The sequence below is a fragment of the Hyphomicrobiales bacterium genome (assembly GCA_039973685.1).
Lineage (GTDB): Bacteria > Pseudomonadota > Alphaproteobacteria > Rhizobiales > JACESI01 > JACESI01.
Window position 1 is genome coordinate 1 of record JBDWKL010000043.1, and the last position, 115343, is coordinate 115343.

Consider the following 115343-nt stretch of genomic DNA (forward strand, 5'->3'; position numbering starts at 1 on the left):
TACCCTTCCTGCACAGCAAGACGCAGATCTTTGGCCGTTACGTCGTTTTGAAGGTCAACCCAAGCACGCTGCACACCTGTTCCGCTTGGTACATCCCAAAGCTCATAGGTTTCTGCAGCCGTCTTTTGATTAGATTTCAACGTAAGAGCTGGAACTTTCGCTTCTTTGAAGCCAGCAGCGATTGCCGCATGTGTTCCCGCTTTAACGCCTTCAGTCAAACAACTTGCAAGATCAAAGACCCCGTTACAGCTACCGGCAGATGTTTCTTTTTGCCATGAATGCGCTGGGCGGAAGCCTGCGATATTTTCGTCATATTTCAGCTTGCCGCGTGATTGCGAGAACAGGGAAACATTCGGATTATAACCGCCAGAAACTGCGATCAAATCACATTCAACCTGCTTGGTTGGACCTGTCGGCTGCCCATCTTGATCAAGCGTTCGGATGGAGGCTTGCTTCACCCGTGCGTGACCTTTGGTTCCAACAATGCCGGAACGTGGGAAGAGGTCAATGCTTGCTTCTGCTGCTTTTGCAAGAAGGCCAGCATCAATGCTTGGTCGCGCATCAACGATGCCCGCAATGTTGGCGCCCGCTTCTTTAAGCGCAAAGGCATTTGTCCATGCTGCGTCATTGTTCGCAAAGACGAGAATGTTTTTGCCCGGCAACGCACCATAGCGATACGCATAAGTTTGCGCGGCACTGGCAAGCATAACGCCTGGACGATCATTTTCGTGAAATGCGATTGAACGCTCAATCGCACCAGTTGCAAGCACGACATGTTTTGCACGCACCCGCCATAGGCGTTCACGCGGCGCACGTTCTGGACGATCGGCTGGTGCTAAATGGTCCGTGCATTTTTCCCATAGACCGACAAAGTTTTCTGCGTAATAGCCGAAGGCAGTTGTGCGGTTTAAAATAGTGACATTTTCACGGGCACGAAGAGCCGCCTCAGCAGCCACCACCCATTCAACAGGCTCTTGGTCATTCAACGTTGTTTCAGGCGTTTCGCCGAGCAATTGGCCACCAAGCTGATTGCTTTCATCAACGAGGATCACCCGTGCACCAGAAAGGCTTGCCGCTTCTGCTGCCATGAGGCCTGAAGGACCGCCACCAATGACCAGCACATCGCAGTGACGATTTACGTGCTCGTAGTTGTCTGGGTCAGCTTCCGTCGGGCTTTTGCCAAGACCGGCAGCTTTCCGAATAATCGGCTCAAACATCATCCAGGCACCCGGAGGGCCCATGAATGTTTTGTAGTAGAAGCCAGCCGGAATAAACCGCCACGCGTAATCGTTCATGCGGCCAACATCAAATTCTAGGGATGGCCATGCATTTTGGGAACGCACGGAAAGGCCCGCAAATACTTCTTGCTCTGTCACCCGCACGTTTGGCGTGGTTTCAGCATTGCCGTCACCCATTTGCACGAGTGCTGCTGGCTCTTCTGAGCCTATGCCCAAAATACCGCGCGGACGGTGATATTTGAAAGAGCGGCCAACCATATGCTGACCATTGGCGATCATCGCAGAGGCAATTGTATCCCCTTCAAAACCCAATACAGGCTTACCATCAAAGGTAAAACGCAGCGGTTTTGTGCGGTCAATTAGACCGCCTTTATCGAGACGATAGGTACTCATTTCGCGTCTCCTTCGGAAAGCTCTGCCACAACTTTTACGGCATCATTGCCTGAACCCAATAGCTCACCAGCTGGCGTTGCAGGCTCAGCGGTATCAACCTTAGGTGGCTTCTCACCTATTTTATAAAAACCATAGATCTCATCGGTAATTGTGCTGCGAAGGCCATTAAACCATTTGCCGCAACCGGCTGCATGCATCCAGCGTTCGGCGATAACGCCTTTTTCGTTGTGACGCAAAAACACAAAATCAGACCATTCAGCGTCGGTCATGTCATCACGCCATTCTGGTCGGTCAATATGAGCTTCGCCACCATGAGTAAACTCTGATTGGTCACGTTCGCCGCAATAGGGGCACTTAATTATAAACATTGTTTCATCCCCTCTTAGTGAGCAACCGCTGCAGCGCCGTGTTCGGCGACCAGCTTACCTGTTGCAAAACGCTCCATCGTAAATGGTGCAGCTATATCGTTCGGTTCGTCATTTGCGACAAGGTCTGCAAATACATGACCCGACCCCGGCGTAGCTTTCCAGCCGCCTGTGCCCCAGCCTGCATTGATATAGAAGCCTTTAACCGGCGTTTTCGTAATCAACGGACTAGCATCAGGGCAAACATCCACGATGCCGCCCCATTGGCGCACCATGCGGAGACGAGACATCATCGGGAACAATTCCATGACGGCTGCCATCTGCTCCTCAATAATGTTGAAACCACCGCGTTGGCTGTATGAGCAATAAGGATCAATACCAGCACCAATCACCATGCCGCCTTTATCCGACTGCGACACATAAACGTGCACTTGGTTGGACATTAATACACATGGCATAATCGGTTTTACAGGCTCTGATACCAAAGCTTGCAGCGGATGGCTTTCAATCGGCAATTTCAAATCTGCCATCTTCGCCATAACGCTTGAGTGCCCTGCAACAACAGAGGCAACTTTCGGCGTTTTGATATCGCCTTTTGTCGTGGAAAGACCTGTAATCTGACCGCCTTCAATCTTAAAGCCTGTCACTTCACATTGTTGAACAATATCAACGCCAAGCTGGTGAGCGGCACGGGCAAACGCCCAAACCACAGCATCGTGACGATTTGAACCGCCAGAGCGCTGCAATGAACCGCCAATAATTGGATAACGCACATCAGGACTGATGTTCACGAGCGGGCAGAATTCTTTGATTTGTTTTGCATCAAGCCATTCAGCCTCTACGCCGTTCAAACGGTTAGCCTCAACACGGCGCTTAATCGCGCGGGCCTCACCCTCATCATGGGCAACATTCACGACGCCGCGATGGCTCATCATGATGTTATAGTTCAGCTCACGGCCAAGGGTTTTCCAAAGGTCCAACGAATGGTCGTAAATCGCGGCACTTTCATCGTAGAGATAGTTAGAACGAATAATCGTGGTGTTACGGCCCGCATTGGCGCCGCCAATCCAGCCTTTTTCGATTACAGCAATATTGGTCATGCCGTGCTCTTTGGCCATATAATAAGCGGTTGCCAAACCATGGCCGCCGCCGCCAATTATCACAGCGTCATAAGAATCCTTAGGTGTTGTCGAAAGACCCCACGCAGGTTCCCAATCTTTATGACCCTTAAGGCCTTGCTTTAAGAGGCTCATTACGGAGTAGTTACGCATGTGCTCTCGATCCTATCTCTATTTTAAACGATATTGGTTTAGCTCTTATCATAAATTCTTGTAATCAAAAGAGCTATTATATCAATCAATTGTGCGACACGTTGGACGGCGGTTTTGTCGCCTTCAAAACAAAAGTCATTTCAACGTAAATATTCTGTTTGAAAGTTGAAAACTCTCTGCTAACAATTTTTGAGACACTACTGCCGTGTGGGGGTTTAAACGCATGGAAGCCACTTCGCCAACTATGGCCATGCCCAAACGAAAACACTTTGTGTTTTTTCTGGCACCTAACTTCTCCATGATAGCCTTCACCATGGCATTGGAGCCTTTACGGCTAACTAATCGCTATTATGGCCGCGATGTTTATACATGGCGTCTCATTTCGGGTGACGGCAAGGCTGTCGCAGCAAGCAACCATGTCGAATGCTCCGTTGATGGCTCACTCGAAGAAGAACGCAGTCGCATCCATGTGGATGAACGTGCCGACATGATTTTGGTTTGTGCGGGCATGGGCATTGAGAATTATTCCAACAAAACCCTGAATGCATGGCTTCGCGCGTCAAATGGTCGCAAGACATCTATTGCTGGCCTTTGCACAGGCGCATGGATTATGGCTGAAGCAGGATTGCTGGATGATAAGCGATGCGCCATTCACTGGGAAAACTTGCCAGGCTTTGCCGAACGTTTCCCAGAAACTGATGTTTATGCGGACCTTTTTGAGGTTGATGGCGATATTTACACCTGCGCAGGTGGAACAGCTGCCCTCGACCTCATGTTGCACCTTATTGATGAAGATCACGACAGCAATGTGGTGAACCGTGTTTGCGAAATGTGCCTAACCGACCGTGTTCGTAACCCGCGTGACCGCCAACGCCTGCCACTTCGCGCTCGCCTTGGTGTCCAAAACTCTAAGCTTTTGACCATTATTGAGATGATGGAAACAAGCCTCTCAGAACCTTTGTCTCTGGTTGATATAGCAGGCAGAGTTGGCCTATCCCGTCGCCAGATTGAGCGATTGTTTCATAAAAACCTTGGCCGCTCGCCTGCCCGCTACTACCTCGAGCTTCGCCTCGACCGTGCGCGGCATTTGTTGCTGCAGTCCAATATCGCGATTGTGGAAGTAGGCGTTGCCTGCGGCTTTGTCTCCGCGTCCCATTTTTCCAAATGTTACCGCGAACTCTACACACGCTCCCCACAGCAAGAACGACAACAACGCGAAGTGCCGATTACTTAGGTTGGCGCTGATTAAGCGATCTTCCATTTCTCGCGGGTTTCCAGCACCTTAAACTGTGCACCAACTTTTACGGTGCCGCTTCCGCGCGGGATAAGGTTCAATCCGAATAAAACGCCTTTTACACGAGGATCGCCAGAGCGTCTTATTTGGGTAAGAGCCCTAATCGGTTGATTATCGCTCGCCCCCTCGCCGCTTTGTTGGTCTTGCGTTGTAACGATGCAGCGCGAGCAAGGAATATCAGCATCGAAAATAACGCCGTCGCATTCAACCACAGACCAGCTGTCTTCTTCCCATGCACTGGCACCATCAACCACCAAGTTACTGCGGAAGCGATCCATTGGCACGGTCTCACCACCTGCCCCTAAAATTTGATCATTCAAGGCTGTAAGCGACTTCTCATTGGTGACTAATAATGGATGGGCATCCGCGAAACTCACCTCACCGTTGGTTGTGACAATCTCTGCACCTGTTTTACGGCGGGCTTCATCATCCATAAAAACGAGCTTCACCTCGCGCTGCAACGCCTCGCTCAAGGCTGCATTGGTCGCATCGGCACAAACAGCGGCATAAACCACATCACCCCAAATTTTCACATTCGCCCGTGTTGTCCCATCAGGAATTACAGCTTGAATGACGCCACCAGTCTCTGGCGAGATTTCCAAACCATTGGCAGTTTCAGCAACGGTGACTTTCGCAAGCCCTGACGTTTCACGCTGCGTGATAAAGTGGTTCTCGTTATCCACCAGCAACCAACGACGATCACCGGCAGGACCGCGCTCTTCAATCGTCAATTCCGTATGGTTTAATCCGCGCATCCCTTTGATGGGGTAGCTGTGAAGTCCGGTAATTTCCATCAGGCTGCTTCCATTTTATTGGTGGGATACGCTTGTTTATATAGGTTCAATTTGTCACGCTGGCCTATGACGAGCAAGGATTTACAACTTCAATCACAGATAAAGTGCGATGTTTAGCCTCTGGATACCGATCACCCTTACCGCTGCGTTTTGTCAAAACCTACGTTCGGCGCTGCAAAAGTCTCTCAAAGGCAGGCTTTCAACAGCAGGCGCAGCTTATGCTCGGTTCTTTTACGCATGGCCGTTGGCGGTTTTATATGTGTGGGCGCTTTACCAGTTTGGCGGCTATGAAGTGCCAGAAGTCAACACGACGTTTTTGCTCTACTGCTTTGCAGGCGGGATTGCGCAGATACTATTCACGGTCGTTTTGCTTTGGATGTTTTCTTTCCGCAGCTTCGCCGTCGGCACCACGTTCTCCAAGCTTGATGTGATCTTGATCGCGATTTTTGGTGCGGTTTTGCTAGGCGATACAATCGGCCCGATCGCTATTACTGCGATCATCATCGGGTCAATCGGCACGCTGTTCTTATCGTTTCAAGATACCAAGTTGACCCTAAGCGGCGTGGCCCGAGGCCTCACGGAAAAAGCCACACTGGTTGGCCTGTTATCAGCCGCGCTTTTGGGTATTTCCATCGTCTGCTTTCGTGGCGCGACGCTTTCTGTTGAAACACCGCACTTTATCATGGCTGCCGCTTTCGCACTTGCCGTCAATTTGATTTTCCAAACGCTTTTAATGGGCGGATGGTTTTTGGTTTTCGATAAGATTGAGCTTCAAAAAGTGATGCGCGAATGGCGCTATGCTGCACCCGTTGGCGTTGTCGGCATGGCAGGTTCTGTCTGCTGGTTCACTGCCTTCTCCCTACAAAATGCTGCTTACGTCAGCGCGCTTGGTCGGGTGGAACTGGTGTTCACCTTTATCGCCAGCGTGTTTTTCTTCCGCGAAAAAGCCACATGGATGGAGATCGTCGGCATCTTGCTGATTGTCTGCGCGATTATGTTGATCTTGTTGGAGTAGTGCCTACAAGCCCAGCTCAGTTAAGCCTGGAAAATCTTCAGGACGTGGACCTTTTGGCCAGATGAATTTGCGGTCTTTTTCAGCAATCGGCACATCATTGATGCTCGCCTCACGCCGTGACATCAAACCATTTTCGTCAAAACGCCATTGCTCATTGCCATACGCCCGAAACCAGTTACCCGCCTTGTTGTGATACTCATATTGGAACCGACACGCGATCTGGTTTTCATGAAACGCCCAGACCTCTTTGATCAGGCGGTATTCCAATTCGTTTTCCCATTTATCGGCCAAAAACGCGACAATCTCATCGCGGCCTTGAACGAAAGTAGACCGATTACGCCACCAACTATCTTCCGTATAAGCAAGCGAAACCCGCACTGCGTTTTGCGTGTTCCAAGCATCCTCTGCTTTACGCGCTTTTTGCGCCGCTGTTTCTGCATTAAACGGAGGAAATGGTGGGCGTTTTTCTATCATTGTAGGCTCTGAAGTAAATTCTGTATTTACTAGGTATAACACCTGATTCCTTGACAGCGTCCTCACCTATACTTCACATTTATGTTAGAGGAAAATATCCCTCTTTGCTTTTGCAATCATCTTTATCTAGTCTTTAACTAGAGATTTTCATCACCCCAAAAACTGAATGGAATAACAATGCTATCTGGAGTTTGTATTGGCACTAATGACCTCGTTGCCGCTGGTACGTTTTACGACAAAGTCATGGCCACCCTTGGCATGGAGCGCACCGTCAATAAACCAAATGAAATTGGATATGCAGCCAGCGATGGAAAGACGACTTTTTTTGTTCTCACGCCGTACAACGAGAAGGCCGCGAATGTTGGCAATGGGACGCAAGTAATGTTTTACGCGGAAGGTGAAGCAGGCGTGAAGGCTTTTCACGCAATGGTTTTAGAGTGCGGCGGAACAGACGACGGCGCGCCTGGGCCCCGCAGTTATCACCCCGGTTACTATGGCGCTTATGCGCGGGATCTGGACGGCAACAAGCTGCATGTGGCGATTGATTTGGGGTGAACCTCAACACGCACCGCACCCTCTAATAATTCCGCCGCTTCTCAGCCCCATGATAGAGCACATCAAACCACACATCATTGACATGGTCACGCATCTTAACATCGTGGGCGTTCACGTTTGCTTTGAATCAAATCATTTCCGTAAAAAATGTGGCCATGAGATACTTTGACGAATTCTCATCAAAAGTGTAACCACCATCTGGAAAAGTATTAGCATAAATTCGTGCTATAAAATAAATATCAGCGTACGTATTTTTATAACGCGCGGGAGGAGTAATCATGTCGATCCAAAAAGTGGCAATTTTAACGGCTGGCGGTTTGGCGCCTTGTCTTTCTTCTTCCATCGGGCATTTGATCCAGCGTTACACCGAGACATCACCAGAGACAGAAATCATCTGTTACTTTGATGGCTATAAGGGCCTACTCTTGGGCGATAGCGTCACTGTTTCCCCTGACATGCGCAAAAATGCGCACATTCTTTTTGAACATGGCGGCAGTCCGATTGGCAACAGTCGGGTGAAATTGACGAATATTGCAGACTGTGAAAAGCGCGGATTGGTCCAAAAAGGTGAGAACCCGCTTGAAGTCGCCGCAAAGCAGCTCGTTAAAGACGGGGTGGAAGTGCTTCATACAATCGGTGGTGATGATACCAATATGGCAGCTGCGAGCCTTGCTGACTATCTGGCCCAAAATGACTACGCGCTTCATGTGGTGGGACTGCCTAAAACCATCGACAATGATGTTGTGCCAATCAAGCAGAGTCTTGGTGCATGGACGGCGGCAGAAGAAGGTGCAAAGTTTTTCGCAAATGTGGTGGCTGAACACAGTGCAAACCCGCGCATGTTGATCATTCATGAAGTGATGGGTCGCCATTGTGGTTGGCTCACAGCCTATACCGCTAAGGCCTATCAAGATGACTTAAACAAGCTCAACTTCTTACCTCAACTGGGATTGAGCAAAGAGCGCAAAGCGGTGCATGCCGTCTTCGTTCCTGAAATGGAAATTGACATTCTTGCAGAAGCCGCGCGTTTGAAAAAAGTGATGGACGAACAGGGCAACGTCAACATTTTCATCTCTGAAGGGGCTGGCACAGAGGCGATTGTCAAAGAAATGGAAGCCGCTGGCGAAGAAGTGCCGCGCGACGCGTTTGGCCATGTAAAATTGGATGTGGTCAATCCCGGTGCTTGGTTCGGCAAACAATTTGCTGAAATGCTCGGCGCGGAAAAAGTGCTAACCCAAAAATCTGGCTATTATTCTCGTGCAGCTGCTTCTAACGCGACAGACCAAGCGCTGATTAAAGTCTGTTGTTATAAAGCCGTAGAGTGCGCCATGGCAGGTGTGAGCGGTGTTATTGGTGAAGACGAAGAACAAGGTGACGAACTACGCGCCATTGAATTCTCACGCATTGCAGGCGGCAAAGCCTTCAATATTGATGAAAAATGGTTCGACGATCTGCTCGAAAATATTGATCAGCCAAAACGAAACAAAACAGTAAGCGCTCACTAGGAGCGCTTACCGTGTTTGGTTTAGTCAGCAGCGCGTAGCCGCTCATTGGTTGGATCAAACGGGCTTTCTTCGATCACCGTCACTTTATACATTTGGCCCAAGATTTTGATTTCCAACTCTGTGCCAATGTCTGCAAGTTCAGGCTTCACCATCGCAAGAGCTAGGGATTTACCCAAGCGCCAGCCATAACCGCCAGATGTTGCGCGGCCTACCAGTTGGCCGTCTTTGTAAATCGCTTCAGAACCACGCGCATCAGCATCTGTGACACCATGCACTTCCATGGTGACAAAGCGCCATGAACGGCCCCGCTCTTCCCAAGCCATCAACGCATCACGCCCGATGAAATCTTTTTCAGGTTTGATGAAACGATCAAGGGCGCTTTCATAGGCAGAATATTCGATCGACAATTCACGCGGGATAAGGCGATAGGACTTTTCAAGACGCATTGAATCCATCGCGCGGATACCAAACGGCTTAATGCCAAATTCTTCGCCTGCTTCCATCAATGTATCAAACAGCAAGTTTTGCTGGTTCATTGGGTGGTGGAATTCAAAACCCAACTCGCCGACAAAGTTCACACGGATAGCATGACAACCTGTGCGACCAACATTGATGCGTTGGCCTGATAGCCATGGGAAGGCTTTGTGCGAGACATCAGCATGCGTGACTTTTGCCAACACATCACGAGCACGCGGTCCGGCAAGAACCAACACGCCGTTTTGTTCGGTGATTGATTGCAATTGCACCGAGCCATCTTTTGGCAAAAGCTTACGCAAAGTGTCGTGGTCATGCAGCTCAAATGCGCCAGCAGAAACCAGATAAAACTCGCCAGGGGTACGCTCATAAACCGTAAACTCAGAGCGCACACCGCCGCGTGTTGTGAGCAGATGGCAAAGAGCAACGCGGCCCTGTTTCTTTGGCAATGAGTTTGCGAGAATGCTTTCAAGCCATGCGCGGGCGCCCTTGCCTGTTACTAAAATCTTGGCGAAGGCGGACATATCAAGCAGACCAACATTGTTGGTGACGTTCTTCACTTCATTGCCAACATGCTCGAAATAGTTCGAACGACGGAACGACCATTTTTCAACAATGCGACCATCTTCTAACGCAGGCGCATGGTTTTCATTGGTCAGCGTATCGTCTTGGTTCAACTCCTCGGCAGTCAACGCATAGTCTTTTGACGGCATGAACCAGTTTGGACGTTCCCACTGGTTTGCAACACCAAAGACGGCACCCAGTTCTTTCATGCGACCGTAACATGGCGTGGTTTTCAACGGACGGCCAGCAGCACGCTCTTCATCTGGGTAGTGCACGGTGAAGACATTGCGATAAGCTTCTTCGTTTTTCTCGCGCAAATAACCTTCTGGCAGGTCAGGGCCAAAGCGACGTGGGTCAACGCCCATCATGTCGATGGTCGGTTCGCCTTCAACAATCCACTCAGCCAATTGCCAACCAGCACCACCAGCAGCCGTTATGCCGAAGGAATGGCCTTCATTGAGCCAGAAGTTTTTCAAATCCCAAGCGGGACCAATCGCTGGCGAACCATCAGGCGTATAACAAATCGCGCCGTTGTAAACTTTCTTGATACCCACTTCGCCAAAGGCTGGCACGCGGGCAATTGTTGATTCAATATGCGGCTCAAGGCGCTCTAAGTCTTCTTGGAAAAGCTCATATTCGCTTTCATCACTTGGATTATCAACATAACAAACCGGCGCACCTTTTTCATAGATGCCAAGGATCATGCCGCCTGCCTCTTCACGCAGATACCAAGCACCGTCACTGTCACGCAATACACCCATTTCAGGCAAGCCTTCCGCTTTGCGTGCCTTAATATCATCGTGAGCTTCGGTCACGATATATTGGTGTTCGACAGGAATCACTGGAATGTTCAATCCCACCATGTCGCCTGTATTACGCACGAAGTTACCGGTACAAGAAACAACATGCTCTGCAAGGTAATCGCCGCTATCAGTGCGCACGAGCCAGCGTTCATCGTCTTGCTGCTCAATGGATGTCACCGCACAATTACGTTTGATGGTCGCGCCCATATCGCGAGCACCTTTTGCCATTGCTTGGGTCAGGTCTGCGGGCTGAATGTAGCCATCTTCAGGGTGCTGGATCGCGCCAATTAAACCTGTCGTATCAGCCAGCGGCCACACCTCTTTCACCTGCTCAGGCGTCAGAAAATTCACATCAACGTCGATGGTTTCAGCAATGCCAGCATAATATTGATATTCGTCCATGCGGTCATTGGTGCTTGCAAGGCGGATATTCGACACGACAGAAAAACCAGGGTTCATGCCCGTCTCGGCTTCAAGCTCGCCATAAAACTTCACTGAGTATTTGTGAATTTGGCCAACTGAATAACTCATATTAAACAACGGCAAAAGGCCAGCTGCGTGCCACGTGGAGCCAGAAGTCAATTCTTTGCGTTCAATCAAAACGCTGTCCGACCAACCCTTTTTTGCAAGGTGATACAGTGTGCCAACGCCAACCACGCCACCACCCACGACTACCGCTCGAACTTCTGTCACCATCGTTTAACATCCATATTCATATTGTTTGGTTTTTTTGAACCCTACAAAAAGCATATTCTGTCCACACGCTCAAATGCGACGCATTTAAGCCGTAGGTAAGTCTGCATTTGAACCAATTGGTTTTCTCTTTGTTAAGCCCAAGCGCAACAAATTTGAACATTCGCCTTTCGGTCAATCATTCCTTCGAACTGTTTTGCCATAATCAAATAAAGCTGGAAGTCAGAAATGGCACAAATGAACCTCCATTATTGGAGAACGGGGCATGGCGTTTTTTACACTCGACCAAGGGCAACCGGTCGATAAAACTTATGTGGTCAATTCACTTTTGATGAGTGGATTTGTGGCAAACACTGTTCTTTTCGCATGTGCTCGCGCCATCGCACCTTGGTTTGGCTTTCCTGTTTATGACCCAATCTCTGCTGCATTTTCAGGCCTGCGCCAATACGATTTGATCGCGGCTGAAGTCATGGTTTTTCTCGCATTGGCGGCGATCCTCCCCAGCATATATGTGTTTGTTTGGCGCTCAATCGCCTCCCAAATACTCGAAACCCGCAATTGGCTTATACATTCAGTTGGGTTCGGGATGGTTTTGTCAGGCTTTGTGACCATGATGATCAAACTTTTTGTGATCAGTCCCTCAGTAAGCATCCAGACCCTGTCACCTCTTGCTATCAGTATTGTAGTTGCAAGCTTTTCCCTTAGTGGAATGATCCGGCTGCGCGAACTCAACCAGATTGAAATTTGATAATTACTAACGTTTCGCTGAACTTATTGTTCACTAATGTGAAGCCTTTAAAGCCTTTAACATCAAAAATTACTGCTTATGTGATCTAAAACGACAACTTTGGTGAACAATATGGCTTATTTTGAATTTGACGAAGGTCACCCTGTAGACCACTTTCATATTACCCGAACCCTCGGCATGGCAGGTATGCTTGCCCTATCCACTTGGGACATTTGGGCGCGTCATTTAACGCCCTTGGTGTTCGGCACTGAACTTTCTGTCGCGGTCTTATTCCAAGATGTGTTTAGCATCGAAAATCGATTGCACGCTGAATTCATCTATCTCTTGATTTCATTGACCGTGTTGGCACCAGCCTATCTCTTTATATGGCGGCCAATCATGGCTTACCTCTCTCCTGCACGACACTGGAGCATTGATGGCCTTTCATTCGGCGTTGTTATTTTCTCGACAGTCCTTCTATTGAATGCCGCCTTGGGAACAGGCTTAGATATGCAACTAGCGCTGCTTGGTTGGTTTCCCGGTGTGCTTGCAAGTTGGTTCACGGCGAGCCTGTTCATCCGACTTCGTGAGATGAATTGCAAAATCGTTTAGGTAAAACGGCTGGTTGGTTTATTTCTCTAAAACCTTATATTGGGGTTAGAACCAACCAACAGGCTAACGCTTTATGGGAATACTGATTTTCGCGGGCATTGTGTTGATTATTGCCCTTATCTTTGGCCCCCAATACTGGGTCAAGCACGTTATCAAGAAGCACGCTGAGCCACGCCCTGATCTTTCAGGAACAGGTGGCGAGCTGGCGCAGCATTTGGTTGAGCACTATCAGCTGAACGGCGTTGGTGTGGAAGTTACCGATCAGGGTGACCATTATGACCCTGAAAGCAGAACGGTCCGTTTGAGCGCTGATAATTATAATGGCTATTCCATTAGTGCCGTGGCAATTGCAGCCCATGAAGTCGGCCACGCTATTCAACACGCAGGCGGCGAACGACTGCTTGCGATGCGCCAATCATTGGCGAAAATTCTGATCTGGACAGACCGCTTCGCGATGATCTTCTTTTCTGTCGCCCCGTTGCTAGCGCTCGTTGCCCGTTCGCCCGCGCTGTTTTTACTGATGAGTGTTTTCGGCCTCGGTTTGATGGCCATGCGCGTGGTGGTGCAACTGATCACCCTACCCGTGGAATTTGATGCAAGCTTTAAAAAAGCGCTGCCCATTCTTGAACAAGGTGGCTACCTTCATACAGAAGATTTACCAGCCGCACGCTCGGTTTTGAAGGCTGCGGCCATGACCTATGTTGCAGCAGCGTTGATGAGCCTGCTTAATATACTTCGCATTATGAGATTTGGACGTTAAACGAGGCAAAAGATGACTGAATTACCCAAAACCCTAAAAGGTGCACAAACAGGAACGATGCCAATTGAAGATGTCTTCGCAATGGACGGCGTTGATTTTTTTGAAGGTGTCATCGCAGGCACATTTCCACCGCCCCCAATTATGGGGTCGATGCCGATGGATTTCACCGCTGTTGAAAAGGGTAAAATCAACATCATTGCCCGCCCAGAACCGCGATTTTTCAACCCCATCGGCACCATCCATGGCGGATATGCGGCAACCGTGCTGGATACAGCGCTTGGGTGTGTGGTTCATTCAACCCTTGCAGCGGGTGAGGCTTATACGACGATGGAGATCAAAATTATCTACCACCGTGCGATCCTGCCTGAAACGGGTGATCTTACCTGCGAAGGAGTTTGCATCTCCAGAGGCAGGCGGGCTGCCGCCTCTGAAGCAAAACTCTATGACGCAAATGGCAAACTGGTTGCCAGTGGATCATCCACTTGCATGATTATGCCAGCACCTGCAAAGGCTTAAAACTTAGATAGAAGGCGTATCAGTGCCTGTTGCGACACAGGCAGCTTTCAATGTGTTGGCCATCAACATGGCAATTGTCATAGGGCCAACACCACCTGGAACAGGCGTGATAGCACCGGCGACTGACGAGGCCTCATCATAAGCAACATCACCGACAAGGCGGGTTTTACCCTCGCCGCGCTCTGGTGCATCGATACGGTTGATACCCACATCAATCACAGTTGCTCCTGGTTTCACCCAATCCCCCTTGATCATCTCAGGGCGACCAACGGCTGCAACCAAAATATCAGCTTCACGGCATACGGCAGGTAAGTCTTTGGTGCGGCTATGAGCGATTGTCACCGTTGCATTGGCTTGCAGCAAAAGATTTGCCATCGGCTTGCCAACGATATTAGAGCGCCCCACCACGACAGCATGAAGGCCTGATAAATCATCACCACGTGCCTGACGCAGCAACACCATTGAGCCAGCAGGTGTACAAGGAACAAGCGCCTTGTCTGTTTCGCCAGTCCCGAGCATACCCACATTGATGAAATGAAACCCATCAACATCTTTATGCTGGGCAATTGTCTGAATAACTTTGCCATCATCGATATGGTCTGGAACGGGAAGCTGCACCAAAATACCGTGGATACTGTCATCATCATTGAGCTGATTGACCAGAGCCAATAGATCTTCTTCCGATGTGGTTTCTGGTAGTTTGTGGGTGATGGATTTAAAGCCGCATTCTTCGGCGCGAAGGCCTTTATTGCGCACATACACCTGACTGGCAGGGTCTTCACCAACAATCACAACGGCAATACCTGGCGTAACACCCGTTTTAGCAACTAAGTCTTGCGTGCCAGCCTTAACCTTTTCAACAACGTCCGCGCCAACCGCTTTGCCATCTATGATCATGAAATAATCCCCCAATTTTCCCGACAATCTCGTCGAAATTTATGGGAAGGTGTCATGGCCAATGTTCGAACACAAGCCCATATGCGACCAATGCGCACAAAATAAGCCGCATGGAAAGCGGCTTATTTCAACGCGAAGGCAATCAAAAAATATCAAGCTACATTCACACGACACGTTTAGCCACGTTTTCACTTCAAAAGCGATTGCTCAACATAAATTCACCTGTCTCAATCCGTTACGTAAAAATATGCGAATACTCACATTTTATTGTGGGCATTTTGCTAGACTTTGGCTGAAATTACACTACGTAACATTATAATGAGTGATATCATCACAAAGTGATTGAATTTGAGGCGACACAGTATTTACAGACCAGTAAAGGTCATTGTGTGAATATTGCACACGTCGTTTTTTTTGGATGGATTTTATATGCGCACGAATAACGGGCAATCAGTAAATTTAACAGATTACCAAGCGCCGGGCTTTACGGTTCACGATATTCATTTGGATATCCGGTTGGACCCTGAACAGACCGTAGTGATTTCAACCATGACGATTGAGCGCGTTGCCAATGGAGACGCGGACATAAACGCGCCGTTGGTGTTAGCTGGTGACGAACTGGTGCTGGATTTTGTTAGCATCAATAAGCGCGATCTTCCCATTAACGCCTACAATGCAACGCCGAGTGAATTGGTTATTCCTAAAATTCCGCAAGGCCAATTCGAACTTCAAATTACAACGCGCGTTAACCCGACCACCAACACAAAACTAATGGGGCTGTATCTCAGCTCAGGCATTTATTGCACCCAGTGTGAGGCTGAAGGTTTCCGTCGAATTACTTATTTCTTAGACCGCCCAGATGTGTTGACCAAATACACCACCCGCATTGAAGGCGCTGCTCGTGAGATCAAAGACCTTCTCGGCAATGGCAATATGGTTGAACAAGGCGCAATTGCAGGCACAGACCGCTGCTACGCCATTTGGCATGACCCGCACCCAAAACCTTCTTATCTCTTTGCGCTAGTCGCTGGTGATCTTGCCCACATCTCCGACACCTTTACGACGATGAGTGGCCGCGAAGTTGAGCTTCGAATTTATGTGGAACGCGGCAAAGAGCATTTATGCGATTGGGCGATGCTATCTTTGAAGCGCTGCATGAAGTGGGATGAAGAAGTATTCGGTCGCGAATATGATCTTGATATTTTCATGATCGTCGCTGTTAGCGATTTCAATATGGGGGCGATGGAAAACAAAGGCCTCAACATCTTCAATGACAAATATGTCTTGGCTGATACAAAGAGCGCGACTGATGCGGACTATGTCAACATTGAAGCCATTATCGCCCATGAGTATTTCCATAATTGGACCGGCAACCGTATCACGTGCCGCGACTGGTTCCAGCTTTGCCTAAAAGAAGGCCTCACGGTTTTCCGTGATCAAGAATTTACATCTGATATGCGCTCGCGCCCTGTTAAACGGATTAGCGATGTGCGCCTATTGCGCGCTCGCCAATTCTCCGAAGATGCAAGCCCACTCGCGCACCCCGTTCGTCCAGAAGTTTATCACGAGATCAACAACTTCTACACGGCGACCGTCTATGAAAAGGGTGCGGAATTGGTACGCATGATCAAGACTATTTTGGGGGATGATAATTTCGCCAAAGGTCTCGATCTCTATTTCGACCGCCATGACGGCGATGCAGCGACCATTGAAGATTTCATTGCAGCCCTTGAAGAAGGTGGAAACAGCAATCTTAGCCATTTCAAAACATGGTACGAGCAAGCTGGCACACCAAATGTGCTGGTGAGCTACACCTACAATGAAGCAAAGGGCCAGGCCACTTTAGAGCTGACACAAAACACATCACCAACACCTGGACAAGCGACCAAGAAGCCGCTTCATATACCCATCAGGTTCGCGCTGGTTGGCAAAGATGGCTCAGACCTTGAGTACACAGATGTTCAAGGCGCTGAGGTAACAGGCGATGTTCTGCATTTGACAGAAGTCAGCCAAGAAATTGTGTTTTCTGGCTTGAAAGAACGACCTGTTCCGTCACTGCTTAGAGGTTTCTCAGCACCCGTAAAATTGGATATCGCCCTCTCAATTGATGACCTCATCCATTTGGCGGGCAACGACCAAGATCCATTCAACAAATGGCAGGCCATGCAAACACTTGCTGTTCGTATGCTGCTTGAAAAAGTGACCGCGATAGAAAACGGAACGGACATTAGCAACAACTATGATTGCTTCTTCCATGCCGTTGAATCCTCTATCACGGATGAGACACTTGATCCCTCTTTTAAAGCTCAGTTCCTAGCCTTCCCAACCGACGCGGATATTGCGCAACAACTTCGCAATGAAGTTGATCCAGCAATCATTCATCAAGCAACACTTTGGCTGAAACAAGAGCTTGTAAAACGATCAAGTGAAACGTTAATTGCAGTCTTTGAGAAAAACCAAGTTCGTGCATCCTATGATCCAAGTGCTGAGCAAGTTGGGCAACGTAGCCTCAAAAACGCAGCCCTTGCTATGTTATGCACCTATGGGGCAGATGGCAGTCGATTTGCCAAACAACAATATGACGAAGCAGACAATTTAACAGATCGATTAGCGGCTCTTTCAAGCCTTGTGATCAACAATCATAACGCTGCGAGCGATGCGCTCAGAGATTTTGACAGACGCTACCGCACCAATCCACTTGTAATGGACAAGTGGTTTGCTGTGCAGGCCATGGCTCCTCAAGAAGAGACGCTCGCCAAGTTGAAAGAACTCATGCGTCATCCAAGCTTTTCGATTACCAACCCCAACCGTATCCGCGCGCTCATTGGCAGCTTTGCAAATGGTAATCAGGTTCAGTTCAATCGCCCAGATGGTGCGGGCTATCAATTTGTCTCCAATCTTATTGTCGATTTAGACGAAGTTAATCCGCAAGTTGCCGCAAGGCTACTAACCAGCTTTAGCAGTTGGACGATGTTAGAACCAAATCGTCGCGAACGGGCTGGTCGCGCATTAAAACGCATTTCAAATAGCGCAGGCCTGTCTACTGACGTTCGCGATATCGTCAATAGAACCCTCGGAAATTAAGAAATTGCCTTTGTTTTAAAAGGCTTTTTCTAATTCCTAATAAATTATTAAAATTTATTGATTCGGGACTCTAGACAAGTCGATTCCCGTCGATTCAAATAGAGGTGATTCGGCAGGGTGGCGCTGGATCTCAATATAACAAAAAGAATGAAAAAACGGGGATTATGATGACGCAGGGAGCAAGTGCTTTTGCGGCTATACGAGGGATTCTGACCTTTTGGCAGCGCGATAGGAATCCATCTACAGCGAGCGGACACGCGCGAATTATCGCTAACCCTGCTTATCAAAAATTACTCAATGCCGAACCATGGTTCCGCCGACTGATACCTGTTTTCATCGTAACCTTCATCGTTCTTATCGGCCTCGCGAGAGGTGCGCAGATTTGGGAAAATCATAAAGAAACTCTCATTCGCGCAGAAGAAAACCTGAGCCTCATCGCCTCTTTACTTGAAAAAGACTTTGCATCAGATGAGACGAAAACACCTCCTCACCAGCTCACAAACAAATTAATTGCAGCACTGGCAGATCACGCACCAAAAGGCTCAACCAAAGATGGCCGTGTTCTGCTTATCAGCAACCAAGTGGGTAAAATAATCGCTCAAGAGCCAAATTTTGGCCAGCAAAATATCTATCTTTCAGACATTCTAGAACCAACCCAACCGCTGCTTACCTTTGGTGAACGCGCGGGTGTCATGACTGTCACTATGCTGGAAACAGAAGGTGAAGCCATTGTCACGACACGCCACCTAGGAGGCGGGATTGGCGCACTAACAGTCTATCAACCGAAGGAAGCAATCCTAAAACAATGGCGCGCAGACGTTAGCCTCAATGCTTCAATCTTCATTGGCACAGGCATGCTTTTGACTGTCGTTCTTTATGCCTTCTTCACTCAAACAGCACGCGCTGACGAAGCAGATAGAATTTACCACAACACCTACGACCGATTTGATACAGCTCTCAAGCACGGCCGATGCGGCCTTTGGGATTGGGATATCGCACGAGGTCGCGCATTTTGGTCGCCCTCCATGTATGAAATACTCGGCCTCCCTCCCAGACAAGCGTTGATTGGGTATGGTGAGATCACAGACATCATCCATGAAGGCGACATCGACATGCTTGAGATCGCTGAGCGCGTGCTCAATGGAGAACTGAGTAACGTTGATCACACTTACCGCATGCGTCACGCAGATGGCCATTGGATTTGGGTTCGTGTTCAAGGGGAAGCCGTTGTCACAAATGCTAATGAAGCGCCTCACCTCGTCGGAATATGCATCGACGTTTCTGACCAAATTCGTCTGGAACAAGAAAACAAGACAGCCAACAGTCGCTTGCGTGATTCAATTGAAACACTCTCAGAAGCTTTCGTTTTGTGGGATGCGAAAAACCGTCTTGTTGTCTGCAATGAAAAATACCGCGAACTCAATCAAATCAAACCGGAACTAGCTGTACCGGGTGCGCCTTATGAGGAAGTCATGAACGGCGCCAATGGCCCACAACCACTCATTATGGACGATGATCTCGCTAATTCCGATGTTAAAAACAGATCATTTGAAACTGCATTGAGCGACGGGCGTTGGTTGCAAATCAATGAACACCGCACAGATGATGGTTGCTACGTGACAATTGGTACGGACATTACAAAGATCAAACGCAACCAAGAAGACCTACGCACGCGTGAACAAGAGCTTGAAGCCTCCGTGCGCGACCTTGAACACTCGCAGACCGAGTTGCGCAATCTTGCAGCCCAATATTCTCGTCAACGCGAAATCGCGCAAGATGCGAACCGTGAAAAAGCAGAATTCCTCGCTAATATTTCACACGAATGGCGCACTCCGCTCAATGCGATTATCGGTTTTTCCGACATGATGACACAAGGCGCATTTGGCCCACTAGGAAGCGATAAATACGCTGAATATTGCGAAGACATCAACAAGAGCGGAACTTACATGCTCGCCTTTATCAATGATGTATTGGATATGTCAGAAATCGAAGCAGGACGCTTCCAACTCGACAAAGAAACCTTCGACGCTACCGGTGTGATCAATGATTGCATTGATGGCAAAATGGCTGATGCTGAGCAAAATGGCATTACAATCGACAGCAACATTTCCAAGGACATTGAACTTAACGCCGATCGCCGTGTTTTGAAGCAAGTGATCCATAATCTTTTGACGAACGCGATCAAGTTCAACCAAGCAGATGGTTCAGTTTCAATCGTTGCTAAAACCCAAAATGACAATTTAACAATTAGCGTCAGCGACACCGGTATTGGCATCGCGTCAGATTTACTCAAAGAAGTTTGCAAGCCGTTCAAACAGGTTCAAAACCAACTCACGAAGAACCACACCGGCTCAGGCCTTGGTCTTGCTATTTGCAAATCAGTGGTGGAGATGCACCAAGGTGAGATGACCATTAAGTCGGCACTCGGCAAGGGCACAACAGTCACCATTGAATTGCCTCTCGCAGTGAAAGAAACCAAATTTCCTGAAGTAAAAGCAATGACGATCGAATAGCGCGGTAGCATTATTGCGCTAGCACCTTTTCATAAATCGAACGGACTGCTGTCTGGCTTTCTTCCAAATGGGCGATCAATCGCGCAAAATCTGGCATATCAGCCTGCACAAAAAGGCGTTCTTTTAGCTCATCAGGTGCGGTGTCTGGATCAAACTCGTTGACCATACAAAGGCGCATGAGCTGAATAAGATCGCTAAATAGATCGAATGCTCCAAGCAAAGTATCCTTGTCAGCGTCAGGCAATATTGTAGGCACATCAGCGTTCATCAAAGCTTGTCGAGTATTGGTCGAGCGTGCGTTTGCATTGTTGCTTTCAGCTAATTGAATAAACTGCGTAATAAATTCAATGTCGACCAAACCGCCACGGGCTTCTTTCATTCCAAAAACAGTTCGCGCTTCTTTGGCTTCATGTAACCGTTCATTCATCTCAGCCACGTCTTTGCGCAACACCGCCAAGTCGCGAGGTTTATTCACAACCTCATCAATTGCACGATTGATGCGAGCACATAATTTATCACTGCCGCCAATCACCCGCGCTCGTGTTAGTGCCATGTGTTCCCATGTCCACGCTGCTTCATTTTGATATTTGATGAAGCTTGTAACCTCAGTCGCAAGTGGCCCTGCTTTGCCAGAAGGGCGCAATCTCATATCCACTTCATAGGCGATCCCCTCACCCATTGGAGCAGAAAGTGCTGCGATGAAGCGCTGGGTAATTCTTGCAAAATATTGGGTTACTGCGATCGGGCGACGGCCATCGGATTCTGTTACATCGGGATCGACATCATAAATCAAAATCAAATCAAGGTCAGAGGTCGGCGACATCTCTCGCCCCCCCAATTTGCCCATAGCAAGGATGGTAATATCAGCACCACTGACATAGCCATGATTGCGGGCGACCTCTTCCACCACCAGCGGCATAAGACCAACGGTTACCACATCAGCAAGATCAGAATAAAGCAGCTGGGATTCTTGCGGTGTGATGGTGCCAGACAAAAGCCGCGTGCCAATTAGGAAGCGTTGTTCCTCAACAAAAACGCGCGCGCGATCAAGGCAGTCTTGATAGTCAATTGCAATCTCGAAACTTTGCGCAAGTTGCTCTTTCAGCTGCGGTGAGGTTGGGATCGACCCAAAGAAAGCGGGTTCAAGCAGTGCATCAAAAATATGAGGTCGTCGTGCAATCGTTTGCGCAAGCCTCGGGGCACTGCCCATGAGTGACGCCAGAAGATCAAGCAGATGATCATTGGCCTTCAACAAGCCGAACAATTGTACGCCTGCAGGCAAGTTCTTCAAAAACTCATCAAACGTGAATATGGCACTATCCGGCGCTCCATTACGCGCAAGCGATGCAAGCAGCTTCGGCAACATAACAGCCAAAGCCTCCCGCGCCTTTTCAGAGCGCATGGCCTTGTAGTGCCCAGACTGCCATTGGCGAATGATCGAAGACACTTGCATGCTGTTTTCAAAGCCTAGTTCTTCAAGTGCTTTTAATGTCGCTGGGTCATCATTGTCAGCAGGAAAGGCAATCGTGGATAAGGCATCCTGCTCATCATCTGCTTCAAACAGATTTGCATAATGAGAAGAAACCGATTGAAAGCACGAGAGCAACGCCGCATCGAACTCTCCACGCGTTTCAAACCCCATTAGGCGGCCAATGGCTTCAAACGCTTCATCATCTTTTGGCAACGCATGTGTCTGCTCGTCAAAACGCATTTGAATGCGGTGCTCTACATTGCGTAAAAAGCGATAATGAGTTGCAAGCACCTTAGCTGTTTCATCATCAATCCACCCTGCCTCTGCGAGCAGTTTCAACCCTTCAAGCGTACCTGTTACCCGCAACTGCGAATTTCGACCGCCAGCAATGAGTTGTTGGGTTTGGACAAAAAACTCAATCTCACGAATACCGCCACGCCCAAGCTTCACATTATGGCCAGCTAACGCAATCGTTGCGTGACCTTTGTGAAGGTGGGTTTGCCGCTTCATCGCATGAACATCTGCGATCATGGCAAAGTCCATATATTTGCGCCATATAAACGGACTGATGTCACTCAGAAAAGCCTCTGCGGCGCCAATATCGCAAGAAACAGGTCGCGCTTTAATGAAGGCTGCACGTTCCCAGTTTTGGCCAATGCTTTCGTAATAATTGATCGCTGCCTCAGTAGATATCGCTACCGCTGTAGCACCGGGATCAGGCCGCAGGCGCAAGTCGGTGCGAAACACATAACCGTGCTCGGTGCGTTCTTGCAGTATTTTAACAATGCGCTTGGTGACCCGAACAAGACTTGGTTGCAGCTCAAAGCGATCCGTGATTTGCACCTTACCTGCTTCATAAAAAACGATGATGTCGATGTCGCTGGAATAGTTGAGTTCAAACGCGCCATGCTTACCCATTGCAAGCACGATGAGGCCACTGTCTTCTTCTGGCTTCGCTTCATTGGCGAGTTGAAGCTTTCCTCGATGCGTCTCTTGAAACAAGGCAAAGCGAATGGCGGCGAGCAAGGTGGCATCTGCAAATTTTGAGAGTACCTCCGTCACGCACTCCATGGGCCAAACGCGACCAAGATCGAACAGAGCAAGGCCTAGCGCCATTTTCCGCTTCAAACCGCGCAACGCCCGCATCAATTCGCTCTCAGACACTGTTAAATGATCAAGCGCGCCGACTTCCTTAATAAGGTCGGTGATTTTCTCGTCTTGAGGGAAGGCAATCAAGTCAGCTGCAAAGTCCGCATAGTCTAGCAAACAATCTCGAATAAAAGGCGCGTCGCAGATGGCAGCTTGAAGAAGACCAAACCGTGCTGGGTCAGCTTTGATCCGCTCCACTGCGGGCTGCGCTTCATCAGTCAGGCGATCAAAAAACTCTTCTACCCGTTCACGCGCGCGCTCTTCATCATCAACAGGCAATGATTGGAAGGCATGACCAGCGGTAGAACTCAATGAGCCGCTCCTTTGTGCGTATTTGGTATTTTTATACGAGCAATAAGACCAGGGTTATTACCCTCAAAATCAAGCACACCACCGTGCAGTTTAGCAACCACAGATACGAGACTTAATCCCAAGCCACTGCCAGATTTGCTTCGGCTTTGATCCAACCTTGTAAAACGCTTTTTCACCCGTTCAAAGTCTTTAGCATCAATCCCCGGTCCATCGTCAGCAACGGCAATAACCGCCATGCTTTTCTCGAAGGTCACAGACACTTCCACGTTGGCGCCGCTCCCTGCATATTTAATCGCATTATCGATCAAATTGGCAACCGCTTGGCTTAACAGCTCACGGTTCACGGCGAAGGCGCGTGCATTATCCGACAAGTGATGGATCAGCGAAAGCCCCTCATCTTCTGCAACAGGTTCGTAAAGTTCCACCACATCCGCCACGATTGCATCAAGGTTGATGGTTTCATCCACCCCAATTGACGAACCAGCCTCCACACGCGCAATACGTAACAAGGCGTCGAAGATATTGATCAACTGATCTGATTCAACAATCGTCCCCTCAAGCGCCTCTTTCATGTCAGCTTTGCCTGCCTTGCTTGCAAGAACGGACTCCACGCGGTTTCTCATGCGTGTAAGCGGCGTTTTTAGATCATGGGCGATATTGTCGGATACATCCTTAAGACCGTTCAGCAGCGCCTCAATCCGGTCCAGCATATCATTGAGATTACCTGCCAAGCGATCAAACTCATCGCCCGACCCGTCAATTGCTAGTCGCTCTGACAAGTTTCCCGCGACAATCGTCTGGCTCGTGGCCGACATAGTATCAATACGCCGCAGAACCCGTCGCCCTACAAGGAACCAACTCAAGAACCCCAAGACGACAAGGGAAACCACCATGATCAGAATAAAGCCAGAGATGATCTGCTTAAACTCTTCGCGCTCCCCAACATCGCGGCCAATGATGAGATGAAAACCGCTCGGCAAATTAAAGATACGAACCATCGCAACCGTTGCTTCAATCTCTCCGTTAGAACGCAGACGATTATAGGGAAGCGGGTGAAGGGCTTGGCGATCTAGGGAAAGGAAGTCTGGCGGTAAATTTGGAATGTTGCCTGCAAGCCCACGGCCTTGAAAGTTTGTGACCAACAAAGCAGGAGCGCCCGGCAATCGGCTTCTTGAATCCAAATGATCAAGCAAACCGCGAATACCGTTTTGATCATAATGATCGTTGAGGCCAGCAAGTTCCGAGCTGATTGTCTGGTTTAATTGCGTGCTCAACTGGTTGCTCAATGTGTAAGCAAGATAGCCGACCATCGCGATTGTGAAGACAATGAACACCGTCATGTAGATCAGCGTTAGTTTGAAAGCCGTGGTTTTGAAAAACGTGCCGAACACCGCTCTATTTCCTCTTCGCCGACTTCAACACGTAACCCGCACCACGCATGGTGTGGACCAGAGGTTCGTCGAAACCTTTATCAATTTTCGAACGGAGGCGGGAGATGTGGACGTCGATCACATTCGTCTGCGGATCAAAATGATAGTCCCATACATTTTCCAAAAGCATGGTTCTGGTCACGACTTGGCCAGCATTCTTCATCAGAAACTCAAGCAGGCGAAACTCTCTCGGCTGGAGAACAATTTCAGTGTCAGAGCGATGGACGGAATGGGCGAGACGGTCAAGCTCAAGGTCGGCCACTTTTAAAGTCGTGCTTTGCTCATTCACGCCGCCGCGTCTTTTTGCCAACACTTCAATGCGGGCGAGCAATTCACTGAAGGCATAGGGTTTGGTGAGATAGTCATCCCCGCCTGCCCGCAAACCTTCGACACGATCATCGACCTGACCGAGAGCTGATAAAATAAGAACGGGGGTTTGGTTGTCTTCCGCGCGCAAACTAGCAATGACGGATAAGCCATCGCGCTTGGGCAGCATACGGTCAACGACCAAAACATCGTAGTCACTACCGCTTGCGAGAAAATAGCCTTCCTCTCCATCAGCCGCCAGCTCAACCACATGACCTGCTTCATTAAGCGCTTTGGTCAAGTAGCTTGCCGCTTCAGTATCGTCTTCTATGAGGAGGATGCGCATTTGATAAACCCCGAGCTATCGTCGAAGTTGAGATAATCGGCTGCCAGTGCTTAATGCAAGGGCAGCTGATTTATTAGTTGTTGGTGTTAGCCTTTTTTCTTCAAGGGCAAAGCAACGAAGCGTGTGCCATTCGCGCTTTCAACACGGAGAAGGACAGCTTTCTTGCCCTTTTCACGAGCCGCTGCAATCACTTCCTTCGCAGCTTTTGGTGTATCGACAGATTGGCTATCAATCTGTGAAATCGTATCACCAACACGAAGCGCTTTACCTGCCAAGACACTGGTTGGCGAGATTTGCGTCACTTCCAAGCCTTCACCACCTTCAGCCGATTTAAGCTCAAGACCAAACTCTTCCATAGCTTCAGGTTCTGCTGGTTTTGCAGGCTCTGATTTAACGGATGCTTGTCTAATGCGCTCAGGCAAGGTGCCAAGCGTTACATCGATCTCTTTCGATTCACCGTCTCTGAAGACAGTCAACGCAACTTTTGTATCTGGACGGAAGCCAGCAATACGGCGGGAAAGGTCCTTAGTGTCTTCCACCTTCTCACCATTTACCGCGATGATTGCATCGCCTGATTTGATGCCAGCTTTACCAGCAGGCGTTTCAGGTGTTGTCGATGCCACCAATGCACCAGCGGTGTCTGCTAGACCAATGCCATCAGCAAGGTCGCGGGTGATGTCTTGAATTTGTACACCTAAGAAGCCGCGAACAACTTTACCGTCGCTTTTCAAATCAGTGATAACTGATTTCGCAGTTTCAGCAGGGATCGCAAAAGCAATACCAACATTGCCACCTGATCGTGAATAGATCGCCGTGTTAATGCCAATCACTTCACCATTCAAATTGAACGCGGGACCACCTGAGTTACCTTTGTTGACCGCCGCATCAATTTGGATGAAGTCATTGTAACGGCTAGCGCCAATATCGCGACCACGGGCTGAGATGATGCCAGCTGTTACCGTGCCACCCAGACCAAACGGGTTACCAACAGCAACAACCCACTCACCAACGCGGCTGTCTTCATCAGCAAATTTTACATAAGTGAATTTCTTTTTCTCTTTAACTTGCAAGAGCGCCAAGTCAGTACGGGCATCTTTACCGATCAATTCGGCTTCAAGTTCTGTGCCATCATTGGTCACAACGAAAAACTCAGCACCGCCATCAACAACATGATTGTTAGTTACAACCAAACCCTCTTCAGAAATAAAGAAGCCCGACCCTTGGCCACTAAAACGACGGCGCGGCGGCTGATTGTCGTCATTTTTCTTTTCTTCTTGGCGTTCACTGCGCTCATCACGCTCATTGTTCTCACCAAATTCACGGAAGAAACGGTTGAACGGATGGTCTTTAGGAAGATCACGGAAGCCTGGAATAATATCAAGTGGATTGCCACCACGCTGAGCAACGTTTCGCGCTTTTACATCTGACTTCACCCGAACGCTCACAACAGCAGGCGCTACTTTTTCAACCACATCAGCAAAACCAACCACTCGCTGACCTTCAACACGGACAGGTTCTGCATAGGCAGCCGTTGTATTGCTCAAAAGAGCAGGCGCGGCAACAACACTTGCAAGACCAAGGCTGGTCGCACCAAGGATTGCGGCACGGAAAGATTTTTGAAAAGAAGTTGATGATGAATTCATGGGGAAGGCTCCATATTGATCGTTAAAGTTTGAGAGCGCGATTGCGCCCTATAACCAGTTCGTTGTCATCAATATGGAGTAGCCAACCTTACAATTGCCTTTCGCCAACATTACGATTTTGTAATGTTAGTCACCACGGCGGCGTTGTGCTCAAGTGTTTTATGAACAGGACATTTGTCAGCAATTTCAAGGAGCTTAGCCTCGGTTTTAGCATCTAAATCTCCATGCACGGTGATCTTCCGCTCGAACCGATCAACCTTACCACCGCGTTCAATCATGCTTTGCGAACACTCGTGGCAATCTTTCGCATAGACCTTGCCGTGATTGACCTCGACGGAAATGCGGCCAATGTCGAGCTTTTTGAAATCGGCATACATGCGAAGGGTCATATTGGTACAAGCACCAAGGGCTGCGGCAAGGTAATCATAAGGCCCTGCCCCTGTATCTAGCCCGCCAACCTTAGTTGGTTCATCGGCTATCATGTGATGCTTACCTGCGCGGATAACGTTTTGAAATTTGCCCTGTCCTGTCTCAGCAACCAGCACACCGCCTTCATGGTTGATGTCGGCAGTTTCTTCGCCCCCAACAAAACGCGACACCCAAGCAGCAATGACAGTTGCAGCATAAGAGGCATCTTGCGGGCGGGTCAGTAGATGATCGGCATCATCCAGTGACACGAAGCTTTTTGGATGTTTTGCGGCCGCAAATATTGCCGCTGCATTTTCAATACCCACTGTCGTATCAATCGGAGAGTGAAGCACCATAAGCGCCTTCTTCATGGAAGCCGCGCGATCAGCGACACTCACCTCATGAAGATCATCAATGAATTGTTTTTTGATCGTGAAAGGACGTCCCGCAAGCTCTAAGGCTACCTCACCGTCTTGTTCAATGCGGTCGAGGTTAGAGCCAAAGTTATGAACCACATGGGCAGCATCTGATGGCGCACCAATGGTCACGACAGCTTTCACTTCTGGAATGCTACCAGCAACAGACAAAACTGCAGCACCGCCAAGAGAGTGGCCGATTAGAATTGAAGGGGCTTCATAGGCTTCCCGCATAAAATCAACAGCATGGGAAAGGTCTTGAATGTTGGAGGAGAAATTCGTGTTTGAAAATTCGCCCTCACTGGAACCAAGCCCAGTAAAATCAAACCGCAAAACCGCGATCCCTTTACCAGAAAGTTCCGCTGCCACTCGCTTTGCCGCGAAAATATCTTTCGAGCAGGTGAAGCAATGGGCAAACAGTGCATAAGCTCGAATGGGGCCAGTTGGCAAATCGAGGCGACCGGCAAGCTTATTTTCAAAGGCGCCTTGAAAGGAGACCCGTTGTGGAGATGACATGGACGATAATCCTGTAATTGAACGTATGGCGTTTATGGTTTGAAAATAACCATAAACGCCAATAATCCAAACGGATATATCTAAAACGTGAAATGACGTGAATTCGTTTTAGAGGAAACCTCTAAGAAACCGACTGCCAGCTACCATCTGGCTGGCGACAGGCAACACCGCGTACTTGCTGGGGCTGATTGTTTACATTGAGGGTATGCGTATAATCACGGCATTCGCGGCCATTAATTGAATAGCTGGCACCACTCACAACTTGACCCGCGGCACCTGTTTGAGTATTTCGCCAAGAAATCGGCTGACCTGCAGGTTGTTGCAGCGCATTGTTTTGTGCAAGCTGAGCACGGTTGCGATCACCTTGATCCAAGCGTTGACCCAAAATGCTACCAGCAGCACCACCCAAAATAGCTCCGCCTGCCGTTGTGATTACACGACCTGTACCTGAGCCAAATTTGTTGCCAACAAAACCACCAAGAGCAGCGCCACCGACGCCACCTACATTTTGTCCTGTGAAAAAATTACCGGTTTGGCAACCTGCCAGACAAAAAGATAAGCAAGCGATGGATGCGATGGTTTTGAACATGAGAATTCCCTCATTTGTACTGTTGATACTCGATACAATTGGCTGATAGCGCCAACTGTTCTAACTGGTCATAAGAACGAGGAGAAATTATGGCGTAGTGTAGCTAATATCGCATTAATTGTTATCGTAAACAAAGACTTAAGGGATTTCGGGAATTGGGAAAGAAAGCACAGAAGACAAGCCTCCAAGTTCAGATCGCCCCATTGAGAATGACCCATCATAGGCATCGACTAAATCATGAACAATAGAAAGCCCAAGACCTGAACCAGGTGTTTGCTCATCAAGCCGCTCGCCGCGCTTTCGGGCTCTTTCTTGCTCTTCTTCAGTCAAACCAGGCCCGTCATCTTCAATACTCAAGATAAGCGAGCCTTGTTCTATGTGACCTGAGACAACGACACGCGTTTCAGCCCACTTGCATGCATTATCGATCAAATTACCGAGTGCTTCTTCCAAATCACGACGCTCACCAGCAAACCGCAATCCGGTCTCGATATCTTGAGTAATCGAAAGATTTTTATCGATATAGATTTTATCCATCGCACGAATAAGGCCATCAAGGGTCGGCTTCACAGGATTTGCAGCACTTAACACACCACGCCTTGCGATAACTTGAGCACGGTCTAAGTGGTAATTGACCTGACTTTGCATCGCATTTGTCTGCTCAACGACCATCTCAGACAGCGGCGTTTCATAATCACGCGCTTCGTTGCGCAAGACGCTGATTGGTGTTTTCAACGCGTGAGCGAGATTACCCACATGAGTACGGGCGCGTTTAATGACTTTTTTATTGAATCCAATCAGAGCATTGAGTTCACTGACCAGTGGTTGAATTTCAGTTGGAAAACTTCCTTGCAAGTCTTGTGAACGGCCTTCCCGAATATCACTCAGCCCTTGCGCAATCCTGCGTAATGGTTGAAGCCCCCATTTAACCTGTACAAATGTCGAGATGGCTAAAACTAGGCCCAGCACTGCAAGAGTTAAGAACACACGTTGCCTAAATTGCGCGATGTCTTGCTGTATATCGCTGGCATTACCTGCAACAACCACAATAACGGGATCATGCTGGTCAGTTGTGATATTTCGCGCGACTAATCGAAGTGTGTTGTTGGCGGGTCCGATGGAGTAGAAAGAAACACTGCCATCATTGTTAGGTTCTAGTTCTTTGAAATCAATATCGGGGAGCGTTTCAGCAAACAAAGACCTCGAGGCAATTACTACCTCTCCATCCATTTCCGCCACTTGCCAGTACCAACCGGAGAGCACCAAATCAAAATTTGGTTCCGTCAGCCGTGGCGCTTCCATGCGCATCGGGTCTTCGGCCTCTGCTTGGGCTGCGACCAAAATCTTCAAATAAACATTGAGGCGTTGGTCGAACCCACGTTCCACGCTTTGTTGATAAAGGGTAGAAAGAAGAAGCCCTGCGACAAGAAGCGCTATGATACTCCAAAGAATGGAAGAAAGCAGGAGACGGAGCGCGAGCGAATTAAGCGTCATCAGGCTCGCTCAGCCTATATCCCATACCTCTGACAGTCTCGATAATATTGACACCCAACTTCTTGCGGAGCCGACCTACGAAGACCTCGATTGTGTTTGAGTCGCGATCGAAGTCTTGATCGTATAGGTGTTCTGTAAGTTCCGTGCGAGATACGATCCGGTCCGGGTGATGCATAAGATATTTCAAAACGCGAAATTCGTGGGATGTTAGTTTAATAACGTCGTTGCCGTTGGTAACGCGACTTGTTTTCGCATCGAGACGGACAGGCCCACAAACAAACTCATTAGAAGCATGGCCACTTGCGCGACGGGTTAAGGCTCTCAAGCGGGCAAGAACTTCTTCCATATGAAACGGCTTGGCAACATAATCGTCAGCGCCCGCGTCAATGCCTTGCACCTTATCGCTCCACCGATCACGGGCAGTCAAAACTAGGACCGGCATATTGCGATCGGTGCGTCGCCAATCTTCTAGAACACTAATACCATCTTTACTTGGCAGACCAATATCAAGGACAACCGCATCATAAGGTTCCGTATCGCCTAGAAAGTGGCCTTCTTCGCCATCGAAAGCAACATCAACGGCATAGCCTGCGTCCGTTAGAGCTTCCTGTAATTGTCGGTTTAAGTCTTTATCATCTTCGACGACTAAAATTCTCATAAGTCGGCCTTACCTACCCTAAATGTCAAAACCAATGCTTATCTAAGGCGTCGACCATTTCGAGCATTAAACACGGCATCTACACGTTTATTACCACGCAATACGGTGACAACATAGATCAACCCACCACCTCGTTTACAAAGGCGTGCGTTTACAAGCTCACCACGCAACTTGGAAGCAATCGCTCCAAACGGTCTTGCCGCACCAGAAGCCACTGCTTTGCGCTGTTGAGATGGACCCAAGCATGATTGAGCATGCGACGTCCGCGTGCTCTCAAATACAAAGAGAGAAACAAGGATCGCAAATGCTACGCAATGGACAATAATATTCTTCATAAAACCGATCATGCCAGAACTTGGCTGAATAAAGTCTGAATGGAATTATACTGGTATTCCACTCACTTCGTACTGGTTAACGATTCGCACAACGAACGCCAAGCCGCATTGTGTTCACGAATTTGAAAGGCGGTGTCAAACGTATCACTTTTCGACCAACTGGTGGACGATGGTTGCGACCATGTCGCCGCCTTGATTGACTTCCGCCACCAACAAGTCTGCTGCGAACCTGTGATAAAGGGCTATCGCTTTGGTTGCCCATTCACTCGGTGTTGCTTCACGCACGGTGCCATCTTCAAGAACAAAGCCAATGCCAGCCTCATCAATACCCGCGACAATAATGCCGCAAGCATCTGACTTTTTATGCGCCGTGGTTGGCGGATCAATTGCCACGACAACACGCTGCAGGGCACTTGGTTTTTTTACGGTGATCCGCTCAATCAGATCGCGTTGCCATAGAGCATCTTCGCGATCTTCAATCAGTTCACCATCCAACTCTTGCCGCCCCAATCGGGATCCGCCGTAACGTTCAACAACAGCGTCCAAAAACCCCGGAGCAAGGTTTGCAGCATTCGCCGCAGTTGATGCCTTTGATACAGCCGTCTTCGGGCTTGCAAGAAGACGCTTTAATAGAGCGACCGGCCTTGGTGTGGTCGTTGCGACCTGCCTTGGCCGCTCACCAAGCCGCAAGCCAAATTGCAGCATGTCCCATGTTTCTTCGCCGTAGCGCCATTTGCAAATCTCATCAGACCAAGCCACATCAAACTGTGGACCGCGCAAGGCATCTGGGTCTTCTGCAGAAAAGGCTTGAGCGATGGCCCCATTTTTCCAAACCAGTCGGCGTTGTGTCTTTTTCCATTCCGGACGATCGTTCTTATTGTGTACTGACAAGATGCCCGAAACACCTTCAATCATAACGTCTCGAACATCAGCGTAAGTCTCACCAACCAAGGCAATGCGGCCGACAGAGCGATGGCAAAAAGGTGGATAACCCAAGGCCATGCCCTTCACCCATTCTGCACCCGCCCTCGTTTTACCTGCCCCCCTGCCGCCTAGTAACAACCAAACAGACCAATCCCCTTCGGGCGGAATTTGATCCTCCCTTGCCCAAAGCTGCCAATCTTGCAGCAAGGCATGGCATTCAGCGGCGTTCAGGCCATCGAATAAATCACCCAGTTCCTCGTTTTGTACGCATTCGTTCAAGTCTCTGCGCAAGTTTTTCACGAAGGCGTTCAATATCAACCTCTTGATTTTGTGTTTGAATATCGCCCTCTTCTTCGCTTTTTAGCTCGATCAACTTCTCCAAGGTTCGCGCGAGCGAGCCAAGTGTTCGAGCGTCTTTTTCATTGATGCCATCATCAGCGGTTGTGGCATTTTGAATTTCAAAGTCTGACATTTGTTTCTCAAAGGCTTGGTAAAGCCGATCAATCAATTGACGCCGTTCGACTTTATTGGGTGGTACTTTTCCGCCCTCATTGGCCGCGCGTTTTATCTTGCTCGTCTTTTTCGGTTTCTTTTTCGTCATGCGTCGTTGAGGCCAATTTTCAGCCTTTGCGCGCTTATAAAGCGCGGCACTACTGACCCCATAACGGATACAAATTTGCGTAACAGCTTCACCGTCGGCTTCATAAGCCTCACGGATTTTCAACCAGTCGGTCATTTGGTCCAATCAGCTTTCAAAAGCAACACCAACTATCCCGCGACACGATACAAGGCAGCGACGCACGAATGAACATGCAAAGAAGACGCACTCGACAAGCGGGGATAAAGGCTCAAGTTTTCAAAGGAGTGTCACACTTCTGCGACGATACGGTTTATAGCTAAGTCACCGTACGCTGTCAAGGATTAATTTCCTATTTCTGAATCTGGGTCCTCGAAAGGGTCCTCTTCTGGCCAAGAAACCAGATAGTTTTCATAGTCCTCAACCTCGACATCATCTTCGCTAACAGTCATGCCGCGAACAGCGATACCAGCCATGTGGACAGTATCTGGATCACCTGAAACAAGTGGATGCCACCAGTATAAATCCCTGCCATCGCGAACCAAGCGATACCCGCACGTTGCAGGCAGCCAGCTCAAATCTCTCACATTTTTAGCCGTTAATTGAATACAATCTGGCACCAATTTCGAGCGATTGGGATAATCCCCACATTTACAAGTTTCATCATCGAGAAGTGAGCAGGCAACATTCGTCCACACGATCTCGCCTGATTCTTCATCCTCCAACTTGTTCAAACAGCAACGTCCGCAACCGTCACAAAGGGATTCCCATTGCTCATTTGATAGCTTTTCGAGGGGGATAGTCTTCCAGAACGGGGCTTTTTCCATTAACTAAAACTCATATTTGGTAAGAAGATGGCTGGCATATTGCAGCAATAAAGCTTATTTAGAATTTGTTAAGACTTTATTTTTGGACCATGCCCTTTGAACGATCAGTTTTCAAACAACAGACGTAGCAAACTTGCAAGTAGAATGCTGGAACTGGACAGCGCCATCGATGGTGGTTTGTTCTCAGGTTTCGGCTGGGTACGTGATCTTTATATCCGTTACTCCGCTTTCATGCGCCGTTTCCGTGTTTTGGGCTGGCAACGTATACCTGTAGAGCTTGCTAATGAAGCTCTCACTTGGGGTGCGGTTGGCATGTTGCTTATGTTGGGCTTGGCCCAGCCTGCGATTTTAGCGACCAACACAGATTGGCGCAAACAGGACGACTATTCAGTCACTTTTGTCGATCGTGCAGGCGAAGTTATTGGCAGACGTGGCGTCTTCCAAAACAAGCCGATTGATTTAGAGCGGCTACCAGATCATGTCATAAAAGCAACGCTTGCAACCGAAGACCGACGGTTCTTTTCTCATATTGGCGTGGATATTTTGGGCATTGCCCGTGCTTTTGCCACCAATGTGAAAGCTGGCGGCGTGGTTGAAGGCGGATCAACGATCACACAACAGGTTGCGAAGAACATCTTCTTGAGCAATGAGCGCACCCTTTCACGGAAAGCGAAAGAAGCTTTCTTGGCCCTGTGGCTTGATGCGAATTTGACCAAACAAGAAATCTTAGAACTCTATTTCAACCGTGCCTATTTGGGCGGCGGTGCATTTGGCATTCCGGCGGCGGCTGAATTTTATTTTGATAAAGACTATGCCGATCTAACACTCGCTGAATCAGCAATGCTATCTGGCCTCTTCAAAGCGCCAACCAACTTTGCCCCACACATCAACTTGGCATCGGCTCGCGAAAGAGCCAACGAAGTTTTGACCAATATGGTGCAAGCTGGATTCTTAACGGAAGGGCAAGTTTTGACCGCAAGGCAAAACCCTGCGTCCGCCGTCAATCGCAAACGTGAAGACAGCCCAGACTATTACCTCGATTGGGCTTACCAAGACATCTTGAAAATGAAAATTCAAGAAGACCGTGTTTTAACAGTAGTGACTGGTCTTGATAACTCTCTTCAAAAACACGCTGAACGGACCATCAATCAATATCTCGCTGAAAACGGCAAAGCCTACAACATAACTCAAGGTGCGACTGTCGTTATGACACCTGATGGTTTTGTGAGAGCAATGGTCGGTGGCCGCGATTATGGACAAAGCCAGTTTAACCGTGCGGTCGATGCTCTGCGCTCACCAGGTTCGACCTTCAAGGCCTATGTTTATTCAGCCGCGATGGAAGCAGGCATGACCCCTTCTACCCGCATTGTCGATGGTCCTGTGTGGGTCAAAGGCTGGTCGCCTAAAAACTACACCCGTAGTTATTCTGGCAGCCAAACACTGACCACTGCGTTGGTAAAATCAATCAACACCATCCCAGTCAAGATCGGCTTGCAGCTGGGCGCAAAGAAGATTGTTGAGACAACACACCGCATGGGTGTAACGGCCAAATTGCGCGCGAACCCAAGCTTGCCAATTGGCACGTCAGAAGTCTCCGTCTTGGATATGACAACAGGCTACTCCGTTTTTGCCAACGGTGGTTACAAACCACGGGCGAAAGCTGCCATTCGTATTTACGATTCCAAAGGCGAGCTCATCAGAGACTTCGGCGGCAACCAGCAAAAAGAACGTGTTTTGAAAGCAAGTTCTGTTGCCTCAATGAACGAAATCTTGTCTCAGGTACCAGAATGGGGAACAGGACGCCGCGCTAAACTCGATGACCGCAAAACGGCAGGCAAAACAGGCACCACCCAATCATACCGTGATGCTTGGTTTATTGGCTATACTGGTAATTACGTTTCTGCGGTTTGGTATGGCAATGACAACTACACGCCAACCCGTCGCCTAACAGGTGGCCGCCTTCCTGCGATGACATGGAAAGACATCATGTCTTTTGCTCACCAAGGCGTCGACAAACGCCCAATCCCTTATCTAGGCAAAGATGGGCGTTCTGACATCAAACTGGTGGAATTGGATGCACAGGGTAGCGATGTGAAAATTAAATCGATTGATCAAATCAGAGCTCTGTCTGCAAACTCCACAAAAGTTCTAGAAAATATTGGCCAACTGCTTGAGCAAAAACAAGAGAAAGTCGTCAAAGGCTTTGTGCCATTGAAGAAGGCAGAAGCCGGCAGCCTCAAGACAATAGCAGGTCAATTGTAGGCCTTATACCGTGCGTCACGCCATCACATTCATACTCGTTAGTCTCGCCGCCTGTATCATAGGCATTGGTTCTGCATGGTTTGCTTTGCAGGGTGATTTGAAATTTCAAAAAACTGAAATTGGCCAATGGGATATTTGGTCTAAAGCCGCCGACCCATCAGCGGATCCTTACACAAAAGCCTATCTCGCCAGAGCTGGAAAAACGTGGATGAGCACCACAGAAGGCTTGGCCTTCTTCTCAAGCGAAGACAGCAGGGGCGAGCAATACGCCAGTAATTGTGAATATAAGCTAACAGGTATCATCCCAAGAGGACGACTGTGGACGCTTACCTATTTAGAAACAGGCAAATCAAATAACAGCACGCAACCTGCCTATATCACATCTGAAGATGTCATCTGGAGCGAAGATGAACAGCTAGAAATTTACATCTCTAAGACTGCCCAACCTGGGAACTGGTTACCACTCAATTCAAGGAAACGCTTTTCGCTGATCTTGCGTATCTATGACACGCCATTGACGAGTGACGCCCTTGATGCAGCGATAAAGACCCCGCTTATCGAGAGGGTTAACTGCATATGATGTATCTTTTCAGAATGCTGCTCTTACTCGTTGTTCTTAGTGGCCTCGTTCACATATTTGCAATTCTCGCGACCCCGTTTTTCGCAGACCAAAAAATTTGGCAAAACATCACAGATCAAATTAAGCCCAGACAATTGGTTCCACTTAAGACGAACGAAGACGTTCTCAAGTTACTCGGTCAAGCTGACCCAGCGATGGCTTATGCAATTTGTCGGTTTGATCTTACTGATGGTCCGGTTACGCTGACATCGGATGGCCCAACTGATTTTTGGCAAGTCACAATTTATGACACCGAAAGCACCGTGATCTACAGCCTCCACGATGGCGTATCTCAAACAAAGCAGCTCAACCTTGAAATCAGAAGTTTGAAAACAATTCAAAAGGCACAAAACACGCTTGATGATAACAACATTTCTGAAGCTGCGGGAAAATCACAAGGTGGCCTTCCAGTCCCCTTTACACGGCCTTTGACAAAAGCCGAACTCGCGGTTGCGAAAGCGGAAGCAGAGACGGGTGAAGAAGATGGTTCTGTTGTTAAAACCTTGCTGAAAACCGAACTCGCTTATGTCGTATTCAAAATTTTCAGATCGTCGCGGAGTTTCGCGTCTGCGGTGGAAGAAACGTTAATTACGGCAGAGTGCAAATAGCCTATTTGATAACACCTGCATCATCGCCCCACTTTTTCTTATCCTTAGCCTTTTTGTCATCTTTCAGGTCTTCTAGTGTGATGCGAGAAGATAACAGTTCAGGATTGTCGATAAAGGGCAGTCCGCGTTTTCCGCCTCGCTCAATAAGGTCTTTATACCGCCCCAGCTCGTCAACAGCAATTTGGGCGCGCGGTGAAGGGAATTCCAAAGTCATGCGGGTAATCGCAAACTCATAAGCTTTGTAACGGAATTGAAAACTGCGCAGTGCGAGGTCGATCAATTGTTCATTTTCGAGCAATCTTGCGCGGGTGTTTTTGCGATAAATTGGCTCCAAACCCTCGGTTTCTTCCAAGAATTTCAAGCGTTGGGAATCGATTGCATAGATAACGCGCGCTTGCTCATATAATGGTGCAATGGCGCCTTGATCAGCGCGAATATCAGCAATGATCCGGTTCCAGCGTGCTTCACTTGAGCTAAACCGCTCGATACGGTGCCAAAATAAGTAAGCACGATAGTCTAACTTCTTATTGATCTGCGGAAATACGCGGGTTCGGCGCCCTTCTATCAGGGTTCCTGAAATCCAGTCATTTGTGTGCACTGGTCGAACGATGGTCCACACGACATTTTCAAGTTTTATTTCTTCGTCTGTTCTTGCGAAAAGAGAGACGTTCTCTTTACGCCGAAGGGCAAATAATTTTCCAAAATTTGGTGCGACATGATCATGAGAAACGCTGGGCGCAGCACGGCCGAAATCGCCCGTTGGTCTTGAGCAACCGGTCAACAGGGCGCAAGCAATCGCAGCCCAAAGCAAGCACAAGTGCGCCTTGTGATTGACCGAAATCACACTCATTATTCGCCCTTTTCTATCCAGTTGTACGTTCTAATTGTGCCGGGCAAATGGAGATCGATGAGGTGCCAACATTGATGTGTCGGTGTATTCAACTTGAATGCCAGTAAACAGCAATATTTCCGCGCCCTTCGCAGGAATAGGAACAATAGCGGTGGACTTATCCGCCTGCCGATTTTGCCGATAATCTTCCAGTTTAACTAGTTTATCCATTCCGGACCCCATAGGTAGGTGGTTCGATGCAGGAAAACTCAACACGCTGCTTTACGAGGAATCACAAACCATTTGTTCTGATTTGAGACGCCCCATTAAGACATTAGTAAAGTTAACAGAGCGCTAACGAATTTCTGTCATTTTAAGATCAAAGAGTTCGTAGCGTTTTGGGTGTACCGTGCAACAGGTTAAAAGAAACGAGTTTGATACCTTGGTTCAGGCAGACAATAACAACAGACATCAAGCAGTCTTAAAAGCAGCCAGCGAGCTGTTCGCCAGTAAAGAAGATCCCTCATGGGAAGACGCTTTGCATTTTGAAGAGCTTTGTTTGCGCCTAATGCCCAAGTTAAATCTTCAAGCAAAAAGTGAGATCGCCGAACGTCTAGCTCATTGCTCTGCGCTTCCAAAGACAACGGCATTAACACTTGCCAAAGATGATATAGCAGTGGCCGCCCCCATATTGCACCACTATGCAGGCTTCAATGATACCGACCTTCTAACCATCATAGCCCGTGGAACTGAACTTCATGCTTTGGCAATAGCAGGCCGTCCCAACTTATCAGACGCAGTCATGCTCGTGATTTCAAAAAAAGCGCTACCGACCTTTCAAACGAACATTGATTATGATGAATTGCGTAGCGATCCAACGACGATCGAAGTCACAATCGTAGATAACAGTTCTCAATTAGAACAAAGTGTTGAGCAGGAATCCAACGATGATGTTCATTCTGAAATAACAGCTGTTCCAGAACGTTCAATGACTGACCGTACGATGACTGAACCGTCAGACCATGAAAACAAAGCGCGCCTCGACATAGATGTCGATATGGAACAGACGGCCCAACGCCTTATTGCTGCCACCAAGCCCAAAACAGGAATTTCCTTGTCTGGTAAAGATACCAGCGCTCGCATCTCGGGGCTTGACCGTTTCCTCGCAATGGAACATGCGCATGTTTTAACTCATGTGCACACAGCCGTTGAAAACGCTTCAGATGATAAAGTCAATCCGGCCCTAATCCTAAAGCAGGCCTATCGCAGAGCAGATAGAGCGCGTGACTTCACACAGTTAGCGCGTGAGAAGAATGTCGAGCAATTCGCAGCTTTGTTAACGCGAGAATGCGATCTGCCAGAGGACGACGCCAAGAGCGTGATCAATGATGATCACGGATTTGCACTTGCCATATGTCTCAAATCCCTCGCCCTTCCAAAGCATGTGGCTAACGAAGCATTCTTATTGCTCAACCCAAAGCTCGGCAAAGACCAAGAACAAATCTATCTACTAAATTGGTTTTATGGCCAAATCACTCCGATGGCTGCCCATAGTGTCATCGAAGAATGGCATCCTGCCATGAAAACGCCCGGATCCGTTGAACACAAGCCTGTTTATTCTGGAAAATCTCGCACGGAAAAGGCCCAAGGGGGCTTTGCGAAGAGCACGCCGACCAAAATCGAAGATACAGTTCAACGATCTGTCGTCAGACGTTAAACGCTGCTTTTACTCAACCACCAGTATTAAGCCGTGCTCACCAGTGCGGCTTTCACGTTCAACGATCCATAGGTCGGGATCAAAACGCTGTTCTTTACTGAGTTGCACATCTAAGTCTTCCTGCGTGGCCGCAGATAAGAGCGCATAGAAAACACGTTCATTCACATCATGTTTTTCATCAAGCAAAGATTGCGGTGCTGGACCATAAAGGTCATTCGTTCCGTCGAGCCGATTGATGATCACAAAAACTGCACCACCATGAGATGCGCCACGCTTTGAAAGAGCGGCAAAATCACCATCGGCCTGGCATTGCCGGACATAGGCGCTTACCCAAAATTCAGAGCTCAACCGCATTATAATTAAAGCTCAGTGAGCTTCGACAATTCGTCCAAAAGTGCAGTCGTGATCGTGCCGTCTGCATCAAGACCATGCTTCTTTTTGAAGTTCAAAACAGCTTCACGCGTGATTGGGCCGACAACCCCATCTGCTGTCACATCATTGTAACCGAGCCTAGCTAGCGCTTCTTGAATTTGCTTGATCATGAGCGGGTCACTAATCACCTCAGACTTCGCCTTGATAATGCTTGGTGCTGAAGAAGCTATACCCGAAGCCTTATTTTGGTCGGCGATCTTTTGACGAGCAGCAACATGGTAGCCTTCGTCTGGTCTGGAAAGTCGAATATGTTCCAGCAATTGCTTGCTTGGCTCATTTGTCACAGGTTCATTGTTTGCCCGCTGATACAGACCGATCGAAGCACGTGTTCTGGCACCGATCAAACCATCAATCTCTGAATCGAAATAACCCCGAGCAGTAAGATGAGCCTGTATTTCTCGCACAACAGGATCTGCAATATCTTGATCGCCGGCTTGTTCCAAAACGATCTCGCTGGTTTGCGATGGCACAGGTTCTGCTGCGGCAACTTGTTGTTGAGTGCTTGCGCCAAAGATTGGCGCTGGATGCTTACCTTCTTGCAAAAATAGAGTGTTGATGCTGGCTGCACCCACCAACGCACATACAGATATGCCAACTGCTAGCTCACGTTGGTTTGAAAGAGCAAACCTTGTAAACCGCGTGACTAGGATCTGAACCAATGACGCCCCTTCATCATACGCACGAGCTTCTGTCGTTGCTGCTTGATGTGTAGGGCGCTCACCACGTTGTGGCTCTGCGCCAAGATCTGCAAGAAAATCTTTGTTTTTATTCATGGTCTTTCCTTAGGCTGTTTTATAAGCCTTTTCTTGTATCAACGTTTCAAGATCAGATAGATCTGGTAACTTTGACATTGGAGAAAAGGCTTCAACAGTATTCGAATCCGCTTCACAATCCAGCGGAATAAACACTGTTACACACGTCCCCTCGCCCAGTTCACTTTCAAATTCTACGCGTCCTTTGTGAAGTTCAGTCAAACCCTTCACCACAGACACACCAAGCCCCGTGCCTTCATAACGTCTGTCATGCGCACTATCGGCTTGGAAGAATGGTTGTCCAATCCGCTTAAGATCAGCTTTGTTCATGCCAATGCCCGTGTCGCGAACGAAATAGGCAAGATTGTCCCCTTCAACGCGAACACCAACTGTCACAGTGTCTTTCTTGTCTGAGAACTTCAGAGCATTAGATATCAAGTTGATCAAAATCTGACGACACGCTCGCGAATCCGCGATTGCCTCAGGCAGATCTTCAGGGATCGTCGACACCAAATTGATTTCACGCATATCAGCTTGCTGGCTCATGATGCCTGTGCATGACCTGACAAGTTTCTCAACATTAAACGGTTCAGGAACAATATCGAAGGTGCCGCTTTCAATCTTGGACATATCCAAAATATCAGTCACAATTTGTAGCAAATGGCTGCCTGAATCGTGGATTAAGTTCACGTATTCACTCTGTTTCTCGTTTTGTAGCTTGCCAAATAGCTCTTGTTGCAAAATTTCAGAAAAGCCAATAATCGCATTAAGAGGAGTGCGCAGTTCATGGCTCATATTGGCCAAGAAGCGTGTCTTCGCATCACTTAATTGCTGCAATTCCGCGTGTGCTTCTTCAAGCGCATTCTGCTGGGCATGTCTTTCACTAATATCGCGAGTGGTCGCGACTATACCTGTAACCGTTTCATGCTCATCCCAAATCGGACGACACCGCATTTCCATCCAACTAAAATCATGGTCGCGGCAAGTCGATGAATTCATTTCAATGCAGCCACTACGAAGAACAGACGTGCGAAGACGAAATTCCGCTTTAAGTGGCAACCCTCTCGCGACAACATCTGATAAGAGCTTCAAATAGGCCGGACGATCGGCAATATGCACACGATCAAAAAGGCCCTTGTTACAAACATCAAACGGGGCAACGCCAAGCAATGTCTTGGCTGCTGGTGAGGCAAACACGATTTCACCAGTGCTATTATGCTGGGTAATCAGGTCGGTCGTGTTATTTGCCAACAAACGATAACGTTCTTGGTTGATACTTAAACGCTGTTGACTAGCGGAATAAGCTGTCTGAACACGGAAAGTGAGAGCTGCTACATATAAGATGAGTGCAAGAGGCCCAACGAAGACACCAAATTGAGAAGAACTTGCAACAACTTCATAAGCGCTGAACCAATTAGCCTTAGTTCCAAGAAACAAGACCGTCAAAGCCACGACCAAAGGCACTAGAGAGTAGATAATCACCCATCTACGCTTGCCCAATGCAGCCTCTGCAGGAATAACGAGCAGCCACACCAAGGCAAAAGACTGGGTACCACCAGTAAACGCACATATTGTAGCAATTAATCCAGTAAGCGTTGTTGCAGATACCAAAAAGGCCAGCTCAAGCGATCGCGAGCGAACCAATACCAATGCCGATGCAAGGGGACCAAGCAACCACACAAAGATAATTGCCATCTCAAAAGTGAGCGCTCCACTCCACAATATCCAAATCGGAAATGCGAGGAGGGCAAAAACGCTAGATACAATCTGGGTTACTAAAAACTGTCGCTCTAATTGCGGCCAGTCTTGCTCACCAAACAGTTCACTAGAAAATAAATCTTCTGATACTCGAAAGAACACGCGCCTTAGACCCTGTTATAGCCCCTTTTGGGCTTTTGTTATTTAAACAGCATCTCACGGGGTATTAAAAAAACCGCTAAAATGAACAGCGCTTAAGCTCGTTAAATCGAAAAAATCGCGAAAAATGCGGTTTATTTCATGCTTTCATTCAACATGGTTGCTAATCCCTTAACAAAAAATCGACCACGGAAAACCCTAAATTCAAAATAATAATCAATTATATCAACGGCTTAATTCAACAGCCCAATATTTACTCGCACAATTTCAAACAATTACAATTTTATTCAAATTTGTAGACAGTTTACCTCAAAACCAACCACCAATCTCCATTTGATCTTGAAACACTAGCGCTATGGTCAGTTCAACGCTGTGGGAAAAAAGCGATCTTTGGGGAATTTAAAATGATCATGTTCTTAATCAGAACCGTATTTTGGGTAAGTTTAATTGTGCTGATATTGCCGATTGATAAATCCAAAACAGACGCAACTGTTACACAAGTCGTTTCGACTGCTGGTGCAATTGAAATTGCCAGTGGAGCGATTTCTGACCTTGCAAGTTTTTGTGGCCGCAACCCAGAGACTTGCGAAAAAGGCCGTGACTTCGCCAATGCGTTCGGTGTGAAGGCTGTATATGCATCAGGTTTGCTTTACAAATTTCTCGATGAACAATTTGCGGAGAAATCAGTAGAAGCAGCAGCAGTATCAAAAAACCAAACCTCTTAGAGAACTTAAAGGTCTTTGGAAGCAATTCTGCCTCTCGTGAGGTTGTGCTTGGCAACGCTGCATGATAGCCGAGAGTGTGCATTCTAAAACGAGCTGGATACGCCTCTTATGGACTTAGAAACGATCTTAGATAACTTTGAGTTTCTCGATGATTGGGAAGACAAGTATCGCTATGTCATTGAACTAGGGCGCACGATGCCTGAGTTTCCAGCAGAACATCAAACAGCCGAACATAAGATAGAAGGATGTGTTAGCCAGGTTTGGCTGATCAAAACCATATCCGATGCCCCAAGTGATCCCAGCATCACCTATCAAGGAGATAGCGACGCCCATATTGTGAAGGGGCTGGTTGCAATCGTTCTCGCTGCATTATCTGGTAAAAGAGCGAGTGAAATTAAATCCTTCGATACTGATGCCTTGTTTAAACAAATTGGCCTCAATGAACATTTAACCCCACAACGCTCGAATGGCTTGAACTCGATGGTACAGCGGATCAAAGCTGATGCTGCATCCGCATTGGCGTGAATGCATTAGCACTCTCGCATTCTTAAACACCGACTATTAAAGCTTATCCCCTCAGCTCAATTGGTAAGGCCATAATGTACCGCGAGCTGATTGAGCGCTACACCCAAAACCACCTTTGCCGATCGAACCGGCCATTGCCGTTCACGTTCAATAAGTTCTAGTCCTTTCAAATAGCAGCAAACATCTAGCAATAAAGTGCCAAGCTCTGGCCCGACGGTGGCCATTGCTTGCTCGGTCCTTTGCTTTGCAGCAATCGATCCTGTCATGGCACTTGAGGCGGCGTCACGATAGCCACCGCCATCTACTTTCGGGCCAAGCGTCATTCCAAGTTTTGGGCTCATTCGTGATGCTTCAAAATCTCGCCGAAGACACTCGCCCGCCTCAAACTGTATTTTAGATAGCAAGCGTCCGCCCGACCTGCCGCGACGATGATACAACCGAGCCAATGGACTTTCATTTTGGTTGATAGATACTTTTTCGCCAGCATCAATCTCGCCAACAACAACACTTTGGTGTTGTCGTTGATAGGCGATGCCTTCATCGCACCGTCCCCGTTTCAAAAAATTCACCCCCTCTTTGGTAATAGAATAACCATGAGGTGGCTTTTTCTCGATCAATGCGTTGGCAAACAATTTATCCAGCAACACTTCGTCTTGTTTTAGTGCCTCGGCAACACCGCTATTCACACCCACACTCTTGGATGAACCAGCGATTAAACGTAATAATTTGATGGACCGTTTTTCAAGATCGCTCATTTTTCTACCCCCGATGCTATACCAACGGTGCGGTGATGCGCGATTTGCAACCACTCTTCGACTGCTCGTTCCAAACAATTGATCAAAAAATCAACTTGCTCGTCATCTCTTCTATCTTCGATTAAACGACAAGCGTGACCAACGGTCGTTCTATCCCGTTGAAAGACTCTCCCGACTTCTCCAAGGTTTAGTCCAAGACGCACATGAGCGATGTACATTGCTATCTGCCGCGCAAACGCAATATCAGCTTGCTTTCTTGTTCTTGATTCCAAATCGCAAGACCGGATACCAAATGCCTTGGCGGTAGAGTACTTTATGAAATCACAAGTGCCTCTGCCCTTTGCGTAAAACAAATTAAATGGCTCAACATCAACTAATTCTACGATACTTTGATCATGCCGCATATTATTTTCCCCAAATTAATGCATCATTTTTATTTTTTATTGATGCATGGGGAGTATTTTAAATTTTATCACCAATTTTAGGTTTACGACAAATAAATGATCATTTTTATTTTAAAAATCTTATAACTTTTTATAAATAAATTTGACGATCGATCATTTTCGTTTTTGGCCTAATCCCATTTTCATCGCGAGCTTTGATCGTTCGGCGGCATAATTTGGCGCCACCATTGGATAGTCGGACGGAAGTTGCCATTTCAACCGATATTCTTCAGGAGATAGATTGTATTTTGACCGCAAGTGTCGTTTTAACGACTTGAATTTCTGCCCATCTTCCAAACAAATCAAATAGTCTGGCTTGATTGATCGCTTTTTAGATACCGCAGGTTTCTGCGGTTCCTGCATCGTATCTATTTTAGGTCCAGAAATAGCGACAAGTGTAGAGTGTATTTGGCTTATTAAGCTTGGCAGATCTTCAACTGTAACAGAGTTATTTGTTACATAAGAACAAATAATATCCGATGTAAGATCAACAATATCGTTATTTTGATTAGGTTTGAATACCTCTTTTTCATCCAAATTATTCAAAGTATATCCCTAGCCAGATTCTTGTATTTATATTTGATGTTTTTATTGAGCAAAGAATATGAATCAAACGCTCAACCATTTCAAATATACATATAAGTCCGGATAAATCTACCTAGAGTTGTAATAAATTTTACTCAATTCTAGTTTACCACGTAAAGTAGACCAACAAATTCAGGCCGAGTAATACCGTCGTCCAAAAAGCCATCACGCCTGTAGACCACGTCTCAGAAAAGACACCTTTGGGTCCGTGTAATTTTAGGATCAAGTTCACAGCAGACTTAGAAACCCCAGTGCATAAACTCACGAGGGAGGCCCACAAACCAGCCGTCACGCCGTCAAAAATACGGGCTACTGCTTTACCAAAGCTGCGATAGAACCAATCAAAGTCTAGCGTAATTGTAAGTGTCCGCTTCAACATTGGTAAAAGCACAAAGAAGGCAAGGCCAGAGAACAGCAAGAGCTGAAGTTGGAAGACGATGTGCGCACCTGTGTAAGGGACATAATCAACTTGGTGCGGCAACAAGCTATAAAGCATATCAGGGAACACACCGATCAAAATACAGGCGGCAGAAAGCAGCACCATTGACCACAGCATGGTCTTCGGTGGCTCACTTGGGCGCATGCCACTGTCTTTTTGGAAGAACACAAACCAAGGGAATTTAATACCCGCATGAAGGAACACACCAGCAGAAGCGGCAGCAAGTAAATACCAGACAAAGCCTAAGTGTGCGTCTGCTGCGCCCTGAGAGATGACTGACTTGGCAACAAAGCCAGAAGTAAACGGGAAGGCCGAGATCGCTAAGGCGCCGATTGTACCGCAGATCATGGTAATCGGCATGGTGCGGAACAATCCGCCCAAGTCCGTACACTTGTGCTTACCGGTTTGGTAGAGGACCGCACCAGCGGACATCAATAACAACGCCTTATAGATAATGTGGACGAAAGCGTGAGCGGCGGCACCATTGAGCGACATTTCGCTACCGATACCGATACCAACAATCATAAAGCCAACTTGGTTGATGATTGAATAGGCCAAAATGCGGCGCATATCGTTTTCTAAGATCGCATAGACGATGCCGTAGAAGACCATATAGAGGCCGATATAGATCAAGATTTCTGTGCCTGGGAAAGTCCGCATCAACACGTAGACTGCCGTCTTCGTGGTGAAAGCTGAAAGGAAAACGGTGCCAGACCAAGAAGCTTCGGGATAAGCGTCAGGTAGCCATGCAGAAAATGGCGGTGCACCTGCGTTGATTAAGAAGCCACCGAGGATCAACCAACGTGACCAAGAGTTTGCTTCCATCACGTCAAAGGCAATGGAGCCTGTCGTCGCAACTTCTCCTGCAATGCCTGCCATAAGCAGAACGCCACCTAAGAAGTGCACAACCGCATAGCGTTGCCCTGCCGCTTTCGCCCCTGCCCCACCGGACCAGACCACTATTGTGGAGGCGATTGCCATGATTTCCCAGAAGATGAAGACGGTAATCAAGTCACCTGCAAAGACCACACTAATGGCCGACCCTGCATAAACGAAGGCTGCTGAAAGCTCGCGCGTTTTAGATTGACTGATGGCGTATAAACCACCGGCTGCTGCCATGAGCGAAAAGACTGTAGCAAACAGGCGTGATAATTCATCTGCCCGAACAAGCACCAGTTCGTAACCGAGATAGCTCGCCTTTACGACATTTCCATCTGGCAAAGACCAAACACTGACTAAGACCAACAGCGGGCCAAGCACCAAGGCAATGCTACGCCACGTATCTTTAAGCAGCGGAAGCAGCAGACCTATGAGAATGAGGATGAGACCAGGTGGAAGGAGTGTATCACTCATCATAATATGTATCCGGACGTTTCAGGATCAAGCCAACCAGCTTAGATCCTACCACTAGAACAACGCAGCTTATAAAGCCGTACCACGCGCCAAAACCAAAGGTTCCATCAAGGCCAAAATAGCTGTGATGATGAACAAGAAAATCGCCAAGCACCAAGAGTGCCAAGATGATGATGGACCAAATCCATATCAATCGGATTGTTCTTGGACGCACAAGCCAGTGGTCGCTATCTGGTTTTTGTTCACTCATATCAAAGCCCAACCATTTTGGATGCTAGGTCAAAGGCAACGCCTGGGAACAAGAACAGAAGTATTGTCCCGATCGCCGTTGCGGAGATTGCGATTAAAATGCCAAGAGGTGCCTCGCCGTGGTCCCCTTCAACGTCCGGCTTCATCAAGAAAGCACGGTACAAAATTGGCAGGAAGTAACCAGCGTTCAACATGGTGGAAACCACGATTACGCCAACAGCAAACCACTGCCCTGTCGAAACAGCGCCTGAAAGCATAAACCACTTGCCAAGGAAGCCAGCGGTTGGCGGCAGGCCGATCATAGAAAGCGCGCCTACAGCAAAGGCTGCCATGGTAATTGGCATCTTCCAACCAATGCCATTTAGTTGGCTCACCTCTGTTTTATGAGCAGCGGTGTAAATTGAACCAGCTGCAAAGAAGAGTGTAATCTTAGAGACTGCGTGCGCTGCAATGTGCATGGCCGCACCAATCATCGAGATCGGCGCTAAGATGGCCGCAGCAAGCACCACATAGGAGAGCTGACTAACCGTTGAATAGGCAAGTCGTTTTTTGATGTTGTCCTGACGGATAGCAACCAATGATGCGGCAACAACAGTAAAGCCTGCTGCATAGAGCAACCAGTCGCCTGCCCCTGTCTCTTTTAAAAGATCAATGCCGAAGACATAGACGATCACTTTAACAACGGTGAACACGCCAGCTTTCACAACCGCCACAGCATGGAGCAAGGCGGATACAGGCGTTGGTGCGACCATTGCGGCTGGAAGCCAGAAATGGAACGGCATGAGGGCCGCCTTACCAATGCCGAACATGAAGAGCAGCATGAGGACCAGAAGCACGCCAGATGAAGCTTTGCCGTCTAAGATGCCACCAACAGTGAAGTCCATTGTTCCAGCAAGGAAGCCAGTCCAGATGATTGCAGGCAGGAGCAACAACATTGATGTGCCAAGCAGGATCAAAAGGTAGAGGCGTCCGCCCTTCTTCGCATCATCATTGCCCTTATGTGTCACCAGCGGATAAGTCGCGAGTGTCAAAATTTCGTAGAACAAGAACAGCGTAAAGAGGTTTGCAGAAAACGCGATGCCCATGACACCGAAAATAGAAACCGCAAAACAGATATAAAACTGTGTTTGGCGAGGCTCGTTATTGCCACGCATATAGCCGATTGAATAGATCGAATTGATGATCCACAAAATCGAAGCAATCAGCGCGAACAACATGCCCAATGGTTCAACATTAAAGGCGATATCAAGGCCCGGTAGAACTTGGAACGGTCCAACAGCTGGCACTTGTCCGCCTTGGAAATAATCATAAACGTTGATCACTTCAAACAGCAGGACAATGGCTGTAACAATTGTGATGCCTTCGCGCATGTTTGGGTAACGCGAGAAAACAAGGATACCGACAGCGGCCAATAAAGGCAGCAAGATCGTAAAGAGTAAAAGGCTATCCATCGTCATCATTGGGCAGCCCCTCCCATGCCAGAAAGAAACACATCAGCAGCCTTTGCAGCCGTTTCTGCGGTGTATTCCGCATCAATACCGAAGTAGAAACAAGCAATCACGAGCAAGACCATTGGAACCAACATCATGAATGGTGGCTCCTGAGTGGTCATAACGCGCGCGCTTGGCTCTCTGAAATAGGCAACTTCAACAACCCGACCGACATAGACCACAGCCAAGAGCGATGAGCCCATAATGGCAAAGGCAAGCCAGCCTTGTCCTGATTCAAAGGATGCAAGCGCCAAGTACCATTTGGATACGAAGCCAACAGTGCCAGGGACACCAATGAGGCTGAGACCAGCAAGGACAAACAGCGCCATCGTAATTGGCATTTTGCGACCGATACCCGCCATATCATCAAGCTTCACGGAACCAAGCCGCAACATAATCGCGCCGGTGCACATGAAGAGCGCACCCTTCATAACCGCGTGGTTCAACAGGTGAACCAAACCGCCTGTGAGACCAAGCTTAGAGCCGAATGAAACGCCAAGGGTTATATAACCAATTTGCGCAACAGACGAGAATGCCAACATGCGTTCAACGTTCTTTTGCGTACAGGCCACGAAGGACGCGATGAACATGGCAAGAAGCGACAAGCCAACGATGATAGAAACGGACGGTGAACTGCCAAAATCTACAACCGGAGCATAGATTGAATAAGCGAAGCGGACCAACAAATAGATCGCGACTTTTGTTGCTGTCGATGCCAAGAACACAGTCGCCATGGACGGTGCATAAGCATAGGCATTTGGTAGCCACTTATGAAGTGGGAAGAGCGCAATCTTGAGGCTAAGGCCAACAGTAATGAAGGCAAGGGCTGCAAAGACTGGTCTTGTCTCTTCAACGTCTTTCAGCCGCTCTGCCATATCAGCAAAGTTCAAAGTGCCTGTCATCGCAAACAAGATACCAACGCCAATCACATAGAGCGTTGCACCAATCGTGCCCATAACGAGATACTGGTAAGCAGCAATCAGAGCACGGCGGTCACGACCCATTGCAATCATTGCGTAGGTTGAAAGAGATGACACTTCAAGAAACACGAAGGCGTTGAAAGCGTCGCCTGTGACGGCGATGCCGAGAAGACCGCAAAGGCACAACAAATACATGGTGTAAAACCACGGTCTGTTATGATCTGCAATATCTTCTTCTACGACACGCTTTGCGTATAAAAGCGCGAAGGTTGCCATGACGGAAACGATAAGAAGAACGAAGGCATTGGCCACATCAACACGGTATTCAATACCGTATGGTGGTTCCCAACCGCCGAGGGCATAAGAGATAACGCCCGCCTTATAAACTTCATGCAGAAGCAGGCCTGCAAGGACTGGCATGATAAGGCTGATAACAAGAGAAATGAACCAAGCCAAATTGCTGCTGCGTGTCATCGCAACGACGGCTGCGCCAATCATTGGGACTGCAACAAGTAGAATTGGCAAATGTTCCATCACAGAAAAAGCCGCTGTTGCGTGGGATGCGTCGGCACTCATTCGCCACCTCCCATGCCCTGATGAGCATCTTCTTCATCAGCAATGCCACCCTTGCCGAAGAGGTCATCTTCTTCAATTGTGCCATAGGCTTCATTAATACGAACAACAAGCGCCAGACCAAGACCTAGCGTTGCAACACCCACCACGATCGCAGTTAGGATCAAGACGTGCGGCAATGGGTTTGAATAAACTTCATAGCCTTCACCGATAATCGGCGGTGTTCCGCCAAGAATTTTACCGGGTGACAGATAGAGCAAATAAACCGAGGTTTGGAACAGGCCAAGACCGATCAGCTTCTTCACCATATTGCCTCTGGCCACGACGATATAAAGACCGCACGACATCAAGAAGATGGTGATGAAATAGTTATAATTGGTGACGATATCTTCAATCATCTTTCAGACGTCCCCGTCCTGCAAAGGCATAAAAAATTGAGATGATGGTGCCTGCAACTGTTGTGAGCACGCCCACCTCAATCCACAAAACACCGCGCTCTTGCCCGTGGTAATTGTTCTTTGTTGGGTCGTAGTGACCATCCAAAACATCATAGCCAAGGAAGTTTTCGCCGAGCATCAACGTGATGACACCAACACCAGCATAGATCAAAACGCCAAGCGGCATCATGATTTCAGCAAGGCGCGGCGTTACGATTTTCTGGGTTGGGTAAAGGCCGAACACCAAGGCATGAAACACGACTGCAGCGCCAATAATCACGCCAGCTTGGAACCCTCCACCGGGACTAAAGTCACCGTGGAAATGCACGTAAAGCGCAAACATCAACATAAAGGGCAGCATCATCTTTGTGACAATGCGCAGGATCACATCAAGACGCATCCTATTGCTCCCCCTCTTGTTTTTTTGAACGGCGGCGACGAAGCAGCATCAAAATGCCGATACCAGCGGTGAACACAACGGTTACCTCGCCCAGCGTATCGAAACCACGATAGGTTGCCAAAACGGATGTCACCACGTTGGGAATACCTGTTTCAGGAATGGAACGATCAAGAAAGCCGATGCCAATATGTTGGTTGATCGGTTGCTCTGCAATGCCAAATGGCGGCAGATCAATCGTACCGTAAATCAACATCAAACCAACCGCGAGAGCCACGATCAGCGGCATGACACTTGTCTTTTTCGGCAAGGCTTCATGGGTCTTCGTTAGGTAGAGCGTGCCCAAGATCAGAACTGTTGAAACACCCGCACCAACGGAGGCTTCAGTCATCGCAACATCAACCGCATCAAGGACCATCATCACGGATGCGATGAGGAATGAGTAAATACCAGCCAGAACAACGACACCGAACAGATTGCGCGTTCTCACAACACCGACGGTGACACAGGCCAGCAAGGTTAGCAGGATCATATTGATAATGGATTCAGACATTATCGCTTCTCCCCAGTATTGACTGTCTCGTCTTCGACAATCACCGAAGCAGAAGCTTCCGCGTCTGACGCATCAATTGCAGTGGTTACTTTTCTGGTCGACCCGAGTGGCGGCAGGTCATCCCCGTCGCGCGCATCAATTTCAGGTCCGTCCAAAATCGGCTCGACACCGTCTGCAATCGCAGCACGGGCAATCGCGTGTGATGCAACAGGTGCAGTTAAAAACAGCAAGATAAACAAGCAAACGAGTTTGAACGTCACCAACGTAAATCCGCCTTGGACCATTAAGCCACCTAAAATGAAGCCAACACCGAGCGTTTCAGCAACAGAGGTCGCGTGCATTCTGGTGAAGATATCAGGCATCCGCACCAAGCCGATTGCGCCAATCACGAGGAAGAACGAACCAGCACCTAAAAGCGCCCAAGAAAGAAGATCAACCAAAGCGTCCATTATTTATGCACCCCGCTCACACCTTCACGGGATTCTTCTTGCTCCTTAGGTGGCGCTTCACCACCGAGCGCGCCATAGCGGAAGAACTTCAATACGGCATAGGTGCCTGTGATGTTCAAAAAGGCATAAACCAAACCGACATCCAAAAACTCTGGGCGACCATTCAAAAAGCCAAGGACTGCCAAAAACAAAATCGCCAAGGTTCCAACGAAGTTACCCGCCAGCACACGGTCAAAGACATTTGGCCCCGCCAGTGCACGGAATGTGGCCAGAGCAAGCGAAATCAAAACCGCTGCCATTGTCACAACAAACATCATGACGCGCCTCCTTTGCCTTCAAACCAACTGACTTTCTTGTCCATATCACTGCCCGCACAACCTTCAGCACCTGAGCGCTCAATGCCATGCACTTGAATGATATTGTTGGCGGAGGATATTCCAACAGTAATTGTGCCAGGTGTCAGCGTGATTGAATTGCCATGCGTTGCCAAACCCACATCTGTTTTTTGAGTTGGCGTAAACGTAATCATCGTCGGTGAGATTGGCATTTTAGGACTAAGAATAATGCGCGTAACATTGAGGGCAGATTTCACAATCTCCCAGCCAAGCCAAGGCCAATAAGTCAAACCACGGGGAACCAGCGCTAACGGCAGCGCTTCAAAATCTAGCAGCCGAGCACGGTCAACAATCCAAGCGACAATAACGCAAGTTACCGCACCAGTAATGTTCAATCTAGGTATGTGATAAATACCAGACAGCAGTAACCATGTGGCAAAAAGAAGTATTGCGAGAAGCAAAAACCGAATGGGAGATCGCGGCATAACTAAACTTTTGTTTCGACTGGCGTTACGTGTAAAACAATCCGAATCATTTCGTGATTGAGCGTTAACCTACATACAGAAGTCTAAGTGTAATTCCACAACCGCAAACTGCGTTTTTATTCCCAAAACAACGTTTTCCCACAAATATCGACACATTCCATCACCATTCGCATGTATCATGCCAAAAGCGTGACTTGCCGTCTTCGCGATAGATACTATTTTTTGAACCAAAGAGGAGTTCATCACAAATGGCAAAACCAAACCCAAATGTCGAAATTGTAAAACCAGATGCAGAATGGCGTTCGCAATTAACGGCTGAACAATATCGTGTCACCAGAGAACACGGCACAGAACGCGCTGGCACTGGCCCGCACCAACATCAAGAAGCCGATGGCACGTTTTCCTGTGTTTGCTGTGGCAATCCGCTGTTTGAAACCAAAACCAAATTTGAATCTGGCACGGGATGGCCGAGTTTCTTTGCGCCTATCGGCGAGGAAAACGTTGCCGAATATAAAGACCGCAGTTTTTTCATGGTGCGCACAGAAGTCAGATGTGCCAAATGTGATGCTCACCTTGGCCATGTCTTTCCAGACGGCCCTCTGCCAACAGGCCAACGCTATTGTATGAATGGCCATGCTCTTACCTTTGAAGCGGACGAATAAACTTCATGACCAATAAAATGCCGACACCGCCCAAAGCGGAAAAACGACCTGTCACACTGAGCAATCATGGAATTGAACGCACAGATGATTATGCTTGGCTTCGTGCTGATAACTGGCAAGAAGTCATGCGCGACCCCTCCGTTCTGGCAGACGACATTCGCGGATATCTTGAAGCCGAAAACGATTATACCAACGCATATTTTGAAGACACCACTGCCCTTCAAGAAACGCTGTTTGAAGAAATGAAAGCGCGGATTAAAGAAGATGATTCTTCCGTACCTTCAAAAGATGGCGATTATGCCTATTCGATGCGGTATGTGACGGGCGGCCAGCAACCTCATTTTCTACGCACAGCCCTTGATGGCTCGAATGAACAAGTGCTGCTTGATGGCGATGCGCTGGCAGAAGGAAAAGCCTATTTCCGACTTGGTGGGCTTGGGCATTCTGATGACCACAAACTCGGCATTTGGTCATTTGATGACAAGGGCTCTGAGTACTTCACGCTGCGTGTGCGCGATTTGGCGACAGGCGAAGACCTTGCTGACGAAATTACTGAGACCACTGGCGGCGGTGTTTGGGATAATGCCAGCAAGTCTTTCTTCTATGTGAAGCAGGATGAGAACCATCGCCCGTCCAAAGTGTTCAGGCATGTCATCGGCGACGCACCAGAAAACGATCAACTGATCTATGAAGAAGAAGACCCAGGTTTTTTCGTTGGCGTTGGCAAAACATCAGCCAATCGCTTCATCACCATTGATTGCCATGATCACCAAACGGCCGAAGTCTATTTGATTGATGCGGACAAACCAGAAAGCGCACCGCGCTTGGTGGCAAAGCGCGAGATTGAAATTGAGTATTCCGTGGACGATCTGGACGATACCCGATTGATCATCTCAACCAACGCGGATGATGCAGCAGATATAAAGCTGGTAACAGCACCTGTCTCAGACCCATCCCGCAGCAACTGGGAAGATTATGTCGCCTATGAACCGGGCCGGCTTATCAAGTCTATGGGCACCTACAAGAACCACCTTGTGTGGCTTGAAGTTCGAAGCGCCCTACCGCGCATTGTTATCCAACGCTTGTCGGATGGCGAAGAGCACGCAATCTCTTTTGATGAAGAAGCTTATTCTCTGGGCCTTTCAGGTGGCTATGAATACGACACAACGGCTATTCGCTTTTCCTATTCATCCATGACAACACCTGGCCAAACCTATGATTACGACATGGAAACCCGCGAGCGCGTTCTTCGCAAAGAGCAGGAAATTCCATCCGGTCATGATGCTGGCGATTATGTAACCCGCCGCCTTCAAGCAAAAAGTCATGACGGTGTGGATGTTCCAATTTCTATCGTCCATCGCAAAGACACGCCGCTTGATGGCTCCGCACCTTTGCTACTTTACGGATATGGTTCATACGGCATGTCGATGCCTGCCTCATTCTCCACCACGCGCCTATCCCTTGTTGATCGTGGCTTTGTTTATGCCATCGCCCATATTCGTGGCGGCATGGAAAAGGGTGATGCTTGGTATAAAGCTGGCAAACGCGAGCACAAAGAAAACACCTTTAAGGATTTCATCTCGGCAGGGCACCACCTTGCCAATGAAGGCTATACCTCAAAAGGCAAAATCATCTCCCATGGCGGCTCGGCTGGCGGCATGTTGATGGGCGCTATCGTCAATATGGAACCATCCTTGTTCGGTGGCTGCATCGCGGCTGTTCCTTTCGTGGATGTACTCACAACAATGCTTGATGACACGCTTCCCCTCACCCCGCCTGAGTGGCCAGAATGGGGTAATCCGATTGAGAGTACTGAAGACTATAAAACCATCGCAGCCTATTCGCCGGTGGACAACGTAAGCGCACAAGCCTATCCACCAATCTTCGCCCTTGCAGGCCTAACCGATCCACGCGTTACCTATTGGGAACCAGCAAAATGGGTTGCAAAATTGAGAGAGCATAAGAGCGACGACAATATCTTGATGCTCAAGACCAATATGGATTCAGGTCATTCTGGCGCGTCTGGTCGTTTTGATAGCTTGAAAGAAACCGCCCAAGAATATGCCTTCGCTTTGAAGGTGATGGGATCCTTTAACTAAAAATCGGTTTTTACCATAAAACGGCACTAGGCCAGAGAGCTGCAATACCCAGCCTCTGGCCCCCAAATTCGATCACATGAATTTCTCTTGCGATCACAAAGACGCGAACCTTTTAGACAGAACATGCATTAAAATGCTTTTCTCAAACCCAGAATAAACACAATACAAAGAAAAACTGTCAAGTATTCGTGAGAATGGTCGCCATTAAGTATTTTCGCTAACCATGCGGCTAACTGTAGGCTTTTCACGGTCTTTTTAAAGTTGCGCTCACCGATTACATTTAGCTCAAACAGGAGCTAATAATGAAACTCGGCATTGTCATTGCGTATTACCAAGAACTTCAGACCATCGATGCTGTGCTGGATGCATTTAAGCACATTGAAGTCCCCTTCAATGTATATCTGATAGAAGATTGTTCACCCAAATCTGTTCAACCAATTTTGGACAAATGGGGCGACAAGCCTTGGTTCAAGTATCTGCCAAATGAAGTCAACAAAGGGTGCGCGTTTGGTTTCAACCGTGGCGTCAAAGCTGCGCTTGCTGATGGTTGTGAGTTTATCGCAATCAACGATTCTGATGACATTGCTTATGCCAACAAATTCAAATTGCAATTGGCGCTATTAGAGAGCGATCCAGAGCTGATGTTAGTCGGCGGCGCTGCTGACATGGTTGACCAAGATACAGACGGATTGTTGTGGCGCTGTTATCACCCAACAACGAACGAAGTTATTCGCCGACAGCATCGTTTGAATTCTACATTCATTCATTCCACAGTCGTTTATCGCGCCACTCTTTTTGACGATGTAGGATTCTACAAAGAAGACGCTTACATGCCAGATTATGAGTTGCTAACACGCATCATCCATAAGGGACATAAAGCTGCCAATGTTCCAGAGGTGGTTATGCGTTATAACATCCGGCAAGATTCACAATCAGTCTCCCGCCCTGCACGTTTGATCCGATCACGCATGGCGACACAAGTTCGATATTTCGATCCGCTTAACATCTGGTGTTACCTCGGCTTGATGCGCAGCTGCATTGCCTACATGTTGCCCGGTAAAAGCTCGACGCGGCTAAAGACTTGGTTTTATAAATTAGCACCATGGTCTTCCCCGTCAGATGCAAAAGCATAATTAAAAAAGCCCGCTTAAAAGCGGGCTTTTTATTCTTATAAATTCGATACCTAGAATTACGACGCTGCTTCGAAAAGCTCTGTTGCGTATTCCCAGTTTACAAGATTATCAACGAATGCTTCCAAGTACTTTGGACGCGCGTTGCGGTAATCGATGTAATATGAATGTTCCCAAACATCACAGCCAAGCACAGGTGTTGCCCCGTGGATCAATGGGTTTTCGCCGTTTGGCGTTTTCATGATTTCTAGTTTGCCATCTTTCAATGCAAGCCAGCACCAGCCAGAACCGAATTGTGTCATGCCTGCTTTGATGAACGCATCGCGGAATGCTTCAACGGAACCAAGGTCAGCAATAATTTTCGCTTCAAGATTACCAGGAATAGCGCCGCCGCCATTTGGTTTCATCCAGTTCCAAAAGTGAATGTGGTTGTAGTGCTGGCCAGCTTGGTTGAAGAGGCCTGCATTGTCGCCGTGGCTTTTCACAACAACATCTTCGAGGCTCATGTCAGCATAAGGAGTGCCGTCGATCATGCCGTTACCAGCAGTTACATAAGCGTTGTGGTGTTTGTCGTGGTGAAACTCAAGAGTTTCAGCAGACATGTAAGGGCCGAGCGCGTCATAGGCGTAAGGCAGATCTGGAAGGATGAAAGCCATTTTTTGTATCTCCAAGGGAAAAGCGCTTAAGTGCGCGAGAAACTTTATAAATCGGAAAATAGGTTCACTTTGCTCTAAGGGCAAGAGAAGAGTTTACTAATGTTTGTACCAAGCCACTTGAGTGCCCGAAACAAGGGCGTTTCCGTTGACACCAAATAGACAGATCGGCTGGTCGTTGAACTGACCATGCAAGCGATTGCAATTCGCCACCGCCAATAAGGGATGATCACCTTGCGCGCTCAATTCATCTGGTGTCGCATGGAAATAGGTGGTGAGTGTAACGGTTCCCATGGGAGGAAACGTCCCACGCACATGTAAGAGCCTCAGAAAAAACGTATCAGCAAGTGCGGTTAGTGAAAGATAATCAAGCGGTCTTGATGGCTTGTCGCGCACCCAAACTTCTGTCGGACCTTCTTTCAACGGCTCAAATTCTTTGCCCGTAAAATCTGGCGCGCCACTGGCAAACCTGAATTCATACGAATTAATCCAGTTAAACATTGGCAATGGGGGCAATGGCTCAATTGTCTGCCAATCCCGTGTTTGGGGTGCTTTGGCGATTTGATGAGAAAATGCTTCACCCCGCGCGCCCATCACGATAGAGGCGGTTGCTCTAACACCCCCTTCTTCTTGTGAGAGTTCTAGCGACCAGTGCTGTGTATATTTTCCACCCCGTTGAAGCTTAGTGGTGATCGTAAAAGGCGCATCGCCCAACCCGCCACAAAAATTGACGGTCAACGCCACAGGCGTTCCCATCACACGCGGATCTTCCAACACGGAGCGCATGAACGCTGCAGAAACGAACCCACCAAAAGGGCCGACCATGTTTTTATACGGTTCGCTGGGTTGGCCTTGCCAAATGCCTTCTTCAACGGCGACAAGCTTTGTGCCTTCATCGAGGGGGTGGGTCATGTTCAAATACTTGAGCTTTAAGAAGAGTGGGCGAAATCCCAATAGAGATCGCGTGATTTTTGAGCGATTGGACCAATGCCAAATTTCTTATCGCCAACACTGGTGACAGGCATCACCTTGGAATAATTGCCCGTTGAGAACACTTCGTCCGCATCCATTACTTCTGCCACCGTCATGACCTTCTCAACAACCTCAGTTCCTGCTTCACGCAGGAGTTTGATCACTCGTTGGCGCGTGATGCCATTTAAGAAGGTGCCGTTTGGCGCTGGCGTATAAGCAACGCCGTCTTTTGCTGTCCATAAATTCGCAGTCGCAAATTCTGCCACATTGCCGATGGCATCAAGCACGATGGCATTTTCAAAACCGTGGTCTTGAGCTTCACGAATAGCACGCCCACCCATGGGATAAAGACAACCAGCCTTCGCATCAACGGGGGCTTGGTCTGGTGCGGGGCGGCGAATGCTGGACACCATCGAAGTAAAGCCCGTTGGCTCTGGCATTGGCGTCACATGGATGCAAAGGCAGAATTGCGTTGAGGAAGCTTCTGGCGGAACGCCCATAAAGCCGCCCTCTTCCGCCCAATACATTGGTCGAACATAGAGCGCATCATCGCTGATAAATTTCGCAACACCTTCTTTTGCAAGTTCAAGAATTTCACCTGCTTGCATGGTTGGGGCAAGTCCGAGCGATTTGGCAGAGCGGTTAACCCGCTCGGCGTGAAGGTCCATATCAGGCATCACGCCATCAAACATTCGACCACCATCAAAAACACTAGACCCAAGCCAAGTTGCATGAGAGCGCACGCCGGAGATCGGCACATTGCCCTCGTGCCATTTGCCATCAATCCATGTCCACGTTTCTGACCAGTCAGCCATGTTCATTCCTTCTTTTTGCTGTTTCCAACATTACGTTTGACGCTCAGCGGGTCAAGCAAAATCAATGCTTCTTGACACGGTTCATACCAAGACGACCAAGGCCCGGAAATTTTAACGCAGGCCGCAAGAAATCAATGCCCAAGGTTTCACCCAGGAAATGAAGCTCCAACCCTTCAACAAGACCAACAGCAAAACCAGCGTAGCCCTTGAAAGAAATCTGCCAACCCGTGTTGGATGGCGTTTCCAAAACGGAGAACCAACTTGTCCCAAAATCTTTGCCGACAGCATGGGGCGGCATGGCGGCATCTATCTCAGGTATTTGGCGCAACACATGGGCAACAAACGTATTAGAATTTGGGCCGGGCCACGTGGTGTAACCGCCTCGCCCGCCATAAGGGTAATCTGCAATTGCTTGTTCAATTTTTGGGATAAGCAACGCTGCCTTTTCGCCGCGCTCGTCATAGATAAGTTCAGGTGCGCGGCCGAACCAATCAGCATCTCCCGCCCCACGATTTCTCGTGAGCGGCACAGCATTCCAACCAATTACGTCATAGCGCTCATAGGCATTACTGCCTTGCTTTTTGTAGGTAATCCATGTGTGAACCGCAAAAACACCGCGCCAGCGATAAGCACGCGCCGCATAAATTTGCACGACAGCGCCCTCATGGTTTTGGGCCAAAGGTGCCTGTCCGCTGGATTGAAATTTAGCGTCCCACCATGGCGGTTGATCATCACTGAAATAGTAAAACCCGCCCGCAATCAGAACGGGACCGAACAGCAAAACAAGGAGGATGAGGAGAGCTTGAACCAAGCGACTTCTAATCAGCCAGCGCATCCAAAATCCGTACCCAAGAGCGAATACCCTTATGGAAACTCTTCAGCTCATACTTCTCATTAGGCGAGTGAATACGGTCGTCGCCAAGGCCAAAGCCAACCATTAAGCTGTCCATACCGAGATGGGTTTTGAAATCGCCAACAACAGGGATCGATCCGCCGATACCCGCCATTGCTGTTTGAACACCCCATTCTTCATCCAACGCACCGCGTGCTTTGGTGAGCCACGGGCTATCAAACGGCAACATGGTCGCAGGGTTCGCACCGTGACCGATAAATTCAACCTCACAATCAGGCGGCAAAAGCTCTTGCACCATCTTGCGAAAACTTTCGCGAATTTTATGCGGGTCTTGTTCACCAACCAGACGGAATGAGATTTTCGCGTGGGCTTCGGCTGGCAGAACAGTCTTGAAACCTGTCTCTGTGTACCCACCCCAAATACCGCAAATCTCGCACGTCGGGCGCGTCCAAATTTGTTCCAATACAGAGCGGTCTTTTTCGCCCGCAGGCTCAGAGAGGCCGACGCTTCCCAAGAAGGCGTCCGCATCAAAATTGAGACCGTCCCAAATCTCTTTGATGTCAGCTGGAATTTCCAAAACGCCATCATAAAAGCCTGGAATAGTCACCGCACCATTTTCATCACGAAGCTTGGACAAAATATCGCTCAACACACGGATAGGATTAATCGCAGGTCCGCCAAAATAGCCAGAGTGCAAATCCATATCGGCGGCCTTGATGGTGATTTCCTCACCCAACATGCCGCGCAATGTGGTGGTGATTGCAGGTGTGTCGCGATCCCACATATTAGTATCGCAGACCAAAGCAATGTCAGCCTTCAATTCGTCGCCTGAGCTTTCCAAGAAACCATCAAGGCTTGGCGAGCCAGATTCTTCTTCGCCCTCAAAAAAGATCGTCACAGAACACGGCAAAGCACCCGTCACAGCCTTATAAGCACGGCACGCCTCGACAAAGGTCATCAACTGCCCTTTGTCATCGGCAGAACCGCGGCCCGTAATCCGCTTGCTGCCATCTTCCATAGTGATGATTTGTGGCGCGAAGGGATCGCTGTCCCATAGGTCGAGCGGATCAACCGGTTGCACGTCATAATGGCCATAAAACAAAACATGCGGTCCGCTTGTCGCGTTTTTATCATGGGCCACAACCATTGGATGGCCGGGGGTCATGCGGAGTGAGGCATCAAAGCCAATTCCGTTCAGCTCATTCACCAACCATTCGCCACAACTTTGGCAATCAGCTTTATAGGCAGGATCAGTCGAGATGCTTTTGATCCGCATCAAATCGAAAAGCCGATCTAGGCTAGAAATCAAATTTTGATCGACGTTTTCAAGTACCGCTTCAATGCTCATAGATTTAGCGCCCACCCTTCAAGCTGCCTAGAATACCGCGCACCAAAGCGCGCCCGAGTGAACTCGCAATTGAGCGTGTCACTGACTTCATCGCCGCTTCTGCAACGCTCTGACGTTTTCTGCCACGGCCGCGTGTCGATTTACGACGCGAGCGGCGCGTTGGGCGATCATCACGGTAGCCTTCATCATCACGGTAGCCACTGCGTGAGCGTTTCATGCGGCCTTTTTCTTCGCGTTCACGTTCTTCTTGTTCGCGCTGTTTTTCCTCAGCCTCAGCCTTTTTCTTGGCGCGGCCTTTCAGTACTTCATAAGCAGATTCACGATCTTGTGCCTCATCATAAAGCCCGTAAATCGGACTGTCTTTAATGGCCGCTTTGCGCTCTGCTTTTGTGAGCGGACCAAGGCGTGATGATGGTGGGCGGATCAACGTGCGCTGAACCATTGACGGAACACCCTTGCGTTCCAGCGTTGAAACAAGTGCTTCACCAACGCCAAGCTCCATAATCACGTCATAAGCGTCAAATTCTGGGTTGGGTCTAAAGGTAGATGCTGCAACTTTAACGGCTTTTTGTTCGCGCGGTGTGTAAGCGCGCAATGCATGTTGTATGCGATTGCCCAATTGCGAGAGAACCCCATCTGGCACATCAAGCGGGTTTTGTGTGACGAAATAAACGCCAACACCTTTTGAGCGGATGAGTTTGACTACTTGCTCCACTTTTTCAACCAGTGCTTTTGGCGCTTCATCAAACAGCAAATGCGCTTCATCGAAGAAGAAAACGAGGCGCGGCTTTTCTGGGTCGCCCACTTCTGGCAATTCTTCAAATAATTCAGACAAAAGCCACAATAGGAACGTCGCATATAGACGCGGCGAACCCATCAGCTTGTCAGCAGCCAAGATGTTCACAAGGCCCTGCCCCTGACGGTTGGTCCGCATGATTTCCATGATGTCGAGCGCTGGCTCACCAAAGAAATCTTCGCCGCCTTGCTCTTCCAGCACGAGAAGCTGTCTTTGTATCGCGCCAATTGAGGCTTTCGATACATTGCCGTATTCGGCTGAAATCTCAGAGGCACGATCAGCAAGGTTTACCAACAGCGCACGCAAGTCTTTCATATCAAGAAGAAGCAGGCCCTCATCATCCGCAATTTTGAAAGCAATGTTCAACACGCCTTCTTGGGTTGGGTTAAGTTCCATCAAACGCGCAAGAAGCAGCGGTCCCATTTCTGACACTGTGGTACGAATTGGGTGACCTTGATCACCGAACAAATCCCAAAACACGGTCGGAAAGGACTCAAATTCATATTCATCGGCAAAACCAATTTCATTGGCGCGCTTATCGAGGAAGTCCTTATATTCGCCCTTCGCACTCAAGCCCGAAAGGTCGCCTTTTACATCTGCACAGAAGACTGGAACGCCAGCGTTTGAAAATCCTTCTGTCAAAATCTGCAAGGTTACTGTTTTACCTGTACCCGTTGCACCAGTAACCAGCCCGTGGCGGTTTGCACGCTTCAGGTCGAGATATTCTCCCTTCACGCTGGTCCCAAGGTAGATTTTGCCGTCCTGATACATTGCATTTCCTTTGTCGCGCAGTGCTCTTTAATAACTCCTACCGATATAAGCGGATGAGACGACAATGAGCAACGGCTTTGCTGCGTTTTACGGAATTAGTTTAATTGTCAAAAAATCACAAATGTTACAATTGCTATTCAAAAATTTGCTGAAAAGCGGTATTTTTCCTTGTTTCCATGGAAACAACGTGCTCAATAATCAGTTCAAGAGTGGGTGCATTCGCAAAAAACCACAACCTTAGATATATGGAGCTTCGGAATATGGAAGAATTAATTGGCCGCATCGTTAGCAACGTTGGCATTGACGAGAACCTAGCGCAAAAAGCTGTTGGCATGATCCTTGGTTTTCTTCAAAGCGAAGGTCCTGCAGACAAAGTTGGCGCACTTATGGGCGCAATGCCCGGTGCTGAAGATTTGATTGCTTCTGCTGGCGGAGAAAGCGGCGGCGGCGGTCTTATGGGCGCTGTTGGCAGCCTGATGGGCGGCGGTGGCGGCGGCGGCGCTATGGCTCTTATGGGTCAGCTCACAGGCGCAGGCCTTGGCATGGGCGACGTACAAGGCGTTGCATCAGAAGTTGTTGGCTTCGCAAAAGAAAAAGCTGGCGAAGACACAGTAACTGAAGTGATCAGTGCGATCCCTGGATTGAGCCAGTTCGTCTAAAAGACACTGAATACAGATTTTAAAAGGGCCGGAATTTCCGGCCCTTTTTTCGTTCTACACATCAAAACCATGTGTGCTGCTATTTTTGATCGACAAAATGAGTAAACTTTCATCATCTCCGAATCAGATGGATTGAAATGATTTGATGTTGTTTACGAGACGTCGTTTTTTGCAAAGTGCATCAGGCCTAGGCGCTGTCCTTACGACACCGGCCTATGCACTACCGCTTATCCAGCCATTGAGCGCATTTGACGCGACGGCACTCCCAGATAACGTAATACAAGCCCAATCAAACGGCGTGACACCCGGTTCTCCTGACGATCAGACTGAGGCATTCCAAAAGCTACTGAACATTTCGGCGGAACGCGACGCTCCGGTTTTCTTGCCTGGTGGCGTTTACAAAGTAAGCAAACTCAATTTTCCGCGCCGCACTCGATTGATCGGCGTACCCGGTTCAACACGCCTTGCCTTTACGGGCATTGGGTATCTCGCCAAAGCGGAGCGGGTTGACCTTATCCATATTCACGGCATCATTTTTGATGGTTTGAGCTTCCCTCTATCAGAAGAGGGTCAAGGCCTGCTCACCGTCAATACGGTACGTGATCTGCGATTATCGTCATGCGATTTTGTTGGCAGTGGACTGCATGGCGTTGATCTTGTCGGCGCTAAAGGCACCATTCGCGATTGTCGTTTCCGTAAAATTGTTGATACCGCAATTTTCTCCAAACAAAGCCGCGGCATCACGATCACCGATAACGACATCGCTGATTGCGGAAATGGTGGCATTTTGGTTCATCGTTTTACAACGGGCGAAGATGGCTCTGTTGTAACCAACAATCGGATCGTTGGCATAAAATCAACCAATGGTGGCACGGGGCAATGGGGCAACGGGGTCAATATTTATCAAGCCCATGGTGTGATGGTCGCGAACAATAGGATTGCCGATTGTGCGTTTTCATCCGTCAGGGTCAATGCAGGGCACAATGTCCAAATCGTCGGCAATAATTGTAGCCGCTCAGGGGAAACCGCAATTTATGGCGAGTTCACTTTTGAAGGCGCAGTCGTCGCGAACAATATCATTGACGGTGGCACGATCGGTGTATCGCTTGCCAATTTCAATGAAGGCGGAAGGCTTGCAACTGTTAGCGGAAACATCATCCGCAACTTGACCAATAAGCTGCCTTACAAAAACCCTAGCGACTTCAAACCAGGCATCGGAATTTACGCAGAAGCCGACACCATCATCAATGCAAACGCGATTGAAAACACGCCGCAAGCAGGCATTCATGTTGGCTGGGGTGAGTTTTGCCGCGACGTAATTGTTAGCAACAATGTTGTACGCGCCGTGCCTTGGGGTGTAACTGCAAGCGTTGTTAAAGGCTCACGCAATGTGCTGGTGCGAGACAATGTGTTTTCTGAAATTTCACAGCAGGCTGTTACCGGGTTTGAATGGATAAAACCCGTAACCCGTGAATTGGTTGGCGCACGGCGCACGGGCTATAATCATTTGAGCGTATCAGGCAACCGCGTCAGTTAGCTTCTTAAGCAACCCATCGACGGGCTTTACGTTACCCACTTTCCAACCGTTACGGTTTTTTAGTTCTAAGTTCAAATAGCGCTCTAAGCTTGCTGGGCGCTCTTCCAAGAGAGCGGCAAGACATGCTGCCATCATCGCCTCAGATGCCCGCGTGGTGCCGTCTTCGCATTTAAGCGCGATGCCGAGACCGAGCGATGGAATGCTGCCCGCATAAACACCTTCAGCACCCGTTTTCACAAGCACAGCTTTGCCAAATGCTTCCATAACCACAGTATCAAAGCGCTTCGTTCCTGCCACTAAATCTGGATGGGCTACACAAGCATCATGGATTTTTCCCATTGCTTGGTCACGGCCTACTGAGCCCGTATTTTTAGCCGCAAATTTCGCAAAACCGAGCGCTAAATTCTTCAAGGGCACAGCGTAGGTCGGGATAGAACATCCATCGGTGCCGGTCTGGTTTGGATTTTCTAGATTGAAGTCATAAAGGTTTTCTAAGATACCCTTTGTCTCACGTTGGGCTGGATGATCTGGCATGATATAGCCCTCAACCGTCTCTCCTAGATGATGGCTCGCGCAGATAAAGCCTGCATGTTTGCCAGAACAATTATTGTGAAGGGCAACGGGTTTTTCGCCAGCCTTCATAATTACAGCCCGCTCCTCAGTGCTGGTCGGCCATTGGGTGCCGCACTCAAGACATGTTGCGTCCAACCCTGCTTTATCCAGCATGATTGAGACGCCTTTAGTATGGATAGCCTCGCCGCTATGAGACGCGCAGGAAAGGGCAATGTCCAAGGTGCTCAAATTGAAACCATCGACAGCACCACTTTCAACCAGATAAAGCGCTTGCAAAGGTTTAATCGCAGAGCGTGGGAAAACGGGGTGTTCAACATCGCCGATCGAAACAAGCTCAGTTCCTTTGGCATCAACAATTGAAATAGCGCCGCGATGAACACTTTCAACATAATCACCACGGGTAACTTCTACTAAGATTGGGTTTTCCATCGGTCTCTCAAAACAGCCAATAAACACCACTCATCCCTATTCCAAAGAACAGGTTACGGCAAGTTATCCCCTTCAATCAGACAAACAAAAACCTCGTTGATCCGAAGATCAACGAGGCTTGAGGGAATGGGCGTATAGAGGGGGGGAAACGCCCATCGCTACGCAGCGTTTGAAAACGCTACGAAACTCATTTCAAGATCATCTGCAACGGCTTCATGGGTAATGGCACCGTTTGAAACATTCACACCAGCTGCTAGATGCGGGTCTGCAGCCAAGGCAGCGCTTACGCCGTCAGCAAGTTTCAACACAAAAGGAAGCGTTGCATTGTTCAATGCGTATGCAGATGTTTTCGGCACACCACCTGGCATATTCGCCACACAGTAGTGAACCACACCGTCAATGACATAAGTTGGTTCATCATGTGTTGTGGCACGTGATGTTTCAAAACAACCACCTTGGTCGATCGAAATGTCGACTAGCACAGAACCGTCTTTCATGTGACCCAGCATTTCACGCGTGACCAAGCGAGGAGCCGCAGCACCTGGGATTAAGACAGCACCGATAACCAAGTCAGCAGCAAGAACCGCTTCACGAACGGCAGCACCTGTTGAATAAACAACTTTGGCCCGCTCACCATACTGGCGATCAAGGTCAGCAATGCGGTTTACGTTGCGTTCAAAGATTGTCACATCAGCGCGCATACCAAGCGCCATTTGCAAAGCATTCTCGCCTGCAACACCGCCGCCCAAAATTACGACCTTCGCTGGCGCAACACCTGGAACACCCGCAATAAGCAAACCTTCGCCGCCTGCATGTTTCATCAATGCATTTGCACCGACTTGAATAGACAAACGCCCTGCAACTTCACTCATTGGCTGAAGCAATGGCAACGTGTTTTGGTTGCTCGTTACAGTCTCATAAGCAATGGCCAAGCAGCCTGAATTGCACAGCGCTTCTGCTTGAGGCTTATCAGCTGCTAGGTGAAGATAAGTGAAAAGCGTGTGGTGCGGTTTCAGCATCGCGCATTCGCTCAACTGAGGTTCTTTCACCTTAACGATCATTTCAGCCGCTTCAAAAACGCCTGCAGCCGTGGGTGAGACTTCTGCGCCAGCTGCTTTATAATCGTCATCAGAAGCACCGATACCAGCACCCGCTTGCGTTTCAACGATTACTGAATGACCACGCGCTGTAATTTCAGCAACACTGGCTGGCGTTAGGCCAACGCGGAATTCTTTAGTTTTGATTTCTTTTGGTACACCGATTTTCATTTTATTCTCCCGAATTTCACTTCCTAAAAGGGTAGAGGAGAATCCACAGAAAATCTTCGATATTTTCGCTTGAAATTATGACTATTTCGAAATATTTTTCTTTCTAACCGAAATTTCAGGATAAATTATTGAATGGATAAATTTGATAGGGAAATTTTATCGCACCTCCAAGTGAATGGCCGTGCTTCTTTCCAAGAAGTGGGTGACGCTGTGGGATTATCGCTTTCTGCTTGTCACAAACGGGTCAAAGCGCTTGAGAAGGCAGGTGTCATTGAACACTATGCAGCCATTGTGAATGAAGAAAACGTTGGCTTGGAAACAAGCGCCTATGTGCAAGTAACATTGAAAGATCAAACTCAAGAAACACTCGATGCCTTTGAGGCACAAGTGATTACCCACCCTGAGATTATGGGTTGCGTGTTAATGGCGGGGGACTGGGATTATCTGATCCGCATTTTATGCAATGGGGTACAAGACTATGAACGCATCCACCACGATATTTTAACGGCCCTACCAGGCGTTCAGCGGGTCAACTCCAGCTTCGCCCTACGCACCATTTGCCGCCGCACAGAAGTGCCCATTGACCTGATTGATAAGCGCTAACTCTTGCGTTTGTTATGCCGATCATCAAGCCCCAGACCTCGGCCAATGATTTCTTTCATGATCTCCGATGAGCCCGCATAGATACGGGAGACGCGGGCGTCGGCGTATAGTCGGGAAATTTCGTATTCTTCCATGAAACCGGCGCCGCCGTGTAATTGCAGACATTCATCCACCACGCGGGCTTCTACCTCTGAGGTATAAAGCTTAATCTCCGCCCCCATTTCCCCCGTCAAATTGCCCTCTAAGTGTTCCATCACACAGTGATCAACAAAGGCGTAGGCAGCATCGATTTCGGCCTTCATGCCAGCCATTTTGAAACGTGAGTTTTGGAAGGTGCCAACAGGGCGACCAAAGGCTTCACGCTCTTTGATGTACTCCAGCGTAATATCAAACGCCCGCTCGCACCGCGCCACATAACCGACCGCCCCAATCAAGCGCTCTTCGGCAAGGCCCACCATCATGTTCTTGAAACCCTGTGTCGGGTCGCCCAGCACATTGAACTTTGGCACTTTTACCGCATCGAAAAATAGCTCTGCCGTGTCTTGAGAATGAAGGCCCAGCTTTTTGAGCTTTTGACCACGACTAAAACCTTCGCGGTCTTCCTCCACCACAAACAGACCAATGGAATAGGGATTTTCACGCGAGGTTTTGGCCGCTACCAAATAAAGCCCTGCATTAATACCGTTGGAGATGAAGGTCTTAGACCCACTAAGTTCCCAGTGGTCGCCCTTGTCTTCTGCAAACGTGCGAATGCCCGCAACGTCCGATCCAGCACCCGGTTCCGTCATGCAAATGGCGAGAATATTCTCACCAGAAATCACGCTTGGCAAAAAATGCTGCTTTTGCTCTTCCGTGCCAAATTTATTAAAGTAAGGGCCGACAATACGGTTGTGAAGTGGGGCGTAAAAACCTGAATCGCACTTGGTAATTTCTTCGGTCAAAATTTGGTCGAAGCGGAAATCGTCGATACCAGCGCCGCCGTATTTTTCATCCGCCCACATGCACAGATAACCTTGGCGGCCTGCATCAAGCCAAATGTCTTTTGGGACGATACGGTTTTCATAAAACTCTTCTTTGCGCGGTCGCATAACGGTATCGACCCAGCGCTTGACGCTTTCACGAAAGATGATGTGTTCTTCTTCAAAAATGCGTCGTCTAAGTTCCATGATATTCCCCTTACCCTCTCAATTCTTCAAGCGTGGCTTTAACGGCAGCCTCATATTCATCCGCCAAACGATCGACCAAAGCGCCTGCTGGCCCTCTGCTTTCAACCGCGCCAATGCCCTGCCCCGCGCCCCAAATTTCTTTCCATGCTTTTGGTTTGGAAGAGCCACCTGCAAAATTCATTGAGCTTGCATCTGCTGTCTCAAGATTATCAGGGTCAAGCCCAGCGCGGCTAATGGACGGTTTGAGGTAGTTGCCGGATATGCCTGTGAAGAGCGACGATGTTACGATGTCATCAGCACCACCCTCAACGATCATATCTTTATAGGTGTCGACAGCATTCGCCTCATCAGTGGAGATGAACGGCGAGCCGATATAACCAAGATCAGCACCCATCACGCGGGCAGCAAGCAGCGCTTTGCCTGTTGCGATGGAACCAGAAAGAAGCAGCGGGCCATCGAACCATTCTCTAATTTCTTGGATAAGAGCAATCGGGTTTTGCGGGCCAGCATGTCCGCCAGCACCAGCTGCAACTGCGATCAGACCATCGGCACCCTTCTCAATCGCCTTTTTAGCAAAGCGATTGTTGATGATGTCGTGCAGCGCAATGCCGCCACAAGAATGTGCCGCCTCATTCACCTCAACGCGCGCGCCAAGGGAGGTGATCCAAATCGGTACTTTCCACTTTGCACAAATTTCTAAATCACGTTCCAAACGCGCATTTGATTTATGAACAATCTGGTTCACCGCATAAGGCGCTGCCGGTCGATCAGGGTTTTCCTGATTGTGCTTATCCAGTTCTTCATTAATACGGGTCAGCCATGCTTCCAACATCGGCGGTTCGCCGTCTGCTTCTCTCGCATTAAGGGCGGGGAAGCTACCAACGATGCCTGCTTTGCATTGCGCAATCACCAAGTCAGGCACTGAAATAATGAAGAGCGGCGATCCAACAGCGGGGATACGAAGGCCCTGCAGAACTTTGGGAAGATGTTTTTCTGAACGCATGACAAATCCTAGGTGAATGTTTTGCTACACTCTGATACCAGTGGATATCTGGCCTGACCAGCATATAAACCGCAAATTGGCTTGGCGCTTTTCATGACACCTCAAGACATCAAGAAACCGCAACGTAAGCCAGCCCATTTATGGTTCGTGCTCATTTTCATCGGCATTGCATGGGGTGGCACAGCACCGCTTTCAAAGCTTGCTGTATCGACAGGCTATCATCCAATCGGCATTACATTGTGGGCTGATGTCATTGGCGGACTGATACTGACGTGCATTATATTTGCAAGAGGTCGCCGCATACCGATCAGCAAGGGGCACATCCTCTTTTACATTGCCTGCGGACTTCTTGGTACTGCCCTACCAAGTAGTGTCCTTTATGAGTCTTATAAGCACCTACCTGTCGGTGTGAATATGATTGTGCAGTCATTGGTGCCTATGATCACCATCGCCATATCAGTTCCTATGCGCCTTGATCATATGAACCTACAACGAGGTTTAGGCTTAGCTTTGGGCATTTTGGCGGTGATCTTGATTGCAGCGCCTCAAACCAGCTTACCAGATCCCTCCCTTGCCATTTGGATTTTGCTGCCAGTTATCGCCTCCATTTCCTACTCAGCAGAAAATGTTGTGATTGCGAAATATCAACCGAGTGATTGTGATGCTGTAACCACGATCTGTGGATTATCATGGGGCGCACTCATTTGGCTTATTCCAGCCTTGATAATCTCAGATGGCTGGGTCACCCCAACCTCGTTTGGCCCACCAGAACAAGCAATCTTAGGCACAGCCATCTTACACGTCGTTGCTTATGTTGGCTTTGTTTGGCTCATCGAGAATGCTGGTCCTGTTTTTGCGGCGCAAGTTGCCTATGTAGTGACAGGGGCTGGCGTCTTGTTTGGCATTCTATTTTACCAAGAGAGCCACTCATACTGGATTTGGATGGCGCTGGCCTTGATGATGATCGGTCTGTCGCTGGTCAAGCCAAGTAAAGAACCGTCAAGCAAGTAGGCGGCCATAGCCCTCAGCTTTAAGATCAATACCGCTTAATCGAGCAAGATGCCATGCAAGCACTTGGTTGCTCGATAAGACGGGCATGCCGAGCGTGTCTTCAATTTTCTCGATAACCTCTAAGGTGCGCAAATTGGTGCAAGACATGAAAAGCGCATCGCAACCTGAGTTAAGCCCCAACGTTACAGCCGCATCATAGACGGACTTGGAAGATATTCGCACGACCTTGGAATCGTTACTTTCGTTAAAGGAACCGAAGACTGGTGTTTCAACTCCGTTTTCATTGAGCACATTGCGAAGGCCAGCCGATACCGTTTCGATATAAGGCGACAAAAACGCGAGCTTCTTAATGTCGAGTTCTTCGCACGCGGCGAGTAATGCTGAGACAGGCTCGCTTACTTGTTTCACCTGCCCGCGTGAATGGACGAGTTCTGCAATACGCGCTGGCCCAATAACCGATGTGCCCGATGTGCAGCCATAGCCAACCGCATCAAACGACAAGCCTTCAGGCATCATGTTAATTGAGGCAGGAAGCGAATGCTCCATCTCACCTAATGTTTCGCGGGTGACTTCTACCTGATTAGGTATGCGGGACACATGAAGCGCGATGTCTGTGGGCAACATTCGGCGAAAGTCATGTTCGATGGTTTCATCTGATTGCAGCACCACCAAGCCCAGCGTTTTCATCTGGTTTCGTGTCTCATCAAATTCATACGCAAATTCGACCATGATATCACTCCCCTATCTAGTCACGCCTTATCCAATTATCGGCAGATCAGGCGCTGCAAGCTTTGAGAGCCAGCGGGCGCCATTGTTTGTAATTACGATGTTTTCTTCATGCACCATGACGCGCCCATCGAGCACTTCAATACCCGGCTCGAGCGTCATCACCATGCCTTCAACCATTTCAGTATGATCATCTGGAATGATCGACGGCCATTCAGTCAATTGCGTGCCAAGGCCGTGGCCTAAACGTCCCGCATCAGATCCGCTTTGCAGCACATCATCCATTGCATGAAAAAACTCGGCTGCCGTTGTGCCCGGTTTGGCAATATCAAAGGCTGCTTGTGTCGCTTCAATGAGTTTTGTGTGGGCATCATTGGCGCGTGGGTCTGGCGTGCCTATTGAGAAATTACGATCGTAGTCGCTATAATACCCGTCCCAAATGAGACCTGTATCCAGCATCAAAATATCGCCATTTTGCAATTGCTGCGGTCCTGCTGGTGAGATCACATCACCATAACCCGCCTGCCCTGCACCACCTGCAAGATAAGGCACAAAGTCCGCCCCTTCTTCCAAGCATCTAATTTGAAACTGGCGAAAGATATTTTCCAAAGACGTGCCTTTGGTTGCAAATTCATGCACACGCTCAAAGGCACGGCCAGCAATTTGTACAGCGGTCTCAATCTTCTCAATTTCCAATGGCGACTTCACAATGCGAAGCGAGCGAACAATGCCTGCCGCTCGTGTCACCTCAATTGGCGCAATCATTGTTTTAAGACGGTCAAAATCATGCATCGGCATGCGCACATGAGATTCGTGCCCTGCCGGAATACCAACACGGCCAGACGTGCCAACGCACTCCTTGATGGTGTGACTGAGCAAGCTCACGCCGTCATCATTTAAATCGGGTGCACGCCAAGTGCGAATATCCTCAATCCAAGTGGTCGCCATGAGGGCGGCGCCGATGGATGGGATAACGGCGATGGGCTTACCTGCGGCTGGCACAACAATAAACCAAGGCCGCGCGGGGCTTTCCCAAAAACGGGTCAAAAAGCCCGTAAAATAACGAACATCAGCTTCGGTTGTTAGCAGAAGCGCATCGAGCCCCTGCTTTGCCATGAGTGCTTGTGCGCGGCTGGTGCGGGCTTCAAATTCTTGCTCAGGAAATCCGCGCTCAGCCATCTCATGCACACTCTGTGATAAAGCATAAAACGCGGCTGTTTTCATCAAGCCCTAACTCTTTGCCACCAGCAAATACAGCACTTAATCCAGCGCCACCAGATGGGGTTGTTGCAAGATCATGGTCAGCAAGCATTGGCATGTACTGCTCGCCCTGTTCCTCACTAATGGTGATAAAATAATCCGCATCACGAGCAAGTCCAGCAAGCGCAATCAAAGATGGTTCTTTACAGTCTAGCCGCCCCATAGAAGATTCACCGCCCGTTGTGTTGAGGCACTTACCGACTTTGATACTCTCGATTAAAGCAGGCGCTTCATCTGGCTCCACCACATAAATCAGCGGTTCATCCCCCCATTTCTCCCGCAAGAAAGCAGCAATTGCGCCAGCGAACCCGCCAACACCTGCTTGCAAGAAAATATGGGTTGGCTTTTGAGACGCTTCTCTTACCGCTTCATCCGCGAGGCGCACATAACCTTCCATCAAAAGGTGAGTGATTTTATAATACTCATCCCATGAAGTATCTGAAACAAGGGTCCAGCCATTCGCCTCTTTAGCCTTCATTGCCGCAACCATAGAAGCTTCATAGTCATGGCCTTCACGCACAACAGTTGCTCCTAAGTTGCGCAATCGTTCGGCAAAGTTCTTTGGCACAGTCTCAGCAATATAGACCACAGCATTCGCGCCAAACTTTTGCGCACCAGCTGCAAGTGACAAACCATGATTGCCCGCACTTGGCGTGATGAAAGTTTCACCCGCGAGCGCTGTCGACTTATCAGCGTTGCCTGTATTCTTCGCCATGGTCGCGATGACATATGCAGCGCCCAATGCTTTGAAACTACCCAGCCCCATACGGCCGCGTTCATCTTTGATGTGCAAAGACCCGATGCCAAATTCTTGAGCCAAAGCAGTGCTGTTCACTAAAGGCGTAACGTCTACATTTAGGTATTCTTCCAGCACTTCATCAACCGTTTCGATATCAACACTTGGAAACGGTATATCTGTTGAAATAGATCGGAGCCTCGTTCCGCGATATGTATTTTTCAAGATTTCCACGAGCTGCTCCTATTTCTGCTCAAACAATATTTTACGTTCTTCTTCATCCGGTGGTTTGCGGCGGCGGTGTTCATCACCAAGCGCCACACCACGCTGAACAGCTGGTCGTTCTTTGATACGATTACGCCACGCAGAAACGAGCGGGTATTCTGAGAGCGACAATCCAACCGCTTTTACGATCAAAACCCATGGCCATGACATCATGTCAGCAATCGAATACTCACCGACTAGATATTCCCGCCCATCGCCCAATTGCCGCTCTAACACGCCGAGACAACGATAATATTCATTCATGTAGCGGGTGCGGGCATAGCCTTCTTGTTCGCCTTCGGGGGCGTAGTTTTTGAAGTGACTATATTGTCCAGCCATCGGCCCAAGATTACCCGTTTGCCAGAAGAGCCATTCCATCAGCTCTTTGCGGCCCAGTGGGTCGGTCGGCGCAAACTGGCCTGTTTTCTCCGCAAGATGAAGCAGGATCGCGCCTGATTCAAAAATCGAAATCGGATCACCATCCGTGTCATAATCGACGATTGCGGGCATGCGATGATTGGGGCTGATTTTCAAGAACTCTGGCTTGAACTGATCACCTTTGGAAATGTTTACGGGGATCATATTGTAAGGAAGCCCGCACTCTTCCAGCATGATTGAAACTTTCCAACCATTGGGCGTTGGCCAATAATAAAGATCCAGCGGCTTGGTCATGCACCCTCTCCTGCTTTCAACACGCCTTCTTCTAACAGCGCCTCAATTTCACTTTGCTCAACACCGGCAAGGCGCAGCATTTCAATCGTATGTTCGCCCAGCTGAGGCGCGGGCCTATCAAAAGCTGTTGGCGTTTTAGAAAACTGCGGCGCTGGGCGAGCTTGACGCAAGCGACCAGCCTTTGGGTGATCTATTTCCGCAACGATGCCATTTGCCTCAATTTGCGGATGGCGGATCATGTTTGTCCGGCTTAACACAGGTGCCGATGGCACATCATGTTTCTCCAAGATGTCGAGCCATTCTGCCGATGTTTTCTCAAGCAATGCTTCTTGCGTGAGCATCAAACGATCATTGATGTTCTTGTGGCGAAGGGCCGTGTTGAGAAAGCGAGGATCTTCCAGCCATTCAGGTTTATCGAGCGCTGCGCAAAGGTTCTTCCATTCTTTGTCAGACTGAACCGCGACGCTGATATAGCCCTCTTTCGTTTCATAAATGAGGTCGATAAAGCTCTGCGCCGTTTCCTGTTTCAACTCATTGCCAACAAAAGTGTGGCCGCCCATATCCGACCCCCAGAGGAAAGACACAATGGCATCCAACATGGATAAATGAATATGCTGACCCTCGCCTGTATTCGTGCGCGAATAAAGTGCGGCGGTGATGGCCTGTGAGGCGGCGTATCCTGTGAGCTTATCCGGCAAAATGGTGCGCACCAAACGCGGGCGCACATCGTCAGACCCGCCCTGCACTGTTGCAAGGCCTGAGAGCGCTTGGATCAACGGATCATACACAGGCTTTTTGGCATAGGGCCCTTCGTGGCCAAACCCACTGATGGAGCAATAAATGATGTCGGGCACGATCTCGCGAATGACATCCTCACCAAGCCCCATCCGATCGATCACGCCTGGTCTGAAATTTTGAATAAAGACATCACAGCCAGCAACAAGCTTTTTAAGCGCCGCGATGCCCTTGTCAGATTTCAAATTGATCGCAACAGATTTCTTGTTTCGATTGTTATTCAAAAAGGACGCCGAGAAGCCGTTCTGGCGGGTTGAAACAATGCGCGTGTGATCGCCGAAGTTCGGGTTTTCAACCTTAATCACCTCAGCGCCTTGATCCGCTAAGATCAGCGTTGTTGTTGGCCCCGAAATCATCGAGGTCATATCTAAAATTTTAACGCCGTGTAGCGGACCAGCCATGTTTATCTCCTATTTGATGCCCGTTCTATTTGGACACCAAATGAGAAAAAATCAAAGAGAAAACTAAGCCTTAAAGTGACCTTCTCGAACCGCCCAGTCCATTGTCTCATTAAGTGCCAACTCAAGTTTATCAAACAACTCGTTCAATTCATCTTCTGAGATGGTCATTGGTGGGCAAAGCGCGATGCTATCGCCGATAGCACGCAAGATCACGCCATGCTCTTGAAGAGCCATGACGCAACGCATGCCCATGGTTACTTTTGGATCGAATGGTGTGCGGTTTTTCTTATCCGCTGACAGTTCAATCGCACCAACAAGACCTTTAGCGCGCGTATTGCCAACCATTGGATGATCTTCAAATGCTGCCACCCGTTTTTCAAATAACGGTGCAATATCGCGCACACGTTGAATGATGTTGCGCTCTTTATAAATCTGCAACGTCTTTACGCCCATCGCAGCTGAGAATGGATGGCCACCATAGGTATAGCCATGGCCAAAGGTGCCGAGTTTCTTCGACTGCTCCACCATCGCGTCATAAATAAAATCAGGCATCATAATTGCGCTTAGCGGTGCATAAGACGCCGTCAATTGTTTGGCGCAAGAGATGGTTGTTGGATGCATGTCCATCGTCTCACAACCCCACCAATTGCCTGTACGACAAAACCCGTTGATCACTTCATCGCTGATCATCAAAATATCGTACTTGTTAAGCACGGCTTGGATGGCTGGATAATACGTTTGAGGTGGAATGATCACACCACCTGCACCCATAATCGGCTCTGCAATCATCGCCGCGATTGTATCTGGCCCCTCACGCTGAATGAGGTCTTCCAAATTAGCCGCAAGGCGCGCAACGAAAGATGCTTCATCTTCGCCTTCCTCATGGAACAACCAAAAATGCGGGCAATCTGTGTGCAGTACGCGATCTAGCGGCAAGTCAAAATCGCCGTGGTTGGCAGGCAAGCCAGTCAATGACGCGGCCATAAGCGTTACGCCGTGATAGGCCTTCACCCGCGAGATGATTTTCTTCTTCTCAGGCCGCCCCATGGCATTGTTATAATACCACATCAGCTTGATCTGCGTGTCATTCGCTTCTGAACCAGAAGACGAGAACAACACCTTACCGCAATCCATCGGCGCAATTTCTTTGAGCATTTCAGCAAGCTCCACCGCAGGCTCTGTGCCTTTGCCAGTGAAGTTGTGATAATAAGGAAGCTTCTCGAGCTGCTCTTTGCCCGCTTCAATCAATTCACGATCATTAAAGCCGAGGCCAGAGCACCAAAGGCCCGACATACCTTCAAGATAAGCATTGCCGCGATTATCATAAACATAAACACCCTCACCACGCTCAATCATAAGCGGGCCAAACTCCTTGAGGCGATGCAGCGGTGTATAGGGATGAACGACACTTTCCATGTCGCGCGCTTGCATGTTGCTTGGTGGTGTATCGAATGTCATGGCGTTACCTCGAAGAAAAAGAATACCGCCAACGTGTCAGTGGATTTGATTTTAGACAAGCGTTTTTAACAGCGTGCGCACAATTAACCAATGAGGCCCAAATTTTTAGGTAATCTGGTACGATCCAGTCACGGATGGCATGCCCTCTGTTTTAACAACGCCGCGACCAACAAGGTCTTCCAAATGGGCCAGAACTGACAGACCAGCCGCCCCATGAAGCTTAGGGTTCACATCGCGGTACATAACCGCCACCATTTCGGCAATTGTGCGGTCACCTGCTTTTAAGCGCTCAAGAATACCACCCTCACGCATAAGACGGTGGGTTTTAAGGCCACGCATGAATTTAGCAGGACTTTCCACTCGTCCACCGTGGCCGGGGTAAAACACGGCTTCATCACGCGCCATGAGTTTATCGAGCGATGCCATAAAGTCACTCATCGAGCCGTCAGGTGGTGCAACAATGCTGGTGGACCACGCCATCACATGATCCCCAGAAAACAACGTGTTTTCCTCCCGCAATGAAAACGCCATATGGTTGGCAGTATGACCAGGTGTCGTAACCGCTTCCAGCGTCCAACCGTCACCCGTGATGATCTCGCCATCTGCCACAATAACATCGGGTACAAAGTCTTTATCCCCACTTGCGTCCAGTGGGTTCACTTCGCCCAAAAACAAATCACGCGACGTGCGGTGAATGCCTTCTGCATAAGTCGGTGCTTTAAAGTGCTGTTTAAGCGGCTCACAAGCAGGCGAATGATCCGCATGGGTGTGGGTCACGATGATATGAGTGACAGGTCGATTACCCACAGCTTGAATAATCGCTTCAATATGGCTTTCGATCACCGGCCCTGGATCAATTATCGCCACACTTTCCTTACCCACGATGTAAGAATTGGTGCCATGAAAAGTGAATGGGCTGCTATTTGGCGCTGTAATCCGTCCAATCAGGTTAGACAGTTGCACCAGTTCGCCATGCTTTGGCTCAAAGGTCTGTTTTAGTTTCATATGCCTACTTAATCAGACCAAATTCATTTTGAAACGAAAAATTGCTGAAAAAGTTTGCAAGAAGGCAATTTCACCCGTTGCGTACCAAGAAATTTGTCGCTATACCCGCGAGCGAAGCGTCAAGCTTCATTGGTTTGGGGTGTGGCCAAACGGTAAGGCACCGCTTTTTGGTAGCGTAGATTGTAGGTTCGACTCCTACCACCCCAGCCATTCTTTTTCTGAATTTCATTATACTATGATCCAGCCCGCAATGGGCTTGTGATTCTATGAGCTTTCTGTGCTGTTTTTAAAGCGACGAGCCATTGGGGACGGGTTATCAGCCGATTGAGCTCTAAAGCGTCTGTGCGCCGTTTTAACGCAGTAATTTGGGGTATCGGACCATCGGGATAATTATTGATCAAAATCCGAAGAAACACGCGCAACGGGGAAATGGCGAATGTTGGACGCCACACACACCTCACGTTAGCGCTATGGTTCCAAAAAACCTGACGACGAACACTGAAGGTGAATCACCTACCCGCGATCATTAAACTTACTCTACCAAAAATCGGGAAATTACCCTGTTAATTCATCCATAACAGGGAATTTCACCTTAGATCGCCAAGTATGCCTCTTGAATGGAAGGATCTTTATCAAGATCTTCAAATGTTCCGTCAAAACGCTTTTCACCGCTCTCGATGATGATCGCTCTATCTGCAACCAGTCTGGCGAAGTGTAAATTTTGCTCCGAAAGAACGACGGTTAAGCCTTCCGCTTTAATTTTCAAAATGGTCTCGGCCATCTGTTCAACAATCACAGGCGCAATGCCCTCAGAAGGTTCATCAAGCAGCAAGCACATAGGATTGCCCATCAGCGTGCGCGCAATCGTCAACATTTGCTGTTCACCGCCCGAAAGGTGTTTCCCGCGATTTTGGCGTCGCTCGCTCAGGTTGGGAAAGAGTTCAAATAAAATCTCTTGTGTCCATTGCGGATAACCCTCACGCGCGGGTTGGCGTCCAACTTCCAAGTTTTCTAGGATTGTCAGATCAGTAAAGATTCTCCGTTCTTCAGGCACATAACCCAAACCACGTTTCGCGATCTGGTGCGGTGCTTTGTTGGAGATATTCTGCCCATCAAATTTCACTGTACCCGTTTTAGGGCGCACCAGTTGCATGATGGATTTCATCGTTGTGGTTTTGCCAGCACCATTGCGGCCCAAGAGAGACACGACCTCGCCTTTGTTTATTTCGAAACTCAGGTTATTGAGAATGTGTGCTTTTCCGTAATAACTATTGATGTCTTGAAGCTCGATCATGCCCCATCCTCTTCATCTTCATAGAGGCTGCCGCCGCCGAGATATACTTCTTTTACGCGCTCATTGTTCTTGATTTCCTCAACACTGCCATCCGCGATGAGCTCACCACGATTGAGAACCATAATGCGATGGGAGTGAGCAAAAACAACATCCATGTCATGTTCAGTAAATAGAACTGATATGTTCTTGTTCGCAACGATATCCGACGTTAACTGCATAAGGCTTTCACGCTCGGTTGGCGCCATGCCCGCTGTCGGTTCATCCATGAGGAGTAAGTGCGGGTCATGGCAAAGCGCGATGGCAAGCTCTAAGCGCTTCAAATCACCGTAAGCAAGCACAGCGCAATGACGTTCCGCCTGATCAGCTAGATTGACCAAATCTAACAATTCCAGCGCGCGGTCTTTGTACATTTTGTGCGCATAAGAGAACATTGAAAACACCTTGCGATGATGCGAAATCAACGCCATTTGGACATTTTCAACAACCGTCATGGACGAATATGTACCGGTGATTTGGAAAGTTCGACCGATACCCTTGCGCCAAATTTGCCGTGTCAAAAGTTTGTCGATGTTTTTGCCTTCAAAAAACACTTCACCTTTTGTTGGTTTCAACTGGCCCATCAGCATATTAAAACACGTACTCTTGCCCGCACCGTTCGGTCCAATCAGCGCTAAGAGTTCTCCGCGCTTCAAGTCGAAGGAAACATTATCGACCGCTTTGATACCACCAAATGACTTGGAGAGGTTTTTGACTTCTAACAATGAGGTCATTTTGTTTCTCCCTCTGCGCGCATCCAGCCAATACGTTCTAACGTTTTGCGTAGAGTGCCGACGATGCCTTCTGGAGCCAAAATGACCACGAAGATGATGAGCAAACCAAGCGTCAAACGCCAGTACTCAAATCGTGTGATTATGTCTTTGACATATTCAAGAGACGCAGCACCGACAACCGCGCCTGAAAGTGTTTTCACACCGCCCAAGAATATAACGATGAGCGCGTCAAATGATCGGCCGACTTCCAATTCTGTTGGGAAAATACTTCCCTTTGAAAAGACAAACAAAGCACCGGACAAACCAGCCATCGCGCCGACAAGTGTAATGGCGAACAACTGAACACGCTTTGTGTTTATGCCTGTTGCTTCTGCCTGCCTCGCGGAATCTCGAGATGCTCGTAATGCGTAGCCAAAAGGTGAGTGTGCAACATGGCGCAAGAACAGGATACCACCAATTGCGAACACCAAAGTGAAGTAATAGTAAGGCGTGGTGCTGTTCAACCAATCTGACGGCCAAATATTCACGAGGCCATCATCCCCACCAGTCACCTCGCCCCACTGATACACAAGCGACCAAACCAGCTGAGCAAATGCGAGCGTTAGCATTGCAAAATACACACCTGTCAGTCGTAGGCACAACCAACCAATTATAACGGCCCCCATAGCAGCGCCAACGGGTGCCAAAAGAAATGCAACCTCCATTGGCGTATCTGAATAAGTTACGAAAAGTGCCGCCACATAAGCGCCTCCACCAAAGAAGACAGCATGACCAAAAGACACCAAGCCACCCAGCCCAAGCATGAAGTGCAGGCTGGCAGCGAAGAGGCAGAATATAAGAATATCTGCAATCAAGGTTTGTGAGAAGCTTGTGCCGAACACTGGCACGAATGCAAGAACAACAAGTAGTCCTGCAACCAACAATCGAACTGTTTTCCCAGCTGGCTTAATCGGACGCTCTGGCTCCCCTACTTGGCCATGTTCTCCAGCAGTTTCTTCGCGACCAAATAGACCATAAGGTTTAACCATGAGTACCACACCCATAACCACGAACATCAAAACCAAGGTACTTTGTGGAAGATAGGTGACACCAAATACATTCAAGACAGAAATGATGACAGCAGCGATATAAGCGCCAGGCAACGACCCCATTCCGCCAATGACTACAACAACGAAGATGGCCGCTAGAATATTGAAATCCATCAACAGGTCGGCACCACCCTTAGGCAATTGTATTGCACCACCTAACCCTGCCAAAAATGAACCGAGGAAGAACACACCTGTGAACAGCCACGCTTGGTTTACGCCCAAAGCGCCAACCATTTCGCGGTCTTGCGTCGCAGCCCGCACCAAGATGCCAACTCGGGTTTTCGCCATCAAGTACCATAAACTAAATAAGAAGAACGGCGTGATTGCTATTAAAGCTAAATCATACAGCGGAACCGGTTCACCCAAGATGCGTACAACACCTTTTAAACCTGGGGCCCGCGGACCTAAAACATCGTCTGCACCAAACACAAACAAAGCGAGATCTTGGATCACAAGGATCACACCAAATGTCGCGACAAGCTGGAAGAGTTCTGGCGCTCTATAAACAGGCCGGAGAACTAACATTTCCACTATGATACCGACGACACCGACGGCTAAGCCAGCCAGAAATATCGATGTCCAAAAACCAAATCCACCCGGCAAAATCTGCATGAAGGTGTAACCAAAATAGGCTCCCAACATGTATAGCGACCCATGGGCGAAGTTGACGATACGTGTGACACCAAAGATTAGAGACAAGCCAGATGCAACAAGAAATAATGTCGCGGCGTTTGCTAAACCGGTGATAAATTGTGCAAGAAATAGTTCCATCCGGGCATCACTCTATGAAGTTTAGAAAAGGACACCCGAACGATTTAGTCGCCCGGGTGCAAGGTTTCTCAGCTAACTAAGATTAGTTAGAAGCTGGACGTAGAGACTTCACTTCTTCATCAGAAAGTGTGTAGTCACCGCCATTTTTATAAGACCAATCAACCACAACGCCGGAGCCGTCTTTGAGGCCGATTTTGCCTACATAAGCGCCCATTGTGGACTGGTTGTCTTGTTCACGATACTTGATGTTGCCAACTGGCGAAGCCAATTCGAGACCTTTGAAAGCACTGACAAGAGCTTCAGTATCTGTTGACCCTGCTTTCTTGATTGCAGCGGCAACTGACTGAATAGTCATATAACCAACAAGCGAACCCAACTTAGGGCTTTCACCGTGTTTTGCTTGATAGTCATCAACAAAAGCTTTGCTCGGTCCATCTGTAAAGTCGTACCATGGGTAACCCGTTACATTCCAACCAACTGGCGCTTCATCTTTAAGTGGCTCTAGGTACTCTGGTTCTCCAGTCAAAAGACCGAAAACTTCGCGACCGTCAAACAAACCACGTGTTGTGCCTTCGCGTACAAATTTGGCCAAATCACCACCAAACGTAACATTGTAGATGGCATCTGGTTTAGCGCGTTCGATCGCTTGTGCTTCAGCACCAGCATCAATTTTGAAGAGTGCAGGCCATTGCTCAGCGACAAATTTAGCGTCTGGCTTCAGCTTAAGTAGAGCTTTTTTGAATGCTGCAACAGCGTCTTTACCGTAAGCATAGTTCGGTGCAATCGTTGCGAATGTTTTAGCGTCTGATTTAGCTGCAACTTCAGCAAGCATTGATGCTTGCATGTAAGTTGAACTGCGCAAACGGTACGTATATTTGTTACCCTTTGCCCAAGTCAGACCATCTGCCAAAGGCTCAGATGCAAGATAAAGTACTTTTTTCTCTGCTGCATAAGACGATATTGCCAAACCAACGTGCGAGAAAATAGAACCAGTGAGCATAACGGCGCCGTCACGGGTTACTAACTCTTCAGCAATTTTAACCGCTTCACCAGGCTTACCTTGGTCATCGCGATAGATTACTTCCAAAGGTTTTCCGAGCAAACCACCAGCAGCATTCACTTGCTCAATGGCCAATTCCATTCCCTTTTTATAAGGAACAGCAAAAGCAGCAAGGCGCTTAAAGTGGTTGATTTCACCAATTTTAATTGTGTCTGCAGCATTAGCAAAACTCGACGCAACAACAACTGCTGCACCAGTTAAAGCTGAGGTTAAAAAATTCCTCAAATTAATCTTCATATTCTTTCTCCCTTTCCAGTTAAGCGAAGCAAGATTGCTCGCCTTTAACATACAACTCAAACTGATCAAAACCAGCTAAATTCCCTCGTTCAATATGTTAGTATGCAAATGATAATATGTAAATAAGCAACTTGCAAAAGTGCCTCTCATCAAAATACATCCAGTTGACTGAAACGTAAGGTCTTTACCTCAAACCATCCTCGCCAATTGCATCACTAGCCTCAAGACCGCCAACTCTCGGCAATGGTCGACCAGAATCTGTAACGGCGATTGCAACCAAAATTTCGTTAGCGCGCGGTGCATCGTTTATCCGCACTTCCATCCCATCAAAATGCGAGCGAACGTAAGCCGCATCTTTATGGCCAAGCGGTATATCCAACGGATGGCCCATTGCGCCCATTTTCTTTGAAGACGGAACCAATGCGGCACCCTTTTCAACTTCAGCACGAAGAGGCTTGCCCATTCTTGGATGAAGAATGGCGGCGGCGTGTTCCAACTCACCGTTCTCACCAACTAGCGCTGCTTTACCGTAACTCTCTGCTTGTTCCGGTTTAATGCCGAGCGCCTCAACGCACTTTTGGCCAAGAAGACCACCAAGTTTTTCACCAATCACCATGAGATCTTCCAGATCAGCCTGAAACTTACCTGCAAAGGGATTGTCAATAACCGCGATCGCTGCTGCCCGTCTTGTCGGCGGATCAATCGTTTCACCAATTTCAATATGCGTATCTTCGACGGTTGTTACAATTTTGCGAATTTTCATCTTAAGCCATCCTCACCTATGATGTCAGCAGCAGCAAGGCCACCAGCACGGTTATGAATACGCGGACCTGTCGTCATGACCAAAATCACCATCATTTCATCAGCGCGCGGCGCGTCATTAATGCCAACTTCGATGGAATCGAAATGAGAGCGCACATAAGAGGCATTGCAGTGCGTGACAGGCACATCAATGCGGGTTCCCATTCCACCCACTTTTTTGCTTGAAGGCACAATTGCATTGGACGCTGGCAGATGTTCACGCATCGAATATCCGCCGGGTGCATGCCACAAAGCGCCATGTTCAAGCTCGCCCGCCTCACCAACAATCGCCGCCTTACCGTAGCCTTCAACAATAGAGCCATCGCCACCAAGCGATTCAATTAGCTGCTTCGCCATAGACATACCAAGCGGCTTAAGATCGTCAATGAAACCGATGATTTCTTCAACATACTTACCAGCAAATGGGTTTTGAATAACGGCTGCAGCTGTTGCTCTTCTCAAAGGCACATTAGAAACTGGGCCTCCTTCGTGGAAAATTTCTTCCACAGTGACAAACCGTTTTCTGACGATAACTTCAGGCATAAACTAACTCCTTTGATGCCATGTTAGATGGGTGACTAGTTTCACCTCTAAGGACATTTTGGCAGGCGCCCTGATTAAATGTTTGACCGCGCAAATTTGCGAAGACTGCCTCTATATGGCCGTGCCCAATCATTGAGCTTGCTAACGCTCGGCCTCGGCTCAACGCCAATTCAATCTCGTGATCCTGTAACATACCCACAGCGACCGTCACTGGTCTATGACCTAAATCAGAATCGGGAGAAAGTTCACTTGCAGGGACACGCGTTATTTCAGCATGATTGGGTAAATCAATGGCATTCGCAATAAGGGTTGCCGCCACATCCGCGCTCGCGGCATTCTTGGCCAGCACGGTCACCGCATCTGCAATGCCTAAAGAATGGCTTCGTCCTTGCCATCCACTGGTCGCGATGCCGCCCACCTTATGATCGCTTGCAATATGCGCTTTTGACATGATCTCGCCTGTTTCAATATCGGCGCAAATCCCAATATCAAAATGGGCTTCGTTGGAAAGATACAACGCAATATCTCCACCATTGTTTACGTAAGCACGTTCAAGGAAGGTTCCAGCTTTCATGGCAGCCAATATGTAATCAGCAACCGCTCCGGCGACTGATATCATGGGTGATGCAAACAAAGACCCAGCAATCTTCGACGTTGCTCGGTACATGTTCTGTGCAATTTCACCTTGCAAGATCGGTTGCGCTGGCCCGAGCGGTTTTCTCAAAATATCCAACTCAACGACAAGGTTCGTTAAAACCGTTTCAAAAGCCGCTACTGCTTTTTGATAAGCCAAAGCAACTTGATCTGCATTGCCTGTGGCCTCAATGACTAAATCTATAGGTCCATGCCTTAACGCAAACCGCTTCCCATCGGGTAGCCATCCTGTTTCGACATTCTCTGTAAATTTATTTGTCATCGACATAAGCTCATTTTGCTACCACTGGCCATGCGTTATCGGCATGAGGTTCAACCTGTCTTTGCCCTTTTAACAGATGATCTTTTTGCAACCCTGTGCCGCCTGCAACAGCATCTTCAATTGGAATGATGTATTCCATATGGCCACCAAGCGCTTCAAAATCTTCACGGCGCATTGTGAATTCAATAGGTGCGACAAGCGCAGGTGTCGGGACATAACCAAATGAATTATCCGGCATACGAGCGACATCAGACATGATGGTTATGCCACCACCAGGCCACCGATAGGCATCTGTGCCGCCACAGGTAACAGTGGTCAATGCGGCTTGCGCCGACCGTGTTAATTTAACAGGGTTTTCCGTAACGCCTGCACGAAGCGAGCCACCTGCTCCGCCCATAAACAGGACGGAACATAATGCAGGTTCACAGTTTTCTTCAATGCGCTCAATTGAGTTTTGCAAACGATCAGGAATGTCTTTTTGAATTGGTTTTAAATCCGCATCCAATTCGTAATAGGCAAAGTGCTCGCCGGTTGTTGAAACCATCAACAGTGATTGCCCTTCAACCGCCACCTTGGCGTTGAAATCACCCAAAATCACCAACGGATCGTCAAGGTTTGTGCCGCCCCATCCTGTGCCCGGTCCAGCGACTTGAAAATACCGACCTGGAGTTGAACGGCGGCCCTTAATTTTTATGCCTGTTTCTTTCCATCCAATCACTTTACCCGCTTGGTGTTCAGACATTACGCCTGTGATGTGGTCATCAACCACCACAACTTCATCAACGAGATCTTTCCATTGGGAGGCAAACATACCGACAGTTGCAGAACCACAACCAACCCGCATTCGCTCCTCAACAACGCCATTTATGATGGGAGCTTTATCTGCTTGGACGACAATTTCTGACCCTTCATCAATGGTAAGAGTAACGGCCTCACCGTTGCACAATGCCAATAGAGTTGAGCAGGTAACGCGGCCTTCTTTTTTGCCACCACCAGTAAGGTGATGCACACCACCGAGTGACAACATTTGAGAGCCGTATTCACCAGTCGTTACGTGGCCAATTGGCTCTCCATTTGCACGCACAAGATTGCGTTCAGGCCCAAGATGTCGATCTGTGTCGATTTTTACTTTTGCGCCGCAATAACTAAAGATACCTTCGGTCACGACGGTGATCATATCAACCCCGTCAACTTCACTAGAAACAATGAACGGCGCTGGTTTGTAATCTGGGTATGTTGTGCCAGCCCCGATAGCCGTTACAAACTGATCTTTCGGTTTGACGACGTTGCCATCCCAAGGCTTGTCCTCTTCAAGAAAAGGAACCACGTCACCACCGTCTTCTATGCGTCGTTCCAACACGACCAGCGGGTCAAGTCGAACTAAGTTGCCGCCTTCATTAGCATAGCGGTCACATGCACCTGATTTCCCATCAGCGATATAACACATGACGGGGCACGCATCGCAGCGGATTTTTTCTGGTTTTACTGGAGCTTCAGTCACTTATTGAACTCCATTCAAAGATTTCAATGCTGATAATACTTTATCAGGCGTTGCAGGAAGGTCTGAGATGATTGCGCCAGTGGCATCGCGAATAGCATTCAAGATTGAAGGAGCCGTTGGAATAAGAACGTGTTCACCCAGTCCCTTTGCGCCATACGGACCTTCGGCATCTTCAACTTCCAAAATGATGTTTTCAAACTCAGGCATATCACCAATTGTCGGCATCAAATAATCATGCAAATTTTCTGTACGGCCTGGCAAATAATCTTCCATCAGTGCCAATCCAATTCCCTGTGCCACGCCGCCTTCTATTTGACCTTCCACCAACATTGGATTGATCGCTCTGCCCACATCATGGGCCGTGGTGATCTTATCCAGTTTGATGGTGCCAAGGCGGGTATCGACAGTAAGTTCCATAAGCTGCGCACCATAGCCGTAGACCGCATAAGGGATACCCTGCCCCTTTTCATCCAACGCCGAAGTTGGCGGATCATAAGTCTCTTCAGCCATGAAAACATAACCATATTCATTGGCTGCAATTTCTTCTGTGTGAATAGATACTGTTTCACCTTCATCCGAGATATTGATGACGTTCCCTGAGATGGAAATTGTCGCCGTCTCTCCAACATTTACCTGACGCAATAAGGTTTGACGCAATTGCTCACCTGAGAGCTTTGCAGCACACCCTGTAACGTAGGTCTGACGGGAAGCGGATGTTTTACCGCAATCTGGTGTTAAGTCGGTGTCACCATCAATCAACGTGATCGAATGAACAGGAACCCCCAGCGCATCAGCCGCAATTTGCGTAATCACTGTATTAGCACCTTGCCCAATATCCATAGCGCCTTGGTGCAAAACAACGTCTCCATTGTTGCGAATACCCATTCTGATTGTCGACGGATTAGGCAGTGATGTATTGCCACATCCATACCAGCAAGACCCAAGCCCGACACCTTTTCTCAGGCCCGTTTCACTTTGAGATTGGTTGAATGCTTTTGCTGCATCATTAGCTTTTTCCCATGCAGGCTTAAGCGCTTCAAGACATTCTACAATGCCAACGCCTTTGTTGAAAACCTGCCCCGTAACGGTCGGCTGATTGTTGCGAAGACCGTTCTTTATTCTAAATTCTAAGCGGTCAATTCCAACTTTATCTGCCAGCTGATCAAAAGCTGTTTCTTGCGCAATGGCAGACTGCGGCACACCAAAACCTCTGAATGCGCCAGAAGGTGGTGTGTTCGTGTGAACAGCCACTGAATGCGCGCAATAATCGGGCGTAAAATATGGACCAGATGCGTGAACAGGCACCCTGTTGGCAACTGTCGGGCCCCAACTTGCATAAGCGCCAGTATTGAAGGTACCGTCGAAGTCAAACCCACTTAATAAGCCATCATCATCACAACCCACCGTTAGCGAGATTTCGGATGGATGCCGTTTTGTGGTGGCACGCATGGATTCAGTGCGCGTGTAGCAAATTGTAACGGGTCGGTTCAACCGCCAAGCAGCTAGCGCTACATAGGGTTGAAATGAGATATCTAGTTTCGACCCGAAACCTCCCCCGCATGCCGATGGCATAACCCGTATGGCGCTTTTATCCATACCAAGAATTTCAGACAAACTATCACGGTCCATTTGGGCTGCTTGCGTACAGCCATAAATCTCAAGCCGATCACCTTTGCGCATGCAATAGCCAGCCTCTGGTTCGATATACCCATGCTCAATAAAAGGCGTGGAGGTTGCAACCGTTACTGTGTGTGCGGCATTAGCGAGAGCTTCCTTCGTATTGCCCCGCTCAACATAACCACGCACCAAAACATTGCCTTCGCGCGTTTTATGGAGCTGGTCCATAGAGGGCGCCAGAGCTTCACTCGGCAATAAGGCGTGATTGCGTTTTGTCCATTTGACGGGAAACGCATCGCCTTTCAATTGCTTGATTGCGGCAGGCTCTCCGACGATCGCAGCGATTGCTTCACCGCGATAAATTGCCGTGCCTTCTGCAAAGACCGGCTGGTCAGCAAAGGGTGGGATAACGCCAAAGCAATTGACGCCTTCAATATCGGACGCATCAAATACCGCAACGATGCCAGCGTTATTTTCAACAAACCCATCTTTGTCGCCAATTTCAAAATCAGCAAAATGATGAGGGCTTCTGACAACAAGAACTTGCAAAGCATCTTGCGGAATAACATCCGAACCGTAGGCCAATTCACCGGTTACTTTTGGCACCCCATCCAAATGAGAAATAGCCGCCCCAACGCCTGCACCTGCCTGAGGTGGTGTGACGTTGCTTATTGGACGATGTGTATTGGCAACAGCTTCAACGATCTTTTTGTACCCTGTGCACCTGCAAAGTACGCCGCCCAATGCATCTTCAATTTCTAGGTGCGTTGGATGCGGGTTTTCGTTCAACAACGCATTTGCCGAGATCAACATGCCAGGTGTGCATATGCCACATTGAGCTGCGCCATGACGCAAAAAACTTTCCTGCAACGCACTCAAAGTGCCGTTATCTGAAAGCCCTTCTGCTGTCTCAACAGCCGCCCCCTCAACTTGGTTTGCAGGCGTTAAGCAAGCGCAGGCCGTTTGACCATCTATAAGCACAGTACACGCACCACAGTCACCGGCGTTGCAACCAATTTTAGTCGCAGTCAAACCAAGATTATCGCGCAAAACATCAGACAAGCGATCGGTCGGATTGGCTTCAATCTCGACGGCTTTATCATTTACTTTAAATGCTATTTGCATGATCAAGCCTCCCTTGTACGTCGGCAATAACGCGGCCTACCAATTCTCGGCTTGCATCCATTCGATAAACTCCACTTGCCCGCACATCATCAATTGGGGCTAAGTCTTTCATGTGTTCAGCTAAGATGAATTCTGGCGTAATTTTATCGAGCGGTTGACCAACAAGTGCCGCTTCCAGTGCCGTTAGCCGCTTTGCGACAAGTGAACACGAACCAACACTAATAGCAGCGCCTAAAATTGTATTTTGATCATCCACTTCAATTCTCGCTGCAACCATGGAAATTGAGATGACTAAATATTTTCGTGCGCCAAGCTTCAAAAAGCTCGAAGCACCTTTTGCCGCGTCTGCTGGAATAATGATCGCGGTTACAATTTCATCATCGCTCAAATCAATTTTACGGTTGCCCAAAACAAAGGCAGAGATTGGAAGCCGACGATTGCCGTCGATTGACGTTATTTCGACCAATGCATCTAGCGATAACAAAGGAGGCATGCCATCAGCTGCCGGAGATGCATTGCAAATGTTGCCTGCTAATGTTGCTCTATTTTGAATTTGCACGGACCCTACTTCGCGAGCCGCTAATTTCAAGCCATCAAAAGCTGGAGGCAGATCAGCTTTAATCACATCAGTCCACGTAACCAACGCACCAATCGACCAAGAACCATCAGACCGTTTCGTAATTTTCTTCAGGCCAGCTATTTTTGAAATATCCAGTATATTTCCTTCAGGCTGCCGATCTTGCAGACTAGGATAGAAGTCTGTTCCTCCCGACAACATTGACCACTTATTCGAAGATAAAAGATCAAGAGCTGCATCCAGCGTTTTTGGACATTCAAATATCATATTCTATCTCATTGGTTCACAAACGAGCTCAACGGCATTTTCAAATTCTATAGAGCGCATATCGATTAAACGTCTCAATCACCAACACCCGGTTCAGGTGATAGATGAGCCTCTTTCGATGCCACTCCATCCCACTTTGCAGCATCAGCAGGAGCCTCACCTTGCTCTGTGATATTTGGCCAAACCTTTGCATATTTTGCGTTGATTTCTAACCACTTCTCCAGCCCAGGTTCTGTATCTGCTTTAATTGCCTCAGCAGGGCATTCAGGCTCACAAACACCGCAGTCGATACATTCATCAGGATGGATCACAATGAAATTTTCACCGATGTAAAAACAATCGACAGGACAAACTTCAATGCAGTCTTGATACTTACATTTAATGCAGTTTTCAGTTACGACGTACGTCAATACACCACCCTCGTTTCAATCAAATTGGCCATATATTCGTTGATTTCACCACTCTTCAAGCGCGCCTTTTGGCCCGTTGGTGGAAGCTCTTCTTTTAAGAAAAATTCTGGCAACTCATCATCTTCAGCGGTGAATCCAGCATCATCATTGAACGCCTTTTCAAGCCGCAACGTTTCAATTCCAATATCCTTGATGAAATCAGGATCAACATCACATTGATGGGCATCATTTATGGCATCGGCGATGAGCTTTAAATTGTCATCTGTTACTGATCTACCGAAAACACAAAGACCAAAAGAGTCAGCAACGGCACTATTGACCTGCATTCTGAAGCTTTCAGCGACCAGCTCCTCAATGGACTTATCATCACACTTGAAACCTGGCGCATTTCCAACGGTGTGATCAGCGCCTTGGGCCGTCAACATCATTGAAATTCCGGTGACTTCAATGATACGCGGATCATAAGCACTAATTGCCTGCTTCTTGATGACGGGAACACGCTCCACACCAAGCCCCTCGCCAACACGTGCTGTTCCTTGCGCGAGAAATTCCCCACGTTCGCCACCAGCACGAATTTCCGTCAAACAATGTTTCATGAATTCCAGATCGCCAAATTCGGCTTCACCAGCCTCCATCAACACCCCAATGGTTGCACCAAGTTCGATACTATCCACACCGAGATCGTTGGCCGTTTCATTGAGCAGTGCGACATCATCAGGTTCGGTCAACCCGCAGTTAGTGCCAAGCAAACCAATGGTCTCGTACTCCAAGGGAGAAACAAGCTCTCGGCCATCTTTATCAACGTACACATTGCTACATTTGATCAAACAACCAGGCATACATGCGTGTGAAATTTCACCACCCCGCGAGGAATTTAACTCACGAATGTAATCACCGCCCATCTTCAACGGGCCACCGTCTGGAGGTGTTAGTTGTCCTGATGAAAAATTGCGAACGGGCAATGCGCCCATGTAGTTTGTGAGATCCCCCACCATTGCTGTCCCTGTGGACTTCAACGTTTGGATCGGAACCGCCTCATTCAGCATTTTGCCATATTCTTTTACCGCACCCATGACCTTTTTACGATCATGCACAGGCGGCATTTTGTGCTTATCGATGACGATCGCTTTAATTTTCTTAGCGCCCATCACTGCACCCACACCACCTCTAGCCGCTAAGCGTGATGGTCTGTTATCGGTATCTGAAAACGCGATACCAGCCATAAGGCCGAGATATTCGCCAACAGGACCGCAAAGCGCGAGGGATACTTTTTGCCCATATTCTTCATGGAGTTTGGCGGCGCAATCAAAATTACCTAGCCCCATATAAGGTGCTGCATCATGAAAAGTGATGGGGCCTTCTTTTGGAATATGCAGGACAACCCAATCATCTGAGGCGCCATTGAATATGATCGTGCCAATTTCCAATTGGCCCATTGCATAAGCAAAAGTGCCGCCGCTATTGGCTTCCTTTATTCCGCCAGTCAAAGGGCTCTTACACCCCACACTCAATCTATTGGCATTGGAAAAATTAGTTCCTGCAAAAGGGCCTGCGGAGAAAATCAGCGGGTTTTCTGGTGCAAGCGGATCAACCTTTGCCACATCTCGCTCAACCAAGGTGCGAGCAATTAAATATCTCCCAGCCTCAGCAACAGCACGCGCTGACATCTCTTGACTTTCAATAGCCTGCGACTTCAGATCAATCTCAATATGCTTCCTCATAGCAAATCCCCTCCAATGCAAGCACAACCCTAAAGAAGCTTAGTGATAGCACTCTATTATTAATTAGCATACGAACAAATAAAATGTTTGTAAACTGCGAATGATAAACAATTAAACAAAGCGCAAAAAAACACAATCTACATTCCCGTGCGAGTGTGCAGACATTAAGCCCTGCTGTTTATTCACGAGTAATCTGTTGATGACTTATTAGGTGACAATGACTTGACATTTTTCAGTCGCCTACATTATCGTTAGTATGCATATGAAATAAAAATCGAACATTCATATTTTTAGCGCTTAGTTTAAGAGCCTACAGAAATGATCGGCAGTAAATGAGCGTGCAAAGGCTTGCGGTGCAAATGTTTAAATGAATAATCCGTAATCTTGAGATTGCTTAGGATTGGAAACAACGGTTGTCACTCTTGTGAGACGACTCGTTTTAATTGGCCAACTTCTCTGCAACAGCCGTTCAAAAGTGACAACCAGTATTTAGGAATTAACATGACCAACAATATCTCACCTGCCAGCAGGCCTGATCTTTCTACATTTGTCTGGGACGATGCATTTAAGCTGGAAGGTCAGCTGTCAGAAGAAGAACGGCTCATTCGAGATTCTGCGCGACAATACGCACAAGAAAAGCTGCAACCGAGAATCATAGAAGCCTTTGAAAACGAAACGACCGATCCTGAAATCTTTCGAGAAATGGGTGAGATGGGTCTTCTCGGCGTCACCACCCCCGAAGCTTACGGCGGCGTTGAGGCTGGTTATGTAAGTTATGGCCTTGTCGCCAGAGAAATTGAGCGTGTTGATAGCGGTTACCGCTCAATGATGTCGGTTCAATCATCGCTCGTCATGTACCCCATCTACGCCTACGGGTCTGAAGAACAACGCAACAAGTTCCTTCCCAAGCTTGCATCGGGTGAATGGATTGGCTGTTTTGGCCTGACCGAACCGGACGCGGGTTCTGATCCGGCTGGCATGAAAACAACCGCGAAGAAAGTTGATGGAGGATACGTATTATCCGGCAGCAAAATGTGGATCTCAAACAGTCCAATTGCAGATGTATTTGTGATTTGGGCAAAATCAGACGCACACGACGGCAAAATTAGAGGCTTCGTTCTTGAAAAGGGCATGAAGGGTCTTTCAGCACCGAAGATTGGCGCAAAACTATCCCTGCGCGCTTCTATTACCGGTGAAATCGTTATGGACGGTGTCGAAGTAGGTGAAGATGCACTGCTTCCCAATGTTCAAGGATTAAAAGGCCCGTTTGGTTGCCTCAACCGCGCCCGCTATGGCATCAGCTGGGGTGTATTAGGTGCCGCAGAATTTTGCTGGCATGCAGCGCGCCAATATGGCCTCGATAGAAAACAGTTCAATCGTCCTTTGGCGCAGACTCAGCTTTTTCAAAAGAAGCTCGCAGACATGCAGACGGAAATTACATTAGGCCTTCAAGGCTCACTGCGGGTCGGTAGATTGATGGATGAAGCTGATGCGGCTCCAGAAATGATTAGCCTGATGAAACGCAACAACTGCGGCAAAGCATTGGACGTGGCCCGCATGTCGCGCGACATGCACGGCGGCAACGGGATAAGCCAAGAGTTTCAGGTCATTCGCCACATGGTCAATCTAGAGACTGTGAATACCTACGAGGGAACGCATGACGTGCACGCCTTGATTTTAGGCCGCGCGCAAACTGACTTGCAGGCTTTCTTCTAAAATTAGAAACGGCTTGTTGTTCCAAAATGCTATTATGTTAGCATACAAATAATAATGCTAAATCTTGAGGCTCACATGAACTCGGAATCGAAAAAACTGGTTATCCGAAATATCGGACTATTGCTCTCAGGCAAAATGGAAGCCCCCATATATGATGGCGACTGTGTGATTGCGATCGATGGCAAGATCACCGAATGGGGATATGAAAAAGACCTCGATACTGAAGGCGCGACAACTGAGGTCGACGCCAATGGCGTGACGCTGGCGCCTGGTTTGATCGATAGCCACATTCACCCTGTGATTGGCGATTACACACCCCGCCAACAACAATTACATTGGATCGATTCAACTCTTCACGGCGGGGTCACCACGCTCATTTCTGCTGGTGAAGTTCATATGCCTGGCCGCCCGAAGGATATTGTTGGTCTCAAAGCAATGGCGATTGCGGCACAGCGTTGGTATGAAAACTTTCGCCCCTCTGGTGTGAAGGTTCATGCTGGTGCGCCAGTAATTGAACACGGCATGGTGGAGCAAGATTTTAAAGACCTTGCTGATGCAGGCGTAAAGCTTCTTGGCGAAGTTGGGCTTGGCACTGTTAAAGACGGCAAGACAGCCAAGGAGATGGTGGGTTGGGCACGCAAATATGGCATCCAAAGCACCATTCACACAGGCGGGCCTTCAATACCCGGTTCAGGTTTGATTGATGCTGACATGGTTCTTGAAACAGGCACAGATGTGATCGGCCACGTGAACGGCGGACACTCTGCCCTTCCAGACGATCAGATTATTTGCCTTTGCGAAAGCTGCACCAGCGGCCTTGAAATCGTCCACAATGGCAATGAACGCGCGGGCCTTCTAGCATTAAACACCGCCCGCGAACTCAAGCAGATGGACCGCATTATATTGGGAACAGATGGACCAGCTGGTTCAGGCGTGCAACCGCTTGGCATCATGCGCATGGTTGCGATGCTCTCTAGCCTTGGCCATGTGCCAGCGGAAGTAGCGTTTTGCTTCGCCAATGGTAATACAGCGCGCCAACGTGAGCTTGATACGGGCCTTATCGAAAAGGGTTATTGCGCTGACTTTGTGCTTATGGACCAAGCGCAACACGCGCCGGGCAAAACAATATTGGAATCTGTTGAACAGGGTAATTTACCAGGTATCGGCATGACCATCATTGATGGCGCGATCACCAGCGAACGTAGTCGCAACACCCCACCTGCCACCCGACTTCCAATCATCGTAAAACAGTAGAAACGGTTGCTGTCGCCTTTGATAACCCACAAATCTAAAACCGCGAGTTAAAGTTCATTTATGATGGTGTGATGGGTGTAAGAGCCCCAGTGGGTTTCCCACACACCAACTAACTCTAGGCTAGGTCTTTCCGATTTCGCATGGAAATTAGGCTGTGTGTAAAGTTGCCATGTTGTGCTATTGATCAAAGCGGGAAACGACTAGAGCTTTATTTTGAGCAAACATGAAAACGACAGAATATAAAATCGATCAACAAATTGGCTATCTGCTTCGCCTTGCACACCAAAGGCACAGCATGATTTTCCAGCAACATATGATTGCGGATTTAACGCCTACCCAATTTTCGGCACTCGTGCGAATTCATGAAGAAAAATCCTGTTCGCAAAACCTTCTAGGCCGCATGATTTCTGTCGATGTTGCCACAATGAAAGGCGTCATTGACCGATTGAAGAAGAAGGAGCTCATTAATTTAAATGCTGATCCTACCGACAAGCGCAGAACGCTCATTAGTCTAACTCCTGATACAGAGGAAATGATGAGCGACCTTCTAAAAACAGGCTCTAAAATTTCTGACGAAACACTACGCCCCCTTACAGCAACCGAAAAAAATCGCCTGCTTCAGCTTCTAACAAGAATTACATAGTTCTGTAATCTTGAGACTGGCGTGAGACTGAGCAATCACCTCCATCAACACCCAATGGATAATTGAGCACTTAGGTTATGGGCGGGATGCCAAACCTCAAGCTCCAATGAAGCACGGACCGTGGTTTAAACGTCCTCATTTTTTATGACCGTAAAGCGATCCCAACAACGTTGGTGTGAGATACATCGGGATTTGGTAGCAAGCAATAAACAGCAAAATTGGGTCCGTCACACTTAACGGCAATGCTGCAAGGAAAATTGCCAAATTACGGTTTCCCGCTGAAATAGAATAAGCGGCCCTGCTCTTTCCAATTTTGAAAAATCCCAGCCCATGCCATGTCATAATTTGCGTTCCAATATTTGCGGCAAAAGCCACACATAGGGTCACGACGATTTCAAATGGTCGGTTGATTGCCGCATCTCCAAACCCTGTCATCAAACCTGTGACAATGACGGCCATCATAATTGTCGTTAAACCATCGATTGATTTTACCTTAGGCTTGGATATTTCAGGGACAAAGAAACGGCGAATAGCAAAGGCCAGCATTGACGCTGCAAATATTATGAAGAACAGCTTCGCAGCGATCCAAACAATCATTTCAGGATCACCAAATGCTGGCATCAACCAGAGCGGAAGAAGGATCGTTAGCGGAAGCAGTGCAGTGGCGACGATCAGCAACCGCAGGGACGGTGCAGGGTCGTTTCCGGTTATCATTGTTAGGCTGGGACTTGCTGATATTGGCGCTGATGAAAACACCAGAAGCAGCGCCACATAGATTGGATTGACCGTGTCAGTCAGCAGAAAGATGACGGCAAGCAGACACGGCAGTGTCACTTGAAAAATTGCGATGAAAAGCAAAACACCGCGCAGGTCACTTAGTTTGCCCAAGGCTTCGGCAGGTTTGATCCTAAGCGCTGCGAGAAACAGCAAAATGGCAATGCAATACCCAACCCAAGGGCGCACAGCATCCGCAATTGGCGGAACGAAAATTCCCACCAATAACCCACACACCAAAACCCATTTGCTGTGGGTGGAGGCCAGATGAAGAATGCTTTGGCGGGCAACCATCACGAAGGATTGCTGCGAATAGTCTCAGGCAACCAAGTCGCAAGCTCGGGGAAGAATATCAATACAAAGACCATCAAGATCATGATCCCAAACATCGGCAGCGCGGCCCTAGCGATGTAGTTCATCTGGTGATCGGTCATGCCTTGCAAGACGAACAGATTAAAGCCTATTGGCGGTGTGATTTGTGCCATCTCGATGACCACGGTTACGAATATACCGAACCAAATAACATCGATGCCCGCCTCGCGGATCATTGGTTCGACAATCGCCATTGTTAAGACGACGGCAGAGATGCCATCCAAAAAACAACCCAAAATGATGTAAAAAACCAACAGGGCCATCAACAGCTCAAATCTTGATAGCTGCATGGTCGCGATCCAATCGGCCAATGCGCGTGGCAGACCTGTGTAGCCCATTGCTAAAGATAAAAAGGCCGCACCCGCCAAGATGAGCGTAATCATTGCCGAGGTTCGTACAGCACCCATTAGGGATTGTGAGAAGGAGCTGATGTTTAACGACCCTTGGAAGGCTGCAAGCACCAAGGCACCCAGCACACCAAAGGCGGCAGCTTCGGTCGCGGAAGCAATGCCGTAATACATTGAGCCGATGACCAAAACAATCAGAAGGATAACCGGAATAAGATAGGCAGAGTTTTTAACCTTCTGACTAAAGGGCATCTTCGCTTCGGGGGTTGGCTTATAGTTCGGTGAGACCAACGCATAAATCGCGACATAAGCCATAAACATAGACGCCAAAACCAAACCCGGAATGACGCCTGCAATAAACAGTTCTCTAATCGATTCATTGATGCTGACACCATAGACAATCAATGTCAGAGACGGCGGGATCATAAGGCCAAGCGTCGCAGCGCCTGCAAGTGTTCCAATGACCATGTGCTCTGGATAACCACGTTCTCGCAACTCAGGGATCGACATGCGCCCAACGGTTGTAAGTGTTGCAGCCGATGAACCGGAAACGGCGGCAAAGACGGTGCAGCCGACGATATTGGTATGCACCAAACCACCAGGCAAATAGGCCATCCATGGCGACAGCCCTTTGAACATGTCTTGCGATAATCGTGTTCGAAACAGAATTTCACCCATCCACACAAACAGGGGCAATGCCGTGAGTGTCCAAGAAGATGATGCGCCCCAGATCGTGTTGATCATCGCGCTACCAGCAGGCCTTCCCGCCAGCAGTTCAATGCCTATATAGGCAACGCCCATAAGCGACAGGCCGACCCAAACACCCGACCCAAGAAAGAGGAAAAGTATGCCAAGAAAAATGCTAACGGCTACGAGCTGCTCCATCTCTTAATCAGCTCCAGTTTCTGTCATGCTGGTTTCGCGCACATTGGGCTTTCCCGTCATAACTAGCGTTATCAAGTTGTCCCAAAAACAAATGGCTAAAAGTACTGAGCCAACGGCCATGCTAATTTGCGGAATCCACAAGGGCGTCGCATCAAGGCCTGATGAAATGTCATTAAATTTGTGGGACTGAATTGTGAACTTGCAAGCAAACCATGCAAACAATGTTGTAATCACTGTCCCAGCACCGTAGCTCCAAACCTCGCCCCAAAATTTGTATTTCCCAAGGGCTGTTAAAAGCAATGAAACGCGAATATGTGACCCATGATTAAAGGCATAAGCGAAGCCAAAAAAACTTGCCGCTGCCATCGCATAACCCGCATAATCTGGACCGCCTCTAAAGGGGAAACCGAAGTTGCGTGAGGCGATCTGTAAGACAATCATGCAAACGATTGTAATAAGGCACAGCGCTGAAGCGATCCCGCCAGCGAGATAAGCGCCATCTAAAATTCGTCTGACAGACTTCCCCATATTCACCCTCGATTGACTTGCAAATTATTCATACTGCAAAAGAGTGAGTGGCAACGATTATTGAATGATATCATTGTCACTCATTTTGTAATCAGGCCGCTTAATTAGCCTTGAAAGTGTCGACGATTGACTTGCCGGTATCACCAGCTGCATCCAACCATTCATTGGTCATGGTTACGCCAATTGCCTGCAATTCAGCTTTCAGACCATCTGACGCTGCTTCGACAGTCATACCGCCCTTACGAAGACCGTCGTAAGTGAATTGAGTATAATCCTTTGACTGCTGCAATCCCCGCGCTTGTGCTTCCGTTCCACATGAAGTGAGCGCTGCTTTTTGACTATCGTCAAGTTTTGCATAAGCATCTTTATTGACCATCACAGTATTACGTGGAAGCCAAGAATCGACCTCGTAGAAATTTGTGACGCCTGCATCAAACACTTTTCTGTCGAAGCCAGTAGCGCCTGATGAAACCATTGATTCAACAGCATTGGTTGAAAATGCCTGCTGAATTTCCGCCGCTTCAATCTGTGTTGGCTGCATGCCAGCTAGCTCAGCGAAACGTGATGTTGCCGCATTATAAGCGCGGAATTTTACGCCCTTCATGTCTGCAACTGAGTTTACTTCTTTCTTGAAATACAAGCCCTGCGGTGGCCACGGAACGGAATAAAGAAGTTGTAGGTTTTGCTCATCAAGCGCTTTTTCAAGTTCACCTTTGGCAGCATTAAATAGCTTTACAGACTCATCAAAAGACGTTGCAAGAAACGGTACGGAATCGACACCAAACACTGGGTTCTCGTTGGCATGGGCAGAAAGCAGCCGTTCGCCGATGGAGACATCACCTGTTTGTATCGCCCGCTTAATTTCGCCGCCCTTAAATAGTGAGCCGCCAGGATGGGTTACGATTTCAAGCCCACCGCCTGTTTTGTCTGTCACGCATTTAGCAAATTCTGCGCCATTTTTTGAATGAAAATTGGATGCGGAATAGGCCATTGGCATATCCCATTTTTCTGCAAAAGCAGCTGAGGTCATGGCGAGGCCAACGGCTGTCGCTGACACAAGAACAGTAATACTTTTCATCTTATTCCTCCCATTGTTAATACCATATGGAAGCGTTTTACTGGTGAGGTTGCAAGGCCTAATCTGAATAAATTGTTTTGAGTCATTCAAGGTTATTCATGCCAGCAGCAATTCGCCGACTATTGGTATTTAATGTTGGGATCTAGACGGCGTGTGTCGCAATTTCGTTCCCGTTCCTGAATGGACCAATGACCGCTTAAAAGTTTTTAGAGAGCGCTCCAAAGCTCAGAGCGCCCGCTCTCAACTGAGATTTTTAGACTTTAAATATCCCGTCATTCGCAAAATAACACCAACCTTACAATTAGGCCGCGGCGCGGTTTGCCTGTAGTTTTTCGTCAACAGTTTCAACGATTTCGTCGATCACAGATGAGTTCATGTTTCGTTGACGTCCGATCATTTGAACCACGCGATCAACCCGTTCTATGTAAGGTGCGCCCGCGTAAACAGCCCGTGCTGCTGATGATGGATTGAGAAGGTTTTGTGCAGCAGCTGCATATTTTTCAAACGGCACTTGATCGCTCGCGTCAGCGCCAAGATCACGGGCGAGTGTATTGACCCATTCATATATCGCGCGAGACTGCTCCACGTCACCGTGAACCGCTTCTTTAATCGGCTTCACTTCACCTCTGGTAATGCAACGATAATTCCCCGTCAAAAGCATGCTCCACTTAGCGATTGGGACAAAGATTGAATCGTGCGTGCGAAGTTTCACTGGAATTTCGCGATCACTCAACCGCACGTTTTCGACGTCTGTTTCTAGTTCTCTTAGAATATTCGTATAGGCATTGTCTTCAAAAGCGGCGGCTTTAAAATTCGTTGGTAGGCCCACTTGAAGAACGTTGAGCCCTTCTTCTGGAGGCCGAACAGCTTGGGGGTCTGGGCTACAAAGGGTGACAAGCGTCGGATCGAAATCGGCCCACACACTCGCATCAGTGTAGCATGTTTCTAATTCCCCATGATCCAAACCTTTGATCCGCTTTAAGTATGGCAACGGTGGCATGTTCATAATTGAAAGGCATGGCTTGCCGCTTTTTGCAATTTTAGCCAAGAGGTTTTTGATCACGTCAACGCGGTATTGTGGCTCCTGCATTGCAAACCCAATCAAATCATATTCTTCAGGCTTCGCTTCAGCAGGCGTAATTGCCTTGAGATTTCCAGGAAACGCCGACGACATTAAAACAGTAAAGTCAGCATCGCCACGCAGTTTAATACGAACGATGGTTCCTTTTTCATTGATAAGCTCAGCCTCCTCTGGGAGACACACCAAAGTCACGTTGTGACCAGCCATCAAAAGTTTGGTAGAAAGAAGCGACCCGTAGGACGCGCCTAAGATGAGAACATTATAAGCCATTATTTCCTCCCCGTTTAATCAATTAATAAAATAGACGGAAAGACTGACATTGATGTTGAGCAACATCAATGCGATATTATAAACTATTTGGACTAACACTTATTCATATTAGTTGAAAATTTACATGGCTTTATTTAACTCATAGACCGAGTCCAACTGCTGGTTCCGCGTTAGCATCAATAGAACCGAATTGGCTGATTGGATGAGTATCTAATACCTAAATCAAAGCCTCAAACAGCGCTCTTGTGTTTTCTGCGGTCATCTCAATCGGATTACCACCCGTACTAGGATCGCGAAGAGCAGCATCTGTAAGCGCATCAATATCTGGATCAGTTACGCCTAACTCAGTGAGTGTTTTGGGAATGGCGAACGATGCATTGAAATCATCTACGAACGCACAGAACCCGTCAAACCCGCCATCGATACCAAGATAACCTGCTGCCGTATCAAATCGGCTGCGAATGGCATCGGCATTAAACTTCAGCACCTCAGGCATGCAAACAGCATTGGTTGTGCCGTGATGGGTGTGGTGCATTGCGCCAATTGGATGGCTTAGGGCGTGGATTGCGCCTAAGCCTTTTTGAAAGGCTGTAGAACCCATTGCAGCTGCACTCATCATATGCGCGCGCGCTTCAATATTAGCCCCATCATTGTAGGCAGTGGGCAGATAGTCTTTCACAAGCCGCATCCCTTCGAGCGCGATACCTTGGCTCATTGGATGATAATGCGGCGAAGAATAAGCTTCCACGCAATGGGCAAAGGCATCCAAGCCTGTACCCGCCGTAATGAACTTTGGCATACCCACCGTGAGCTCAGGGTCGGCTATCACCACCACTGGCAGCATCTTGGGATGGAAGATGATTTTCTTCTCATTCGTTTCTGAATTGGTGATTACGCTTGCACGCCCAACTTCTGACCCTGTGCCAGCCGTGGTTGGTACAGCAACAACGGGCGCAATGCCGTCAGGGTCTGCCCGTGTCCACCAGTCTCCAATGTCCTCAAAGTCCCACATAGGGCGCGTTTGCCCTGCCATGAAGGCGATGACCTTCGCAAGATCCAAACCGGATCCACCACCAAATGCGATCACGCCGTCAAACCCACCATCGCGGTAGAACTTCACGCCCTCCTCCGCGTTTTTGTCTGTTGGGTTCGGATCAACATCCGCAAAAATTGCAGCACCCAGTCCCGCCTCTTCCAGCAAGCTCAAAGTGCGCTTGGTGATTTCCATCTCCGCAAGGCCACGGTCAGTCACGAGCAGCGGCTTCGTGATGCCTGCGGTCGCACATGCATGGGCAATTTCATCAATACGGCCAGCACCAAAACGGATCGGGGTTGGGTAATTCCAATTAGCGTTCAAAGTCATTTGGTACTCTTCTTCATATGATAGGATTTAGGGCGCGTGAGATTGTGATATCCAATCACAGACAATCCTCCACCGCGACCAGTATTCTTGCATCCAGTCCAACACAATGCTGGGTCCAGATAATCACATCGGTTCATGAACACAGTGCCGGTTTCCAGCTGACGGCCAATTTCAAACGCCTTGTCTGCGTCATCCGTCCATAGAGAACAGGTGAGACCAAACTCACTATCGTTCATGAGGGCAATGGCTTCCTCATCATCTTTAACAGACATAATACCAACAGCGGGGCCAAAGGTTTCGTCCCGCATGATCCGCATATCGTGGGTGACACCTGTCAGAATTTGTGGCGTCACATAAGCACCGCCATCATCTTCGGCAAAGGTTGGAATATGGGCCATCGCGCCCTGCCCGACAGCTTCATCAATTTGCGCACGCACTTCCGCGGCAAAGCGAACATTCGCCATTGGACCAATCGTGGTATCTTCATCAAACGGATTGCCAAGCTTGTAAGTTTTAACAAGGGCGACTGCCTTTTCAACGAAGGCATCAAAGAGACTTTCATGCACATAAATGCGCTCTATCCCGCAGCAGCATTGGCCAGCATTAAACATGGCACCATCAATCAATGTATCAACAGCCGCATCAAGGTCAGCATCTGCTCGCACGTAGCCTGGGTCTTTACCGCCAAGCTCCGTAGAGACGGCAGTAAATGTGCCTGCTGCTGCCCGCTCCATCGCTTGGCCACCGCCAACAGAACCTGTGAAATTCACAAAGCCGAACGAGCGCTCGGAAATCAGTTTAGACGTTGTGTCATGATCTAAAACCACATTGGTGAAAACGCCCTTCGGCACACCCGCTGCTTCAAAAGCATCAGCTAAATGCTCGCCCACAAGCAACGTTTGCGAAGCGTGTTTTAGCACCACCGCATTGCCTGCAATCAGCGCTGGCGCGACCGTATTGATCGCGGTCATATAGGGATAGTTCCACGGTGCCACAACCAAAACCACGCCATGCGGTTCGCGCTCAATTTTGCGGATAAAATTATCAGACTGTTCAAGCTCAATCGGGGCCAATGCCTCTTCAGCAATGGATGCCATATAATCTGCCCGCTCTTTAAAGCCACCAAACTCACCGCCATAGCGAACAGGACGCCCCATTTGATTGGCAATGATGGAAACCATGCGGTCGGTCGTCTGGCCGATATAGGCAACGGCTTTATTGACGGCATCAATACGCTCAGCTAAAGGCCGCGCCCCCCATGCTTTTTGCGCTTCTTTTGCCTGCTCTACAGTGCTTCTCGCTTCGTCCGCAGATAAAATAGCACGCTCTGCGTAAACCGACCCGTCAATTGGGGAGATGCATTTAATCGTATTGCTCAAGTTATTAGGCCTTTTCAAATCCACGTGCGATTTCCCAATCGGTCACGGTCTGGTCAAATTCTTCCTGCTCCCATTCGGCGCAGCGTGTGTAATGGTCTACAACATAATCCCCCATCGCCTCGCGCATAAACGCAGAAGAGCGAAGGCTTTCAGTCGCAGTGATAAGGGTGCGCGGCACATCCGGCACGGCGTCATTGTTATACATATCACCGTCAGCGGGTGGTGCCAGTTCCAATTTATCTTCAATCCCTTTAAGGCCAGCCGCAATGAGGGCGGCTTGTGCTAAATAAGGGTTCATATCGGAACCTGGAATACGGCACTCAACGCGAACCCCCTTGGTGTCAGCGCCACATAGTCGGAAGCCTGCGGTTCGATTATCCACCGACCATGCCGTCTTTGTCGGTGCAAACGAGCCTTTAGAAAACCGCTTATAAGAATTGACATAGGGCGCAAAGAAATACGTGCATTCACTGGCATAAGCGATGAGGCCCGCCACGAAATGTTCCATCAGCTTCGACATACCATGCTTGCCATTGGGATCATGAAAGATATTCTTGCCATCTTGCCAAAGCGACATATGCACGTGGCTTGCACTGCCAACACGGTCTTTATGCCATTTCGGTAAGAAGCTTGCAGAATGCCCCTTTTGCCATGCGATCTCTTTGGTCGCGTGCTTGGCAATGGTGTGGTGATCGGCACAGGCAAGCGCATCAGCATATTTGATATTCAACTCCTCCTGCCCCGCTTCCGCTTCCCCTTTCGTATTCTCAACAGGGATGCCAGCCGCATACAAATGATTACGCAACGGGCGCATCACGTGTTCTTCTTTTGAGGTTTGGAGGATGTTGTAATCTTCGTTATAGGGACCGAGTGGTTGAAGGTCGCGATATCCTTCGCGCCGCAATTCATCCAAAGGCTTTTGGAAGATGAAAAACTCAAGCTCCGTTGCCATCTTCGGGCTTAAGCCGCTAGCTTCTAACTTTGCAATTTGTTCTTTTAAAATTTGGCGCGGTGAATGCGGCACCGGCTTGTGGGTGTGGTGATCTAAAATATCGCAAAGAACCATCGCCGTTCCCTCTAACCAAGGCATTAGGCGCAGGGTTGAAAGATCTGGTTTCATCACATAGTCGCCATACCCTTCACGCCAACTGGTAGAGGCATAACCATCTGGTGTTGCCATCTCCAAATCAGTCGCAAGCAAATAATTGCAGCAATGAGTTTCTTGGTGAGAGCTTTCGAGGAAATTTGAGACGTGGAACCGCTTACCCATTAATCGACCTTGCATATCGACAAGGCAAACAAGAACAGTGTCTATCGTTCCGCTTGCGGCAAGTTCTTTCAGCGTATCAAAGGTCAATGGCGATGTCATGAAGCGATGTCTTTCTGATTAGTGATTAGATAAAGACTGCGAGGAAAATTGGGGAATCCCCCGCAGCCTTCATTGCATAAGCTTTAACCGTATCGGTAAGGACGGCCAGCTTTTTGCATATCGGCGTTGTATTTACGGAAAATATCAACGATTTTTGCTTTGGTTTCTGATTCTGCTGCGATCTCGTCCCAGAACTTAATCGCGGCATTTTCAACCTGCGCCCATTCAGCATCTGGAATGGATGTCAGTTTCATTTTCGGACCATTGACGCGAAGGTTCGCTTCGCCGCCCCAATACCACCACTGACGGTAGTAATGGCTTTGCTCCATACAAACTGTAAGCAGCGCTTTCAGGTCATCAGGAAGCTCGTTCCAACGCTCCATGTTGGAGAAGAAGTGACCAATCCATGCACCAGAAATATTATTGGTGAGGAAGTAGTTTGTCACGTCAGCCCAACCAACGGTGTAGTCTTCGGTGATGCCTGACCATGCGATGCCATCAAGTTCGCCGGTTTGAACAGCAACCTCAATATCTTCCCAAGGAAGGGTTACTGGCACAACACCAAACTGTGCAAGGAAGCGGCCCGCTGTTGGGAATGTGAAGACCTTTTTGCCCTTCAAGTCAGCCAATGAATTGATTGGGTCTTTGGTTGCAAAATGGCATGGATCCCAAGCGCCCGCAGAAATGTGCTTCACGCCAACTTTGGAATATTCTTCATCCCAAATTTCTTTCAAACCATATTGGTTGAATAAAACTGGCACATCCAAAGAGTAGCGAGAACCAAATGGGAAATAGCCGCCGAAAACGGTTACTTCAGTTGGTGATGCCATTGAATCATCATCTGATTGCACAGCATCAATGGTGCCGCGTTGCATCGCTTGGAAGAGCTCACCTGTTGGAACCAATTGATCAGCGAAGAACAGTTCAATCTGCATTCTATCGCCAGCAATTTTATTGAATGTGTCGATAGCAGGTTTCACCACATGCTCAGCCAAAGCGGCACCTGCATAAGTCTGCATGCGCCACTTAATTGTCGATTGCCCAATGGCGGGTGTCGCCAAAGCAGCGGCTGGGGCTGCCATTGCAGCGCCCTTGATAAAGGTACGTCTTGTTGTCATCTCAGTATCTCCTTGCTGTTAATCGTATCGTTTTTAATCACGCTTCTTAGGGCGCTTAGTTTCCGTAAACCGTTTGTGGCAACCACAAAGCAATCTGCGGGAAAATCATAATTGTCACCAAGGCCAAAACCATGACGGCAACGAAGGGAATGATAGAGCGGTAAATATCGCTCAACGTAATTTCGGGTGGCGACATGGCCCGCATCAAAAATAAATTGTAGCCAAACGGCGGCGTCATATAAGCGATTTGGGTCGTGATCGTATAAAGCACGCCATACCAAATGAGATTGAACTCAAGCGCACCCACCAGCGGAATATAAAGCGGCGCGACAATCACAAGCATGGCTGTGTCGTCTAAGAATGTACCCATCAAAATGAAGCTAAGTTGCATCAAGATGAGGATCACCCAAGGGGATAGGCCAAGCCGCTCGGTGAACAAGGCTTCAATCGCCTTCACTGCGCCTAAGCCATCAAACACCGCGCCAAAGGCAAGAGCTGCAAGAATGATCCACATGAACATGCAAGTTATGCCGAGCGTGTTTTTCAGCGATGTCTCAAACACCTGCCACGTCATGCGACGTTTTGCGACAGCGGCGAGGAAAGCGGTGATTGCGCCGATGGCGGAACTTTCAACCAGCGATGTCCAGCCGTTCACAAACGGGATCATCATCGCAAAGAAAATGCCGAACGGTAGCAGGCCTGCAAAGAGCAAACGGATCTTCTCCGCTTTCGGCATGTCGCGTTCTTCTTCCGATAAAACCGGACCAAGTGACGGGTTCATACGGCAGCGAACAGCAATGTAAATTACGAACATTGCGGCCATCAATAAGCCCGGCACAATGCCTGCCAACCAAAGCTGACCAACCGGCTGACGCGCAATCATCGCGTAGAGCACCAACACAACAGACGGTGGGACGAGGATACCAAGCGAACTGCCCGCCTGCACAACACCCGTCACCATGCGTTTGTCATAACCACGGCGCAAAAGTTCAGGCAGCGCAATGGTCGCGCCAATCGCCATGCCTGCAACGGAGAGGCCGTTCATAGCGGAAATCAACACCATCAAACCAATGGTCCCAATCGCCAATCCGCCGCGCAACCCGCCCATCCACACATGGAACATACGGTAGAGGTCGTCAGCAATGCGGCTTTCAGAAAGGATGTAGCCCATGAAAACAAACATTGGCACGGTCAACAACGGATACCAGCGCATGAGTTTGATGCTTTGTGAAAACGCAATATCAAAGCCACCGCGATCCCCCCAAAGAGCAAGGGCTGCAATAACGGCGACGAAACCAATAGCACCGAACACACGTTGGCCTGTAAACAGCAGCACCATCATGGTCGCAAACATGAATATGGCGATCATCTCATAAGACATGGCTAGACCTCCTCCCCGCGCAACCGAAGGACATCTTTGGCAAGTTCAGACAGTGCCTGCGCCAGCATGAGTAATATTCCGACGCACATCAGTGATTTGATCGGCCACAGATAGGGCCGCCAAATGGTGCGGCTTCGTTCTAAAGTGCCGGTTTCCTTTTCACCTGTTGCCAGATCAAAGAAAAAGCTAAGCGGTTCTGAGCCAAAATATCCAAGCGAATAAGCCGTTGAACTCAAACCACCCCATAACAAAACACCGAGATAACCAAGCAGACAGAAGACCGTGATTGCATCAACCGTCGCCTTCTTCTTTGGCGACCAGTCGTCGTAAAATAAGTCCATCCGCACATGAGAACCCATCTGAATGGCATAAGGCCCACCGAGGAAGAAATAAGCGATCATCCCAAATTGTGCGACTTCCAGCGTCCATAGGGATGGCTGATCTGCAAACTTGCTGATGGTTGACCAAAGCAGCACGGCCATCATGGCGAAAATGCCATACATAATGATGCGGCCAATGCGGTAGTTGAAACCATCGACAACGGTGATGAAGGTTCTTAGCGACTTCATTGCGCTACCTCCGTCACCGGTTCATCAACGCAGAGCTTTACAGCATCCTCAATCCAACTGACTAAAGTGTCGGCCATTGCGTTGCATTGTTTTGAGGTGGCAATCAAATCGCTGCGAACTTCAAGCATGACATTGAGCAGCCCTCTTTGAACCCCATGAAGCGCTAATGTGTGGGTTACCCCATCTTGCTTGCCATAGGGCTGATTTAAACGAATGTCATAGCCAGCAGCCACCTGCATTAAAGCGTCCGCAAATCGGTCATCATCATCATGCAATACACCGATCTCAACTGCGCGCTTTTCCCCTTTGTAAACGGGGGTAAAACTATGGATGGTGATAAGTACTGTTGGCGCATCACTCTTATCCAAGACATCACTCAACAATTGTTCAAATGGACGATAACAAGCCTCAATGCGCTCGTTCTTTTGCTCGTCGCTCAAATTTTGATTGCCCGAAATTGTATAGACTTCGCTCGTTTCAGGCATAGCGTCCGTAGCTTCTGGCGGGCGATTACAATCATAGACGAGACGTGAAATCTTGCTAGAAACCAAAGGTGCATCGAGCTTTTCAGCCATATGCTTGGCCGTCTCAAATGCACCTAAATCCCAAGCGATATGGCTACGTTGCGCTTCATCACTAAGACCGAGGCTATCAAAACGTTCTGGAATGAAGGCGCTTGCATGTTCGCAGACGAGAATAACGCTGTGGTTCCCTGCCGAGTTTACCACCGAAGCTATCTCTCCATACTCTGAACGAACCACAACTTGTTTCAAACGCACACCCTCTTAATGTAAAATATTCTTCAGAGCACACGCTGATGTCAATCCTTTTTCGTAAAAATTTTTACATTCGGTTGCATAATGTGCAAATTTTGACGTTTTATTTTAATTTAGTCTAAGATATAGGCAATTAACCGCGAGGATCAGACGTTGAGTTCGGAAACAATTGCAGAAAAGCTACGTCTTAAAGATGAACAGCTCACGCGCTCAGAGCGCCAACTGAGCGATGTTATTCTGCAAAATTATCCTGTCTCCGGCCTCGGCACGATTACCACGCTTGCCAGTGCTGCCAAGGTTTCAACACCAACGGTTGCACGGCTTGTTCAAAAACTTGGATTTAGTGGCTTTTCAAACTTTCAAAATGCATTGAAAGCAGAGCTTGATGAAAAAATTTCAAGCCCTCTCACCAAGCGCGACAAATGGGTAGATGACGCGCCAGACGCGCATTTGTTGAACCGCTTCACCAAAGCAGTGATTGATAATATCAGCCAATCAATGGCTAAAATCGATCCGCAAGATTTCGATAAAGCATGTGGGCTTTTAAGCGACCCTGAAAGAAACATCTTCGTTATGGGTGGGCGCATCACGCGGGCACTTAGCGATTATTTCTTCCTGCATATGCAGGTCATCCGCGAGAATGTTGTCCACATTCCTTCCAACTCAAACGCATGGCCGCACTACTTGCTTGATTTCAAAAAGGGCGATGTCGTGGTGGTTTATGATATTCGCCGTTATGAAAATGGCACCTTAAAGTTTGCTGAAATGGCGCGTGAACGTGGGGTTGAGATTATTCTCTTTTCTGACCAATGGGTGTCCCCTGTCGCCAATCATGCAACCGTTTGCTTCACCAACCACATCGCCGCCCCGTCTGCATGGGATTCGAATATCTCGACCATGTTGATTTCAGAAATCGTGATTGCAGAAGTTCAAGAACGCAATTGGGACAAAACCCGCCCGCGCATGGAAGCGCTGGAAGTGATGTTTGATCGAACACGATTTTTCCGGAAATTTTAGGACCCTGCCACCGCGCGATGCAAAGCGATAAAAAGCATGCGTTGTCCGTCAGAACTGATCACCCCAACTTCAATCGGGGTGATCAATCTATTTTACTCGAGCTTAGTTAGGGATGCGTGTTTCAACGCCCTTCACGAGCCAGTTGATGCCAAGCATGTCGCCATCAGAAATCGCAGACCCTGCAGCAACCTTCTCAGCGCCATCTTGATCAACAATCGGGCCGCTCATTGGGTGAAACGCACCGCTCTTGATGCTGGCCGTAACTTTGTCGATTTCAGCTCTTTGTTCAGCACTCAAGTCACTGGACAATGAGGCAACGCTCACTGCATCGTCAGCCATTCCACCCCAATAAGGCTCGCCTTTAAAAGTGCCATCCATCGCCGCTTTCACGCGCTCAGTGAAATAAGGAACCCAATCGATTGCAAGAGACGCAAGCAATTTAGTTGGTGCGTATTTCTTCATGTCGGATGATGTGTTGATGACATAAACACCTTCTTCTTCACCCACAGTCACAACGGATGGTGTGTCTTGGTAAAGCGAGAAAACCACATCGGCTGATTGTGAAATCAGTGAGCGTGCAGATTCTTGTGCTTTGGATGGATTGAACCAAGAGTTCAGCCAAACAACCTTCACTGTCACATCTGGGTTCACCTTCTGCGCACCAAGTGTGAATGTGTTGATGATGCCAACCACTTCTGGAATTGGGTAAGCAGCAACAATGCCAAATGTGTTTGACTTCGTTAGATAGCCAGCAGCAATACCTGCGATATAAGCGCTCTCATAATTGCGGGTTTGGAAATTGCCGAAATTATCAGCGGTTTTGAAACCACTGGCATGAATAAAGCTCATGTCTTTTTTACGTGCGGCAAGTTTCAAACCGTCGTTCATATAACCGAACGAACCAAGCATGATCATGTCCGCGCCTTGAGAGGCCATTTGGTTCATGATGCGTGCAGCGTCTGGTCCTTCAGGGACATTTTCAACAACAACGGTTTCCACCTTGTCACCAAAAGCTGCTTCAATGCCCTTGCGGCCTTTATCAAGCTCTTGCGCCCAACCCACGTCACCCACTGGTGATGGATAAACAAATCCAACTTTGAATTTGTCGGCAGCACTTGCTGTTAAGCTAAGTCCCGCTGTTAACGCTGCTGCGACCAGCGTCTTTGTTAATGTTCTCGATAGTTTCTTCATAATGGTCTCCCTTTTGTTGTAATCTACGAATTGGCTTTAAACGTTTCCCCCAAACTCATCGGACTTTTCTGTCTAATGAGAATTGGGTTTCTTGAAATTATGGCAAGAACGACAATCGTGATGATGTAGGGCGATGCCGACAAAATCTGGGATGGGACGTTAAATCCAATTCCCTGAATTGACAGTTCAAGCAATGTGAGTGCGCCAAATAAATATGCACCAAACATAACACGCGGCACCATCCATGTGCCAAAGACGATAAGAGCAACGACAATCCAGCCTCGCCCTGCGACCATGCCATCTGCCCATAACGGTGTATAGGCCGTGGAAAGATAAGCGCCGCCGATGCCTGCCATCGCTCCACCAAAAGCCACACATGACAAACGTATGAGCGCGACATTATATCCCAGTACATGGGAGGAGTGAGGCGATTCACCCACGGCACGAATGATCAAGCCTAGTTTGGTTTTCTCAAGCAAATACCAAATCAAAATCGCAAGCGCGATCGCGCCATAAACCAGAATATCTTGATCAAAAATTGCACGGCCCAAGAAGGGTATATCGCTCAAAATTGGCAGGTCCAATTTCGCAAAAGTCGTAACAGTCGTGCCTTCATATTCTTTGCCGATGGCCGCTGAAATGCCGAGCCCCAAGATGCCGATGGAAAGACCAGACGCCACCTGATTTGCCAAGAACACAATCGTAAGCGCTGCATAGACAAGCGACAGAAGCATCGCAACAACGGCACCACCTAAAAAACCAAGGGCATGGGAACCGGTAAGCGCCACAATGACGAAACCTGACGCGGCACCAACTGCCATCATGCCCTCAACGCCAAGGTTCAACATACCGGATTTCTCCGCCACCAATTCGCCCAACGCTGCATATAAAAGAGGTGTGGCAGCAGCCAATGTTCCGGCGAGAATAAAGATTAAAGGTTCAATCATTCTGCAGCCTCCGGCGTTGATTTCACGCTCACTGTCGTCGTTGAAAACCGAAGCTTGTGAGTGAGCAAGAAGCTGCTTGCGAGATAGAAGGTAAGCAGCATGCCCTGAAAGATCGCCGTCACCGCACTGGGGAGCCCGATGGATAGCCTTGCGAAATCTCCACCAACATAAATGAGCGCCATGAGTGCGCTGGATAAAACAATGCCAATAGGGTTCAACCCACCTAGAAACGCTACGATGATCGCCGCAAAGCCATAACCGGGTGAGATGTTTCGTTGCAACATTCCCAGAGGTCCAGCGACTTCTGCAACCCCTGCCGCTCCTGCCGCAGCGCCGCCAATCAACAATGCCATCCACACCGAACGGTTCGCTGAAAAACCTGCATAGCGAGAAGCCGCAGGCGCCAATCCGCCGACGATTAATTGATAACCGAGCAGACTACGCTGGATGAAAACCCATGCAATCACCGTTGCAAAAAGCCCTAGAAAGAGCGACGCATTAACGCGGGTGTCTTCCATAATAATGGGGAAGAGTGCGGCCTCTCCAAAGGTGATGGATTGCGGGAAGTTAAAGCCTGCGGGATCTTTTAAGGGCCCTGTCACGAGGAAATATAAAAGCTGCAAGGCAATGCTCGACATCATGAAGGTGACAAGAATTTCGTTGGCATTGAAGCGCACTTTAAGCCATGCAGCGACACCTGCCCAAGCCATGCCACCCAAAGCACCAACGACGACCATGGCGACCAGCAAAAACGGAGACGATGAGCCTTCAAACAGGATTGCCAAATAGCCACCACAGATCGCACCGATAAGAAGTTGGCCTTCTGCGCCAATATTCCAAACCTTTGCCCGAAATCCAATCGCGAGCCCTTGAGCAATCAACAAAAGCGGCCCCATTTTCAAAAGCACTTCGCCGATACCGTAGGTCGATTGAAGCGGTTCAATGAAAAAAGCATGGAAGCCGGCGCTTGGGGATTTTCCGTAAAAGAGGAACAAGCCACTCCCTGCAATCGCGGTTAGAAAAATCGCAATCGAGCTAACCAGCAAAGGAGCAAACAGCGAATTTTCGGTTCTTGGTTCAATTTTAAATCTAGCCATTTGCCACCGCCTTTCCCTCTTGATTTGAAAGGGCATCAAAATTTCCAGTCATGGCAAGACCGATCCGGTCCACGCTCATGTCTTTGCG

At 48.4% G+C, this 115343-nt stretch carries 108 protein-coding genes, 1 tRNA gene and 1 pseudogene (1 of these 110 running past the window's edge); 28 read left to right on the plus strand and 82 right to left on the minus strand.

Translation table 11 applies throughout. The annotated features are described in order from the left end of the window. The 3 genes from ABJO30_11120 to ABJO30_11130 all read right to left on the minus strand — a co-directional run. A partial coding sequence (locus tag ABJO30_11120) for a 2Fe-2S iron-sulfur cluster-binding protein (protein ID MEP3233368.1) occupies nucleotides 1-1631 on the minus strand: 1631 nt, incomplete at its 3' end. Then, nucleotides 1628-1999: a sarcosine oxidase subunit delta gene (locus tag ABJO30_11125; GenBank protein MEP3233369.1), complete on the minus strand. Its 372-nt coding sequence runs from the start codon at nucleotides 1997-1999 to the stop codon at nucleotides 1628-1630. The genes ABJO30_11125 and ABJO30_11120, both read right to left, overlap by 4 nt. A 14-nt stretch (nucleotides 2000-2013) precedes the next feature. Beyond that, complete coding sequence (locus ABJO30_11130) at nucleotides 2014-3267, minus strand: sarcosine oxidase subunit beta family protein (protein ID MEP3233370.1); 1254 nt, start codon at nucleotides 3265-3267, stop codon at nucleotides 2014-2016. A 223-nt stretch (nucleotides 3268-3490) separates the two neighbouring features. On the opposite strand from ABJO30_11130, the gene ABJO30_11135 reads away from it, so the two are divergent. Continuing rightward, complete coding sequence (locus tag ABJO30_11135) at nucleotides 3491-4501, plus strand: GlxA family transcriptional regulator (protein ID MEP3233371.1); 1011 nt, start codon at nucleotides 3491-3493, stop codon at nucleotides 4499-4501. A gap of 11 nt (nucleotides 4502-4512) precedes the next feature. Here ABJO30_11135 and ABJO30_11140 read toward each other — a convergent pair whose 3' ends face one another. After that, on the minus strand, nucleotides 4513-5355 hold the full coding sequence (locus tag ABJO30_11140) for an MOSC N-terminal beta barrel domain-containing protein (protein MEP3233372.1): 843 nt from the start codon (nucleotides 5353-5355) through the stop codon (nucleotides 4513-4515). A 109-nt stretch (nucleotides 5356-5464) separates the two neighbouring features. Between ABJO30_11140 and ABJO30_11145 the strand changes: the two genes are divergently transcribed. Then, a complete protein-coding gene (locus ABJO30_11145; GenBank protein MEP3233373.1) occupies nucleotides 5465-6370 on the plus strand; it encodes an EamA family transporter in 906 nt (301 codons plus the stop codon). 3 nt (nucleotides 6371-6373) lie between these two features. On the opposite strand, the gene ABJO30_11150 is transcribed toward ABJO30_11145, so the two are convergent. Beyond that, nucleotides 6374-6844, minus strand: coding sequence for a nuclear transport factor 2 family protein (locus tag ABJO30_11150; GenBank protein ID MEP3233374.1), 471 nt, complete (start codon nucleotides 6842-6844; stop codon nucleotides 6374-6376). Between the two features lie 177 nt (nucleotides 6845-7021). Between ABJO30_11150 and ABJO30_11155 the strand changes: the two genes are divergently transcribed. Continuing rightward, a complete protein-coding gene (locus ABJO30_11155; GenBank protein ID MEP3233375.1) occupies nucleotides 7022-7399 on the plus strand; it encodes a VOC family protein in 378 nt (125 codons plus the stop codon). A gap of 278 nt (nucleotides 7400-7677) precedes the next feature. Then, nucleotides 7678-8904: a pyrophosphate--fructose-6-phosphate 1-phosphotransferase gene (locus ABJO30_11160; GenBank protein MEP3233376.1), complete on the plus strand. Its 1227-nt coding sequence runs from the start codon at nucleotides 7678-7680 to the stop codon at nucleotides 8902-8904. 20 nt (nucleotides 8905-8924) lie between these two features. Here the strand turns inward: ABJO30_11160 and ABJO30_11165 are convergent, their stop codons facing one another. Further along, entirely contained in the window at nucleotides 8925-11441 is a 2517-nt protein-coding gene (locus ABJO30_11165) for an FAD-dependent oxidoreductase (GenBank protein ID MEP3233377.1), read from the minus strand. A gap of 262 nt (nucleotides 11442-11703) precedes the next feature. On the opposite strand from ABJO30_11165, the gene ABJO30_11170 reads away from it, so the two are divergent. The 4 genes from ABJO30_11170 (at nucleotide 11704) to ABJO30_11185 (ending at nucleotide 14053) form a co-directional block, all read left to right on the plus strand. Then, entirely contained in the window at nucleotides 11704-12186 is a 483-nt protein-coding gene (locus ABJO30_11170) for a hypothetical protein (GenBank protein ID MEP3233378.1), read from the plus strand. A gap of 111 nt (nucleotides 12187-12297) precedes the next feature. Continuing rightward, nucleotides 12298-12777, plus strand: coding sequence for a hypothetical protein (locus ABJO30_11175; GenBank protein MEP3233379.1), 480 nt, complete (start codon nucleotides 12298-12300; stop codon nucleotides 12775-12777). A 73-nt stretch (nucleotides 12778-12850) separates the two neighbouring features. Beyond that, a complete protein-coding gene (locus ABJO30_11180; GenBank protein MEP3233380.1) occupies nucleotides 12851-13537 on the plus strand; it encodes a zinc metallopeptidase in 687 nt (228 codons plus the stop codon). Nucleotides 13538-13549: 12 nt separating this feature from the next. Continuing rightward, nucleotides 13550-14053, plus strand: a complete 504-nt coding sequence (locus ABJO30_11185) for a PaaI family thioesterase (protein ID MEP3233381.1) — start codon at nucleotides 13550-13552, stop codon at nucleotides 14051-14053. A gap of 3 nt (nucleotides 14054-14056) precedes the next feature. Here ABJO30_11185 and folD read toward each other — a convergent pair whose 3' ends face one another. After that, nucleotides 14057-14950, minus strand: a complete 894-nt coding sequence (gene folD, locus ABJO30_11190) for a bifunctional methylenetetrahydrofolate dehydrogenase/methenyltetrahydrofolate cyclohydrolase FolD (protein MEP3233382.1) — start codon at nucleotides 14948-14950, stop codon at nucleotides 14057-14059. Between the two features lie 429 nt (nucleotides 14951-15379). On the opposite strand from folD, the gene pepN reads away from it, so the two are divergent. Further along, complete coding sequence (gene pepN / locus ABJO30_11195; GenBank protein ID MEP3233383.1) at nucleotides 15380-18034, plus strand: aminopeptidase N; 2655 nt, start codon at nucleotides 15380-15382, stop codon at nucleotides 18032-18034. A gap of 164 nt (nucleotides 18035-18198) precedes the next feature. Continuing rightward, nucleotides 18199-20547: an ATP-binding protein gene (locus ABJO30_11200; GenBank protein ID MEP3233384.1), complete on the plus strand. Its 2349-nt coding sequence runs from the start codon at nucleotides 18199-18201 to the stop codon at nucleotides 20545-20547. A 10-nt stretch (nucleotides 20548-20557) separates the two neighbouring features. On the opposite strand, the gene ABJO30_11205 is transcribed toward ABJO30_11200, so the two are convergent. The 12 genes and pseudogenes from ABJO30_11205 to ABJO30_11260 all read right to left on the minus strand — a co-directional run bounded on the left by ABJO30_11205 (nucleotide 20558) and on the right by ABJO30_11260 (nucleotide 33948). Next, nucleotides 20558-23479 carry a bifunctional [glutamine synthetase] adenylyltransferase/[glutamine synthetase]-adenylyl-L-tyrosine phosphorylase gene (locus tag ABJO30_11205; protein MEP3233385.1) on the minus strand — a complete coding sequence of 974 codons (2922 nt, stop codon included), beginning with the start codon at nucleotides 23477-23479 and terminating at the stop codon, nucleotides 20558-20560. Continuing rightward, nucleotides 23476-24870 carry a HAMP domain-containing sensor histidine kinase gene (locus tag ABJO30_11210; protein ID MEP3233386.1) on the minus strand — a complete coding sequence of 465 codons (1395 nt, stop codon included), beginning with the start codon at nucleotides 24868-24870 and terminating at the stop codon, nucleotides 23476-23478. Before ABJO30_11210 ends, ABJO30_11205 begins: the two co-directional genes overlap by 4 nt. 4 nt (nucleotides 24871-24874) lie before the next feature. Then, nucleotides 24875-25561, minus strand: coding sequence for a response regulator transcription factor (locus tag ABJO30_11215; GenBank protein MEP3233387.1), 687 nt, complete (start codon nucleotides 25559-25561; stop codon nucleotides 24875-24877). 86 nt (nucleotides 25562-25647) lie between these two features. After that, on the minus strand, nucleotides 25648-27204 hold the full coding sequence (locus ABJO30_11220) for a Do family serine endopeptidase (GenBank protein ID MEP3233388.1): 1557 nt from the start codon (nucleotides 27202-27204) through the stop codon (nucleotides 25648-25650). Between the two features lie 110 nt (nucleotides 27205-27314). Then, nucleotides 27315-28544: an alpha/beta fold hydrolase gene (locus ABJO30_11225; GenBank protein ID MEP3233389.1), complete on the minus strand. Its 1230-nt coding sequence runs from the start codon at nucleotides 28542-28544 to the stop codon at nucleotides 27315-27317. 121 nt (nucleotides 28545-28665) lie between these two features. Further along, nucleotides 28666-29133: an RT0821/Lpp0805 family surface protein gene (locus ABJO30_11230; GenBank protein ID MEP3233390.1), complete on the minus strand. Its 468-nt coding sequence runs from the start codon at nucleotides 29131-29133 to the stop codon at nucleotides 28666-28668. A 138-nt stretch (nucleotides 29134-29271) separates the two neighbouring features. After that, complete coding sequence (locus ABJO30_11235) at nucleotides 29272-30627, minus strand: ATP-binding protein (protein ID MEP3233391.1); 1356 nt, start codon at nucleotides 30625-30627, stop codon at nucleotides 29272-29274. After that, nucleotides 30617-31285 (minus strand): response regulator transcription factor, encoded by a 669-nt coding sequence (locus tag ABJO30_11240; protein ID MEP3233392.1) that lies wholly within the window; start codon nucleotides 31283-31285, stop codon nucleotides 30617-30619. The genes ABJO30_11235 and ABJO30_11240 overlap by 11 nt, the downstream gene beginning before the upstream one ends. Nucleotides 31286-31323: 38 nt before the next feature. After that, nucleotides 31324-31620, minus strand: a complete 297-nt coding sequence (locus tag ABJO30_11245; protein MEP3233393.1) for a hypothetical protein — start codon at nucleotides 31618-31620, stop codon at nucleotides 31324-31326. A gap of 159 nt (nucleotides 31621-31779) precedes the next feature. After that, a pseudogene (locus ABJO30_11250) lies at nucleotides 31780-32751 on the minus strand (terminase family protein). 37 nt (nucleotides 32752-32788) lie between these two features. Further along, nucleotides 32789-33280: a hypothetical protein gene (locus ABJO30_11255; protein ID MEP3233394.1), complete on the minus strand. Its 492-nt coding sequence runs from the start codon at nucleotides 33278-33280 to the stop codon at nucleotides 32789-32791. A gap of 185 nt (nucleotides 33281-33465) precedes the next feature. Beyond that, entirely contained in the window at nucleotides 33466-33948 is a 483-nt protein-coding gene (locus tag ABJO30_11260) for a YcgN family cysteine cluster protein (protein ID MEP3233395.1), read from the minus strand. A gap of 96 nt (nucleotides 33949-34044) precedes the next feature. On the opposite strand from ABJO30_11260, the gene ABJO30_11265 reads away from it, so the two are divergent. From ABJO30_11265 to ABJO30_11275, 3 genes are read left to right on the plus strand one after another with little or no spacing between them, the layout of a single operon-like run. Beyond that, nucleotides 34045-36210 (plus strand): PBP1A family penicillin-binding protein, encoded by a 2166-nt coding sequence (locus ABJO30_11265; GenBank protein ID MEP3233396.1) that lies wholly within the window; start codon nucleotides 34045-34047, stop codon nucleotides 36208-36210. A gap of 10 nt (nucleotides 36211-36220) precedes the next feature. Next, nucleotides 36221-36790: a DUF1214 domain-containing protein gene (locus tag ABJO30_11270; GenBank protein ID MEP3233397.1), complete on the plus strand. Its 570-nt coding sequence runs from the start codon at nucleotides 36221-36223 to the stop codon at nucleotides 36788-36790. Further along, nucleotides 36787-37437, plus strand: coding sequence for a hypothetical protein (locus ABJO30_11275; protein MEP3233398.1), 651 nt, complete (start codon nucleotides 36787-36789; stop codon nucleotides 37435-37437). Before ABJO30_11270 ends, ABJO30_11275 begins: the two co-directional genes overlap by 4 nt. A gap of 1 nt (nucleotide 37438) precedes the next feature. On the opposite strand, the gene ABJO30_11280 is transcribed toward ABJO30_11275, so the two are convergent. Further along, the gene (locus ABJO30_11280; protein MEP3233399.1) at nucleotides 37439-38287 is read right to left on the minus strand and encodes a hypothetical protein; all 849 of its coding nucleotides are present in this window, start codon (nucleotides 38285-38287) and stop codon (nucleotides 37439-37441) included. A gap of 30 nt (nucleotides 38288-38317) precedes the next feature. Further along, nucleotides 38318-38497 carry a hypothetical protein gene (locus tag ABJO30_11285; protein ID MEP3233400.1) on the minus strand — a complete coding sequence of 60 codons (180 nt, stop codon included), beginning with the start codon at nucleotides 38495-38497 and terminating at the stop codon, nucleotides 38318-38320. A 178-nt stretch (nucleotides 38498-38675) separates the two neighbouring features. Between ABJO30_11285 and ABJO30_11290 the strand changes: the two genes are divergently transcribed. Beyond that, complete coding sequence (locus ABJO30_11290) at nucleotides 38676-39983, plus strand: DUF2336 domain-containing protein (protein ID MEP3233401.1); 1308 nt, start codon at nucleotides 38676-38678, stop codon at nucleotides 39981-39983. Between the two features lie 9 nt (nucleotides 39984-39992). Here ABJO30_11290 and ABJO30_11295 read toward each other — a convergent pair whose 3' ends face one another. From ABJO30_11295 to ABJO30_11305, 3 genes are read right to left on the minus strand one after another with little or no spacing between them, the layout of a single operon-like run. After that, a complete protein-coding gene (locus ABJO30_11295) occupies nucleotides 39993-40337 on the minus strand; it encodes a DUF1491 family protein (GenBank protein ID MEP3233402.1) in 345 nt (114 codons plus the stop codon). A gap of 5 nt (nucleotides 40338-40342) precedes the next feature. Then, nucleotides 40343-41188, minus strand: a complete 846-nt coding sequence (locus ABJO30_11300; protein ID MEP3233403.1) for a peptidoglycan-binding domain-containing protein — start codon at nucleotides 41186-41188, stop codon at nucleotides 40343-40345. Nucleotides 41189-41197: 9 nt separating this feature from the next. Beyond that, nucleotides 41198-42862 (minus strand): PAS domain-containing sensor histidine kinase, encoded by a 1665-nt coding sequence (locus ABJO30_11305; GenBank protein ID MEP3233404.1) that lies wholly within the window; start codon nucleotides 42860-42862, stop codon nucleotides 41198-41200. 566 nt (nucleotides 42863-43428) lie between these two features. Between ABJO30_11305 and ABJO30_11310 the strand changes: the two genes are divergently transcribed. After that, entirely contained in the window at nucleotides 43429-43749 is a 321-nt protein-coding gene (locus ABJO30_11310) for a DUF5330 domain-containing protein (GenBank protein MEP3233405.1), read from the plus strand. 108 nt (nucleotides 43750-43857) lie between these two features. After that, the gene (locus ABJO30_11315; protein ID MEP3233406.1) at nucleotides 43858-44274 is read left to right on the plus strand and encodes a SufE family protein; all 417 of its coding nucleotides are present in this window, start codon (nucleotides 43858-43860) and stop codon (nucleotides 44272-44274) included. Between the two features lie 56 nt (nucleotides 44275-44330). Here ABJO30_11315 and ABJO30_11320 read toward each other — a convergent pair whose 3' ends face one another. From ABJO30_11320 to ABJO30_11380, 13 genes are all read right to left on the minus strand, one after another. After that, nucleotides 44331-45029 (minus strand): DUF6456 domain-containing protein, encoded by a 699-nt coding sequence (locus tag ABJO30_11320; protein MEP3233407.1) that lies wholly within the window; start codon nucleotides 45027-45029, stop codon nucleotides 44331-44333. Then, on the minus strand, nucleotides 45026-45433 hold the full coding sequence (locus ABJO30_11325) for a helix-turn-helix domain-containing protein (GenBank protein MEP3233408.1): 408 nt from the start codon (nucleotides 45431-45433) through the stop codon (nucleotides 45026-45028). Before ABJO30_11325 ends, ABJO30_11320 begins: the two co-directional genes overlap by 4 nt. A 153-nt stretch (nucleotides 45434-45586) precedes the next feature. Continuing rightward, complete coding sequence (locus ABJO30_11330; GenBank protein ID MEP3233409.1) at nucleotides 45587-46018, minus strand: MucR family transcriptional regulator; 432 nt, start codon at nucleotides 46016-46018, stop codon at nucleotides 45587-45589. 145 nt (nucleotides 46019-46163) lie between these two features. Further along, nucleotides 46164-47852, minus strand: coding sequence for a Na(+)/H(+) antiporter subunit D (locus tag ABJO30_11335; protein ID MEP3233410.1), 1689 nt, complete (start codon nucleotides 47850-47852; stop codon nucleotides 46164-46166). Then, the gene (locus ABJO30_11340) at nucleotides 47842-48099 is read right to left on the minus strand and encodes a hypothetical protein (GenBank protein ID MEP3233411.1); all 258 of its coding nucleotides are present in this window, start codon (nucleotides 48097-48099) and stop codon (nucleotides 47842-47844) included. The genes ABJO30_11335 and ABJO30_11340 overlap by 11 nt, the downstream gene beginning before the upstream one ends. Before the next feature lies 1 nt (nucleotide 48100). Next, entirely contained in the window at nucleotides 48101-49558 is a 1458-nt protein-coding gene (locus ABJO30_11345) for a monovalent cation/H+ antiporter subunit D family protein (protein MEP3233412.1), read from the minus strand. Continuing rightward, nucleotides 49555-51084: a monovalent cation/H+ antiporter subunit D family protein gene (locus ABJO30_11350; GenBank protein MEP3233413.1), complete on the minus strand. Its 1530-nt coding sequence runs from the start codon at nucleotides 51082-51084 to the stop codon at nucleotides 49555-49557. Before ABJO30_11350 ends, ABJO30_11345 begins: the two co-directional genes overlap by 4 nt. Next, nucleotides 51081-51479 (minus strand): cation:proton antiporter subunit C, encoded by a 399-nt coding sequence (locus ABJO30_11355; protein ID MEP3233414.1) that lies wholly within the window; start codon nucleotides 51477-51479, stop codon nucleotides 51081-51083. The genes ABJO30_11350 and ABJO30_11355 overlap by 4 nt, the downstream gene beginning before the upstream one ends. After that, entirely contained in the window at nucleotides 51472-51918 is a 447-nt protein-coding gene (locus ABJO30_11360; protein ID MEP3233415.1) for a Na(+)/H(+) antiporter subunit B, read from the minus strand. Before ABJO30_11360 ends, ABJO30_11355 begins: the two co-directional genes overlap by 8 nt. A gap of 1 nt (nucleotide 51919) precedes the next feature. After that, the gene (locus ABJO30_11365; protein MEP3233416.1) at nucleotides 51920-52468 is read right to left on the minus strand and encodes a DUF4040 domain-containing protein; all 549 of its coding nucleotides are present in this window, start codon (nucleotides 52466-52468) and stop codon (nucleotides 51920-51922) included. Beyond that, entirely contained in the window at nucleotides 52468-52917 is a 450-nt protein-coding gene (gene mnhG / locus ABJO30_11370; protein ID MEP3233417.1) for a monovalent cation/H(+) antiporter subunit G, read from the minus strand. Before mnhG ends, ABJO30_11365 begins: the two co-directional genes overlap by 1 nt. Then, nucleotides 52917-53234 carry a monovalent cation/H+ antiporter complex subunit F gene (locus ABJO30_11375; GenBank protein ID MEP3233418.1) on the minus strand — a complete coding sequence of 106 codons (318 nt, stop codon included), beginning with the start codon at nucleotides 53232-53234 and terminating at the stop codon, nucleotides 52917-52919. Before ABJO30_11375 ends, mnhG begins: the two co-directional genes overlap by 1 nt. Then, a complete protein-coding gene (locus tag ABJO30_11380) occupies nucleotides 53231-53737 on the minus strand; it encodes a Na+/H+ antiporter subunit E (GenBank protein MEP3233419.1) in 507 nt (168 codons plus the stop codon). The genes ABJO30_11375 and ABJO30_11380 overlap by 4 nt, the downstream gene beginning before the upstream one ends. Nucleotides 53738-53985: 248 nt before the next feature. On the opposite strand from ABJO30_11380, the gene msrB reads away from it, so the two are divergent. The 3 genes from msrB to ABJO30_11395 all read left to right on the plus strand — a co-directional run bounded on the left by msrB (nucleotide 53986) and on the right by ABJO30_11395 (nucleotide 57631). Further along, on the plus strand, nucleotides 53986-54399 hold the full coding sequence (msrB, locus tag ABJO30_11385) for a peptide-methionine (R)-S-oxide reductase MsrB (protein MEP3233420.1): 414 nt from the start codon (nucleotides 53986-53988) through the stop codon (nucleotides 54397-54399). A 5-nt stretch (nucleotides 54400-54404) separates the two neighbouring features. Further along, on the plus strand, nucleotides 54405-56498 hold the full coding sequence (locus tag ABJO30_11390) for a S9 family peptidase (GenBank protein ID MEP3233421.1): 2094 nt from the start codon (nucleotides 54405-54407) through the stop codon (nucleotides 56496-56498). 302 nt (nucleotides 56499-56800) lie between these two features. Beyond that, entirely contained in the window at nucleotides 56801-57631 is an 831-nt protein-coding gene (locus ABJO30_11395; protein ID MEP3233422.1) for a glycosyltransferase, read from the plus strand. 56 nt (nucleotides 57632-57687) lie between these two features. Here ABJO30_11395 and ABJO30_11400 read toward each other — a convergent pair whose 3' ends face one another. The 6 genes from ABJO30_11400 to ABJO30_11425 all read right to left on the minus strand — a co-directional run bounded on the left by ABJO30_11400 (nucleotide 57688) and on the right by ABJO30_11425 (nucleotide 63836). Next, nucleotides 57688-58284, minus strand: coding sequence for a superoxide dismutase (locus ABJO30_11400; protein MEP3233423.1), 597 nt, complete (start codon nucleotides 58282-58284; stop codon nucleotides 57688-57690). A gap of 96 nt (nucleotides 58285-58380) precedes the next feature. Beyond that, nucleotides 58381-59193: a thioesterase family protein gene (locus ABJO30_11405; GenBank protein MEP3233424.1), complete on the minus strand. Its 813-nt coding sequence runs from the start codon at nucleotides 59191-59193 to the stop codon at nucleotides 58381-58383. A 17-nt stretch (nucleotides 59194-59210) separates the two neighbouring features. Further along, nucleotides 59211-60068: a branched-chain amino acid aminotransferase gene (locus ABJO30_11410; protein ID MEP3233425.1), complete on the minus strand. Its 858-nt coding sequence runs from the start codon at nucleotides 60066-60068 to the stop codon at nucleotides 59211-59213. A gap of 61 nt (nucleotides 60069-60129) precedes the next feature. Further along, nucleotides 60130-60903 carry a DUF3750 domain-containing protein gene (locus tag ABJO30_11415; protein ID MEP3233426.1) on the minus strand — a complete coding sequence of 258 codons (774 nt, stop codon included), beginning with the start codon at nucleotides 60901-60903 and terminating at the stop codon, nucleotides 60130-60132. Continuing rightward, nucleotides 60887-62269 (minus strand): M20/M25/M40 family metallo-hydrolase, encoded by a 1383-nt coding sequence (locus ABJO30_11420; protein MEP3233427.1) that lies wholly within the window; start codon nucleotides 62267-62269, stop codon nucleotides 60887-60889. The genes ABJO30_11415 and ABJO30_11420 overlap by 17 nt, the downstream gene beginning before the upstream one ends. A gap of 4 nt (nucleotides 62270-62273) precedes the next feature. Beyond that, nucleotides 62274-63836, minus strand: a complete 1563-nt coding sequence (locus ABJO30_11425) for a helicase HerA-like C-terminal domain-containing protein (protein ID MEP3233428.1) — start codon at nucleotides 63834-63836, stop codon at nucleotides 62274-62276. 260 nt (nucleotides 63837-64096) lie between these two features. Here ABJO30_11425 and ABJO30_11430 point away from each other — a divergent pair, with 260 nt between their 5' ends. Both ABJO30_11430 and ABJO30_11435 read left to right on the plus strand, forming a co-directional pair. Further along, nucleotides 64097-64495 (plus strand): DUF2267 domain-containing protein, encoded by a 399-nt coding sequence (locus ABJO30_11430; protein ID MEP3233429.1) that lies wholly within the window; start codon nucleotides 64097-64099, stop codon nucleotides 64493-64495. 145 nt (nucleotides 64496-64640) lie between these two features. Beyond that, nucleotides 64641-66032: a TIGR03808 family TAT-translocated repetitive protein gene (locus tag ABJO30_11435; GenBank protein MEP3233430.1), complete on the plus strand. Its 1392-nt coding sequence runs from the start codon at nucleotides 64641-64643 to the stop codon at nucleotides 66030-66032. On the opposite strand, the gene ABJO30_11440 is transcribed toward ABJO30_11435, so the two are convergent. Together ABJO30_11440 and ald are read right to left on the minus strand one after the other, a co-directional pair. Further along, a complete protein-coding gene (locus ABJO30_11440; protein ID MEP3233431.1) occupies nucleotides 66012-67034 on the minus strand; it encodes an asparaginase in 1023 nt (340 codons plus the stop codon). The two genes, ABJO30_11435 and ABJO30_11440, sit on opposite strands and share 21 nt — an antisense overlap. A gap of 158 nt (nucleotides 67035-67192) precedes the next feature. Then, the gene (ald, locus tag ABJO30_11445; GenBank protein ID MEP3233432.1) at nucleotides 67193-68302 is read right to left on the minus strand and encodes an alanine dehydrogenase; all 1110 of its coding nucleotides are present in this window, start codon (nucleotides 68300-68302) and stop codon (nucleotides 67193-67195) included. A 132-nt stretch (nucleotides 68303-68434) separates the two neighbouring features. On the opposite strand from ald, the gene ABJO30_11450 reads away from it, so the two are divergent. Beyond that, nucleotides 68435-68905 carry an Lrp/AsnC family transcriptional regulator gene (locus ABJO30_11450; protein ID MEP3233433.1) on the plus strand — a complete coding sequence of 157 codons (471 nt, stop codon included), beginning with the start codon at nucleotides 68435-68437 and terminating at the stop codon, nucleotides 68903-68905. On the opposite strand, the gene ABJO30_11455 is transcribed toward ABJO30_11450, so the two are convergent. After that, nucleotides 68902-70071, minus strand: a complete 1170-nt coding sequence (locus ABJO30_11455) for an acyl-CoA dehydrogenase family protein (GenBank protein ID MEP3233434.1) — start codon at nucleotides 70069-70071, stop codon at nucleotides 68902-68904. The two genes, ABJO30_11450 and ABJO30_11455, sit on opposite strands and share 4 nt — an antisense overlap. A gap of 10 nt (nucleotides 70072-70081) precedes the next feature. Continuing rightward, complete coding sequence (locus ABJO30_11460) at nucleotides 70082-71074, minus strand: nitronate monooxygenase family protein (protein ID MEP3233435.1); 993 nt, start codon at nucleotides 71072-71074, stop codon at nucleotides 70082-70084. A 93-nt stretch (nucleotides 71075-71167) separates the two neighbouring features. On the opposite strand from ABJO30_11460, the gene ABJO30_11465 reads away from it, so the two are divergent. Then, nucleotides 71168-72085 carry a DMT family transporter gene (locus ABJO30_11465; GenBank protein MEP3233436.1) on the plus strand — a complete coding sequence of 306 codons (918 nt, stop codon included), beginning with the start codon at nucleotides 71168-71170 and terminating at the stop codon, nucleotides 72083-72085. On the opposite strand, the gene ABJO30_11470 is transcribed toward ABJO30_11465, so the two are convergent. The 7 genes from ABJO30_11470 to ABJO30_11500 all read right to left on the minus strand — a co-directional run bounded on the left by ABJO30_11470 (nucleotide 72074) and on the right by ABJO30_11500 (nucleotide 79402). After that, nucleotides 72074-72814, minus strand: coding sequence for an Asp/Glu racemase (locus ABJO30_11470; GenBank protein ID MEP3233437.1), 741 nt, complete (start codon nucleotides 72812-72814; stop codon nucleotides 72074-72076). The two genes, ABJO30_11465 and ABJO30_11470, sit on opposite strands and share 12 nt — an antisense overlap. A 27-nt stretch (nucleotides 72815-72841) precedes the next feature. Next, entirely contained in the window at nucleotides 72842-74035 is a 1194-nt protein-coding gene (locus tag ABJO30_11475; protein MEP3233438.1) for a Xaa-Pro peptidase family protein, read from the minus strand. After that, entirely contained in the window at nucleotides 73992-75041 is a 1050-nt protein-coding gene (locus ABJO30_11480; protein MEP3233439.1) for a pyridoxal-phosphate dependent enzyme, read from the minus strand. The genes ABJO30_11475 and ABJO30_11480 overlap by 44 nt, the downstream gene beginning before the upstream one ends. A 9-nt stretch (nucleotides 75042-75050) precedes the next feature. Then, complete coding sequence (locus ABJO30_11485; GenBank protein MEP3233440.1) at nucleotides 75051-75743, minus strand: glutathione S-transferase N-terminal domain-containing protein; 693 nt, start codon at nucleotides 75741-75743, stop codon at nucleotides 75051-75053. After that, the gene (locus ABJO30_11490) at nucleotides 75740-76939 is read right to left on the minus strand and encodes a CoA transferase (protein MEP3233441.1); all 1200 of its coding nucleotides are present in this window, start codon (nucleotides 76937-76939) and stop codon (nucleotides 75740-75742) included. The genes ABJO30_11485 and ABJO30_11490 overlap by 4 nt, the downstream gene beginning before the upstream one ends. Nucleotides 76940-77002: 63 nt before the next feature. Next, nucleotides 77003-78397, minus strand: coding sequence for an aminotransferase (locus ABJO30_11495; protein ID MEP3233442.1), 1395 nt, complete (start codon nucleotides 78395-78397; stop codon nucleotides 77003-77005). Nucleotides 78398-78502: 105 nt separating this feature from the next. After that, nucleotides 78503-79402, minus strand: a complete 900-nt coding sequence (locus tag ABJO30_11500) for an MBL fold metallo-hydrolase (protein MEP3233443.1) — start codon at nucleotides 79400-79402, stop codon at nucleotides 78503-78505. A 135-nt stretch (nucleotides 79403-79537) separates the two neighbouring features. Here ABJO30_11500 and ABJO30_11505 point away from each other — a divergent pair. Next, nucleotides 79538-79612 (plus strand) — tRNA-Gln (locus ABJO30_11505). Between the two features lie 382 nt (nucleotides 79613-79994). Here ABJO30_11505 and ABJO30_11510 read toward each other — a convergent pair. From ABJO30_11510 to ABJO30_11565, 12 genes are all read right to left on the minus strand, one after another. Then, nucleotides 79995-80696 carry an ABC transporter ATP-binding protein gene (locus ABJO30_11510; GenBank protein MEP3233444.1) on the minus strand — a complete coding sequence of 234 codons (702 nt, stop codon included), beginning with the start codon at nucleotides 80694-80696 and terminating at the stop codon, nucleotides 79995-79997. Continuing rightward, complete coding sequence (locus ABJO30_11515) at nucleotides 80693-81466, minus strand: ABC transporter ATP-binding protein (protein MEP3233445.1); 774 nt, start codon at nucleotides 81464-81466, stop codon at nucleotides 80693-80695. The genes ABJO30_11510 and ABJO30_11515 overlap by 4 nt, the downstream gene beginning before the upstream one ends. Beyond that, nucleotides 81463-83325, minus strand: coding sequence for an ABC transporter permease (locus tag ABJO30_11520; protein MEP3233446.1), 1863 nt, complete (start codon nucleotides 83323-83325; stop codon nucleotides 81463-81465). The genes ABJO30_11515 and ABJO30_11520 overlap by 4 nt, the downstream gene beginning before the upstream one ends. 82 nt (nucleotides 83326-83407) lie before the next feature. After that, nucleotides 83408-84622, minus strand: coding sequence for an ABC transporter substrate-binding protein (locus tag ABJO30_11525; protein ID MEP3233447.1), 1215 nt, complete (start codon nucleotides 84620-84622; stop codon nucleotides 83408-83410). Nucleotides 84623-84806: 184 nt separating this feature from the next. Continuing rightward, on the minus strand, nucleotides 84807-85385 hold the full coding sequence (locus ABJO30_11530) for an amino acid synthesis family protein (protein MEP3233448.1): 579 nt from the start codon (nucleotides 85383-85385) through the stop codon (nucleotides 84807-84809). Beyond that, nucleotides 85382-85966 (minus strand): amino acid synthesis family protein, encoded by a 585-nt coding sequence (locus ABJO30_11535; GenBank protein ID MEP3233449.1) that lies wholly within the window; start codon nucleotides 85964-85966, stop codon nucleotides 85382-85384. The genes ABJO30_11530 and ABJO30_11535 overlap by 4 nt, the downstream gene beginning before the upstream one ends. Further along, entirely contained in the window at nucleotides 85959-86882 is a 924-nt protein-coding gene (locus ABJO30_11540; protein ID MEP3233450.1) for a UPF0280 family protein, read from the minus strand. The genes ABJO30_11535 and ABJO30_11540 overlap by 8 nt, the downstream gene beginning before the upstream one ends. 10 nt (nucleotides 86883-86892) lie before the next feature. After that, nucleotides 86893-88329 (minus strand): 6-hydroxynicotinate reductase, encoded by a 1437-nt coding sequence (locus ABJO30_11545; protein ID MEP3233451.1) that lies wholly within the window; start codon nucleotides 88327-88329, stop codon nucleotides 86893-86895. A gap of 54 nt (nucleotides 88330-88383) precedes the next feature. Then, on the minus strand, nucleotides 88384-91125 hold the full coding sequence (locus ABJO30_11550; GenBank protein MEP3233452.1) for a molybdopterin cofactor-binding domain-containing protein: 2742 nt from the start codon (nucleotides 91123-91125) through the stop codon (nucleotides 88384-88386). Further along, complete coding sequence (locus ABJO30_11555) at nucleotides 91109-91969, minus strand: xanthine dehydrogenase family protein subunit M (protein ID MEP3233453.1); 861 nt, start codon at nucleotides 91967-91969, stop codon at nucleotides 91109-91111. The genes ABJO30_11550 and ABJO30_11555 overlap by 17 nt, the downstream gene beginning before the upstream one ends. 74 nt (nucleotides 91970-92043) lie before the next feature. After that, nucleotides 92044-92379 carry a ferredoxin FdxA gene (gene fdxA / locus ABJO30_11560; protein MEP3233454.1) on the minus strand — a complete coding sequence of 112 codons (336 nt, stop codon included), beginning with the start codon at nucleotides 92377-92379 and terminating at the stop codon, nucleotides 92044-92046. After that, a complete protein-coding gene (locus tag ABJO30_11565) occupies nucleotides 92376-94100 on the minus strand; it encodes an aldehyde ferredoxin oxidoreductase C-terminal domain-containing protein (GenBank protein MEP3233455.1) in 1725 nt (574 codons plus the stop codon). The genes fdxA and ABJO30_11565 overlap by 4 nt, the downstream gene beginning before the upstream one ends. 501 nt (nucleotides 94101-94601) lie before the next feature. Here ABJO30_11565 and ABJO30_11570 point away from each other — a divergent pair. From ABJO30_11570 to ABJO30_11580, 3 genes are all read left to right on the plus strand, one after another. After that, the gene (locus ABJO30_11570; GenBank protein MEP3233456.1) at nucleotides 94602-95816 is read left to right on the plus strand and encodes an acyl-CoA dehydrogenase; all 1215 of its coding nucleotides are present in this window, start codon (nucleotides 94602-94604) and stop codon (nucleotides 95814-95816) included. Between the two features lie 75 nt (nucleotides 95817-95891). Then, nucleotides 95892-97070: an amidohydrolase family protein gene (locus ABJO30_11575; protein ID MEP3233457.1), complete on the plus strand. Its 1179-nt coding sequence runs from the start codon at nucleotides 95892-95894 to the stop codon at nucleotides 97068-97070. Nucleotides 97071-97293: 223 nt separating this feature from the next. Next, entirely contained in the window at nucleotides 97294-97713 is a 420-nt protein-coding gene (locus ABJO30_11580) for a MarR family transcriptional regulator (protein MEP3233458.1), read from the plus strand. A gap of 135 nt (nucleotides 97714-97848) precedes the next feature. Here the strand turns inward: ABJO30_11580 and ABJO30_11585 are convergent, their stop codons facing one another. The 12 genes from ABJO30_11585 to ABJO30_11640 all read right to left on the minus strand — a co-directional run bounded on the left by ABJO30_11585 (nucleotide 97849) and on the right by ABJO30_11640 (nucleotide 110955). Then, on the minus strand, nucleotides 97849-98709 hold the full coding sequence (locus ABJO30_11585) for a hypothetical protein (GenBank protein ID MEP3233459.1): 861 nt from the start codon (nucleotides 98707-98709) through the stop codon (nucleotides 97849-97851). Nucleotides 98710-98780: 71 nt separating this feature from the next. After that, nucleotides 98781-100091, minus strand: a complete 1311-nt coding sequence (locus ABJO30_11590) for a TRAP transporter large permease subunit (GenBank protein MEP3233460.1) — start codon at nucleotides 100089-100091, stop codon at nucleotides 98781-98783. 3 nt (nucleotides 100092-100094) lie between these two features. Beyond that, a complete protein-coding gene (locus tag ABJO30_11595; GenBank protein MEP3233461.1) occupies nucleotides 100095-100619 on the minus strand; it encodes a TRAP transporter small permease in 525 nt (174 codons plus the stop codon). A gap of 100 nt (nucleotides 100620-100719) precedes the next feature. Further along, complete coding sequence (locus ABJO30_11600; protein ID MEP3233462.1) at nucleotides 100720-101697, minus strand: TRAP transporter substrate-binding protein; 978 nt, start codon at nucleotides 101695-101697, stop codon at nucleotides 100720-100722. Between the two features lie 301 nt (nucleotides 101698-101998). Beyond that, nucleotides 101999-103048: a hypothetical protein gene (locus ABJO30_11605; protein ID MEP3233463.1), complete on the minus strand. Its 1050-nt coding sequence runs from the start codon at nucleotides 103046-103048 to the stop codon at nucleotides 101999-102001. A gap of 217 nt (nucleotides 103049-103265) precedes the next feature. Further along, nucleotides 103266-104411, minus strand: coding sequence for an iron-containing alcohol dehydrogenase (locus tag ABJO30_11610; GenBank protein ID MEP3233464.1), 1146 nt, complete (start codon nucleotides 104409-104411; stop codon nucleotides 103266-103268). Continuing rightward, nucleotides 104408-105790 (minus strand): aldehyde dehydrogenase family protein, encoded by a 1383-nt coding sequence (locus tag ABJO30_11615; GenBank protein ID MEP3233465.1) that lies wholly within the window; start codon nucleotides 105788-105790, stop codon nucleotides 104408-104410. Before ABJO30_11615 ends, ABJO30_11610 begins: the two co-directional genes overlap by 4 nt. A 4-nt stretch (nucleotides 105791-105794) precedes the next feature. After that, on the minus strand, nucleotides 105795-107159 hold the full coding sequence (locus ABJO30_11620; protein MEP3233466.1) for a glutamine synthetase family protein: 1365 nt from the start codon (nucleotides 107157-107159) through the stop codon (nucleotides 105795-105797). Between the two features lie 83 nt (nucleotides 107160-107242). After that, nucleotides 107243-108277, minus strand: coding sequence for a TRAP transporter substrate-binding protein (locus ABJO30_11625; protein ID MEP3233467.1), 1035 nt, complete (start codon nucleotides 108275-108277; stop codon nucleotides 107243-107245). 55 nt (nucleotides 108278-108332) lie between these two features. After that, complete coding sequence (locus ABJO30_11630) at nucleotides 108333-109658, minus strand: TRAP transporter large permease subunit (protein ID MEP3233468.1); 1326 nt, start codon at nucleotides 109656-109658, stop codon at nucleotides 108333-108335. 2 nt (nucleotides 109659-109660) lie between these two features. Next, nucleotides 109661-110227 (minus strand): TRAP transporter small permease subunit, encoded by a 567-nt coding sequence (locus ABJO30_11635; GenBank protein MEP3233469.1) that lies wholly within the window; start codon nucleotides 110225-110227, stop codon nucleotides 109661-109663. Beyond that, complete coding sequence (locus ABJO30_11640; protein ID MEP3233470.1) at nucleotides 110224-110955, minus strand: N-formylglutamate amidohydrolase; 732 nt, start codon at nucleotides 110953-110955, stop codon at nucleotides 110224-110226. Before ABJO30_11640 ends, ABJO30_11635 begins: the two co-directional genes overlap by 4 nt. Before the next feature lie 201 nt (nucleotides 110956-111156). Between ABJO30_11640 and ABJO30_11645 the strand changes: the two genes are divergently transcribed. After that, complete coding sequence (locus ABJO30_11645; protein ID MEP3233471.1) at nucleotides 111157-112020, plus strand: MurR/RpiR family transcriptional regulator; 864 nt, start codon at nucleotides 111157-111159, stop codon at nucleotides 112018-112020. Nucleotides 112021-112122: 102 nt separating this feature from the next. Here ABJO30_11645 and ABJO30_11650 read toward each other — a convergent pair whose 3' ends face one another. The 4 genes in view from ABJO30_11650 to ABJO30_11665 are tightly spaced (at most 23 nt apart) and all read right to left on the minus strand, a layout consistent with a single transcriptional unit that may run on beyond the window. Further along, nucleotides 112123-113211 (minus strand): BMP family ABC transporter substrate-binding protein, encoded by a 1089-nt coding sequence (locus ABJO30_11650; GenBank protein ID MEP3233472.1) that lies wholly within the window; start codon nucleotides 113209-113211, stop codon nucleotides 112123-112125. Between the two features lie 23 nt (nucleotides 113212-113234). After that, a complete protein-coding gene (locus ABJO30_11655) occupies nucleotides 113235-114155 on the minus strand; it encodes an ABC transporter permease (GenBank protein MEP3233473.1) in 921 nt (306 codons plus the stop codon). Next, nucleotides 114155-115255 carry an ABC transporter permease gene (locus ABJO30_11660; GenBank protein ID MEP3233474.1) on the minus strand — a complete coding sequence of 367 codons (1101 nt, stop codon included), beginning with the start codon at nucleotides 115253-115255 and terminating at the stop codon, nucleotides 114155-114157. Before ABJO30_11660 ends, ABJO30_11655 begins: the two co-directional genes overlap by 1 nt. Next, on the minus strand, nucleotides 115248-115343 hold the end of the coding sequence (locus ABJO30_11665; GenBank protein MEP3233475.1) for an ABC transporter ATP-binding protein. 1452 nt of this gene lie beyond the right edge of the window; 96 of the gene's 1548 nt are visible here — the last part of the coding sequence; the start codon falls outside the window, past its right edge — the gene reads right to left on this strand; it ends in the stop codon at nucleotides 115248-115250. Before ABJO30_11665 ends, ABJO30_11660 begins: the two co-directional genes overlap by 8 nt.

What these genes read in the sequence shown, in the direction of transcription:
- ABJO30_11125 (MEP3233369.1), bottom strand. Translation starts at nt 1,999, where the DNA reads ATGTTTATAATTAAGTGCCCCTATTGCGGCGAACGTGACCAATCAGAG.
- ABJO30_11130 (MEP3233370.1), bottom strand. Translation starts at nt 3,267, where the DNA reads ATGCGTAACTACTCCGTAATGAGCCTCTTAAAGCAAGGCCTTAAGGGT.
- ABJO30_11135 (MEP3233371.1), top strand. Translation starts at nt 3,491, where the DNA reads ATGGAAGCCACTTCGCCAACTATGGCCATGCCCAAACGAAAACACTTT.
- ABJO30_11140 (MEP3233372.1), bottom strand. Translation starts at nt 5,355, where the DNA reads ATGGAAATTACCGGACTTCACAGCTACCCCATCAAAGGGATGCGCGGA.
- ABJO30_11145 (MEP3233373.1), top strand. Translation starts at nt 5,465, where the DNA reads ATGTTTAGCCTCTGGATACCGATCACCCTTACCGCTGCGTTTTGTCAA.
- ABJO30_11150 (MEP3233374.1), bottom strand. Translation starts at nt 6,844, where the DNA reads ATGATAGAAAAACGCCCACCATTTCCTCCGTTTAATGCAGAAACAGCG.
- ABJO30_11155 (MEP3233375.1), top strand. Translation starts at nt 7,022, where the DNA reads ATGCTATCTGGAGTTTGTATTGGCACTAATGACCTCGTTGCCGCTGGT.
- ABJO30_11160 (MEP3233376.1), top strand. Translation starts at nt 7,678, where the DNA reads ATGTCGATCCAAAAAGTGGCAATTTTAACGGCTGGCGGTTTGGCGCCT.
- ABJO30_11165 (MEP3233377.1), bottom strand. Translation starts at nt 11,441, where the DNA reads ATGGTGACAGAAGTTCGAGCGGTAGTCGTGGGTGGTGGCGTGGTTGGC.
- ABJO30_11170 (MEP3233378.1), top strand. Translation starts at nt 11,704, where the DNA reads ATGGCGTTTTTTACACTCGACCAAGGGCAACCGGTCGATAAAACTTAT.
- ABJO30_11175 (MEP3233379.1), top strand. Translation starts at nt 12,298, where the DNA reads ATGGCTTATTTTGAATTTGACGAAGGTCACCCTGTAGACCACTTTCAT.
- ABJO30_11180 (MEP3233380.1), top strand. Translation starts at nt 12,851, where the DNA reads ATGGGAATACTGATTTTCGCGGGCATTGTGTTGATTATTGCCCTTATC.
- ABJO30_11185 (MEP3233381.1), top strand. Translation starts at nt 13,550, where the DNA reads ATGACTGAATTACCCAAAACCCTAAAAGGTGCACAAACAGGAACGATG.
- folD (MEP3233382.1), bottom strand. Translation starts at nt 14,950, where the DNA reads ATGATCATAGATGGCAAAGCGGTTGGCGCGGACGTTGTTGAAAAGGTT.
- pepN (MEP3233383.1), top strand. Translation starts at nt 15,380, where the DNA reads ATGCGCACGAATAACGGGCAATCAGTAAATTTAACAGATTACCAAGCG.
- ABJO30_11200 (MEP3233384.1), top strand. Translation starts at nt 18,199, where the DNA reads ATGATGACGCAGGGAGCAAGTGCTTTTGCGGCTATACGAGGGATTCTG.
- ABJO30_11215 (MEP3233387.1), bottom strand. Translation starts at nt 25,561, where the DNA reads ATGCGCATCCTCCTCATAGAAGACGATACTGAAGCGGCAAGCTACTTG.
- ABJO30_11220 (MEP3233388.1), bottom strand. Translation starts at nt 27,204, where the DNA reads ATGAATTCATCATCAACTTCTTTTCAAAAATCTTTCCGTGCCGCAATC.
- ABJO30_11225 (MEP3233389.1), bottom strand. Translation starts at nt 28,544, where the DNA reads ATGTCATCTCCACAACGGGTCTCCTTTCAAGGCGCCTTTGAAAATAAG.
- ABJO30_11230 (MEP3233390.1), bottom strand. Translation starts at nt 29,133, where the DNA reads ATGTTCAAAACCATCGCATCCATCGCTTGCTTATCTTTTTGTCTGGCA.
- ABJO30_11235 (MEP3233391.1), bottom strand. Translation starts at nt 30,627, where the DNA reads ATGACGCTTAATTCGCTCGCGCTCCGTCTCCTGCTTTCTTCCATTCTT.
- ABJO30_11240 (MEP3233392.1), bottom strand. Translation starts at nt 31,285, where the DNA reads ATGAGAATTTTAGTCGTCGAAGATGATAAAGACTTAAACCGACAATTA.
- ABJO30_11245 (MEP3233393.1), bottom strand. Translation starts at nt 31,620, where the DNA reads ATGAAGAATATTATTGTCCATTGCGTAGCATTTGCGATCCTTGTTTCT.
- ABJO30_11255 (MEP3233394.1), bottom strand. Translation starts at nt 33,280, where the DNA reads ATGACCGACTGGTTGAAAATCCGTGAGGCTTATGAAGCCGACGGTGAA.
- ABJO30_11260 (MEP3233395.1), bottom strand. Translation starts at nt 33,948, where the DNA reads ATGGAAAAAGCCCCGTTCTGGAAGACTATCCCCCTCGAAAAGCTATCA.
- ABJO30_11275 (MEP3233398.1), top strand. Translation starts at nt 36,787, where the DNA reads ATGATGTATCTTTTCAGAATGCTGCTCTTACTCGTTGTTCTTAGTGGC.
- ABJO30_11280 (MEP3233399.1), bottom strand. Translation starts at nt 38,287, where the DNA reads ATGAGTGTGATTTCGGTCAATCACAAGGCGCACTTGTGCTTGCTTTGG.
- ABJO30_11285 (MEP3233400.1), bottom strand. Translation starts at nt 38,497, where the DNA reads ATGGATAAACTAGTTAAACTGGAAGATTATCGGCAAAATCGGCAGGCG.
- ABJO30_11295 (MEP3233402.1), bottom strand. Translation starts at nt 40,337, where the DNA reads ATGCGGTTGAGCTCTGAATTTTGGGTAAGCGCCTATGTCCGGCAATGC.
- ABJO30_11300 (MEP3233403.1), bottom strand. Translation starts at nt 41,188, where the DNA reads ATGAATAAAAACAAAGATTTTCTTGCAGATCTTGGCGCAGAGCCACAA.
- ABJO30_11305 (MEP3233404.1), bottom strand. Translation starts at nt 42,862, where the DNA reads ATGGCAATTATCTTTGTGTGGTTGCTTGGTCCCCTTGCATCGGCATTG.
- ABJO30_11310 (MEP3233405.1), top strand. Translation starts at nt 43,429, where the DNA reads ATGATCATGTTCTTAATCAGAACCGTATTTTGGGTAAGTTTAATTGTG.
- ABJO30_11315 (MEP3233406.1), top strand. Translation starts at nt 43,858, where the DNA reads ATGGACTTAGAAACGATCTTAGATAACTTTGAGTTTCTCGATGATTGG.
- ABJO30_11320 (MEP3233407.1), bottom strand. Translation starts at nt 45,029, where the DNA reads ATGAGCGATCTTGAAAAACGGTCCATCAAATTATTACGTTTAATCGCT.
- ABJO30_11325 (MEP3233408.1), bottom strand. Translation starts at nt 45,433, where the DNA reads ATGCGGCATGATCAAAGTATCGTAGAATTAGTTGATGTTGAGCCATTT.
- ABJO30_11335 (MEP3233410.1), bottom strand. Translation starts at nt 47,852, where the DNA reads ATGATGAGTGATACACTCCTTCCACCTGGTCTCATCCTCATTCTCATA.
- ABJO30_11340 (MEP3233411.1), bottom strand. Translation starts at nt 48,099, where the DNA reads ATGAGTGAACAAAAACCAGATAGCGACCACTGGCTTGTGCGTCCAAGA.
- ABJO30_11345 (MEP3233412.1), bottom strand. Translation starts at nt 49,558, where the DNA reads ATGATGACGATGGATAGCCTTTTACTCTTTACGATCTTGCTGCCTTTA.
- ABJO30_11350 (MEP3233413.1), bottom strand. Translation starts at nt 51,084, where the DNA reads ATGAGTGCCGACGCATCCCACGCAACAGCGGCTTTTTCTGTGATGGAA.
- ABJO30_11355 (MEP3233414.1), bottom strand. Translation starts at nt 51,479, where the DNA reads ATGATTGAAGATATCGTCACCAATTATAACTATTTCATCACCATCTTC.
- ABJO30_11360 (MEP3233415.1), bottom strand. Translation starts at nt 51,918, where the DNA reads ATGCGTCTTGATGTGATCCTGCGCATTGTCACAAAGATGATGCTGCCC.
- ABJO30_11365 (MEP3233416.1), bottom strand. Translation starts at nt 52,468, where the DNA reads ATGTCTGAATCCATTATCAATATGATCCTGCTAACCTTGCTGGCCTGT.
- mnhG (MEP3233417.1), bottom strand. Translation starts at nt 52,917, where the DNA reads ATGGACGCTTTGGTTGATCTTCTTTCTTGGGCGCTTTTAGGTGCTGGT.
- ABJO30_11375 (MEP3233418.1), bottom strand. Translation starts at nt 53,234, where the DNA reads ATGATGTTTGTTGTGACAATGGCAGCGGTTTTGATTTCGCTTGCTCTG.
- ABJO30_11380 (MEP3233419.1), bottom strand. Translation starts at nt 53,737, where the DNA reads ATGCCGCGATCTCCCATTCGGTTTTTGCTTCTCGCAATACTTCTTTTT.
- msrB (MEP3233420.1), top strand. Translation starts at nt 53,986, where the DNA reads ATGGCAAAACCAAACCCAAATGTCGAAATTGTAAAACCAGATGCAGAA.
- ABJO30_11390 (MEP3233421.1), top strand. Translation starts at nt 54,405, where the DNA reads ATGACCAATAAAATGCCGACACCGCCCAAAGCGGAAAAACGACCTGTC.
- ABJO30_11395 (MEP3233422.1), top strand. Translation starts at nt 56,801, where the DNA reads ATGAAACTCGGCATTGTCATTGCGTATTACCAAGAACTTCAGACCATC.
- ABJO30_11400 (MEP3233423.1), bottom strand. Translation starts at nt 58,284, where the DNA reads ATGGCTTTCATCCTTCCAGATCTGCCTTACGCCTATGACGCGCTCGGC.
- ABJO30_11405 (MEP3233424.1), bottom strand. Translation starts at nt 59,193, where the DNA reads ATGACCCACCCCCTCGATGAAGGCACAAAGCTTGTCGCCGTTGAAGAA.
- ABJO30_11410 (MEP3233425.1), bottom strand. Translation starts at nt 60,068, where the DNA reads ATGGCTGACTGGTCAGAAACGTGGACATGGATTGATGGCAAATGGCAC.
- ABJO30_11415 (MEP3233426.1), bottom strand. Translation starts at nt 60,903, where the DNA reads ATGCGCTGGCTGATTAGAAGTCGCTTGGTTCAAGCTCTCCTCATCCTC.
- ABJO30_11420 (MEP3233427.1), bottom strand. Translation starts at nt 62,269, where the DNA reads ATGAGCATTGAAGCGGTACTTGAAAACGTCGATCAAAATTTGATTTCT.
- ABJO30_11425 (MEP3233428.1), bottom strand. Translation starts at nt 63,836, where the DNA reads ATGTATCAGGACGGCAAAATCTACCTTGGGACCAGCGTGAAGGGAGAA.
- ABJO30_11430 (MEP3233429.1), top strand. Translation starts at nt 64,097, where the DNA reads ATGGAAGAATTAATTGGCCGCATCGTTAGCAACGTTGGCATTGACGAG.
- ABJO30_11435 (MEP3233430.1), top strand. Translation starts at nt 64,641, where the DNA reads ATGTTGTTTACGAGACGTCGTTTTTTGCAAAGTGCATCAGGCCTAGGC.
- ABJO30_11440 (MEP3233431.1), bottom strand. Translation starts at nt 67,034, where the DNA reads ATGGAAAACCCAATCTTAGTAGAAGTTACCCGTGGTGATTATGTTGAA.
- ald (MEP3233432.1), bottom strand. Translation starts at nt 68,302, where the DNA reads ATGAAAATCGGTGTACCAAAAGAAATCAAAACTAAAGAATTCCGCGTT.
- ABJO30_11450 (MEP3233433.1), top strand. Translation starts at nt 68,435, where the DNA reads ATGGATAAATTTGATAGGGAAATTTTATCGCACCTCCAAGTGAATGGC.
- ABJO30_11455 (MEP3233434.1), bottom strand. Translation starts at nt 70,071, where the DNA reads ATGGAACTTAGACGACGCATTTTTGAAGAAGAACACATCATCTTTCGT.
- ABJO30_11460 (MEP3233435.1), bottom strand. Translation starts at nt 71,074, where the DNA reads ATGCGTTCAGAAAAACATCTTCCCAAAGTTCTGCAGGGCCTTCGTATC.
- ABJO30_11465 (MEP3233436.1), top strand. Translation starts at nt 71,168, where the DNA reads ATGACACCTCAAGACATCAAGAAACCGCAACGTAAGCCAGCCCATTTA.
- ABJO30_11470 (MEP3233437.1), bottom strand. Translation starts at nt 72,814, where the DNA reads ATGGTCGAATTTGCGTATGAATTTGATGAGACACGAAACCAGATGAAA.
- ABJO30_11475 (MEP3233438.1), bottom strand. Translation starts at nt 74,035, where the DNA reads ATGAAAACAGCCGCGTTTTATGCTTTATCACAGAGTGTGCATGAGATG.
- ABJO30_11485 (MEP3233440.1), bottom strand. Translation starts at nt 75,743, where the DNA reads ATGACCAAGCCGCTGGATCTTTATTATTGGCCAACGCCCAATGGTTGG.
- ABJO30_11490 (MEP3233441.1), bottom strand. Translation starts at nt 76,939, where the DNA reads ATGGCTGGTCCGCTACACGGCGTTAAAATTTTAGATATGACCTCGATG.
- ABJO30_11495 (MEP3233442.1), bottom strand. Translation starts at nt 78,397, where the DNA reads ATGACATTCGATACACCACCAAGCAACATGCAAGCGCGCGACATGGAA.
- ABJO30_11500 (MEP3233443.1), bottom strand. Translation starts at nt 79,402, where the DNA reads ATGAAACTAAAACAGACCTTTGAGCCAAAGCATGGCGAACTGGTGCAA.
- ABJO30_11510 (MEP3233444.1), bottom strand. Translation starts at nt 80,696, where the DNA reads ATGATCGAGCTTCAAGACATCAATAGTTATTACGGAAAAGCACACATT.
- ABJO30_11515 (MEP3233445.1), bottom strand. Translation starts at nt 81,466, where the DNA reads ATGACCTCATTGTTAGAAGTCAAAAACCTCTCCAAGTCATTTGGTGGT.
- ABJO30_11520 (MEP3233446.1), bottom strand. Translation starts at nt 83,325, where the DNA reads ATGGAACTATTTCTTGCACAATTTATCACCGGTTTAGCAAACGCCGCG.
- ABJO30_11525 (MEP3233447.1), bottom strand. Translation starts at nt 84,622, where the DNA reads ATGAAGATTAATTTGAGGAATTTTTTAACCTCAGCTTTAACTGGTGCA.
- ABJO30_11530 (MEP3233448.1), bottom strand. Translation starts at nt 85,385, where the DNA reads ATGAAAATTCGCAAAATTGTAACAACCGTCGAAGATACGCATATTGAA.
- ABJO30_11535 (MEP3233449.1), bottom strand. Translation starts at nt 85,966, where the DNA reads ATGCCTGAAGTTATCGTCAGAAAACGGTTTGTCACTGTGGAAGAAATT.
- ABJO30_11540 (MEP3233450.1), bottom strand. Translation starts at nt 86,882, where the DNA reads ATGACAAATAAATTTACAGAGAATGTCGAAACAGGATGGCTACCCGAT.
- ABJO30_11545 (MEP3233451.1), bottom strand. Translation starts at nt 88,329, where the DNA reads ATGTGTTATATCGCTGATGGGAAATCAGGTGCATGTGACCGCTATGCT.
- ABJO30_11550 (MEP3233452.1), bottom strand. Translation starts at nt 91,125, where the DNA reads ATGCAAATAGCATTTAAAGTAAATGATAAAGCCGTCGAGATTGAAGCC.
- ABJO30_11555 (MEP3233453.1), bottom strand. Translation starts at nt 91,969, where the DNA reads ATGATATTTGAATGTCCAAAAACGCTGGATGCAGCTCTTGATCTTTTA.
- ABJO30_11565 (MEP3233455.1), bottom strand. Translation starts at nt 94,100, where the DNA reads ATGAGGAAGCATATTGAGATTGATCTGAAGTCGCAGGCTATTGAAAGT.
- ABJO30_11570 (MEP3233456.1), top strand. Translation starts at nt 94,602, where the DNA reads ATGACCAACAATATCTCACCTGCCAGCAGGCCTGATCTTTCTACATTT.
- ABJO30_11575 (MEP3233457.1), top strand. Translation starts at nt 95,892, where the DNA reads ATGAACTCGGAATCGAAAAAACTGGTTATCCGAAATATCGGACTATTG.
- ABJO30_11580 (MEP3233458.1), top strand. Translation starts at nt 97,294, where the DNA reads ATGAAAACGACAGAATATAAAATCGATCAACAAATTGGCTATCTGCTT.
- ABJO30_11590 (MEP3233460.1), bottom strand. Translation starts at nt 100,091, where the DNA reads ATGGAGCAGCTCGTAGCCGTTAGCATTTTTCTTGGCATACTTTTCCTC.
- ABJO30_11595 (MEP3233461.1), bottom strand. Translation starts at nt 100,619, where the DNA reads ATGGGGAAGTCTGTCAGACGAATTTTAGATGGCGCTTATCTCGCTGGC.
- ABJO30_11600 (MEP3233462.1), bottom strand. Translation starts at nt 101,697, where the DNA reads ATGAAAAGTATTACTGTTCTTGTGTCAGCGACAGCCGTTGGCCTCGCC.
- ABJO30_11605 (MEP3233463.1), bottom strand. Translation starts at nt 103,048, where the DNA reads ATGGCTTATAATGTTCTCATCTTAGGCGCGTCCTACGGGTCGCTTCTT.
- ABJO30_11610 (MEP3233464.1), bottom strand. Translation starts at nt 104,411, where the DNA reads ATGACTTTGAACGCTAATTGGAATTACCCAACCCCGATCCGTTTTGGT.
- ABJO30_11620 (MEP3233466.1), bottom strand. Translation starts at nt 107,159, where the DNA reads ATGACATCGCCATTGACCTTTGATACGCTGAAAGAACTTGCCGCAAGC.
- ABJO30_11625 (MEP3233467.1), bottom strand. Translation starts at nt 108,277, where the DNA reads ATGACAACAAGACGTACCTTTATCAAGGGCGCTGCAATGGCAGCCCCA.
- ABJO30_11630 (MEP3233468.1), bottom strand. Translation starts at nt 109,658, where the DNA reads ATGTCTTATGAGATGATCGCCATATTCATGTTTGCGACCATGATGGTG.
- ABJO30_11635 (MEP3233469.1), bottom strand. Translation starts at nt 110,227, where the DNA reads ATGAAGTCGCTAAGAACCTTCATCACCGTTGTCGATGGTTTCAACTAC.
- ABJO30_11650 (MEP3233472.1), bottom strand. Translation starts at nt 113,211, where the DNA reads ATGAAGAAACTATCGAGAACATTAACAAAGACGCTGGTCGCAGCAGCG.
- ABJO30_11660 (MEP3233474.1), bottom strand. Translation starts at nt 115,255, where the DNA reads ATGGCTAGATTTAAAATTGAACCAAGAACCGAAAATTCGCTGTTTGCT.